Here is a 115,343-nt window from a genome sequence, read left to right as displayed (position 1 = left end):
CGGCTGAAGATTTCATGGATGACATATCATCTCGCAGGAAACACCTAGATGCTTAGTGAACTGATAAAGCTCTTGGATGAGCGCGCGATCGACGCGGGCTTCACGTCCCCCGAAGACGATATTCTGGTATTCGCTGATGACCCGCACTGGCCTGGCCCTCCTTTGACGACACAAGTGAAGTATTGGTCGACAAAATTCGCGTCGGTTCTGCTTATACAAATCGACTGCAAAACGCCCGAAGAGGCTTGGATACAAACGAGGCATGCGGAAGCATTTCTGGATGCTGCACTCCTACGACTCGAAAGAAAGGGGTCAGTGGTTGATGGTTATCTTGTCCTGGCGTTGACAACGTTGACTGACGAACTCAAGCAGTTCATCAATGATGTGGAGAGGGATACACGCTTCGTAAGGAAACACGTCGTCTTCCAGAATGCTAATGGCTGGCAGCGTTGCCAACGTATCACACCGTTGGGGCTGGTAGGCCCAACGGAGCAGGCCGAATATTCTGGGTTTGTGCCTGAAAATAAACAAATGACTGATCTTTTGGCATCCCTTGCGACATCAAAAGGGAAGGAGCTAGCGCGCCATCATGGAAAGAAGTGGGATCTGAATGAGTAACTTACCTATCAAATTTCTTTCAGTGGAGATCAGGAATTTTCGCGGCGTTCCTGATTTTCTGCAGATCCCACTCAACGCACCGTTGACCATTATTCATGCAGCGAACGGCACAGGTAAAAGCACCATTTGCTATGCACTAGAGTGGCTGCTCACCAACAAAGTGGACGACCTTCCAACAACCACAGATTTTTCCTGTCAGTGGGGGTTAGGTGAAACGTCGGTCAGTGCTGACTGCGAGATAAATGGCGAGCTATATCATCTGGAGCGAGTCAACGGGAAAGCCTCAATCAAAAAGCATGGGGAACGTAGAAAAAAGCAGATTAAGGATGCCGCCCTACTTGAAATGCTCACACCGTCCTCAGTTTTGGGTAGTAGCACTAAAGCCACGACCAAGGCGCGTCGCGACTGGCTCCGCAATTGCCGGTGGTTGTATGCAAATTCATTGGCCCTGCTTGTTGACAACAGCAAATCGGAACTCCGGCAGCAAATTTTTGCTGACATACTTGGGTTGGGCCACCTTGCGAGCACGCTTAGCAATCTGAAGGAATACCGAGGTGACCTCCCCAGAGTTCACGGACTGGAAACGAAGCTGCAGAATCTCATTGCTGAAATTCATGCGCTTGAAGAAAAGCTGAAAGCAAGCCAATCCGGGCGCGAGCAAGTCGCTTTCAAGTTGAGCACGATACTAGAAGGGTTTCCTGGTACTCCGGTGACAGGCAATCTTCTAGATGATTTCAAAACAGCGCAATTGGAAGTCGCCAAGCTTCTGCAGGCCGCTCAGCGCCAAAAGAACATACTGAGCGAACTGCTGGAGGGATGGTCAGGGTACGAATCTAGCCTGCAACAGCTCGAAAGTAGTCGAAGTTCGCTAGCAAACATTACCCAGACCAGCACCACCTTGACCAATGACCATCGTCGACTAGCTGAACAACTCGCCACTGTCGAAACCAATAGAGCACAAGGTAAGATAGGCGTTGATTGGGCAAGAAAAAACACTGATGCGCTCAAGGCCTGGGAAGCCATCACTTCGGAGCCAGCCTTCGCTCGTGCATTCCCTCAAACTGACCTAAGTTTCCAGCTCTTGGAGCAAAACTTCGTTGAGTATGCCTGGGACAGTGACAAACAGCAGCGTTGGTTGAATTCGATTGAATACCTGATCAGCAATGGGGATGTTTTGTTAGATCTCCTTAAGGTCAAACGAGATCTATCCAGCAATATCGTCCAGCCGCCGGTCAATATGGTGGAGCTATCGAAATCTGCCGATGAGGCTAAGCAGGCGAGGATTACAGCGCAGGGGGAGTTCGACGCTCTTTCAAATGTGATAAATCGTTTGAGGGCATTGGGGTACGAAGCGGCACATTCCCTTACGAGCGGCCACTGCCCTCTATGCGACCATGACTGGAAATCGGCTGATGCACTACGGGGGCAGCTTTCCACTGCCAACCTCACCCCCGAGTTGCAGACAGCAAGCCGCAAGCTAGTGGATGCTCAGTCGAATGAACAGCTCTGGGTAACGACAGTACACAACGCCAACCTGCAGCAATCCTCATTTGAGAATTACACCGCTCGTGTTAAATCTGCGAACGATAAACTGAAGCACATTGAGGAAAGAACAAGCTATCTGAGCATCATGGGTAAGCCTGATTTTTCAGACTCTGATATTAATGATTTTCCACACCTTCTGGCGCGTATCAAGTGCGCGATTGGTGCGAAGAAAATCGCTGAAGTTATGACCCAAGTTGAGGATTTCTTTCAGATTCCGTCCTCACCGAACGCAAACACTGGCATTGCCGAAGCGCGTCAGATGCTTGAGAGATACACCCAGCACTTCCAGCAACAACTTGATTCAGCCAGTTCTGAGCAGCCAAGCCTCGCCCGATCAGTGATGGAGAAGCTCGAAAGTATTCAGGCCAAAACCCGAGAGGCGCACCAGGTCAACTCTAGCATTGCAGCAATTTCTCAAGTGGTGAATCGCTTTCAAAGTCAATGGAACGAAGTCATTGGTATTCTCCCTATCTCTAAGGACTTGCACACTGCCACCCATGCAAATGTGGAAGTAGAACTCCGAAGAGCAGAGGGGTACGAATCAGAGCTCCGTGAATGTCAGATCTCACTGAATATCGATTCTGACTCTGAGCGGTTGATCAGGCTTCAGAGAGAAAAATCAGTGGTCGCTGAAAAGCTCCAGACGGGCCTGAGCCACATACTGGTAGCAGACAATGCGATTACTCAATATGGCGATCATGTTCGTAATGCGACCGTGTCTAGCCTTGCCCCTCTCCTGGTGCCAGCGACTGAATTGTTCTCCCGGATGCACGCGAATGAGGTGTATCACCAACTGAGTGTTTCTGGGAACGACCTGAACTGGATGGTGTTTGCTGAAGGTCATGAGGCACCGTTGGAGGCAGAGGAAAAACTCAGCCAAGGGCAGCGGCAAGATTTGGCGTTATCTCTCTATCTTGCCAGAGCAAAAAATACCGGTGGCAGCTTCCTCTTGGATGAGCCAATCGCTCATTTGGATGACCTCAATCGTGTAGCCATGTTGGATATTTTCAGGCTCGTCGCAACCTCAATGCCGAACATGAATCTGATCCTGACGACTGCAAGCGACAGTTTGGCCCGTCATCTGGCGCAAAAATTTTCCAGTCTCCCAGATGTCCACCTGCTGAACACAATCTACCTAGAAGGAAATCCCCGTACAGGCGTCAAAGCAACTGTGACTAGAAATTCAACAGGTACAGCCGCGTGACCCTTACATACCGTCGTGTGTAACTCATTTTTATGCGCTGTTAACTGCGGTGGTTAACAGCGCATAAAATAGGTTTACCAGGTGGTGAATTGGCCACATGGAGTACCCACGTCGAGAGGGCAGCCTGCAAACCGTGGAATTACCTTCCAGGCCCCGAAGGACTGAATGCGGGGGTGGGTACTGGTGGCGGAAGCAGTACCGGTCCAGGGAAAAGCGTTGGTGCATACTCATGCAGTGAAATTGCACCTACCATCTGCCCGTCAGCTGAAACACCGATTACCGCAGACATTGCCTGCGCCGTTACGTGCCCTAACCCTCGACCACGGCCATCCTCTTCCTTATGCTCAGCCAAAGCATGTAGATACTCATCAAAAACGAGCTTGCTCACCCCATGCTGTAAAACTGTTATCCCGTCAAAATAGACACCAGCTACAAAATATCGCTGGGCCAAAAGCTCCAAATTCGTATGACTATCCATGGCGAGCTCACCAAACACGATGAAATGATGCTTGTATTGACTTAAAGCAGCTTGAGCATCCCCATAGTTTTCGAAGAGAGTTTCTTCAGTTGGGACGTCTGAAAGGCTGCGCTTAAACTCCACAAGTACTAGCCCACTGCCCTTGCCAAAAATTGCATCACCAGCAGTCCTTTCATGGCGTCCTGACAGAGGTGCCGCAAAGTCGCACATCCCATTTGCCACGACATCGGCAACAAACCTGTACTCGACAGTTTTTTCCCACCACATGTAATTACTCCTATCTCAGCTGATCCTAAATTCAAGTGCAGTGCTTTCAAACATCAACATGTCTGACGTTAAAACCCCGATCAAAAGGTAGCGCAATGGCGCCTACCCCTTTACTTTGATGCACACCAACAGATGTTCACCTCTGGCTGATTGCTGCCGGTTAGGACGGGCAGCAATCAGCTAATGGAGCCGTCGGGCTAGCCTATTCGAAGCTACCAGTACGCTCGCGCTCTTCTTCGTCCTCGCGAAGCTCTTCCGCTGCAATTCTTCGTTCGAGGCTCGCTCTAGCTGTCGCCAATACTGGCTTCAGCTCTTCCGCGTTGCCGAGATTCAGTGCATCGAGAAGCGGAATCCGTTTCTTCAGGATTTCGGCCAAAGAACCGGACCAGCCTGAAGGCGTAAATCGCATTAAATAGCACTCGACTACAGCCTTCTTATCAGGAGCATTAGCGAGCACTGCGAGCGCGGCCTCCGAAATAACCAACTCAGAATCGTCCACTGAGTCGATGTTGGCATGCTCTTCACTCGCTCGATTTCGAGTATCGAACAGCTTACAGCTCTGTGCCGCGAACACGTAACGATCAGACGGCGAGGTATTACACCAATCGATCAATACATCCACTGGGACTACGCTGAGTGCTGTCTCTTTCCGATTACTGTGAGGGTGCCCAATCACCGGCGACATCTGACCGAAGTGAGCTTCCTCACCGGGAACATAGATTGCGTCGAGCGCTCGTCGCGGCATGTGCCTGAGGAACGGCGAGATGGCGTCTTTGATGGCATCCCTATCGAAATAACTACATTCCGTCGTGCGCGCAAAGGCAACTAGACCGTTCAATACCTCCAGCGCTGCTTCGGAAGAAGCTAATCGCTTCAGCGAAAACTCCAATATGCTTTCAAGGCGGTAACCGCTATTGGCACGATCCCCCAGAGCCTTTCCCCATTCGGCTGCGCCCAGAAGATTTAGGCAGGTTGCCGCCAAGGACTCCTTATATGCATCATCGTGATCTACCGCGCAGTGGACGACCATGGAAAGGACGTCGAGAAAAACGACACCACCATCAGGCAGCAGTGCTATCGCAGAAAGCAGCTCGCCAATCTCTGCAACAGAAAATGAACCAGTTTGTCTGCCCATCCCGAGATAGGAGTATTGCCAGGCAGGAGTATTTCCAGCCATGATTGATTGGTGGATTCGAGCGTAAGCCGCTTGGTTCATCGGTATGCTGCAATGCAGGTCCATGATCCACTTGACCCAAATTGCATCACTCACCGCGCTGTCGAGGAACTTCTCGGCAGAAGCGGGAGATGCGTGATGCCAGCCGTTGAGCAAGCCGCGAAGGAACAATACACCGACTGTTCCGGGCGTGGCAGTGGCGATATGTTCCTTGGTCGCATTCAAAATCCAGCTCGGGTCCGCAATCTGCTTTCCAACCCCAACCCCCAAATGAAATGCACTGGCTCCTGACTTGGTTGAGATCAATTGCGGGAGTAGCTCCAGGAGAAGGCCTTCAATGGTGGCAGCAGCCTCCCCAAGCTCCTCCACGGCCTGGTTTGATCTGCGGATGCGCTCACCAGTCGTTTCAGCGCGCTGATCTGCATCATCGTCATCAAGATCTAGGTCGAATTGATTCGATTCTAGAAGTCGAGCTCGAATCATGTCGGGTATAGCCTTCGGCTTGAGAAGATTCTCCAGCTCGCGCAGCTCGTTCTGAATTGACTCATCGCATCTGCCCAAGTCAAAGCGAAGGATGCTTTTGACTCCAAACCAACCTTGAGGCCAGCTCACGACTGAAGCCAGCTCTTTTACGGCTGCACATACTTCTGGCCACAAATTCGTGCCAACCCAAAGTCCTCTTAAGCGGCGACCCAAAATAGACCTGCAATTTTCAGCAAGGTCGGACTTCTGCTTACCAATGTCGAGCGCCATGCGGATGAATGGCATAAACCACACCTCAACGTCTGAGCGGGATACCGGAGCCCATCCCTCGCTCCGCTTTCGAGCTCCGAAATCGAATCTGCTCACGGAGGTAAAATGCCCTGCCTCAAGCGCCGCATCGAGCGCCAACAGCCCCAACTGCTCTCGCTTGGCATCGCCGGATTCAAGCAATCTCCTGACGAACTCTGCTCTTTGATTGGGGGGGGCATTCGTACCGGATAGCACGCAGAAAAACAGAGACTTCAGAATTTCCACAATAGATTCTTGTCCCCTATTTCCCTGGGGATTTTCCAAGGCGAACCGGACAAGAATATCGGCGGCGATATCGAAATCTTCTTCTTCGAATGCGATGGCTTTCAACGTATGCGCATACTGAGCACGCTTGCTGTTTTCGTCCGAAAGGAAGCTAGGAATATTGGCAGCCCGTCCAATCGCCGCTAAGGCGACCCTCGGAGATACAGGTGCAATGTTGTGAAAGACCTCATGGCCAATGTCATTGAGAGCCGTTAGGTCGCCAAAACGCCCGGATGGCGAGAGCCAGTCCCGTATGAGCTCGGCGGCTTTTGCGCTTTCATGTAGGTAACCAAGTCGCCGCGAGAACGACCGGACAACACGGTCGGTAGCGGTATCGACAAAGATATTCACGATTTGCGATTTGGGTATCACTTCTAGTGCCTGGGCTGCGAGTCGATTGGCAATCGCGTGTGGCAAAACAGCACGCCATTTGCTACGCGCCTGTACGAGACCTCTTCGCTGTAGATCAACCACTTTCCTCTGTAGGGTGATCAATGAAACGTCAGCAACAGCGGCAATTTTGTTGAGTTCCGACCCAGGGCTATCGTCCTCGCCGTCGAACGAGTACAGGATACTGGCCGCTTCCGCGCATCTGAGGAGATCTTCATTCTCGACGTTCTTCTGATGAAACAGGCGCTTAAACAGCTCGGAGTCTCGCAACCGTGCAAGTTCACCAGTCGTCGTTACCGTCGCTGCCAACGCAAACGCGACGCGAGCGTTACCGTCTGAGAATGCTGTGATGGTATCAACATCACTGATTGATAGGACCGGATAGCGCCGCTGAAGAAGCTGCCTGACTACCTCATCGGAGGAGCCTTCGAGACGGTAGCACCTCGTGGCGTCTGGTAAGTCGTCTCGAACGTCGTACTCAACCGTAGCCAGGCCAATCTTGTTGCCAGACGTCTTAAGCAGATCGGTGAGCTTCAGATGAGTGTCAGCTCCGCAATTGTCCACGACGAGAACACACTGACTTCCGTCTTCAATCAGAGCTTCGAGCATCGCTGAAGGTTGAGGTGAAGGTCCATCTGAAAGGTCCGTGTACAGCACGTCATCAGCACTCAGCGCAGCCTGATTCCCCTTTACACGCGGATCGAAGAGCGCCTGTACTAATCTCGTTTTGCCGACGCCAGATAAACCGACAATGCGTACGCTTGCCCCCTTCGACAGGTCGATACGCAGGCGATCAATGGTGGCCGAGACATTAATGCCCTTCTCTGCGTCGGGCGTGAACACTTTGACTCGATCATCGAGCAGATATTCTGAGTCGACGTTCGTCTCCTGGTAGGCCCAACCCGAGTATGGGCGCCAACCCAACAGTGGTTTGCCTAGCTGGTGTTTGACCCAAGCGACGATCGCTGGGTGTTGCTCGACCCAGTCTGCAATCTTTCTTGCGTCATAGAAGGCAACATGCGGCGAGGAGCCGAGGCAGTTGGCCGACAAGCAATCTCTCATCGCATTAAGTCGTAGATCGAGAGCGGACTCGGAGGTGTCGTCTCGCGTCGCGGCAATGACGTAACTTCCTTTGGTCGTAGCGAGGTCGCGTATTGCTTGTCTTAGCACTCCCTTGGGCGCCATTTCCCCAGGTATCTTGCAGGGGGGGAACACTTCGGCTTTTACCTGAAAGGCTGTGTGGTCATTGGGCAGATAGCCAGATATCCCCAGTGGCGGATTTATCTCTACCCTGACATCCACCCCTCCATCTTTTGCTCTTTGATCGCCACCCCAGGTGACGGCCGACTCTGAGCCCCCGTGCTTACGAATCTCAGCCCGACACAATCTTGCGATCAGTGCGCGCGCTTGCTTGTCGTTCAGGGCTTTTATATCCGCTGTATCTACGTGAAATAGTGTATGCATTTTGGGGGCGTCAAGCTGACTGAAGCCTTAGTTTATAGCCTGAAGGCGCTTTTGACGCAGCAAGGATTGGAGAGACGTGATAGCCGAGGGTTGCTTCCACCCGGCTAGCATGGTTGCCAACAAAACCGGGAAATCCAGAATCCTCCGGGTATTCACCTCTGGCCGGTAGGACCCTTCTCGTGGTGAGGTTTGGCGTCTTCGGTGTAACTGCTTGGCAGCCTCGATGACTGCTATGGGGCCGATAGGTGCCTTCAGCCCTCGGCAACACGAACTGAAGATGCTACGACACCTGCAAGGTCCGCACAGACGGAAAAAAACCAGCCGAAGCTGGTTCATTTTTTTCGAAAATTTCAAAGGTTTTTGTCAACAAAACTGAAAACCTCATGAAGCAGTCCTGTCAAAATAAGTGCGCATCTTATTGATTTTATAAACCATGAAGACTCATATTTTTTGAAGGCCCACAGCCGAACGGTCGATTACCGTCTACCGCCCGCCAGCCTTGGCACCGCGAGATCCCGGCAGTTCCACACGCGCCACCAGTCCCGCGCCGCTGCGATTGCGCAGCGTCAGCTCACCCCCCTGCTCGCGGACGATTGCCCGCGCAGCGGACAGTCCCAGGCCCACGCCACCAGTATCGCGATTGCGCGAAGTCTCCAGGCGGTAGAAGGGATCGAATACTCGCTCGAGGGCGGACTCGGGTATGCCGGGGCCCTGGTCACTGACTTCGATGCAGACCATACGCCCGTCACTCATCAGTTCGACGCCCGGTTTCTGGCCATACTTCACAGCGTTTTCCAGCAGGTTGACGATCACTCGCTTGATCCCCAGCGGACGGCCGTCGTACACCAGGTGGGCAGGACCGCTGAAGTCGACGACGATGTCCTGGTCGCGAAAATCGTCGACGATCGTTTGCAGCAATTCCGAAAGGTCGAATGCCGTGTTGTGCTCGCCGTGGCTTTCATCACGGAAAAAACCCAGCGCCGCGTTGATCATCGTCTGCATTTCCTCGATGTCGCGGACCATTTTGCGCTGTTGTTCAAGGTCTTCCATGAATTCGCTGCGCAGGCGCATCCGTGTCAGGGGCGCGCGCAGGTCGTGGGAGATGGCCGCGAGCATCTGCGTACGCTCGCTGAGAAAGTGGCGGATCTGCGCCTGCATGGTGTTGAAGGCAATGATCGCCTGGCGTATCTCATGCGGGCCTTCAATCTTTATCGGCGGTGCGCGCAGGTCATCACCGAAGCGCCGTGCAGCGCTGGCAAAACGTTGCAGCGGGCTGGCCAGTTGCCGCGTGGCAATCCAGGCGACCAGCAGGGTTGCCACCAGCCCGAGGGCGATGATGATCGGGATCCGTACATTGGCGTCGAGCCCCCAGCTGCGTTCCGGGGGCGTGAACGACAGCCAGCTGCCGTCGCGTAGCTGAACCAGCGCCACGTAATGCGCCTGGGGGCTTTCGTGCGGCCAGTCGCCGGGGTTGAAGACCTGGATGTCACGGGGCACATCACCCAGCAACTCGTGCAGCGGCGAATGTTCAGTCCCTACCTGCGTACCGCCCGAGGGCAGATGGAAGTCGGCCCGCCGTTCGTGCCAGGTCACTTCAAGCAGCGGATGGCTCGCTGCGCCAGCCAATGATGAGCGCAATGGAACAGGCGCTGCCTCGATCACCCGGACATTCGCGGCGATCTGCTCCAGGAGGCCGGTGCGGTCGATCGGCGGACGGCCCCAGGTGCCCGCCAGTTGCACGAACAGGCCATTGAGGGCCAGCGAAGCGAGCATGGCGGCGACGATGGTCAGCGCAATCCGCGACCTGAGGGTATCGCGCGGGACTATTCGCGCGACGATGCGACGAATCATGCGCCGGATCACGAGCGGGTCACCCTGGCGCAGAACATATACCCGCCGTTACGCACCGTGCGAATGAGATCCGGGCGCTTGCTGTCCGGCTCGATCTTGCGGCGCAGACGACTGACCTGCACATCGATGCTGCGGTCAAAGGCCTCGTGGCCCTGGCCGCGAGCCAGGTCGATCAGCTGTTCCCGGGTCAGAATGCGCTGCGGATGCTCAAGGAACACCCGCAGCAGATCGAACTCGCCAGCGGACAACGGAATCATCACGCCCTCGGGCGAGCGCAATTCACGGCAGGTGATATCCAGGTGCCAATCGGCGAAGGTGATGATCGGCCGCGTCGGCTCCCGCCCCGGGCTTTTTTCGCCGGCGCGGCGCTGCACCGCGCGCAATCGGGCGAGCAACTCGCGGGGGTCGAAAGGTTTGGTCAGGTAATCGTCGGCGCCCAGTTCCAGGCCGATGATGCGGTCGCTCAGTTCACCCATCGCGGTCAGCATGACGATCGCGATGTCGGTCTGCGCGCGCAATTTCTGGCACAGGCTCAGGCCACCTTCGCCGGGCAGCATCAGGTCAAGGATGATGATGTCGGGGCGGTTTTTTTCGATCATCGCCCACATGGCCCCGCCGTGGGTGGCCAGGTCGACCTCGTAGGCATGCTGGACAAAGAACTGCTTCAGCAGGGAGAGGATTTCCACATCGTCGTCGACGATCAGCAGTCTGCTCACGTTCAAAGGATCCACGGTCAAAAAAAGAGCGTATCTAAAACCATTCCGGGGCCAGGGTCATATATTTCAATCCAGCAACATTTCTACCCGCCTGACATCAACCGGACATACGGTCGTTACCGCCCTGCTGCACCCTGCGCGCATTCCAATTCATGAGGTCTTCCATGCAGGGCTCGAACTACGCGACCGAGACAACCGATAGCGCTCATACGGTGATCCTCAACCAGCGCACCAGCGCGCCAGGGCAGGACGAGCCGATTCTATTCCAGCAGGCGTGCCTGGGACTGACCGACGATCGGACCCATGTCGTGCTGCGCCGGTATTTCGAGCGCTACAGCCCTACTACCGGCACTTGGGTGGAATACATCCACCGCGTTCCGATTGCCGAGTTCACCCAGTGGATCATGGCCAACGGCGATCTGCGTATCGAATGCTCGGAAGACTCGCCAGACTCCACCACCCACCCAGGAACTCCTTGATGAGAAAGTACTTCTCTCTACCGCTAGTGGCCTTAGCAACCATCGCCCTCTCGGCGTGCAGCAGCAAAACCGTCGCTCCGGACAACTATTCAGGCTTCTTGAACGACTACAGCGCCTTGACCGAACACCAGTCCCCCTCGGGACAACCGGTGCTGAGCTGGGTAAACCCCAAGCTTGAGCTCGACCGTTACACCCAGGTTTACTTCGAACCGAGCCGGTATTACCCGCAGCCCGTGCCGAGCGAGCGCCTGCCACAGACCACCCTTGGCGACACCACCCGGTATTACGATGCGGTGCTCAAGCATGAGCTGGGCAAAGTCTTGACCGTGGTCAACACTCCGGGTCCCAAAACCCTGATCGTGCGGCCGGCAATCACTCGAGTGACCGCCAGCACCCAGGGCCTGCGCTTTTACGAATGGCTACCGATCACCCTGGTTGCCGCAGGCGTCAGTACCGCCACCGGAATCCGTGACCAGGACAGCGAAATCGCCACCGAGGTCGCCTTTCTCGATGGCGGCACCAGGACCCTGGTCGCCACAGTCGTTCGCAAGGGCACGGGAATACCCCTGGAAAACGACAAGCAGGTCATCACCACGGCCAACGTCAAGGGCGTGCTCGATGGCTGGGCCAATGACCTGCGCAATTCGTATGTAGCGATGCGCAAATAAGGACGCTTCTATTACTGTAGGAGCCGGCTCCTACAGGTTTGGCACACAGTCAAAGCAATCTGGCAGGAATCCCAATGCAGGCATCGACTGGCTGTAGCAAAGTGCAAGAATGCCAGTCACCGGCTTTTCTCCAGGAATGCACCCATGTCCAGCGCCAAAGCATCGCCCAAAAGATCACCGCTTGCCCGGCTCGCCCTGGCCATCTCCCTGAGCGTCCTCGGCCTGCCGTTGTCCATGGGCAACGCCCAGGCCCATGGCGGCAAGGCCGAAATGGTGCCGTTGCAAGCGGGCCTTGAGGAGTTTGGTGCCAGCGTCAAGTGGGACGACTACTCGAACCTGTTCACCATTGCCAAGGACGGTGTCTACCTCAAGGTCAAGCCCGACAGCAAAGTGGCCATGCTCAACGGCAAGCGCTTGGAGCTGACGGTGCCTGTGGTGTTCAAGGGCAAGACGGCGTACATGTCCAGGGACTTCATCAACCAGGTCTTCCAGTCCGGCCTGGACACGACCTTCGTCGTCGAGACCCGCCCCAGCCCGCTCAACCCCCTGAGCGCGGCTGAAATCACCACGGCCGTGGACATCATCAAGCAATCGGAACACTACAAGCCAGGTTTTCGCTTCACCGAGGTATCGGTCAAGGAACCGCCGAAGGATCAGGTGTGGAACTTCGTCTTCACCGGGCAAAACGTCACCCAGTCGCGCCAGGCCAATATCGTGGTGCTGGATGGCAAACATGTAATCGAAGCGCTGGTGGATCTCGACAGCAAGACGCTCAACGCCTGGAAGCCGATCGAAGGCGCCCACGGCATGGTGTTGCTGGATGATTTCGCCACGGTGCAGACCGCAGTCGAGACCAGTCCCGAATACGCCCAGGCCTTGGCCAAGCGCGGCATCAACGATGTAAAGAAGGTCGTGGCAACGCCGCTGACCGTCGGTTATTTCGACGGCAAGGACGGGCTGGCCCAGGACAAGCGCCTGCTGAAGATCGTCAGCTACCTCAATGTCGACGACGGCAACTATTGGGCGCACCCGATCGAGGGCCTGGTGGCGATTGTCGATCTGGAGCAGAAAAAGCTCATCAAGATCGAAGACGAAGCGCTGATCCCGGTGCCGATGAAACCCACGCCCTACGACGGCCGCGGGCGCAAGGGCGTGGCGGTCAAGCCGCTGGAAATCATCGAACCCGAGGGCAAGAACTACACCATCACCGGCAACAGCATTCACTGGCAGAACTGGGATTTCCACGTTCGCCTCGATTCGCGGGTCGGCCCTATCCTGTCCACGGTCACCTATGACGACAAGGGCAAGAAACGCAAGATCATGTACGAAGGCTCCCTGGGCGGCATGATCGTGCCCTACGGCGACCCGGATGTCGGCTGGTACTTCAAGGCCTACCTCGATTCCGGTGACTACGGCATGGGTACCCTGACCTCGCCAATCGCGCGCGGCAAGGACGCCCCTGAAAACGCCGTGCTGCTGGACGCTACCATCGCCGACTACACCGGCGCACCGACCGCGATCCCGCGGGCCATGGCGGTGTTCGAGCGCTACGCCGGGCCGGAATACAAACACCAGGAAATGGGCCAGCCCAACCTCAGCACCGAGCGACGAGAACTGGTGGTGCGCTGGATCAGCACCGTCGGCAACTATGACTACATCTTCGACTGGGTCTTCCAGCAGAACGGCACCCTCGGCATCGACGCCGGCGCCACCGGCATCGAAGCGGTCAAGGGCGTCAAGTCCAGGACCATGCACGAAGACACTGCCAAGGAAGACACGCGCTACGGCACCCTGCTGGACCACAACATCGTCGGTACCACGCACCAGCACATCTACAACTTCCGTCTCGATATGGACGTGGACGGCGAGCAAAACTCCCTGGTGGAAGTGAACCCGGTGGTGCTGCCGAACGACCGTGGCGGCCCGCGCACGAGCACCATGCAGACCGAAACCCGCGTGGTCAGCACCGAACAGCAGGCGGCGCAGAAATTCGACCCGTCGACCGTGCGCCTGCTGACCAACTTCAGCAAGGAAAACAAGGTCGGCAACCCGGTGTCCTACCAGTTGATTCCCTATGCCGGTGGCACGCACCCGGTGGCCAAGGGCGCCAACTTCGGCAACGATGAATGGCTGTACCACCGCCTGAGCTTCATGGATAAACAGCTGTGGGTGACGCAATACAATCCGCAGGAAAAATACCCGGAAGGCAAGTACCCGAACCGCTCGGCCAAAGACTCGGGACTGGGGCAATTCACCCAGGATAACCATTCGATCGAGAACACCGACGACGTGGTCTGGCTGACCACCGGCACCACCCACATCGCCCGGGCCGAAGAATGGCCGATCATGCCGACCGAATGGGTGCATGTGTTGCTCAAGCCGTGGAACTTCTTCGATGAAACCCCGACGCTGAACCTCAACGCCCCGAAATAACGGGCTGGAACGCAAAATTGCAGGAGCCCGGCTTGCCGGCGAAGGCGTCCGTAAGTACGCCTTCGCCGGCAAGCCGGGCTCCTACAAAATGCGATCAAGCGTATTGCTTGCGATACTCCCCCGGCGCAATGCCGAAGCGTGATTTGAACGCCGTGGAAAAGTAGCTCGAATCGGAAAACCCCCAGGAATACCCCAGCACCGACAATTTCTCTTCCTTGCGCGATTGACGCAGGGACTCGGCGCACAGGTCCAGCCGGCGGTTCTTGATGTAGCGCGCCACCACCAAACCCTTCTTGGCGAACATGCGGTACAGGCCGCGGGTCGACATGCCGACTTCCCGCGCCAGCCATTCCGGGCACAACTCTTCGCAGCGGATGTGCTGGTCGATGAAGCTCAGGGTCTTGCGGAAGGTACGCTCGTGCGGATCCGTGCAATCGTCGGTCTGGCTGATGGCCGGACGCAACAGACTGACGATCGCCTCCAGGGTCGCTTCGCTTTCCTGCCGGGTCAGGTGCTGTTGGCGGGTGGCGTCGAGAATCAGACGATGCGAGAGCATGGCGATCGGCGACGACGCGGCAATCCGATGGCCGCACTTGACCTGGTTGAAGCGCAGGGTCTGCTCGACCAGTTGAGACGGCAGGATCAGCGACAACTGTCGGGAGTTTTCGCTGTAAGTGAAATCGCTGGGCCGCGCAGCATCGATCAAGGTGATTTCCCCGGCGGACAATAAAACCCTGTCGTCGCCCTGGGCCATGCCCGCGGTGCCATCGAGCTGGAACACCGCAAAGTACTTGCCACCCTCGCCCGCCGCCACTTCCTGCGGCGTGCGGTACAGCCGCGCCTGGCAGGCGTCAACGAAGCTGAGCTTGAGGGCATCGCTGCGGTATTCACGGATCTGGCCAGCAAAGTCGCTGCCCAGGGGCTGTGCGTTGAAGGCGCCACAGATCTGGTTGATCTGATGGATCCACTGATCGAACCCATCCTGGCGCTGTGCGGTTGTTGAAATCATGTCAGGCCTCACGCAGGCTTATTTTTATTGTCTACGTCAATTAGCAGGTTCTCCTGAACAGCGACTCTCCCTGACCGTCGACGGGTTATTTCAACCCGCCAAAGCGTCGATAAAAACTCTCGCCCACATCCGGCAACGGGCCGTCGGCGGTTTCCAGTGCGCTGTTCAGCCATTCCTCGGCCTTGGCGTAGATCAAACGGTAAATGTTGCGGCACAACTGCCGGGCCGCACGACCTTCCCAATCACCGGGCAGCAACTCGTCTGGTAGTTGCGGGTCACGCAGCAGCAGCTTGCGGTATTCGTGAATAAGCAGGATCCGCGCCAGGAAGCAGTCGGACGGCTGCAGGTTTTCCTGCTCGCGAAGCGCTTGCCAGAGCGGCCGGAACAGCTGGATGAACTCGCTGTAATGGGTCGCCAGCTCTTCGATGTTCCAGCTCTCGCGCACCTGCAGGCGCAGGGCCTTGGAGGCGAGCACGTCCTGGGCGGTGGTTTCGAAGACGATGGTTTCTTCCTGCGCGCCGAGGTCGAGCAGCGTCGCGTTGACGTCGGTGCGGTCGCTGCGCGGACAGGCCAGCACCACCGGCGAAATCGCACCAAAACCTTGCCATTCCAGCTCTTCGCGCACTTGTTTGCGCTTGTCCTGAGTCAGCTGCGACAGCATCACCAGGCACCAGGAGCCATCCCAAGCCGGCATGCTGGTGCTGTAGACCCGCTTGAACGCCTTGTCGAAACGTCGGCGGCCGGTACCGGTCAGGCTGTAATAACTGCGCCGGCCGACCTTCTCGGCGGTCAGCCAGCCTTCCTTGGTCAGGCGGAAAATCGAGGTGCGGATCAGCCGCTCGTTGATGCCGATCGGTTCGAGCAACTGGATCAGGCTGCCCAACCAGACAGTTCCGCCGTGGGGTTCGATGGCATCACCGTAGAGGGTGATGATCAGGGAACTGGCGCGGATCGGCGTCTGCTCTTGAAAGCGGGTAATCAGATGGTTCAAGGGTGTCAGGGACGACATGGGCGTACCGAGCAAAAAAAGAAAAGGAATATACCGAAAGCCATGGGGTTAATCCCAACCCCTTGTGGGAGCGAGCCTGCTCGCGAATCGGTCTGACATCCAACATCTGTGGTGACTAACCCGCCGCTTTCGCGAGCAGGCTCGCTCCCACAGGGAAGTTTTGCATTCACTGGCCGCTGCCCTTGGGCCGCAACCCACTGTCACTGATCCGCGGCCGACCCGGCTCCGGCTCTGCCAACGGTTCACACACCTGCATCTGCTCCAGGCACCGCCTGGCCAGTTGCTGATACTCGCGGGTGCCCGCTTGTTTCCACGCCACTTCCTGATCGCTGAGGGTGCGCTTGACGCTGGCCGGCGCGCCCATCACCAGAGACTGCTCGGGGCATTCGAAACCGGCCTTGACGAAGGCCGCCGCCGACACGAAGGACCTTGGTCCGATGCGCGCGTTGTCCATCACCACCGCATTCATGCCCACCAGCGCGTCGGCGCCGATCCGGCAACCGTGCAACACCGCGCCGTGGCCGATGTGACCGTTGCGCTCCACCACCGTGTCGCTGTCGGGGAAGCCGTGCATCACGCAGGTGTCCTGAATGTTGGCGCCCTCCTCCAGCACGATCCGCCCGAAATCACCGCGCAGGCTGGCCAGCGGCCCTACATAACAGTGGGGGCCGATGATCACGTCGCCGATCAACACGGCGGACGGATGCACATAGGCACTCGGGTCAACCACCGGGGTCAGGCCATCAAGGCTGTAGCAGGTCATGGCAGCTTCCTTCACAAAGCGATGCAGATATTGACTTGTTTTGTATCATATCGCTTTTACATTCACAAAGACAAAAAAGCGTATCACTTGAATGAGGGTTTTCCGACGACCTGCGCCGCGCTGTAAAAACCGCCGTAAAACCCAATGAAATAGGGGATAAACCCACCACACACGACGATACGGCATTACAGGATCACAGCTGACCGCACAAAAATAAGACACATTAAATCTATTTTGTTATTGCATTTGCGTATCACGTTGTAGGTATACTCCGGCAAAACCGGCCCCTTGCAGCCGATCCAATAACAAGCCGGCATCACCGCCGAGCGCTCCGTGAGGGCATCCGCCATGCCTCAAACCCTTGCCGTCGAATTCATCGAGCCAGGTGTTCGCCTGATTACCCTGCAGCGCCCGCAAGCGCTGAACGCCCTCAATACCCAGCTGCTGGGCGAACTGGCTGACGAATTGAGCGTTGCCCAAGCCGACCCCGAGACCCGTGCCGTGGTCCTGACCGGCAGTCGCAAAGCCTTCGCCGCCGGTGCCGACATCAAGGAAATGGCCGAGCGCGACCTGGTCGGCATCCTTGACGACCCGCGCCAGGCCTCATGGCAGGCCATTACTCGCTTCAACAAACCATTGATCGCCGCTGTCAACGGCTTCGCCCTTGGCGGTGGCTGCGAACTGGCGATGCACGCCGACATCATCGTGGCCGGTGAAGACGCCCGCTTCGGCCAGCCGGAAATCAATCTCGGGATCATGCCCGGCGCGGGTGGCACCCAACGCCTGCTGCGCGCCGTCGGCAAATCCATGGCCATGCAGATGGTCCTGACCGGCGAGCCGATCGACGCCCGCCAGGCCCAGCGCGCCGGCCTGGTCAGCGAAGTCACCCAGCCGGAATTCACCGTCGATCGCGCCCTGCAGATCGCTCGCAACATCGCCGCCAAGGCACCGCTGGCGGTACGCCTGGCCAAGGAAGCGCTGCTCAAGGCCATGGACACCGACCTGGCCAGCGGCCTGCGTTTCGAGCGTCACGCCTTCACCGTGCTGGCCGGCACCCGCGATCGCGACGAGGGCATCGCCGCCTTCCAGGAAAAACGCACGCCGACCTTCGCCGGCCAGTAATCACTGAATTCGAGATCCGCCAAGAGAGCGCCAAGACCATGAACTTCGAACACATCCTGTTTTCCATCGAGGCCGGCGTCGCCCTGCTCAGCCTCAATCGCCCGGACCAGCTCAACAGCTTCAACACCCAGATGCATGGCGAAGTGAAGGAAGCGCTCAAGCAAGTGCGGCAGAACCCCGACGTGCGCGTGCTGCTGCTGACCGGCGAAGGTCGTGGTTTCTGCGCCGGCCAGGATCTGAGCGACCGCAATGTCGCGCCGGGCAGCGCCGTGCCGGACCTGGGCGAGTCCATCGAAAAGTTCTACAACCCGCTGATCCGCCAGTTGCGCGACCTGCCGATGCCGGTGATCTGCGCGGTCAATGGCGTGGCCGCCGGTGCCGGCGCGAACATTCCGCTGGCCTGCGACCTGGTGCTGGCAGCGCGTTCGGCCAGCTTCATCCAGGCATTCTGCAAGATCGGCCTGATCCCTGACTCCGGCGGCACCTGGACCCTGCCGCGCCTGGTCGGTATGGCCCGCGCCAAGGCCCTGACCCTGCTCGGCAATCGCCTGACGGCCGAACAGGCCGAGCAATGGGGCTTGATCTATCGCTGCGTGGAAGACGCCGAACTGCGCGCTGAAGCCCTGAAACTGGCGCAACACCTGGCCACCCAGCCAACCTACGGCCTGGCGCTGATCAAGCGCAGCCTGAACGCCAGCATGAGCAACAGTTTTGATGAACAGCTGGAACTGGAGCGTGACCTGCAACGCCTGGCCGGGCGCAGCGACGACTATCGCGAGGGCGTCGGCGCCTTCATGGAAAAACGCAACCCAAGCTTCAAGGGACGCTGAGTCATGAGCGCACTGAACACTTCTGCACGCATCGCCGTGATCGGCGCCGGCGCCATGGGCGCCGGCATTGCCCAGGTCGCAGCGCAGGCCGGGCATCCGGTGCTTCTGCTGGACAATCGTCCCGGCGCGGCCGCCCAGGCCATTGCCGGCATCGACCGGCAACTGGGCAAACGGGTCGAGAACGGCAAGCTGTCCGCCGAATCGCGCAGTGCGACGATTGCCCGCCTGCACGCCGTGGAAGCGATCGAAGCCCTGGCCGATTGCGCGCTGATCATCGAAGCCATCGTCGAAAACCTCGAGGTCAAGCGCGCACTGTTCCGCCAACTGGAAGAGATCTGCGGCGAGCACTGCATCCTCGCCAGCAATACCTCGTCGCTGTCGATCACCCGCATCGCCGCGCAGCTCGATCACCCACAACGCCTGCTCGGCCTGCACTTCTTCAACCCGGCGCCGGTGATGCCGCTGGTGGAAGTGGTCTGCGGCCTGGCCAGCGATCCGGCCTTGGCCGAGTGCCTGTACGACACCGCCAAAGCCTGGGGGAAAAAACCGGTGCACACCCGCTCCACCCCGGGTTTCATCGTCAACCGCGTGGCCCGGCCTTTCTATGCCGAGAGCCTGCGCATGCTCCAGGAAGGCGCCGCGGATTGCGCGACGCTGGATGCGCTGATGCGCGAGGCCGGCGGCTTTGCCATGGGTGCGTTCGAGCTGACCGACCTGATCGGCCATGACGTCAACTATGCCGTGACCTGCTCGGTGTTCGACGCTTATTACCAGGACACGCGCTTCCTGCCTTCGCTGATCCAGAAAGAGCTGGTGGACGGCGGGCGCCTGGGGCGCAAAAGCGGCCAAGGTTTCTACAGCTATGCCCAAGGGGCCGAGCGTCCGCCAGCCGCCGAGATCGGCAGCGATGCGAATGTCCAGGTGTGCATTGCCGAAGGCGACCTGGGCATCGCCCGAGGTTTGCTGGTTCGTCTGCGCGAGCAAGGCCTCGACGTCATCCAGCGCGATGGCCGCGGCTTGTTGCGGGTTGGTGACGCAGTGCTGGCCTTGAGCGACGGGCGCATGGCGTGTCAGCGCGCCAGGGAAGACGGCCTGCGCAACCTGATCCTGCTGGACCTGACCCTCGATTACACCCAGGCCCAACGCATCGCCATCAGTTACGCGGCGGGCATTGATCCCCTGGCCTTGGAACAAGGTATCGCCCTGCTGCAACGCGCCGGCCTCAAGGTCAGCCTGCTCAGCGACAGCCCTGCCCTCGCCGTCCTGCGCACCGTGGCGATGCTGGCCAACGAAGCGGCCGATGCCCTGCTGCAAGGCGTGGCCTCGGCGGCCGACATCGATCTGGCCATGCGCGCCGGAGTCAACTACCCCCAAGGCCCGTTGGCCTGGGCCGACGCCATAGGGCTCAAGCAGATCCTGACCGTGCTGGAAAACCTGCAAGCCACCTATGGCGAAGAACGCTACCGGCCGTCGCTGCTGCTGCGCCGACGCGTCGCCGAAGGGAGAATATTCCATGACTAACCATGAAGCGATGAACCTGGCCGTCAACTGTGCACAAACGCTGCTCCAGCGCGACGCCGCCAGCCAGGCGATGGGCATACGCCTGCTGTCCGCGGCCCCCGGTTGCGCCCGTGTGGGCATGACCGTGCGTGCCGACATGGTGCAGGGCCACGGCACCTGCCACGGCGGCTTTCTGTTTGCCCTTGCAGATTCAGCATTCGCCTTTGCCTGCAACAGCTACAACGAAGCCACAGTCGCCATCGGCTGCAGCATCGACTACATCGCCCCGGCACGCCTGGGCGACACGCTGACTGCCGATTGCATCGAGCAGAGCCGCTCCGGGCGCACCGGCAACTACGACGTACGCATCGAAAACCAGCAGGGCCAGTTGATCGCCCTGTTCCACGGCAAATCCTACAAAGTGCGCGGCTCGGTGCTGGTGCAGGAGACCCCCAATGAATGACGCCCTGATCATCGACGCAGTTCGCACGCCGATCGGTCGCTACGCCGGAGTCCTGAGCAGCGTGCGCGCCGACGACCTCGGTGCGGTGCCGTTGCGCGAGCTGCTGCGCCGTCACCCGCAAGTCGACTGGAGCACTGTCGATGATGTGATCTACGGCTGCGCCAACCAGGCCGGCGAAGACAACCGCAACGTCGCACGCATGTCGGCACTGCTGGCTGGGTTGCCGGTCAGCGTACCGGGCACCACCCTCAATCGCCTGTGCGGTTCCGGACTGGACGCCATCGGCACTGCCGCCCGGGCGATTCGCAGCGGCGAAACCGGCTTGATGCTGGTCGGTGGCGTCGAATCGATGTCCCGCGCACCAATGGTGATGGGCAAGGCCGAGCAGGCATTTTCTCGAGCCGCCGAGATTTTCGACACCACCATCGGCTGGCGCTTCGTCAATCCGCTGATGAAAAAAACCTACGGCATCGACTCCATGCCGGAAACGGCGGAGAACGTCGCCGAACAGTTCAACATCTCCCGGGCCGACCAGGACGCTTTCGCCCTGCGCAGCCAGCAGCGCGCTGCTGCCGCCCAGGCCAATGGGCGGCTGGCCAGGGAAATCGTCGCGGTGCAAATACCCCAGCGCAAAGGCCCGGCCAAAGTGGTCGAGCACGACGAGCATCCGCGCGGCGACACCACCCTTGAGCAACTGGCCAAACTGGGCACGCCGTTCCGCGAAGGCGGCAGCGTCACCGCCGGCAACGCCTCGGGGGTCAACGACGGCGCCTGCGCGCTGCTGCTGGCCAGCCCGGAAGCCGCCAAACGCCACGGCCTGACCGCCCGTGGCCGGGTCGTGGCGATGGCCACCGCCGGTGTCGAGCCACGCATCATGGGCATCGGCCCGGTACCGGCCACGCGCAAGGTGTTGGAAGTGGCCAACCTGAGCCTGGCGGACATGGACATCATCGAGCTCAACGAAGCCTTTGCCGCCCAGGGCCTGGCGGTATTGCGCGAACTGGGCTTGAGCGACACCGACCCACGGGTCAACCCCAACGGCGGCGCCATCGCCCTGGGTCATCCGTTGGGCATGAGCGGCGCACGCCTGGTCACCACCGCCCTGCATGAACTAGAGGAACGCAATGGCCGCTACGCCCTGTGCACCATGTGCATCGGTGTCGGCCAGGGGATCGCGCTGATCATCGAGCGTCTACCCCACTAAAGAATCGCGATTCCCGGGGAGCCGAGAGGTATCCTTGGGGCATGCACTCAAAGTCCCTGCATGCAGGGGCTGGAACACAAAAACAATTCGAGTGAACACATGAACATGCCAATTGCCCAAGCCGTGCTGGATCCCGTGCTGGACCCGCTGGAAACCGCCAGCATCGACGAGCTGCGCCAGCATCAGCTGGAACGCCTGCGCTGGAGCCTGAACCACGCCTACAACAATGTGCCGCTGTACCGTCAGCGCTTCGATGCGCTGGGCGTGCACCCGGACGACATCAAGTCCCTCGACGACCTGGCGAAATTCCCCTTCACCACCAAGTCCGACCTGCGCGACAACTACCCCTACGGCATGTTTGCCGTGCCGATGCATGACGTGGTGCGCCTGCACGCGTCCAGCGGCACCACCGGCAAACCGACCGTGGTCGGCTACACCCAGAACGACATCGACACCTGGGCCAACGTGGTGGCGCGCTCGATCCGCGCGGCGGGTGGCCGACGTGGCGACAAGGTGCACATCTCCTACGGCTACGGCCTGTTCACCGGCGGCCTCGGCGCGCACTACGGCGCCGAACGCCTGGGTTGCACGGTGATCCCGATGTCCGGCGGCCAGACCGAAAAACAAGTGCAGCTGATCAAGGATTTCCAGCCGGACATCATCATGGTCACGCCGTCCTACATGCTCAACATCGCCGACGAAATCGAGCGCCAGGGCATCGACCCGCACAAGCTGGCCCTGCGCCTGGGCATCTTCGGCGCCGAGCCATGGACCGCCGAACTGCGCAGCGCCATCGAGGCGCGCATGGGCATCACCGCCCTGGACATCTACGGCCTCTCGGAAATCATGGGCCCGGGCGTAGCAATGGAATGCGCCGAAACCAAGGACGGCCCGACGATCTGGGAAGACCACTTCTACCCGGAAATCATCGACCCGATCACTGGCGAAGTGCTGCCGGACGGGCAAATGGGCGAACTGGTGTTCACTTCCCTGAGCAAAGAAGCCCTGCCGATGATCCGCTACCGCACCCGCGACCTGACGCGCCTGCTGCCAGGCACTGCGCGGCCGATGCGGCGTATCGACAAGATCACCGGGCGCAGCGATGACATGCTGATCATCCGCGGGGTCAACGTGTTCCCGACGCAGATCGAGGAGCAGGTGCTGAAAGTCAAACAACTTGCCGAGTGCTACGAGATCCATCTGTATCGCAATGGCAACCTGGACAGCGTGGATGTACATGTCGAGTTGAAGGCAGAGCATCAGCACCTGAGCGATGAACAGCAGAAGGCGGTTTGCGGGGAGCTGAGCAAGCACATCAAGACGTATATCGGCATCAGTTCGCGGATCGTCTTGCAGCCGTTCCATTCGATCAAGCGTTCCGAGGGCAAGGCTTGCCACGTCATGGACAAACGCCCTAAAGCATGACTGCTGCACCCCTTACGGCCCCGCTTTTGCGGGGCTTTTTTTTGGCTTTTTTCATGAAAACAGACACCCCCTCTCTGTAGGAGCTGGCTTGCCAGCGAAGGCATCCGTCCAGTCGATACATTTGCCGACTGCCCCACCGCTTTCGCTGGCAAGCCAGCTCCTACAGGGGAACGGTGCTTCATGAAGGACCGCTCAACCCAAAAGCGATACAAAAATTAAATACGACACGTCATTTTGTGTTTGATATAAATTTCTGTATCGCTTATAAAGTTCTCCATGCCTTCAACAGAATCACGGCGGGAGACCCCCCATGTACGCACAGCTCGTAGAAACAGGCGTCAAGCGCATCAAAGACCTCTCGGAGATGTCCGATGAGGAACGCGCCTTCCAGGAGAAAATCGATTCAGAAATCAAGATCGAAGCGAAGAACTGGATGCCAGATGCCTACCGCCAGACCCTGATCCGGCAGATCTCCCAGCACGCCCACTCGGAAATCGTCGGCATGCTCCCGGAAGGCAACTGGGTTACCCGCGCGCCAACGCTCAAACGCAAACTGCAGTTGATGGCCAAGATCCAGGACGAAGCCGGGCACGGCCTGTACCTGTACAGCGCCATGGAAACCCTGGGCGCCGACCGTGATGAAGAAATCGCCAAGCTGCATAGCGGCAAGGCCAAGTACTCGAGCATCTTCAACTACCCGACGCTGAACTGGGCCGACATGGGCGCCGTGGGCTGGCTGGTGGATGGCGCGGCGATCGTCAACCAGGTGGTGCTGCAGCGCACCTCCTATGGCCCCTACTCCCGGGCCATGGTGCGCATCTGCAAGGAAGAGAGCTTCCACCAGCGCCAGGGCTACGAAATCCTCCTGACCATGATGCGTCACGGTACCCAGGCGCAAAAAGACATGGTCCAGGATGCGATCAACCGCCTGTGGTGGCCGTCGCTGATGATGTTCGGCCCGAGCGACGAACACTCACCGAACAGCGCGCAATCCATGGCCTGGAAAATCAAGCGCCAGAGCAATGACGAACTGCGCCAGCGCTTCATCGACCAGACCATCCCGCAGCTGGAACTGCTGGGCTGCACCTGCCCCGACCCGGACCTTGCGTGGAACGCCGAACGCGGCCACTACGACTTCGGCGAAATCCAGTGGAGCGAATTCTACGAAGTGCTCAAGGGCAACGGCCCGTGCAACACCGAACGCGTCGCCACCCGCCGCAAGGCGATTGAAGACGGTGCCTGGGTTCGTGAAGCCGCCGTCGCCCACGCCCGCAAAAAACAAAACAAGAACGCCGCCTGATTCGGCCACCTGATCTGGAGACACCGCCATGTCCGAATGGACCCTCTTCGAAGTCTTCGTGCGCAGCAAGCACGGCCTCAACCACAAACACGTCGGCAGCGTGCATGCCGCCGACACCACCATGGCCATCGAGAACGCTCGCGAGCTCTATACCCGTCGCAGCGAAGGCGTAAGCCTGTGGGTGGTGCCCTCAAAGCTGATCACCGCCTCCTCCCCGGATGAAAAAGACCCGCTGTTCGATCCGTCGGACGACAAGGTCTACCGCCATGCCAGCTTCTACGAGCTGCCGGCCGAAGTCGGGCACATGTGAGGTCAACCATGAACAACAAGACTGATCTGATCGAATACCTGCTGCGCCTCGGTGACAGCGCCCTGATCCAGGGCCAGCGCCTGTGCCAGTGGTGCGGCAAGGCGCCGGCCCTGGAAGAAGAGCTGGCGCTGATGAACGTCGGCCTCGACCTGGTGGGCCAGGCGCGCAACTGGCTGGACTACGCCGGCGAACTGCTGGACGACGGCCGCGATGCCGATCACCTGGCGTTCCGTCGTGACGAGCGCGCTTATCGCAACCTGTTGCTGGTGGAACAACCCAACGGTGACTTCGCGGTGACCATGCTCAAGCAGTTCCTCTATGACGCCTGGCATCTGCCGGTGCTGCAGGGCCTGAGCCAGTCCAGCGACGAACGCATTGCCGGGATCGCTGCCAAGGCGGTGAAGGAAGTCACCTACCACCTGCGCCGCTCCGGCGAATGGATCGAGCGCATGGGTGACGGCACCGAGGAAAGCCACCAGCGCATGCTCGCGGCCATCCCCGAAGTCTGGCGCTTCACCGTGGAACTGATCGCTGCCGATGACAGCGAACAACGCCTGTGCGAAGCCGGCATCACCCCGGGCATCGCCAGCGTCGCCGCGCAGTGGCAGGCCAAGGTCAACCAGATCTTCACCAGCGCCACCCTGCCCGTGCCGTCCGCGCCGAGCTATTTCTACCTGAATGCGCGCAAGGGCCTGCACAGCGAACACCTGGGCATCCTGCTGGCCGAAATGCAGTTCCTGCCCCGAGCGTACCCCGATGCAACCTGGTGAGCTGATCGCCAGCGACCTCGGCGCCCGGCCGGCTCAACCGTCCGACCTGGCCGCCGCGTGGGCGATCCTGTCCGAAGTCATGGACCCGGAAGTGCCGGTGGTCAGCGTGGTCGACCTCGGCATCGTCCGCGACCTGGACTGGCAGGCGGGTCACTTGCACGTGGTGGTCACGCCGACCTACTCCGGCTGCCCGGCCACCGAAGTGATCGAGGGCGATATCCGCCAGGCCCTGGAACTCGGCGGATTCAAGGCGCCGCAACTGGAGCGCAAATTGACCCCGGCCTGGACCACCGACTGGATCAGCGCCAGCGGCCGCGAACGCCTGCGCGCCTACGGCATCGCACCGCCCGAAGGCAGTACCAGCAAACGCAGCCTGCTCGGTGAGAGCCCGCGGGTCGTCTGCCCGCAATGCGGCAGCGTCCACACCGAGGTGCTCAGCGAATTCGGTTCAACCGCGTGCAAGGCGCTGTATCGCTGCGTCGATTGTCGAGAACCGTTCGACTATTTCAAGTGCATCTGAGCGGCGAATCGGCCGACCCAGCTGGAGAACAACAATGAGCAAATTTCACAGCCTGACCATCAAGGACGTGCGCACCGAGACCCGTGACGCGGTGTCCATCGCCTTCGAGATTCCGCAGCACCTGCAAGACAGCTTTCATTACACCCAGGGCCAACACCTGGTGATGCGCACCCAACTGGACGGCGAAGAAGTGCGCCGCTCCTATTCGATCTGCACCGGGGTCAACGACGGTGAACTGCGGGTCGCCATCAAGCGTGTGGCCGGCGGGCGTTTTTCCGCCTTTGCCAACGAACAGCTCAAGGCCGGACACAGCCTGGAGGTGATGCCGCCCGCCGGGCATTTCAGCGTGGAACTCGACCCCGCTCGCCACGGTAATTACCTGGCCGTCGCGGCCGGCAGCGGCATCACGCCGATCCTGTCGATCATCAAGACCACCCTGCAAACCGAGCCCAACAGCCGCGTCACCCTGCTGTACGGCAACCGCTCCAGCTCCGGCGCACTGTTCCGCGAACAGCTGGAAGACCTGAAGAACCGCTACCTGCAACGCCTGAACCTGATCTTCGTGTTCAGCCGCGAGCAGCAGGATGTGGACTTGTACAACGGCCGGATCAACGCCGAGAAATGCGAGCAGCTGTTCAGCCGTTGGCTCGACGTCAAGGCCCTCGACGCCGCCTTCATCTGCGGCCCGCAGGAAATGACCGAGACCGTGCGCGACAGCCTCAAGGCCAAGGGCATGCAACCTGGGCGCATCCATTTCGAACTGTTCGCCGCCGCCGGCAGCCAGCAGAAACGTGAAGCCCGCGAGGCGGCGCGCCAGGTGGATGCGGCGGTCAGCCAGATCACCGTAATCAGCGACGGCCGTGCCTTGGCCTTCGACCTGCCGCGCAACAGCCAGAGCATTCTCGACGCTGGCAACGCCCAGGGCGCCGAACTGCCCTACTCGTGCAAGGCCGGCGTGTGCTCGACCTGCAAGTGCAAGGTCATCGAAGGCGAAGTGGAAATGGACAGCAACCACGCCCTGGAAGACTACGAGGTGGCCGCGGGCTATGTGCTGTCGTGCCAGGCCTTCCCGATCAGCGACAAGGTCGTTCTGGATTTCGACCAGCTCTAAAGAGCAACACCCCCCCCTGTAGGAGCTGGCTTGCCAGCGAAGAGGCCCTTGAGATCACCGTTTGTTTTCAGGCCGCCTTCGCTGGCAAGCCAGCTCCTACAGGGGGTCCGGTGATCCACCCGAAAACTCTGTTTCACTCAAAACAAAAACAACAAAGGAGCGCGCCTCATGACACCCCAGGAAATAGAACTCATCCGCCAGCACCCGGATTTCATCCAGCTGGTTCGCCGCAAGCAGAAGCTGTACTGGTCACTGAGCCTGGCCATGCTGGTGATCTATTACGGCTTCGTGCTGCTGGTGGCTTTCTCCCCTTCTACCCTCGGCCAGTCCCTCAGCGGCGGCGTGACCACCGTTGGCATGCTGGTGGGTGTGGTGATCGTGGTACTGGCCTTTGCGCTGACCGGTTTCTATGTCTATCGCGCCAACAACGTGATCGACCCGCTGAATGAAAAACTCAAGCAGGAGTGCGCCCGATGAGCCGCCTTCTCGCGCTGTTCCTGCTGCCGTTGGCGGTGGTCACCGATTTTGCGGTGGCCGCCGACGGCGCTTCGCGACCACTGAACTGGAACGCCATCGGCATGTTCCTGGTGTTCGTCCTGTTCACCCTCGGCGTGACACGCTGGGCTGCCTTGCGCACCCGCTCTGCCAGCGACTTCTACACCGCCGGTGGTGGCATGACCGGCTTCCAGAATGGTCTGGCGATCGCCGGCGACATGATCTCGGCAGCCTCGTTCCTCGGCATTTCCGCGATGATGTTCCTCAATGGCTACGACGGTCTGCTCTACGCACTGGGCGTATTGGCCGGCTGGCCGATCATCCTGTTCCTGATTGCCGAACGCCTGCGCAACCTCGGCAAATACACCTTTGCCGACGTGGTCTCTTACCGCCTGGAGCAAACCCCGGTGCGCCTGACCTCGGCCTTCGGCACCTTGACCGTGGCGCTGATGTACCTGGTGGCGCAGATGGTCGGCGCCGGCAAGCTGATCGAATTGCTGTTCGGCATCGACTACCTCTACGCCGTCATGCTGGTCGGTGTATTGATGGTGTTCTACGTGACCTTCGGCGGCATGCTTGCCACCACCTGGGTGCAGATCATCAAGGCAGTGATGCTGTTGTTCGGCACCAGTTTCATGGCGTTCATGGTGCTCAAGCATTTCGGCTTCAGCACTGAGGCGATGTTTGCCGGCGCCACCGCCGTGCATGCCAAGGGCGACGCGATCATGGCGCCCGGCGGCTTGCTGTCCAATCCGGTCGACGCAATTTCCCTGGGGCTGGGCATGATGTTCGGCACCGCCGGCCTGCCGCACATCCTGATGCGTTTCTTCACCGTCAGCGATGCCAAGGAAGCGCGTAAAAGCGTGTTCTACGCCACCGGTTTCATCGGCTACTTCTACCTGCTGCTAATCATTGTCGGCTTCGGCGCCATCGTCATGGTCGGCACCGATCCTGCGTTCCGTGACGCCAGCGGCGCAATCATCGGCGGCGGCAACATGGTCGCCGTGCACCTGGCCCACGCGGTAGGCGGCAACCTGTTCCTTGGTTTCATCTCGGCGGTCGCCTTCGCCACGATTCTGGCGGTAGTCGCCGGGCTCGCGTTGTCCGGCGCCTCGGCGGTGTCCCATGACCTGTATGCCTGCGTGATGCGCAAGGGGCAGGCCAGCGAGGCGCAGGAAATGCGCGTGTCGCGAATCGCCACCCTGTGCATCGGTGTGCTGGCGATCATCCTCGGCCTGTTGTTCGAATCGCAAAACATCGCCTTCCTGTCCGGTCTGGTACTGGCCATCGCCGCGTCGGTGAATTTCCCGGTGCTGTTCCTTTCGATGTACTGGAAAGGCCTGACCACCCGCGGCGCCGTCATCGGCAGCCTGTCCGGGCTTGTCTCAGCGATTGTCCTGCTGGTGCTCAGCCCGGCGGTGTGGGTCAACGTGATGCATCACGACAAGGCACTGTTCCCCTACTCCAACCCGGCGCTGTTCTCCATGAGCCTGGCGTTCTTCAGTGCATGGCTGTTTTCCGTCACCGACACCTCGCCCCGCGCAGCCCTTGAACGCGGCCGTTATCTGGCGCAGTTCATCCGCTCGATGACCGGTATCGGTGCCTCCGGCGCCAGCAATCACTGACTATTGGCAGGGAATAAAAATAATGAAGCCCGCACGTAACGCATCTTGTGAATCACTGTTTTCGCTCGCCGCCGCATTGAGTCTGCCCCTGTTCGCGCCCAGCGCCATGGCCGACTTCATCGGCGACAGCAAGGCCCGTATTGAAATGCGCAACCTCTACCTCAATCGCGATTTCCGTCAGGACAACGCGCCGCAATCCAAGGCCGAAGAATGGGCCCAGGGGTTCACTGCGCGTGTCGAATCCGGATTCACAAATGGCACCTTCGGTTTTGGCCTCGACGCACTGGGGGAACTGGGGATCAAGCTCGACTCCAGCCCGGATCGCCGTGGCACCGGGCTGCTGCCCTTTGGCCCGCAGAGCCATGAACCCGATGACAACTACAGTGAGCTAGGCCTGACCGGCAAGATGCGGGTGTCCAAAAGCCTTCTGAAACTCGGCACCCTGCAACCCTTGCTGCCGGTGGTGAGCTACAACGACACCCGCCTGCTCAGTTCGACCTTTGAAGGCGGCTTGCTGACCAGCCAGGAAATCGACGGCCTGACGCTCAATGCCGGACGCCTGACCAAGGCCAACCTGCGCGACTCGTCGAGCAACGACGACATCGGCTACGCCGCCGCCAGCAGCGATCACTTCGACTTCGGCGGCGGCAGCTACGCGTTCAGTCCGCAACTGAACCTGAGCTATTACTACGGCAAGCTCGAGCAGATATACCGCCAGCAATTCGTCGGGCTGGTGCATACCCAGCCCCTGGGCAACGGTTTCAACCTGCGCAGCGACCTGCGTTATTTCGACAGCCGCGGCGACGGCGCGGAAAAGGCCGGACGCATCGACAACCGCAACTTCAACAGCATGTTCACCCTGTCCCAGGGCGCCCACAAGGTCAGTGCCGCCTACCAGCAGTTGTCCGGCGACAGCGCCTTTCCGTTCCTCAACGGCGGCGATCCCTACGTGGTCAACCTGGTGACCTTCAACACCTTTACCCGCGCCGAAGAAGATTCCTGGCAGTTGCGCTACGACTATGACTTCGCCGCACAAGGCATTCCCGGCCTGACCTTCATGACCCGCTACACCGACGGGCGCCACGTCAAGGCAGGCACCGTCGACAACGGGCGCGAATGGGAGCGCGACAGCGATATCAGCTACGTCATCCAGAGCGGTGTGTTGAAGAACGTCAGCCTGCGCTGGCGCAACGTGACCTTCCGCTCCGGCAATGGCTTGACGACCGCCCTCGATGAGAACCGATTGATCGTCGGTTACACCCTGGCGCTTTGGTAATTCCGCAAGGGGGCGGTTGTGGCCGCGCCCAGACTTTTCACACTCAGGAGCAATCGTGATGTCCTCCTCACCTACACTGCATGCCCCTACCCTGCAGAGTTTCATCGCCGGTCGCTGGATCGGCCAACAAGGCGCACAAGTCCTGCGCAGCGCCCTCGATGGCCATGAAATCTTCCGTACCCACGAAGAGCGCCCGGACTTTGCCGAAGCCATCGAGCACGGTCGTCGCCAAGGCGTCAGCGGCCTGATGGCGCTGGACTTCCAGCAACGCGCCCAGCGCCTCAAGGCCCTGGCCTTGTACCTGAGCGAACGCAAGGAACAGCTCTACGCGATTTCCCACCACAGCGGCGCGACCCGTGCCGACAGCTGGATCGACATCGAGGGCGGCAACAGCACCCTGTTCACCTACGCCAGCCTCGGCGCCCGTGAATTGCCGTCGGGTAACGTCGTCCACGAAGGCCCGGCGCTGCAACTGAGCAAAATGGGCACCTTCGCCGGCACCCACATCCTGGTGCCGCGCGGCGGCGTGGCGGTGCACATCAATGCCTTCAACTTCCCGATCTGGGGCATGCTGGAAAAATTCGCCCCGAGCTTCCTCGCCGGCATGCCATGCATCGTCAAACCGGCCAGCGCCACCAGCTACCTGACTGAAGCCGTGGTACGCCTGATGGACGAGTCCGGCCTTCTCCCGGCGGGCAGCCTGCAACTGATCATCGGCGGCACCGGCGACCTGCTCGACCGCCTGCAAGGCCAGGACGTGGTGACCTTCACCGGTTCCGCCGACACCGCGGCCAAGCTGCGGGTCAACCCGAACCTGATCCGCAATTCAGTGCCGTTCACCGCCGAAGCCGACTCGCTGAACTGTGCGATCCTCGCCCCGGACGTCACCCCGGACGATGAAGAATTCGAGTTGTTCATCAAGGAAGTCGCCCGGGAAATGACCACCAAGGCCGGGCAGAAATGCACCGCCATCCGGCGCGCCATCGTCCCGGCCAAGCACATCGACGCCGTGGCTACCCGCTTGCGTGATCGCCTGGCCAAAGTGGTTGTTGGCGATCCTTCCGTGGAAGGCGTGCGCATGGGTGCACTGGCTTCCCACGACCAGCAGAAAGACGTGGCCGAACGCCTGGAAGCCCTGTTGCAGAGCAGCGACATGCTGTTCGGCGCCCGCGACGGCTTCGAACCCCGTGGTGAAAATGTCGACAAGGGCGCGTTCTTCGCCCCGACCCTGTTGCAAGCCCGCGATCCGCACGCCGAGGGCGGTGCCCATGACATCGAAGCGTTCGGCCCGGTCAGCACCCTGATGGCCTACGACGATCTGGATGAAGCCCTGGCCTTGGCCGCGCGCGGCAAAGGCAGCCTGGTGGCCAGCCTGGTGACCAAGGACCCGCAAATCGCCGCCAAAGCCATTCCGGTCGCGGCCGCCTTGCACGGGCGTTTGCTGGTACTGGATCGCCACTGCGCCGGTGAATCCACCGGCCACGGCTCGCCGCTGCCACAACTCAAGCACGGTGGCCCGGGTCGTGCCGGCGGCGGTGAAGAACTCGGCGGCCTGCGTGCGGTGAAACACTACCTGCAACGCGCAGCGGTGCAGGGTTCGCCGACCATGCTGGCAGCGGTCACCGGCGAATACGTGCGCGGGGCCAAGGTCATCGAAACCGAGGTGCACCCGTTCCGTCGCCACTTCCAGGACCTGCAGATCGGCGAATCGCTGCTGACCCACCGTCGCACCGTCACCGAGGCGGACCTGGTGAACTTCGGCTGCCTGTCGGGCGACCACTTCTACATGCACTTCGATGACATCGCGGCCAAGGAATCGCAGTTCGGCAAACGCATCGCCCACGGTTACTTCGTGCTGTCGGCGGCGGCCGGGCTGTTCGTATCCCCTGGCGTCGGCCCGGTCCTGGCCAACTACGGCCTGGACACCCTGCGCTTCATCAACCCGGTGGGCATCGGCGACACCATCCAGGCGCGCCTGACCTGCAAACGCAAGATCGACCAGGGCAAGAAGAGCCCGCAGGGCATCCCGCAAGGGGTGGTGGCGTGGGATGTGGAAGTCACCAACCAGCTGGGTGAGCTGGTGGCCAGCTATGACATTCTGACGCTGGTGGTAAAGCGCGAGGATTGATCAACGATCAAGGTTGACCACAGATTTTGTGGTCAACCAAAAACAAATGTGGGAGCGGGCTTGCTCGCGAAAGCGGTGTGCCAGTTAACGATATTGTCGACTGACACACCGCTTCGCGAGCAAGCCCGCTCCCACAGTTGGTTTTGTGTTTGACCGCCATTCTCAGTGCCCGCGCAACCACTCGATAAACAACGCAAACAACTCAGACTGCGACCCCACCTCCAGCTTCAAATACAGATTCTTGCGATGCATGCGCACGGTTTCCGGAGAGATGTTCATCTGGCTGGCCGTGGATTTCACCGAATGCCCCCTGAGCACCATGTGCGCCACTTCCCGCTCGCGTTCGGTGAGCAGGCCACTACCGAAATGCTCGAACGCCGATTGCACCCGATGCTTGAGATCGTCGCGCAGGCCTTGATCGTCATTGCCCTGGATCTCGCTACTGCGCTGCAGGCCACGCCGGCTGAATTCGCCGATGAATTCGCGCACCAGCGGCTCGACGGCGCGCAGCAGGTTCAACTGTTCGACGCCCAGGCAATCGCCGCCGAAACCCTGGAAGAGGCTCACGGAAATTTTCGTGTCATTGCCCGTATCGACAATGTAGTAGCTGTCTTCCGAACAGTTGGCCTTCAGGTAATAGGTCTTGTAATAGTCACTGTCGAAGAAGTTGTCCGGCGCAATGTCTTCCAAGTGATAGAAGCCCTGCGCCAGGCCCTGCTCCACCGCCAGGCAGAACGGATCAAGCAGATAGCCACCGGCGAAATAGCGCTCGAGAATCGACACCTGGTACTCCTGGGCAATGCCGCGCTGATGCAGCAACTGCGGCGCGCGGTCCTTGCGCTCCAGGCTGATCATCACCGATTCGATGGACACCAGTTGCCCCAACGCCGAGACCAGGTATTGCAGTGCGTCAGGCTCATCGACATGGGCGAATGCCTCGCGCATGCCCCCATGCCATCTATGCAATGCCCCGAAAGGCACCGCGATCAGCGTATCGTCGTTTGGTCTGCTCATGCCCCGCAGTCTAGCGGCTGAACAACCCCTTGGTAACAGCCTGGCAGACGAAATCATTGGCCGGTGTACTGTCCGCTCGCCTCAAGCTCGGCTGCCACTTCGAGAATGCACAGGCGCAGGATCTCGACAATCTCATCGACCTGGGCATAGGTCAGGATCAGCGGCGGCGACATCACGTTCAGGTGCATGATCGGCCGCACCAACAGGCCCCGGGCCTGGGCGCGCACATGGATTTTCTCGCCGATGTTGATCTCCTCGGCGAACAGCGCCTTGGTGCGTTTGTCGGCGACGAACTCCACGCACGCCATCAGTTTCAGGCAGCGCACATCACCCACCAGGGGCAGATCGCGCAAGGTGGCCAGGCGCTGCTCGAGGTAGCCGCCGACATCGTCGACGTGGGCCAGCAGGTTTTCCCGTTCGATGATCTCGATGTTCTTCAGCGCCGCCGTGCAGCACACCGGATGGCCGCTGTAGGTGAAACCGTGGGTGAAGCAACGGCCCTTGCCCGGCTCGGCGATGACCTTCCAGATGCGGTCGGAAAAGATGCATGCCCCCAGCGGCAGGTACGCCGAGGTCAAGCCCTTGGCGGTGGTGATGATGTCGGGTTGCACGTCGAACACATCGAGGGAGGCGAAAAACTTGCCCAGGCGCCCGAACGACGTCACCACCTCGTCGGCGACAAAGAGAATGTCGTAGCGCTGGCAGACTTCCCACATGCGCTTGAGGTAACCCTTCGGCGGAATAATCACCCCGCCCGAGCCCATCACCGGCTCGGCGAAGAAGCCTGCGACCTTGTCTGCGCCGATCGAGTGGATCTTGTCTTCGAACTCCTTGACCAGGAATTCGAGGAACTGCGCCTCGTCCATGCCCTCCGGCGCGCGGTAAGGGTTGGGGTTGGACACGTGGTGGATCAGCGGGTTGTCGTAATCGAACTCGGGCACCCGGTCGGCGGCCTTGTTGCCGATCGACATGGTCAGGGTGGTGGAGCCGTGGTACGCGTTGAAACGGGCGATGACGTGCTTCTTTTCAGGCAGGCCGCGGCAGTTCTGGTAGTACTGGATCAGTCGATACGCGGTGTCCACGGCGGTGGAGCCACCGGTGGTCAGGAACACGTGGTCGAGGTCACCGGGGGCCAGGCTGGCGAGTTTTTCGCACAGCTCGATGGCGACGTTATTGGACATGTCGGAAAACGGGTTGGAATAGGCCAGTTGGCGCACCTGATCGGCGATGGCCTCGGCCATTTCCTCGCGACCCAGGCCGATGTTGGTGCACCACATGCCGCCCACGGCGTCGAGAAAGCGGTTGCCCTGGGTGTCGTAGATATAGGCGCCGTCTCCGGCGACGATGTTCAGGGAACCTTGTTCGGCGTGTTCGTCGAACACGTGATAGCCGTGCATATGATGGGCCTTGTCGGCCTTGACCAGCCGGGACTCGTCCGCTGGGGAGAAAACGCTGCGTGTTGGCGTCGCCATGAATAAAAACCTCTAACCGGTTTGACTAACGATCGAATGAATCAGATGCCGCTTTTCACCGTGCTCCAGACCCGGGTCATGGCCCGCATGTCCTTGGCGTCCTGGGTCTTCTGCGGGAACAGGCGCTCGCGGGTGGCTTCATCGGGGTAGATCGCCGGGTTGTTGCGCACATCGGCGTTCAACAACGGCGTGGCCGCCGCGTTGCTGTTGGCGTAATGGATGTAGTCAGTGACGTCCGCCATCACCTGCGGCTGCATCAGGTATTCAAGGAACTTGTGCGCATTGGCGACATGGGGCGCATCGGCCGGGATGTACATGTTGTCGAACCAGATCAACGAGCCTTCCTTGGGAATGAAATAGGACAGGTTGATGTTCAACTTGGCTTCTTCGGCGCGGGCCATGGCCGTCGCGTAGTCGCCCGACCAGGTCATGGCCATGCACACGTCGCCGTTGGGCAGGCTGGTCAGGTAATTGACCGAGTCGAATTTGCGGATGTACGGGCGCACCGACAGCAGCAACTCCTGCGCTGCCTTCAAATCTTCAGGCTTGGCGCTGCGTGGATCGCGGCCCAGGTATTTGAGGGCCAGGGGGATGACTTCCGTGGGCGCATCGACCAGGGTCACGCCACAGTCGGCGAAGCGCGAGACAATCTTCGGATCGAAAATCATCGCCAGCGAGCCGATTGGCGCATCCGGCATGCGCTCCTTGATCTTGTCGACGTTGTAGGTGATGCCGTTGCTGCCCCAGGTATAGGGCGCCGAGTAAGTCGGGCCCGGGTCGAATCCTTGCAGGTCGTGCAAGACTTTGGGGTCCAGGTTGCTCCAGCCCGGCAGCAGTTTCTTGTCCAGTGGCTGGAACACCTTGGCCTGGATCAGCGGCGGCGCGAGGGACGCATTGAGCACGATCAGGTCGTAGCCGGAGTGGCCGGTGAGCAACTTGGCCTGCACCGTTTCATAGGCGTCGAAGGTGTCGTAGATGACCTTGATGCCGGTGGCCTTTTCGAAATCGGCCAGGGTCTTCTCACCGATGTAGTCCGCCCAGTTATAGAGCCGCAGCGTATTGCTGTCGTTCACCTCGCCGGCGTGGGCACTCAGGGTCAGGGGTATAACAAACAGACTGGAAATCACCTTAAGCAGGGTCTTGCCCATAGCAAATGCACCTTATCAAGCGAGTTCGGCTCTGGATGAGCGGATGAACCTACTATTGGTGGATTCGCCGGACGGCACCATACCCCGAATGGGTGTGTAGCCGTTTCGACGGTGCGATATGGCAAAAAGCATCAGGTCGGTTGACCCGTTTTGTCATAGCTGTTGGGCTAACCTGACGCTTAAAGTGGCCGTCGAACCGACTCTGCAAGAGCCAGCAATGACCGACCTGATCAAACAAGAGCATCGCGATGGCGTGCTGACGCTGACCATCGATCGCCCCGACAAGCTCAACGCACTGACCAACGGCATGTACACGCGCTTGGCCGACCTGCTGTTTGCGGCTGAGGAGAATGACGAAATCCGCGTGGTCATCGTGACCGGTGGCCCTAACTGCTTTACCAGTGGCAACGACCTGGTGGACTTCCTGCAAGAGCCGCCGACGCATTTGGACAGCCCGGCTTTCCGCCTGATGCGCGCCGTAACTCACCTGCAGAAGCCGTTGATTGCGGCGGTGTGCGGGGCGGCCATCGGCATCGGCACCACCCTGCTGCTGCATTGCGACCAGGTGCTGGTGACGCGCAACGCCAAGCTACGCACGCCGTTCGTCAACCTGGGCCTGTGCCCCGAGTTCGGCGCCAGCCTGCTGTTGCCACGCCGGCTGGGCCAGGCCCGCGCCGCGAGTTTGCTACTGCTGGGCGACAGCCTTGATGGCAGCGAGGCTGTCGCCTGGGGCCTGGCCAACGCCGCCTTCGATGACGGCGAGCAATGCCTGGCCGCGGCGGCGAAGATCGCCCAGCGCTTTCTGGCGATGCCCGCGCAAGCTCTGCGCCAGTCCCGCCAATTGATGACGCAGGCCGGCATGGCCGAACTGCAAGCCACCCTGCGCGAAGAAAACCTGCTGTTCATCCAGCGCCTCAACAGCATCGAGGCGAAAACGGCCTTGAACGCCCTGCTCAATCGCAGTACAGATAAGAATCCACCGAAAGGAACACAGCCATGAACACCCCGGAAATCTACGTCGTCAGCGCCGCCCGTACCGCCATTGGCACCTTCGGCGGATCCCTCAAGGACGTGCCACCGGCCGAGCTCGCGGCCACCGCCGTGAAAGCCGCCCTGGAACGGGCCGCTGTAGACCCGGCGCTCGTCGGTCACCTGGTGATGGGCCACGTGATCCCGACCGAAACCCGCGACGCCTACATCTCCCGGGTTGCCGCGATGAACGCCGGCATTCCGAAAGAAACCCCGGCCTACAACGTCAACCGCCTCTGCGGCTCAGGCCTGCAAGCGATCGTCAGCGCAGCGCAGACCCTGATGCTGGGCGATGCCGACATCGCCATCGGCGCCGGTGCCGAGTCCATGAGCCGCGGGCCGTACCTGCTGCCATCCGCCCGTTGGGGCGCGCGCATGGGCAACGTCCAGGCCGTCGACTACATGCTGGGTATCCTGCATGACCCGTTCCACAACATTCACATGGGTATCACCGCCGAGAACGTCGCCGAGCGTAACGGCATCACCCGTGAAATGCAGGATGCCCTGGCGCTGGAAGACCAGAAGCGCGCAGCCCATGCGATTGCCAACGGCTACTTCACCGAGCAGATCGCGACCGTAGAGATTGCGGATCGCAAGGGCACTAAACTGTTCAGCGTCGACGAGCACCCACGCGCCACCTCCCTGGAACAGCTGGCGGCGATGAAGCCGGCGTTCAAGAAGGACGGCTCGGTCACCGCCGGCAACGCCTCCGGCCTGAACGACGGTGCGGCCGCCCTGGTCATGGCCACCGGCGCTGCCGTACAGGTCAACAACCTGCGCCCACTCGCCCGCCTGGTCAGCTACGCCCATGCCGGCGTCGAACCAACACTGATGGGCCTGGGCCCAATCCCGGCCACCCGCCTGGCACTCAAGCGTGCCGGCCTGACCGTCGCTGACATGGACGTGATCGAAGCCAACATCGCTTTCGCGGCGCAAGCCTGTGCCGTCAGCCAGGAACTGGATCTGGACCCGGCCAAGGTCAACCCGAACGGCTCGGGCATCGCCCTGGGTCACCCGGTCGGCGCGACCGGCGCCATTATCGCCACCAAGGCCATCCACGAACTGCACCGCACCGGCGGCCGTTACGCGCTGGTGACCATGTGCATCGGCGGCGGCCAGGGCATCGCGGCGATCTTCGAACGCGCCTGATCCCGCTACACCTGTAGGAGCTGCCGAAGGCTGCGATCTTTTGATCTTAGATCGCAGCCTTCAGCAGTTCCTACCGTGCACCCGTCAACGTTGCGGTTGATGCTTGTCAACAAATGACACATTCGGAAAACGGCGACAATCATCTCGGAAACTTCCCACAGCCAGAATCTGATCTTCCCGGTAGGGTCAATGCCCGAATACACATTGATCCCCTCCAAGGAAGAAAAGAGCATGACTAAAAAGGCAGTTATCGTTTTCAGTGGCGGGCAAGACTCAACAACCTGCTTGATCCATGCGCTACCGTTCTACGATGAAATCCACTGTATTACCTTCGATTATGGTCAGCGCCATCTCGCGGAAATTGAAGTCGCGCAAAAACTTGCCAAACAGCTTGGTGTGAAAGTGCACAAGGTGTTAGACGTTTCATTGCTTAATCAGCTCGCTATCAGCAGCCTGACGCGCGACAACATCCCGCTACCAAGCACAAGTAACGCAGGAGACAATCTGCCGAGCACCTTCGTACCCGGTAGAAATATTCTGTTCTTAACCTTGGCGGCTATTTACGCCTATCAAGTGCAAGCCCGTACCGTGATCACCGGCGTTTGTGAAACAGACTACTCCGGCTACCCTGACTGCCGGCATGAGTTCGTCAAGGCACTGAACAACGCCATCGCGCTGGGAATGGAATACAAACTACAGTTTGAAACCCCGTTGATGTGGTTAACCAAGGCGGAAACCTGGGCGCTGGCCGACCACCATAACAAACTGGACGTTGTCCGAGACCACACGCTGACTTGTTATAACGGAATCAAAGGCTTCGGCTTCGGCTGCAGCAACTGCGCTGCTTGCACGCTTCGTGCTACAGGGTTACAAAATTTTTTGGAAAACAAGCTGGAAACCATGAAAACCCTTAAGAGCAAAATCAATTTGAAATATTGATTTTGTGGGAAGGGTATAAACTCCAGACAATCAGTTTATACCCCATCACTCATGCCACCTGAGCTCCAGCCACATACTTCCTGAATAACGATCTCGCACCATAAGCAGGCAACACATTAAATACAGCAAAGCACAGTTTGATGGCTATCTGAACATAAACTATATTCAAAATATCACTATTATCCATGGCACCATAGAATGCAATAAAGCAAAAAATAAAACTGTCAATTATCACCGCAAAAAAGGTACTGAAGAACACCCGCAAAAATAGAAACCTTGAGCTAGTAAGCTTTTTTATTTTACAGAGCAAATATGAGTTCACATACTCAGAAAAGAGAAAAGATACAGACGATGCTAACAACGCAGATGAGACATGACTGATAACCTCGCTGTATGACTCATCAAGCTTCCAGGTAGGCAAACCAGGAAGGTGCCCCGTGACAGTTAGTAGCACCAGAATAAAAGCATTGCTCGCAAAGGCGAAGAGTATTGCCCTCCTTGCGAGCCTAAGCCCATATGACTCATTCAAAAGATCAACTATTAAAAACGTCAACGGATACAGAAAAACCCCCGGCGTAACGACAACCTCGAAGTACTCCAGATAAACAAGCTTAGCCGCAGAAACATTGGTAAAAATATAAATAGCAAATAACGCAAGATTGAGAGCAACATAGGTCATCCAAGACCTTTCATGCCGATCGCTTATTTCATATGCAGTCAACGCCTGTCCGCCCGAGTAAAACTTCCTGTAAACATCCTTCACTTCAATTTTATTAAAATCATCCATTACCTCGCTTTTGATCAGGTCTCCGAGTTTTATTTTAACAACCTTCCCTGTTGAAACGACCATGACAACAGCAAGGTTATTACTTTTTTCAAACCCAAGCAGCCTATACCTGCTATTCGCCATGTCTTCAACCATTAAACCTTTCCTCTATTATTTCCCCTATAACACCAATCGCATCAGAGTCTAAAAGTGGCGCACTGGTGACAAACAGCTTTTTTGTTGACTTGTCATAGACGAGCTTCTCCTTATCACCACAAGACAATCCTTTTTTTACTATTAGAAGATCTCCGGATTCGTTCACACCGTGAATCTCCTTCTCCAAGAGCACAGCAATCAGATTGCAAGCCGTGCCAAAATAATAAGTGAGAGGATGAGTCGCAGCCAGCTCGCCGACTCGCTTGTCGAGGCTTTTAAACAGCAGGCTTTCCTTAATGATTGGGACTGCAGCTGGATTCATGTTTCCCTGCAGAGAGATACTGCTTTCTATCGTTTCTTTCTCTTCAAAATCAACAGTTTCTATTTCCTTGTAAGACACACCGAAAAAATCAGAAATCTTACGAATCGTGGACTGTTGAACATTGACAACTTTTCCTTCCAGAATGTTGTAAATCGTCGTCCTGGTCAAACCACTTGAATTGCACAACGACAACCGTGTCTCTCCGCGACTCTTGATCAGATACTTAATATTCCTCTTCAATTTTTCTGTTTTTTCTTTCTTGTACATTTAATAGCTACCACCTCAATAAACTATAAAAATAACCACACAGATGTCTTTGTATGAAACCGGATTACTGCACCTACCCTTTGGGCAAAAAAGCAATACTGCAACCACGACTTTCATCCGTCAAACTATGTTTCATATCATCTTGTTCAGCGTCGTTTCCTACATACCTACCCCACATGCATCGAGGACATTTCTTACAGAGACCAGAATGACTCTAGCGAACAAACCTACAGAAACAAGAAAGCAACAATAAACACAACCAAACATGAATCATTTAATTACATAGATGTTCATTTTTTTGATTAATTAGTTTGAATTTTCTGGTAATAAATCTAGCGGCCCGCCAACTAAAGCATTGCCGCTAATCAATTTTGACTGGCAGAATGGGACTGGCTCTTCAACCTTGCATGGAGCTCCAATATGAAAAAGAACGCCCCCAACTCCCCGGCCCCATCAACCTCCGAGGCTGTCGATATATCCAGGCTCTGCGAAGTCACCGAACCTCTTGTCAGCGCGCGCCTGCGTAATCCGAATCGCCCCGACCCTGTCAGCCATGTGTTCACCATCATTCCGAACGTCGACACCGAGTCCTTGCTCTGTCACGCCTGCGAAACCCTCGCGTCCCTGAATGTCATGGCCACCGACCTTGCGTGTGAAGTGGAAGGTTCGCGCCGCAATGTCATGTTGGCGATTCAACAGCTGGCCGTGCTGGGTGAGCTGTTGGTCAATCGAGCGCTGGACAACCTCGACCCGCCGGGCGGTTTTCCCGAGGCCGCGCCAAACAAATAGCTTCGCGGCCACGATGTCGCTGACCAATGATCGCAGGTACAGCTTGCGGCGCAGGACAACAGAGACAAAGAGGGGCGCCTGTTGGCGCCCATTCACAATCAGCTCAGCGGCCAGACAACAGCTGCCGTTTCCCGATTCAATCAGGCACCTGACAGCCGGCAGCAAAAATCATTTGCGAGCAAATATTACATGCGTCATATTACGCACGTAATTAAATGGCTTTCCCCACAGGTATTCTTCCATGACCAGCATGCCCACCGTAGAGCCCGACCTTGCCGTCCCGGCGAACACTCGCAAGCCGCTGCTCAAACGCCTGCTCCTGCCGACCCTGGGCATCGCCGCGCTGGTACTGGCCGGTGTGTATGCTGCGCACTGGTGGACCAGCGGGCGGTTCATCGAGGCGACCGACGATGCCTACATCGGCGGCGACGTGACGGTGATCGGGCCGAAAGTGGCGGGTTACATTGAAGAAGTGCTGGTGACCGACAACCAGAAGGTCAAGGCCGGCGATGTGCTTATCCGTCTCGATTCGCGCGACTACCGCGCCAACCTGGCCAAGGCCGAGGGCGCGGTGGCGGCTGAAGAAGCCCTGCTCGCCAATCTCGACGCCACCGAACAACTGCAACAGGCCGTGATCGGCCAGGCCCGCGCCGGCATTGATGCCGCCGGTGCCGAAACTACCCGCTCGCGTGATGACGATGCGCGCTACAAAAAGCTTGTCAGCACCAACGCGGTCTCGGTGGAAAGCGCACAACGAGCCAACGCCACGTTCAAGACGGCCCAGGCACAAAGCAACCGCGCCCAGGCCGAACTGCTGGCCGCACAGCGGCAATTGAATGTGATCGCCACCCAGAAACAGCAGGCCCGCGCGGCTTTGATTCAAGCAATAGCCGAACGCGACCTGGCGCAGCTGAACGTGGGGTATACCGAACTGAAAGCCCCTGTGGATGGCGTGATCGGCAACCGCCGCGCACGGACAGGCGCGTATGCCCAGGCCGGTTCGCAACTGTTGTCGGTGGTGCCGTCCAGCGGCCTGTGGGTCGACGCCAACTTCAAGGAAGACCAACTGGCACACATGGCCCCCGGGCAACGGGTCACCATCCGCGCCGACGTGCTCTCGGGCCAGGTATTACATGGTCATCTGGACAGCCTGGCGCCGGCCAGTGGTTCGCAGTTCAGCGTGTTGCCACCGGAAAATGCCACCGGCAACTTCACCAAGATCGTCCAGCGGGTACCGGTGCGCATCCATCTCGACCCGGCCGACAGCGTGCTCGGTCACCTGCGCCCTGGCCTGTCGGTCACCGCCGAAGTGGACACGCGCAAGGCGCCTGAAACGCCAGCCGTGGCCAGCGCGCCATGAGCCGCGCCCTCGCCGCCCCGGCACCAGCGTTCGATGCCGCGAGCATGGCGACGGCGACCAAGGTTTTCGCCTTCGCCAGCATGTGCATCGGCATGTTCATTGCGCTGCTGGATATCCAGATCGTCTCGGCATCGCTGCGGGACATCGGTGGCGGGCTCTCCGCCGGCACCGATGAAACCGCCTGGGTGCAAACCAGTTACCTGATCGCCGAAATCATCGTGATCCCCCTCTCCGGCTGGCTGTCCCGGGTATTCTCGACACGCTGGTTGTTCTGCGCCTCAGCCGTGGGTTTTACCCTGACCAGCCTGCTCTGCGGCGCGGCCTGGAACATCCAGAGCATGATCGCCTTCCGCGCCTTGCAAGGCTTCCTCGGCGGTTCGATGATCCCCCTGGTGTTCACCACCGCGTTCGTGTTCTTCACCGGCAAGCAGCGGGTGATCGCGGCGGCAACCATTGGCGCGGTCGCGTCATTGGCCCCTACCCTGGGTCCGGTGATCGGCGGCTGGATCACCGACATATCGTCCTGGCACTGGCTGTTCTACATAAACCTGGTGCCGGGGATTTTCGTCGCCGTGGCGGTGCCGATGCTGGTGAAGATCGACCAACCGGAACTGTCGCTGCTCAAGGGCGCCGACTACCTGAGCATGGTGTTCCTGGCGCTGTTCCTCGGCTGCCTGGAATACACCCTCGAAGAAGGTCCGCGCTGGAACTGGTTCAGCGACCGCACCATCCTGACCACGGCGTGGATCAGCGGCCTGGCCGGCCTGGCCTTTATCGGCCGCACCCTGCACGTGGCCAACCCGATCGTCGACCTGCGAGCCCTGAAAGACCGCAACTTCGCCCTCGGCTGTTTTTTCTCATTCGTCACCGGCATCGGCCTGTTCGCCACCATTTACCTGACACCGCTATTTCTTGGCCGGGTCCGCGGCTATGGCGCATTGGACATTGGCCTGGCGGTTTTCTCCACTGGCGTGTTCCAGATCATGGCGATTCCGCTCTACGCCTTCCTGGCCAACCGCGTCGACCTGCGCTGGATCATGATGACCGGCCTTGGCCTGTTCGCCTTGTCAATGTGGGATTTCAGCCCGATCACCCATGACTGGGGGGCCAAGGAATTGATGCTGCCACAAGCACTGCGCGGGATCGCCCAGCAACTGGCTGTGCCGCCCGCGGTGACATTGACCCTTGGCGGACTGGCACCGGCTCGGTTGAAACACGCTTCGGGGCTGTTCAACCTGATGCGCAACCTCGGCGGCGCCATCGGCATCGCCGCCTGCGCAACCATCCTCAATGACCGCACGAACCTGCATTTCACCAGGTTGGCGGAGAACCTCAACAGCACCAACGAAGCGCTCAACCAGTGGCTGTCACAGGTCGGCAACAACTTCGCCGCCCTGGGCCAGAGCGGCGATATAGGAGTAACGGCCAGCCTGCGTCAGCTCTGGCTGCTGACCTACCGCGAAGCGCAGACACAAACTTATGGCGATGCGTTCTTGATGATCATGGTGTGCTTCATTGTCGCCACGGCGATGGTGCCCTTGATGCGCAAGGTGCAACCACCTGCTGCGCCGAGTGCCGATGCCCATTGAGCCTCGGCACTGGGCCAGGACGAAAAATCAGGCCTGAGGCGTCTTGCGAAAGCCCACCGCCAGACGGTTCCAGCCGTTGATGGTGTTGATCGCCATGGTCAGGTCAACCATTTCCTTGGGCGTGAACTGGGCGCTGACCACTTCGTAGTCTTCGTCCGGGGCATGGGTCAGGCTGAGTTGGGTCAGGGATTCGGTCCAGAGCAGCGCGGCGCGTTCGCGCTCGGTGAAGAATGGCGCCTCGCGCCATGCGGTCACGGCGAACAGGCGGCGTGGGGTTTCGCCGCCCTTGATGGCGTCGGCGGTGTGCATGTCGATGCAGAAGGCGCAGCCATTGATTTGCGAAGAGCGCAGCTTGACCAGCTCCAGCAGGTTCTTTTCCAACCCCAGTTTGGAAACCGCAGTTTCCAGGGCACTCATGGCTTTGAGGGCATCAGGGGAAGCGGTGTAGAAATCGATACGCTGTTGCATGGATGACTCCAGGGCAAGTGTGTGTGTGGCACTAAGTTAGTCCCAGGGTCGGTGCACACAAATAGCCAATCTTGCAGAAGTCGAGGAGGCCAATGGCGCCCTCGTGCCCCTCACACCCGACTGCGCAACCATTGCAGAAACCCTTTCTTCGGCACAACCACGGGTATATCCGCGATCAGCGACTGTGCCTTGTTCAGGCGGAAATCCATCAAGGATTTCATCGCATCGTTGATGTCCTGGCGGGCATCCAGGCAGGGCTTGAGGTACTGCTTTTCGATGCGATAAAGCGTGCAAGGGGTTTTCGCGGCGAACTGGGCAGGCAGCGCGCTGTCGGTCAGGATACCGGCCTCGCCGATCACCTCCCCCGGCCCCATGCGTCCGGATTCGATAGGCGTACCGTTACGGTTCAGCGTGACCGACACCACACCGGACTCGATGATGAACAAGTGATCGCTGACCTCCCCTGCATCCAGGATCGTCTCGCCGGAGCGGAAGGTCTGCAGGGCCATGTTCTGGCTGAAGGTTTCTTTCTCTTCCTGGCGCAGGGTGGAGAACAGCGGAGAGCTATCGAGCAGCGCCCGTGGCCGCGTGAGGTCGCTCGACGGACTGGGTTCGATGCTCGACAGCAGGTGGATCCCGGAGGCCCGCAAATGTCGGTACGCCAGGTCGAACAGCTGATTGCGTACCGAGCGCTTTTCGCTCATCGAGGCGACAAAGCCGCTGATTTCGTATTCGTTGCCGGCAGCGCTGGAGCTTTTAAGCGCAACTTTGGCCCCGGGTGAAGTCAACAAGGTCCGGCAGCCCTGCATCGCTCGCTCAAGGGCATCGATCACGGTTTGCGGACGGACATGGGGGCTGACCTGCAGGCTGATCGAAAGGCCGAACATATCGCTGGGCCGGCTGAAGTTGGTGATCTTGGCCTTGGCGGCCAGCGAGTTGGGTATCACGATCATGCTGCCCTGGGAGGTCTGCAGGCGCGTGGCCCGCCAATCGATATCGATGACCCGGCCTTCGGTGCCGTCGATGGCGATCCAGTCATCCAGTTGATAGGGTTTGGTGGTGTTCAGCACGATCCCGGAAAACACGTCGCTGAGGGTACTTTGCAAGGCCAGGCCGACGATGATCGCCAGGGCGCCTGACGTGGCCAGTACGCCCTTGACCGGCAGATTGAGCACGTAGGCCAAGGCTGCGATGACCGCGACAAGGAAAATCACAGCACCCAGCAGGTCCTGCAGCAGTCGCCCGGTATGTCCCACCCGTTGCATCAGTCCCGCACCGATCAGCACAGTCAGGGTGCGCGCAGCGAACAGCCACCAGCCGATCTGCAACCCCGTGGCCGCCAGATGCAACGGTACATTGTCGACCCAGGGCGCGGGTTCCAACGGGTTCATGCCTTCGTTGAACAGCACCAGGCTGAACAACGTGAAAATCACCGGCCGAACCAGAAGTTTCACGTTGTGGCCACGGGTACCGATCAAGCGCCACAACAACAGATCGATCAGGATCAGGACGAAAGCGCAGATCAGTGGGTGTTCGGTGAGCAATGACAGCATCAAGCAGCTCCGGCACAGGACAGTGAGCAAAAGATCTCATGGGTTGGCCAGAGTGTAGGAGCAATTGGTGGCTTCGGAACACTACAAACTACTGTGGGAGCGGGCGTGCTCGCGAATGCAGTGCGTCAGGCGATATTGATGTGCCTGACACACCGCCTTCGCGAGCAAGCCCGCTCCCACAGGGGTATGAGTGTTGCCCGGTTTATTTGCTGTTGGTCAGGGTGCTGTAGCTGGTCATCAGGTTACGGTAGTCCGGGATGTGATTGGAGAACAGCGTGCCCAGGCCCTCGATGTCGTTGCGCCAGTCGCGGTGCAGTTCACAGGCCAGGCCGAACCAGGTCATCAGCTGCGCGCCGGCGCTGGACATGCGGTTCCACGCCGATTCACGGGTCAGCTCGTTGAACGTGCCGGACGCGTCGGTGACGACAAAGACATCGAATCCTTCGGCCAGCGCCGAGAGTGCCGGAAACGCCACGCACACCTCGGTCACCACGCCGGCAATGATCAATTGCTTCTTGCCGGTGGCCTTGATCGCCTTGACGAAGTCTTCGTTGTCCCAGGCATTGATCTGGCCGGGACGCGCGACATAGGGCGCGTCCGGAAACAATGCCTTGAGCTCGGGCACCAGGGGGCCGTTGGGACCGGTTTCGAAACTGGTGGTGAGGATGGTCGGCAGCTTGAAGTACTTGGCCAGGTCGGCCAGGGCCAGCACGTTGTTCTTGAACCGGTCCGGGTCGATGTCGCGCACCAGCGACAGCAGGCCTGTCTGATGATCCACCAACAGAACGGCGGCGTTGTCCTTGTCGAGACGCTTGTAGGAAGTTGTCATGGCAGTAGTCCTCGCGTGTTATCGATGCCGAAAAAAATCGGCGTGGGTGTCCCGGTTAGCGCTGGGAATCCAGCGTTTCATGTTCGTTCGCCACTTGTTGAGCCTTGAGGTAGCTCTCGATCAACAATTGATAATGCGGCATTGCCTGGGCATAGACCGCGGCCCACTGCTCGGCGTCCGGTCGGTTCCACGAGCCTTGCAGCTCAGAGAGCGTAGCCATGATGTCGATCGGCACCACCCCGGCCTGGGCCAGACGGGCAATTGTCAGATCAGTGGCCAATTTGGAGTGGTTGCCCGAGGCATCGACCACGGCAAACACCTTGTAGCCTTCATGCACCGCGGCAATGGACGGAAACGCCAGGCATACGCTGGTCAGGGTGCCGGCGATCACCAGGGTTTTCTTGCCAGTGGCTTTGACCGCCGCGTGAAACTCCGGGTTGTCCCAGGCATTGATTTCGCCCTTGCGCGCCACGTATTGGGCATGTGGTGCCGCCTCATGGATTTCCGGAATCAGCGGCCCGTTCGGCCCTTGGGGCACGGACGCGGTGGTGATCACCGGCATCTTCAGCAAGGTGGCCGCCTTGGCCAGGGCAATCGCGTTGGCGCGCAGCTGCGGTACATCCATGTCCTTGACGATCTGGAACAGCCCGCTCTGGTGATCGATCAACAGCATGGCGCTGTCATTGGCGTCGATTGTCGGTTTCTGGCCATTGAAGTTGGCCGCAGTGACGGTATTCATCAGTGTTTCCTCTTTTAGCAGACAACAGCCATCCCTGGCCTGGGAACCGGCCTACTCATCCTGTGTAGAGCGGGTTGTTGAAGCGAAACGGATTAACCGTGCATCTGGCCGAAGCGGCCTGACTGGAAGTCGGCGAACGCCTGGTGAATTTCCTGCTCGGTATTCATCACGAACGGGCCGTGACCGACGATCGGCTCATCGATCGGTTCGCCGCTGAGCAGCAGCACCACCGCGTCCTCGCTGGCTTCGAGGGTCATCTGGTCGCCCTTGCGGTCGAACAAGGCCAACTGACCTTGACGTACCGACTCCAGACCGTTGACTTCAATCGTGCCGCGCAACACCACCAGTGCGGTGTTGCGGCCCTCATGCAAGTCCAGCGTGAGCAACTTGCCGGCATTCAGGCGCAGGTCCCAGACGTCGATGGGGGTAAAGGTGCGCGACGGCCCCTTGTGGCCTGCAAACTCACCCGCGATCAAGCGCAAGCTGCCGGCGTTGTTCTGCAAGGCAATGCTCGGGATGTCGCCATCGAGAATGGTCTGGTAACCGGCGTCGGCCATCTTGTCCTTGGCCGGCAGGTTGACCCACAACTGGACCATTTCCAGGGTGCCACCGCTCTTGGCGAAACCTTCGGAATGAAACTCTTCATGGAGAATCCCCGAGGCGGCGGTCATCCATTGCACGTCGCCGGGGCCGATCTTGCCGCCACTGCCGGTGGAGTCGCGGTGTTCCAGTTCGCCCTTGTAAACGATAGTCACGGTTTCGAAACCCCGGTGCGGATGCTGACCAACGCCTCGTCGAGCCGTGGTGGGGGTGAATTCAGCGGGGCCGGCGTGATCGAGCAGCAGGAACGGGCTGATGTGCTTGCCCAGGTTGTCGTAGGAAAACAGCGTGCGAACCGGAAAACCGTCGCCGACCCAATGGGCCCGTGGGCTGGTGTAGATACCGATGATGTTTTTCATGGTGTCTCCTGATGAGGTGAGTGAAGCCATGGACAGAGCTTAAAACTGCGACCTTTGTTGCGCTAGACTGCAAAAATCAGCTTTAGCGTTCTATTTGGAGAACGATGGTGGAAGACCTCAACACCCTCTATTACTTCACCCAAGTGGTGGAGCATCAGGGTTTCGCGGCGGCTGGGCGGGCCCTGGACATGCCCAAGTCCAAGCTCAGCCGACGCATTGCCGAACTCGAGGAACGCCTCGGCGTACGCTTGCTGCACCGCAGCAGTCGGCATTGTTCGCTGACGGAAATCGGCCAGGCGTATTACCAGCGTTGCCTGGCGATGCGGGTGGAGGCGGAAAGCGCCGCCGAGCTGATCGAACGTAACCGCTCCGAGCCCCAGGGTGTGGTGCGCATCAGTTGTCCGACGGCGCTGCTCAACTCCTGGGTCGGGCCGATGCTGACCCGCTACTTGCTCAAATATCCGCTGGTGGAGTTGTTCATCGAGAGCACCAACCGCCGGGTCGACCTGATCCACGAAGGTTTCGACATCGCCTTGCGTGTGCGTTTTCCGCCGCTGGAAGACACCGACATGGTGATGAAGGTGCTGGGCAACAGTACCCAGAGCGTGGTGGGCAGCCCGACCTTTTTGCCGCGCCTGTCGACCCCCGCCTCCCCGGCCGACCTCAGTGGTTTGCCGAGCCTGCACTGGGGGTCGGCACAACGCGAGTACCAGTGGGAATTGTTCGCAGGCGATGGCAGCAGTGCGTTGATCAGGCACGCGCCGCGAATGGTCACCGATGACCTGTTGGCCTTGCGTCACGCGGCGGTGGCCGGCATCGGGATCGTCCACCTGCCCAGTGTGGTGGTGCGCGATGAGATTGCCGCTGGCCAGTTGGTCGAACTGGTGCCGGGCTGGGCGCCAAGGAGTGGCGTCATCCACGCGATCTTTCCGTCGCGCCGAGGCCTGCTGCCGTCGGTGCGCAGCTTGATCGACTTTCTTGGCGAGGAGTTCAGCCGTAGTGATATTGCCTGAAAGCAGCGGAATCTGAAAAACGAAGCCGACGTCGGCCAGGCCATCGCCTGACCAGTCCCAATGGCCTGGCGCCGACCTGGGATTAAGCCGCCGGGCTCAAGCCTCGGCCCGGCTCAAGACAGTGTCCAGCCGCGCCATGGCTTGGTGCAACTGATCGACGGCGGCGTCGATCAGTGAGGGATCGCCCTCGCCACAGGCGCGCTCCAGTTGTTCGCAACTCGCCACCAGCGCCTGCGCCCTGACCATCTGCGCGCCTCCCTTGATACGGTGCGCCAGGTCCTTCAAGCCATAGTAGTTACCACTGGCATGTTCTTGCCGCAGGCGTTCGCTATCCTCGCGGTTGCTCACGGCCAGGTCATGCAACAATTGAATGATGAGTTCACTGTCGGCCCCTGTGTAGCGTTGCAACCCGCTTACATCGATTTCGGCACCGGAAGGCGCTTCGCTCGCACCTGGCGATTCGCTGGAAAAACGCGTGGCCAACCAGGCGCTCAGGTCGACCAGTCGAATGGGCTTGAACAGACAATCGTCCATGCCCGCTTCGATACAACGGATTTTTTCCTCAGGTTGCGCGTTGGCGGTGAAGCCCAGGATCACCGTCGGCTGTCCCACCTGGAAGCGCTCCTCATCGCGGATCGCACCCGCCAGTTCATAGCCGCTGACCACCGGCATGTTGCAGTCGGTGACGACCAGATCGCAGGCATGTTCCCGCCATTGCTCGAAACCTTGCTGGCCATCTTCTGCGAGCAAAACCCGGTGCCCCAGGTAACTCAGTTGCCGCGACAGCAGCAACCGGTTGGCCGGGTAATCGTCCACCACCAGAATCGTCAAGGGCCGGGTCCTTGCCGGCGATTCGCCCGACACCATTTCAGTGGCGGGCAACGTACGCAAAGCCACCAGTTCAAGGTCGATGTCCAACCGGGTGCCGCGCCCCAGGACGCTGACGAGTTGCAAGCGCCCACCCATCATTTCGCACAGCGTGCGGCTGATCACCAGCCCCAGGCCGGAACCCTGTCGGCCTGACGCCTGATGATGACCGGCCTGCACGAACGGGCTGAACAGGCGTTGCTGGTCAAAGGCGCTGATGCCGCTGCCGCTGTCCTCGATACACACACTCACCGCAAGACGGTCCGCCGAAGCGGGCACGACCTGCAACCTCAGGCTGACCTCGCCTTTGTGGGTGAACTTGATGGCGTTGCTCAACAGGTTGGACAGCACCTGCTTGAACCGCGTGGGATCGATCAACACATCGCGGTCGCTGTGTTCGTCCAGTTCGACCCGCCACTGCAGGTTCTTCTGCCGGGCCAGGCCTTCGAAGACCCGGCACACCGATACCACCAGCGCCTGCAGATTGGCCCGCTCCGGCGTCAACGACAACTGCCCGGACTCGATACGGGCAATGTCCAGGATATCGCCGATCAGGGCCAGCAACTGTTGCCCGGCATTTGACGCGACCTCGATGGCCGCGCGATCGGTTATGCCCTCATCGGCGCTTTTGAGCGCCAGTTCAAGCATGCCGATCAAGGCATTCATCGGCGTGCGGATCTCATGGCTCATGGTGGCCAGGAAGGTGGTCTTGGCCCGGTTGGCATCGTCGGCAGCATCCTTGGCCTCCTGCAGTCGGGCCAGCCATTGCTGGCGCTGGCGAATCTGCCAGCGCTGCCAGGCGATCCAGGCCAGGGCAAGCAGCAGCAAGGCGCCGGCCGCCGCGAACGCCTGGAAAATGCTCTGGCGATGCCGTAGCCAATAGCTCTGCTCCACCATCAGGTCATTACGCCAAGGCATGATCAGCTCGTCGATTTCTTCCGGGGGGATGCTGAGCAAGGCCTTGTCCAGGATCGAATGCAACTCGGTGGCCTCGCGACCGGTCGCCAGGGTGCTGCGCGCGGGATCGGTGCCCACCGTGCTGGTGACCTGGAGGCGATCACGGTACTGCCGGGATATCAGGTAACGGGCGCTGATCAACGAGTTGATGGCGCCTTGTGCCTTCCCTTGGGCGACCATTTCCATGGCATCGGCCGACAGGGGCGCATCCACACAACGGATCAGCGGAAAGTGTTGGCGAATGAACTCGCCGGCAATATTGCCCTGGGTCAGCGCCAGGGTTTCTCCGGCCAGGTCATCCAGGGTCCGGGGGCTGTCCGGCGCCAGGCGCGTCACCAGAACCGAAGGGCTGGTCAGGAACGCCCGGGTAAACAGCAAGTCATCCTCACGCAGGGAACTCAGGCCGATACCGGCCAGCACATCGACCTCGCCGCTCTTGATCGCTTGCACCATCTGCGCCACTGACGGCATGGCGCGGATGTCGAATTGCAAGCCGGTGCGCAGGCTGATTTTCGCCAACACGTCGACACCGATACCGCGAAACCTGCCCTCACTGTCCATGAAGGTGATGGGCGGAATGTTCTCGTTGATGGCCACGCTCACGCGCGGGTGCCGGTCGAGCCAACGCTGCTCGGCCTCACTCAATTGCAGTGACTGCGCGCCCGGCATGGACACCCCGCTCGCCCCCCAGCGGCGCTGGATGTTCATCTGCTCATTGGCCGTTATCGCTGCCAGGGACTTGTTGACGATACGCAGCAGCGCCGGGTTGTCGCGGGCCATGGCAAAGGCGAAACGCCCGGACTCCATGGGCGAGAAGTCAGCCAGCTGAACGTTGTTCAGGTAGTTTTTGCTGATCAGGTAATGGGCGCTGATCGCATCACCCAGGTAGACGTCCGCCTGGCCGAAGGCGACAGCCCCGACCGCCGCCAGTGTCGAAGGGAAAAGCTGCACCTGGGCCTCGGGATAGAACCGCTGCACGCTGTGTTCAGGCAAGTAGTGGTAGAGCATGGCCAGGCGCTTGCCGGCCAGCGCAGGGTCCAGCACCTGGGGCGAATCAACGCGCGTCACCAATACCGGCTGATCCACCGCATAGGCGCGGGACATCTGTAATTGCGGGTCCTGGGACTCGTAGCTGTTGGACGTTCCCAGCAGGTCCGCCACCCCTTGTTTGACGGCCCGAACGGCGTCTTCGCGTGATGAATAACGCCGGACTTCGATCTCCACTTGCAGTAGCTGCCGGAGCAGATCGGCGTAGTCGGCTGTTACCCCCTCGAGCGTGTGATCGGTGGTGATGTCGAAAGGCGGATAATCCGGGGCTGAAACGGCGAGCACCAAACGGCCTTTTTGCTGCAACCAACGCGCGTCGGCTGACGACAACCGCAGCACTTGACCTTCCACGCTGGAACGGCCCAGCAAGGTCAATGTTTGCGGTTGCGCACAGACACTCGATACCCCCAGGCAAAGGGCCAACAGCAGGTATCGAAGGGCGTTCATTCAGATCAAGTGATGACGTTGGGCAAGATCCCTCAGATGCACCGACGACTCCACGTTGAGTTTCTCAGTCAACCGGGTTTTGTAGGTACTGACGGTCTTGTGGCTCAGGTGCATGATTTCGGCGATTGCCTTGTTGCTCGTGCCCCGGGCCAGATGCTGGAAAATCGACAGTTCGCGATCCGAAAGCCTGTCGATCATCTGTTTTTCAGTGCGTTGCGCCTGGCTCAAGGACACTGAGCTGGAGGACAATCGGGTGAAATAGGTGTAACCGGCCATCACGGCGTGCACGGCCTTGTGCAAATGCTGCAGATCGTTGGTCTTGGCGACGTAGGCCACGGCACCGGCACGCATGCAACGATCCTGGAAAAATGCCGGTTCCTGCGCCGTAAACACCACCACGCGGCAATGCACCTCCTCCATCTGGATCCGTGCCAGGACATCCAGGCCATCGAGCGACGGCAAGTTGAGGTCCAGCACCACCAGTTCAGGTTGATGCTCGCGGATCATCGGCAACACTTCGTTACCGCAGGCCGCCTCGTGGATGCGCTTGTATCCTTCCAGCTTGAGTACGATTTTGACTGCACCGCGAATCACCGGATGATCGTCCACAACCAACGCTGCCTTCATGGCAACTCCCTATGCATTAACACGACTTTCGGACACTGACGGCCCTTGGGCAAAACCCGGACTGGACACAGTAGCTGCGCATAGACTCTTGCACGCAAAATCCGATCGTACTACCTGACAGAAATGACAGTTGCGACGAGCGGTAGCGATCGATCGATGTGCGCCATCAACCTCTGGATCGTTGCCAGGTCCGGCAGCATGGCGTGGCTGACCTGTACCTTGTGCCTTTCACTTGCCGCAATGGCGGGGAGTTGCGCGCACTGACCGTCGAATATCAGCGCGCGCGCCACCTGCCTGTTGTCGAGACAGAAATCCAGCAGGTTGAGCTTGCCGTCGGCCATGCTGGCATTGATGACCAGCAGGTCGAATGGCTCACAACCATACTCGACCAGGTTCAGCAGCTCTTCGAGACTGTGCACCGGCGCCACCCGAAAATAACCGAGCTGGTTGAACAGCCGCTCGATTTTCATCCGGTTGAAGTGTTGTTTGTCAGCGATCAGGATGCGTAAGGACTTGTTGGGCAACGTGGCCCCCCGGGTCAGATTAGTGAGGGGGGAAGGCTACGGAAGTCCCGGATCGCGTTCTGTAGGAAAAATCCGAAATACTGCCCGCTTAGTCCGACGCTGGTGATACGTTGCGGCAATTGCGCGGTTCTTCGGGAAGGGTTCGGGATTTAAGAGTCGTGGTGGTCTTCAGCGCCTCATCGCCAGCAGGCTGGCTCCCACAGTAGCCCTGCGATCACAGATCAAATGTGGGAGCCAGCCTGCTGGCGATGGCGGCCTCACCGCCGCCGAAGATCTTAGCTGGCAGCTGCCAGCAACAGATCCACCATCGAACGATGTCCACGATTGCTGCCATGGTCATACAGCGATCCGGCGATCTCGTCCGCACGAATCGGCAGGATCGACAGCAAGGTATCGCTCAAGCCATGGCTGGCCTGGCAGAAGCCCTGCATGTAGATGCCGGCCTTGCAGCGCTCATCGGTGATCAACTTGTAGTTGCGATCCACCTCGAAATCACCCAGGTACTGTTCCAGCGGGGCCAGCAGCTTGCGGTGCATCTGCCGCTCGTAACCGGTGGCCAGCACCACGGCGTCGTAGTGACGGACCGTGACAACGCCTGTGGCATTGTTGCGCACCGCCAGTTCGATGCCACGCTCGGTGGCGCTGGCTTTTTCAATAGTGGTCAGGGTCCGGAACGCATGGCGAGCGATGCCCGAGACTTTCTGCCGGTAGAAAATCCCGTAGATGCGTTCGATCAGGTCGATGTCCACCACCGAATAGTTGGTGTTGTGGTATTCGTTGACCAGGCGCTCACGTTCGCTGCTCGCCTGCTGGAACACCAGGTCGGTGAACTCCGGCGAGAACACTTCGTTGACGAACGGGCTGTCGTCCGCCGGCTTCAGGGCCGAGCCGCGCAGGATCATGTCGACCTGCACCGACGGGAAGCTGTCATTGAGATCGATGAAAGCTTCCGCCGCGCTCTGCCCGCCACCGATGATCGCGATGCTCATCGGCTGGTTGTTCACGCATGGCTGCTTGGCCATTTGCGCCAGGTACTGCGAATGGTGGAACACGCGAGGGTCGCCCTTGAGCGCCTTGAACGCCTCGGGAATACGCGGCGTGCCGCCGGTGCTGACCACCACCGAACGGGTGGTGCGCACATGTTGATGGCCCGCGCTGTCGCGGGAAATCACCCGCAGTGCTTCAACCTGCTGGTTGTGCAGCACCGGTTCGATGGTCAGCACCTCTTCGCCGTAACGGCTCTGATTCTCGAATTGCGCGGCGACCCAGCGCAGGTAGTCGTTGTACTCCATGCGGCACGGATAAAAAGTGCCCAGGTTGATGAAATCCACCAGGCGCCCGTGGGCCTTGAGGTAATTGACGAACGAATAAGGGCTGGTCGGGTTGCGCAGGGTCACCAGGTCCTTGAGGAAGGAAATCTGCAGCTCGCTCTGGGTCGACAGGGTGTTGCCATGCCAGCTGTAGCTGGCCTGCTTGTCGAGAAACAGTACATCCAGCTCGCCCTGGGTCGGCCCGCGCTCCTGCAGGGCGATGGCCAACGCCAGGTTCGAAGGGCCGAAACCAACGCCGATCAGGTCGTGAACGATGGGCGATGCAATTGCCTGTGTCATTTCCAGTGTCCTCTGGATGAGCCCCGAGCGGCGGGGAAATAAGCCTAAGTGACCTGACCGGCCTTGAGCAGGACAGCAGGTCGTCTGTTGATTAGGAACGAGGACAGTGAAATAAAATTTAACAAGAACGGATTTACGCAAAGATCAATGGGCATCCCATTGGCGCATCCGCAGCCGGCAATGCTTCATGGCATTGACGATGTGCTTTTCGACCAATGCCTTGGAAATGCCCAGGTGTTCGGCGATCTGCGGGTGCGACAGGCCTTCGATCTTGCGCAGCAGGAAACTCTCGCGGCACAGTCGCGGCAATTCCGCCAGGGCGCGCTGGAGCATGTCCAGGCGCTGGCCGTGATCGAGGCTGCTGAGGGGCGATGGGCTGAAATAGCGCTCTTCGTTGTCGAGCACCTCCAGCGATTCGACCTGGCGCAACGCATTGCGCCGGTGATCGTCAATCACCAGGTTCAAGGCGGTGCGATAGAGAAATGCCCGGGGCTGCTCGATCGGCGTGTCGCTGGAGCGCTCCAGCACTCGCAGATAAGCGTCATGCACCACATCTTCGGCGACCTGGCGGTTGCCGAGCTTGGCGTTGAGGAAACACACCAGCTCTCGATAGTAGTTTTCCAACATGACTCCCGTCCGCACGGGTGCGGTTTCTGTCCTTGAGCCCGCTACTCGACCACAAAAACAGGCAGTGGCACGATAGTGGCAGTTTGAGATGTGTAATTTATAGTAATTCTCATATAGATTTAAAGTAATGCTTTGTCTTGCCCGACAAATAGTCAGGGTCCAGCGCTTTGAATTCAGCTGTTACGGCGCGTGTCCGGAACTAAATTCCCTGCTGCGGCCTTCGTCTACAAGGACAGCTCCATGTCCCTGCCGGCTCCACGGCAATGTTCAACCGCTTTGGAACCCTGCATGAAACGTCCCCGTCACACCCGACGCGCCCTGCTTGCAGCACTCAGCCTGATCCCCGTTATCGCCGTCGCGGCCTGGCAGCTCATTCCCCCCGGGCGCGACCAGTTCACCACCGTGCAGGTCACCCGCGCCGACATCGAAAGCAGTGTCACGGCCTTGGGCACCCTGCAACCCAGGCGCTATGTCGACGTCGGCGCCCAGGCGTCCGGGCAGATTCAAAAGATCCATGTGGAAGTCGGTGACGTAGTCAAGGAAGGCCAGTTGCTGGTGGAAATCGACCCTTCCACGCAACAGGCCAAACTCGACGCCGGGCGCTTCTCCATCGAAAACCTCAAGGCGCAGCTCCAGGAGCAACGCGCGCAACACGACCTTGCCCAGCAGAAATACCAGCGCCAGCAACACCTCAAGGCCGGCAACGCTACCCGTGAAGAAGACGTGCAGACCGCCCGGGCCGAACTGCGCGCCACCCAGGCGCGCATCGACATGTTCCAGGCGCAGATTCGCCAGGCCCAGGCCAGCCTGCGCAGCGATCAGGCCGAGCTCGGCTACACGCGGATCTATGCGCCGATGTCCGGCACCGTGGTCGCACTGGATGCCCGCGAAGGCCAGACCCTCAATGCCCAGCAGCAGACCCCGCTGATCCTGCGCATTGCCAAGCTGTCGCCGATGACCGTATGGGCCGAGGTCTCCGAAGCCGACATCGGCCACGTCAAACCCGGCATGAACGCCTGGTTCACCACCCTCAGCGGCGGCACAAGGCGCTGGCAAAGCACCGTGCGGCAGATTCTGCCGGTGCCGCCCAAGCCCCTGGACCAGACCAGCCTGGGCGGCGGCAGCCCCGCCAGTTCGAGCAAAAGCGGCAGCGCGCGGGTGGTGCTGTACACCGTGCTGCTGGACGTCGACAACGCCGACAACGCGCTGATGGCAGAAATGACCACCCAGGTATTTTTCGTCGCCGATCAGGCGCAGAACGTCCTCACCGTGCCGATCGCCGCCCTGCAGGCCGGTATGCAAGCCGACAGCCAGACCGCGCAAGTGGTGGCCAGGAACGGCAGCATCGAACAGCGCAACGTGCGCACCGGCATCAGTGATCGCCTGCGGGTGCAGATCCTCGACGGCCTGCAGGAAGGCGATCACCTGTTGATCGGCCCGGCCGACGGGAGTGGCGGTTGAATGCACACGCCCCTGATCGAACTGTCGGACATCCGCAAAGCCTACGGCGGTGGCGACGCCCCTGAAGTCCATGTGTTGCGCGGCATTGACCTGTCGATCCATGCCGGCGAGTTCGTCGCGATCGTCGGCGCCTCCGGGTCCGGCAAGTCGACCCTGATGAACATCCTCGGCTGCCTCGACCGCCCGACCTCGGGCGAGTACCGATTCGCCGGAGAGAACGTCGCCGCCCTGGACAGCGACGAACTGGCCTGGTTGCGCCGCGAAGCCTTTGGCTTCGTGTTCCAGGGTTACCACCTGATCCCGTCCGGCTCGGCCCAGGAAAACGTCGAGATGCCGGCGATCTATGCAGGCTTGCCGGCCGCCGAACGCCATGCCCGCGCCGCCGCCCTGCTCGAACGCCTGGGCCTCGCCACGCGTACCGGCAACCGGCCGCACCAGTTGTCCGGCGGCCAGCAGCAGCGGGTGTCCATCGCCCGCGCCTTGATGAACGGCGGCCATATCATCCTCGCCGACGAACCCACCGGCGCCCTCGACAGCCACAGCGGCCAGGAAGTCATGGCGCTGCTCGACGAACTGGCGAGCCAGGGCCACGTGGTCATCCTCATCACCCACGACCGCGAAGTGGCGGCGCGAGCCAAGCGCATCATCGAAATCCGCGACGGCCTGATCATCAGCGACAGCGCCCGGGACAATCGCGCCGCGCAAACCTCGGCCAATCCCGGTGCGTTGCAAGCCGTGGACCTGCGCAAGCGCCTGGCTGAAGGCGCGCAAGCCAACGGCGCCTGGAAAGGCGAAATGGTCGACGCGGTCCAAGCCGCCTGGCGGGTGATGTGGATCAACAAGTTCCGCACCGCGCTGACCCTGCTGGGAATCATCATCGGCGTGGCCTCGGTGGTGGTGATGCTGGCCGTCGGCGAAGGCAGCAAGCGCCAGGTGATGGCGCAGATGGGCGCGTTCGGCTCCAACATCATTTACCTCAGCGGCTCGTCGCCCAACCCGCGAACGCCGCTGGGCATCGTCACCCTGGACGAAGTCAAGGCGGTGGCGAGCCTGCCGCAGGTGATGCGCATCATGCCGGTCAACGGCCAGGAAGCCGGGGTTCGTTTCGGCAACCTCGACCACCTGAGCTACGTCGGCGGCAACGACACCAACTTCCCGGCGATCTTCAACTGGCCGGTGGTCGAAGGCAGTTACTTCACCGAAGCCGACGAACAGAACGCCGCGGCAGTCGCGGTGATCGGCCACAAGGTGCGGACCAAACTGCTCAAGGACGTGGCCAACCCCATCGGCCAGTACATCCTGATCGAAAACGTGCCGTTCCAGGTGGTTGGCGTCCTGGCGGAAAAAGGCGCCAGCTCCGGCGACTCCGACAGCGACGACCGCATCGCCATCCCCTACTCCGCCGCCAGCGTGCGGCTGTTCGGCACCCACAACCCCGAGTACATCGCAATTGCCGCGGCCGATGCGCGCAAGGTCAAGGAGACCGAACACGCCATCGAACAGCTGATGCTGCGCCTGCACAACGGCAAGAAGGATTTCGAGCTGACCAACAACGCGGCGATGATCCAGGCCGAAGCGCGCACTCAAAACACCCTGTCGCTGATGCTCGGTTCGATCGCCGCGATATCGCTGCTGGTGGGTGGCATCGGCGTGATGAACATCATGCTCATGACGGTGCGCGAACGGACCCGCGAGATCGGTATCCGCATGGCCACCGGCGCCCGCCAGCGGGACATCCTGCGCCAGTTCCTCACCGAAGCGGTGATGCTCTCGGTGGTCGGCGGCCTGGCCGGAATCGCCCTGGCGCTGATCGTCGGCGGCGTGCTGATCCTCAGCGAAGTCGCCGTGGCGTTCTCCCTGATAGCGGTGCTGGGCGCCTTCGGCTGCGCCCTGATCACCGGTGTTGTCTTCGGCTTCATGCCGGCCCGCAAAGCTGCCCGACTCGACCCGGTCACGGCCCTTACCAGTGAATGATCTCCCGATGAAGCCGCAACTGAGTTTGTTGACCCTCTGCCTGCTGCTCGGCGCCTGTGGGAGCCCCGCCCAGCGCCCGGACAGCGGCATAACGCCGCCCGCCGCCTGGCAATCGCCACACACCGCGGGCGCCACACGCGACAGCCAGCAATGGTGGAACCGCTTTGGCAGCCCGCAGCTGGGTCGCCTGATCGAACAGGCCCGGGTTGGCAGCTACGACCTGGCTGCTGCCATTGCGCGAGTGCACCAGGCACAGGCGCAAACGGTGGTCGCCGCGGGCTCGCAGCTGCCGGAGGTCAAGGCCGCGCTCAACGCCAACCGGCAGAAACTGCTGCGCGGCGATGGCTACAGCCAACTGGATGCGGACAGCGACAACAGCGCCGTCGATTACTTCAACGCCAGCCTCAGTGCCAGCTACGAAATCGATTTCTGGGGTGGCCAGCGCGCCTCCCGTGATAGCGCGCAATTCGCCTTGCAGGCCAGCGAGTTTGATCAGGCTACGGTGGAGCTGACGCTGCTCAGCGGGGTGGCCAACACCTATGCGCAGACCCTGTCGTTGCAGGAGCAAAGTCGCATTGCCGAGCTGAACCTGGCCAATGCGCGGAACGTCTTGAACCTGGTGCAGACCCGCTACGACTCAGGTTCCGCGACCGCCCTGGAACTGGCCCAGCAAAAAAGCCTGGTGGCGGCGCAGCAACGGCAATTGCCGCTGGTGCAACAACAGGCCAAAGATGCGCAGATCAGCCTCGCCACCCTGCTCGGCCGCCCGGTGCAAGAACTGGCGCTGGGCCAGGAACACTTCGATCAATTGTCCTGGCCCGCCATCGACGCTGGCGTGCCCAGTCAATTGCTCAGCCGGCGCCCGGACATCGCCCGGGCCGAAGCGCAACTGGCCGCCGCCCAGGCCGACGTCACCGTCGCCCGCGCCGCGATGTTGCCGACCGTGACCCTGAGCGCGGAAGTCGGCTCCGGAGCTGACCGTGCCGGCGATATCCTGCGCAGCCCTTTCTACAACCTCACCGCCGGGCTGCTCGCGCCAGTGTTCAACAACGGCCGCCTGGGCGCCCAACGCGACAAGGCCACGGCCCGCCAAGAGGAGCTGCTGGAGACCTATCGCGGGGCGATCATCAACGGTTTTGCCGACGTGGAAAAAGCCCTCAACAGCATCCGCGGTCTGGACGGACAGCGGCAGTGGCAAAGCGAGGAACTGAGCCAGGCACAGACCGCGTTCAACATTGCGCAAAGCCGTTATGAAGCGGGGGCCGAGGATTTGCTGACGGTGCTGGAGACGCAACGCACGCTGTACGCGGCGCAGGATTTGAATGTGCAGCTGCGGCTGGCGCGGATGCAGGCGAGTATTGCGTTGTACAAGGCGCTTGGGGGTGGGTGGCAGGCCTTGTGATCGTGATATTGCCGCAATACCTGTAGGAGCTGGCTTGCCAGCGAAGAGGCCGGCACATCCAATATCAATATCTCCTGTCTGGCCGCCTTCGCTGGCAAGCCAGCTCCTACAGGTTTTTTGTGTGCCGCATGGTTGGGGTGCGGTTAACTCGAAACCGTCTTGGCCTTCAGATTCCGCGCATACCAAGGCCGCTGCGGCACCTTGCGGAACAGATCCGCGAGCTTCTTTTCATCCTCGCCAAAGGTAATGCGCAACGCCAGCTTCATGGTCTCCGGGTCCATCTCCACCGATTTCCCCGCCTGCAACCCCGGCGTGGTGTTGCAACCATGAGTACCCGGACCCAGCCACGGATCATCGATTTCCACCCAACGCCCCGGCGCGAACCATTGCACGCCATTGACCTCAAGCCGGCTCACCTGCCCCGGATGAAAACGCTCATGAGCGCGGAACCAGTCTTCCAGGCGATCGTCGATCCAGCCGTGGAAATGCCAGAACACCGGGTTCACATGGGACGAGAACGGATCGCCGAGGAAGTCGTTTTCCGGCGCATACCAGCGTGCGGAAAAGTCCGCCGGATCGCGGGCGAAAGGCACCGGTTGGCCGTTGGACGGATCGCGCGGCACCGAGGCCCAACGCATGTGCAGCCAGTCATGCAGGCCTAACTCGACCTCTGAACCGAACTGCCCCAGGGTCAACTTCGACAGGTAACGCGGGTCGCGGTACTGCGACTCCCAGACCTGGAAATTGCTGTGGTAGGTCTCGGCGGTCTTGATGTCGCTGACCCATTGCGAATACTCGTCATCCTCTTCGGCCAGCCAGGTCGGCGGCAGCGCCGTACCGTCGTGGTTGTCGAAATAGTTGGCGAAGCCGATGCGGTCCCGGGCCAGCTCCGGTTGCGGCAAGGGGAACTGCGTCCACGACGGCAAGTCCTGCATCGTGCGCGCCGTGCCGAGCATGTGCCGGTGCATGAAGAAAAAATCCACGCCAGAGCCGTTGCGATCCTTGCGCTTGCCTCGGGCGTCACGCTCCTTGTCCCGTGGTCCGGGTTGCCAGCCAATGCCGCGCAGGGCGTTGCGCTTGTCTTCGGGCAAGGTGTGCCATTTGTCCCGGGATGCATGCCAGAGCTGGTGAAACAGGCGATGCTCCTGGGACGTCAGCCAGGCCAACAATGGCGGATTCAGACCGGTTCGCTCGCGGGCTTCGGGGAACACTTTCTTGACCGCGACGAAGCGATTGTCCTGGGCCGTCAACATCAAGGGACGATCCAGATCCAGCACGCGACCACTGAGGCTGCCGCTGCCGGCATTGCCGAACCCGGCCCACACTTCGTCCAACGCCATGCTGAATTCGTAGTCACAGCTGCCACCGGCGCTGAGCAAGCGCCAACTCAACTGCGCCGGCTTGACCCCGGCCAGGTCACCGAGCACTCGATAACGTGGCACTTCGCTGGAACGCAAACGCTCGGCGGTGTCGAGATAACCGATCAGGCCACGGCCCTTGTGGGCGATGTCGAGAAACAGCTCCAGCCCGTCCGGTGGCAAGCCTTCAAGCCCGGCGTCGCGACCTTCGAAACGGATCTGCCAGACACCCCGCAGGGTGTCCGCCAGGCGTTGGCCAGCGACATCCGCCACATCGAACGATGCTTCACCCGGTGTGATCGTCGGGTCCGGCTTCGTCCATTCACGATGCCCATAAAATGCCGCGGGCACGGCAGCGCCGGTCAGCGCCAGGCCTGCCATGAACCCTCGTCGAGAAATCGTCATTGCCCTACCTGTGTCAGCCATGAAGCAGGCTTTATCCAAGCTAGAACGTTTGTTCCCTCCATAAATTTAGAAGCTTCGCGAGCAAGCCCGCTCCCACATGAGGACGCATTCCAATGTGGGAGCGGGCTTGCTCGCGAAGAGGCCAGCACAAACACTAAATTACTCACCCGGTCACTCGTTCCCCCCAGATAGCAAAGGCGAACCTGACTGAGACGGCAATGACAAAACCACGTTCGAAAAAGGCTCTTTTCATCGGCCTGCCACTGGCCCTGGCGATCGGCGCAGGTCTTGGCTTTGCGGCCTGGGATTATTGGTTCAAGGACAATCCCGGCTACCCGGTCAAGGTGATGAAACAGGCCGATGAACTGCACGAGCGCCTTCTCTCGTTCGACAGCCACATCACCCTCCCCATGGACTTCGGCACCGCCGGCAATGAAGCCGACAAGGACGGCAGCGGCCAGTTCGACCTGGTCAAGAGCGGACGCGGACGCCTGTCCGGCGCAGCCCTGACGATTTTCGGCTGGCCGGAAATCTGGAACGGCGCCAACGCACCGCACCGCCCCACCGCCGGGTTCATCGAAGAGGCACGTTTCGAACAGGAGACCCGCTACAAAATCATCAGCACCCTGGTGCGGGATTTCCCCAACCAGGCCGCCATCGCCTACACCCCCGACGATTTCCGCCGCCTGCATGGCGAAGGCAAGTTCGCGATCTTCATGAGCATGCTCAACGCCTACCCGCTGGGCAATGACCTCAATGCCCTGGACAAATGGGCGGCGCGGGGCATGCGCATGTTCGGCTTCAGTTATGTGGGCAACAACGCCTGGGCCGATTCGTCCAGGCCGCTGCCGTTCTTCAACGATTCGCGGGACGCCCTCGGCGGTCTCTCGGACATCGGCAAGCAGGCCGTACACCGCCTCAACGACCTCGGCGTGATCATCGACGTGTCGCAGATGTCGACCAAGGCCCTGGAACAAGTGGCCCGCCTGAGCCGCACACCGATGGTGGCCTCGCACTCCGCCCCCCGCGCCCTGGTGGACATCCCGCGCAACCTCAGCGACCACGAAATGCAGTTGATCAAGGACAGCGGCGGCGTGGTGCAGATTGTCGGTTTTCCCACCTACATCCGCCCGCTGAGCCAGGCCACCCAGGACAAACTCAACGCCCTGCGCGCGCGTTTCGACCTGCAGCCGCTGCAAGGCCTGGAGATGGCGTTGATGCCGGGCGATCCGATCATCACCGTGTGGTCTGAACAACGCTTCGGCGAATACGCCAGCCAGCTCTACGCAATCGTCGACGAAGAACCCAAGGCCACCCTCAAGGACTACGGCGACGCGATCGACTACGCGGTGAAGAAAATCGGCATCGATCACGTCGGCATCAGTTCCGACTTCAACGATGGCGGCGGCCTGGATGGCTGGAAGGACGTCAGCGAGACGCGCAACGTGACCGCCGAGCTGATCAGCCGCGATTACAGCGAGGCCGATATCGCCAAGCTCTGGGGCGGCAACTTCCTGCGGGTCTGGGACCAGGTGGAGAAATCCGCCCGGCCCATTGCGAAAAATTGATGCCACTTTTGCCAAGCGAAGCCCAAGCCATGACCAACCGTCGTTCCTTCCTCAAGCAGGCCGGCATTCTCGCCGCCGGCCTGCCCCTGGCTGCTGGCGTGAACCTGCCAGCGCTGGCCGGCCATCTACAAGAGCAGTCTCAGCCCCTGCCCAAGGGCAAATGGGCGCAACTGCGCCAGCTGTTCAATCAGGACCCGGACTACCTGCATTTCGCCAACTTCCTCGTCACCTCGCACCCCACGCCAGTGCGCAACGCGATCGACCTGCACCGCGCCAACATCGACCGCAACCCTGGCCACGCGATGGATTGGGACCTGCAGGAAACCGAAAAGCGCGAGCACAACGTGCGGGTCTGGGCCGGGCGTTACCTCAATGCCAAACCCGAACAGATCGCGCTCACCGGCAGCACCACCGAAGGCCTGGCGATGATCTACGGCGGAATTCATGTGCGCCCGGACCAGGAAATCCTGGTCAGCGAACACGAGCATTACTCCACCCACTACACCCTGGAATTTCGTCAGCAGCGCCAGGGCACCAAGGTGCGCAAGCTCAAGCTGTTCGACAACAGCCGCGACATTTCCGTGGATGAAGTGCTGGATTCGATTACCAAAGGCATCCGCCCGCAGACTCGCGTACTGGGCATGACCTGGGTGCAATCGGGCAGCGGCGTGAAACTGCCGATCGGCGAAATCGGCAAGCTGGTCGAAGAGCAGAACCGTCAGCGCGACGAGAAGGACCACATCCTGTACGTGGTCGACGGGGTGCACGGTTTTGGCGTCGAAGACCTCGCCTTTCCCGACATGCACTGCGACTTCTTCATCGCCGGCACTCACAAATGGATGTTCGGCCCCCGGGGCACCGGGATCATCTGTGCCCGCTCCGCCGAGGTCAGGGACGTCACGCCGATCATTCCGACCTTCAGCGAATCCACCGACTTTGCGACCATCATGACTCCCGGCGGTTACCACAGCTTCGAACATCGCTGGGCCGTGGACGAAGCGTTCAAGCTGCACCTGGACCTGGGCAAGGCCGAGGTCCAGGCGCGCATCCATGAACTCAACAGCTATGCCAAGGATCGCCTGCTGGAACAGCCGCGGGTCGAACTGGTCACGCCAAAGAGCCCGCAACTGTCCGCCGGCTTCACCTTCTTCCGGATCAAGGACCAGGACTGCGAAAAAATCGCCAGCCAACTGATGCAAAGCCGCGTGGTCTGCGACTCGGTGGACCGCGACGTCGGCCCGGTAATCCGCATCGCCCCCGGCCTGCTCAACAACGAACACGAAATCGACCGCGTCGTTGCGCTGCTGAACAAAACAGCCTGACGGCACGCCGCGCAACCCTGTGGGAGCGGGCTTGCTCGCGAATGCGGTGTGTTAGTCGACACGCATGTTGCCTGACACACCGCATTCGCGAGCAAGCCCGCTCCCACATTGGACATCACACGCCACCCGTTTTTTCTTTGATCGAGATGAGTCATGAACCGAAATCTGCTGACCGTTGGATTGGCTGCCCTCCTCGCCAGCCTGCTGCCGTCTGCCGTACAGGCCACCACTGCCCCAACAGCAGGCAAAGTATTCAAGGACTGCAAGAACTGCCCGGAAATGGTCGTGCTGCCCGCCGGGACCTTCACCATGGGCACGCCGGATGACGAAGTCGGCCGCGAGCCCGATGAAGGTCCGATGCATGACGTCACCTTCGCCAAGCCATTCGCCATGAGTCGCTTCCAGGTGACCGCCGGCGAGTGGGACAGCTATGTGAAGGAAAGCGGCGTGACGATCGCCAACGGCGATACCCGCCCAGGTCGCGAATGCATCGCCAGCAAGCCGCGCTACCCGCAGAGCCCGCGCCAGCCGGCGGTGTGCATGAATTTCGACGACGTGAAAAACTACGTCGCCTGGCTGTCGAAAAAGACCGGGCAGAAGTACGGCATGGTCAGCGAGGCCCAGCGTGAATACGCCGCACGCGGCGGCACCCAGGGACCATTCCCCTTCCCGTTCGATGAAGGCAAGGGCTACAGCATCGCCAAGCACGCCAACACCTACGGCCCGGCCGACGGCTACAGCTACAGCTCGCCGGTGGGCAGCTACCCGCCGAACGCCTTCGGCATGTATGACATGCACGGCAACGTCTATGAATGGGTCGAGGATTGCGAACACCCTAACTACGTCGGCGCCCCCACCGACGGCAGCGCCTGGCTGGAGCCGAACTGCCAAGCCGTGCGCATCCGCGGCAACGACTGGGGCGAAGCGCCAGTGTTCTCCCGCTCGGGCAACCGCAACAGCCAGTACCCGCAGGAACGAGGCGACTGGATGGGCTTTCGCGTAGTGCGCGAGCTCTAAGCCAAAACCCTGATCATCTTCTGAATCAATGAAATCCCCTTGTGGGAGCGAGCCTGCTCGCGATAGCGGACTATCAGTCAACACCATTATCGAATGGAAGACAGCTATCGCGAGCAGGCTCGCTCCCACAGGGTTCAGGTGTACAGGCCATCAGTCGGTGGTCGCTAAATTAAGCCTTTCACCAGACGTTCTACTGGGTATCTGCCTTCCGACCCAAGGAACCGTCTTCCATGACCCAGCCCACCCGCGGCGCCATCGGCGAACTGTTCGCCCTGCTCAAACCCTTTCGACTCATTGTCGCCGCGTCCATTTTCCTGGGCATGGTCGGCGGCCTGAGCGTCACGGTGTTGCTGGCGACGATCAACAATGCCCTGCATTCGGACAGCGGCCTGACCCAGGGCGTGGTCGCGCTGTTCGCCGGCCTGTGCCTGCTGGCGCTGGCCAGTTCCATTTGCTCGGACATCGGCACCAACTACGTCGGCCAGCACATCATCGCCAAGCTGCGCAAACAGCTGGGCGAGAAGGTGCTGTCGGCACCGATCGAACAGATCGAGCGTTATCGCAGCCATCGCCTGATCCCGGTGCTGACCCACGACGTCGACACCATCAGCGACTTCGCCTTCGCCTTCGCCCCGCTGGCGATTTCCGTCACCGTGACCCTGGGTTGCATGGGTTACCTGGCGATCCTGTCGTGGCCGATGTTCCTGATCATGGTCGCCGCGATCCTCATCGGCACCGCCATCCAGGCCTACGCCCAGAGCAAGGGCGTGCAGGGTTTCATGGCCGCCCGCGCGGCGGAAGATGAGCTGCAGAAGCACTACAACGCGATTGCCGAAGGCGCCAAGGAACTGCGCATTCACCGCCCGCGCCGCCAACGCATGTTCACCGCGGGCATCAAGGGCACCGCCGATTTCATCTGCGACACCCAGGTGCGCTCGATCAACACCTTCGTCATCGCCAAGACCTTCGGCTCGATGCTGTTCTTCGTGGTCATCGGCCTGGCCCTGGCCCTGCAAACCTCCTGGCCGAGCGCCGACAAGACCGTGATGAGCGGCTTCGTGCTGGTGCTGCTGTACATGAAAGGCCCGCTGGAGCACTTGATCAGCACCCTGCCGATCGTCAGCCGCGCGCAGATCGCTTTCCGCCGCATCGCCGAACTGTCCGAACAGTTTTCCACCCCGGAACCGCACCTGCTGCTCAGCAACCAAGTCAACGTCAAACAGGCCGTGGACGAACTGCAACTGGCGGACGTGCGCTACACCTTCCCGGCGGTCGAGGGCGCGGCGCCGTTCCAGCTGGGCCCGGTCAACCTGTCGATCAAGCAGGGCGACATCACCTTCATCGTCGGCGAAAACGGCTGCGGCAAGACCACCCTGATCAAGTTGCTGCTGGGCCTGTACACACCGCAACAGGGGCAGATCCGGGTCAACGGCGAGGCCATCGACGCGCACAACCGCGACGACTACCGCCAACTGTTCACCACCATCTTTGCCGACTACTACTTGTTCGACGACGTGGTCCAGGGTGACACGCAGATCCCCGCAGACGCCAACAAGTACCTGCAACGCCTGGAGATCGCGCACAAGGTCAGCGTCAAGGACGGCAACTTCACCACCACCGACCTGTCCACCGGCCAGCGCAAGCGCCTGGCACTGGTCAATGCCTGGCTGGAAGAGCGCCCGGTGCTGGTGTTCGACGAGTGGGCGGCCGACCAGGACCCGACCTTCCGGCGGATTTTCTACACCGAGCTGCTGCCGGACCTCAAGCGCCTGGGCAAGACCATCGTCGTGATCTCCCACGATGACCGTTACTTCGATGTCGCCGACCAACTGGTGCGCATGGAAAACGGGCGGGTCGTGACCGAGCTGACAACCGCCTGATCACCCTTCTCATAAACGCCACACAAACCTGTGGGAGCGAGCCTGCTCGCGATAGCGGTGGATCAGTCGCCTTCCATGTTGAAAGTGACGCACCCATCGCGAGCAGGCTCGCTCCCACAGGTTTTTCTTTTTTTTTCCGGTTTCTTTTCCGGTTTCCTGTCAGTGCTCCGTCTTAATAATCATTCCCATTAACAATAAATTCACACAACACTTTTTCAGGAGCACAGGCAAGTAATGCGATCTCTTCCACGCCGTACACCTCTCGCGCTGGCCGTACAGCGCCCGTCATTGCATAAGACCCTGTTGACCAGCGTGCTGCTGACCGCCACCTTGCTGGGGAGCTCGATGGCCAATGCGGCACCTGTGAAAGTCAGTATTTCGGTTCAGCCGCTGGCCAGCGCCCTGACCCAGCTGGGCATGCAGACCAACCTGCAGATCCTCTACAGCCCGGACCAGGTCGCCGGCATCAAGTCCCGTGCGGTGTCCGGCTCGCTGGAGCCTTACGCGGCCCTGGCCGAGATGCTCAAGGGCACCGGCATTTCCTTCCAGATCAACGGCAACAGCGTGACGCTGGTGTCTGGCGGCTCGTCGAGCCTGCAACTGGGCGCCACCACCATTTCCGGCCAGGCCCTGGGCCTGACCACTGAAGGCACCGACTCCTACACCACGGGCGCGACCACCACCGCCACCAAGCTGCCGCTGACCATTCGCGAAACCCCGCAATCGGTGACAGTGGTCACCCGCCAGCAGATGGACGACCGCGGCGTGACGAGCGTCGCCGATGCGCTGCGCAACACCCCGGGTATCACCACCCAGAAGTACGACAGCGACCGTACCGAGTTTTCCGCCCGAGGCTTTGCCATCACCAACTTTCAGTACGATGGCGTCAACATTCCCTACGACGGCGTCTACGGTGAAAACCCCAACAACAGCGATGACGCTGCCAGCCTCGATCACATCGAAGTCATCAAGGGCGCGACGGGCCTGATGACCGGCGCCGGCGACCCGGCGGCCACGGTCAACCTGATCCGCAAGAAACCCACCAAGGAATTCAAGGCCTCGGTCAGCGCCACTGCCGGCTACTGGGACAACTACCGCACCGAAGGCGATGTTTCCGGCTCGCTGACCGAATCCGGTAACGTGCGCGGTCGCGTGGTGGGCGCCTTGCAGGACAAGGATTCGTACATCGACCACTACAGCCAGAAGAAAGACCTGTTCTACGGTGTGCTCGAAGCCGACCTGACTGAAGACACCCTGCTGACCCTGGGCGTCGACAACTCCAGCGCCACCCCCCGCGGCAGCTCCTGGACCGGCAACGCGCCGTACTATGCCGACGGCGGTCGTACCGAGTTTTCCCGCGGTTTCAACCCGGGCGCCGACTGGAGCCGTCGTGACTTCGACAGCACCACCTACTTCGCGACCCTCGAGCAAGCCCTGGCCAACGACTGGAAACTCAAGGCCAGCTTCGACCAGAAGACCACCGATCACGATACCCAACTGGCCTCGGCCAGCGGCGGTTACCCGGACCGCGACACCGGCGAGGGCATGTTCTTTTACCAGGGGCATTGGGAAGGCCATCGCGTGCAGAACACCGCTGACGTGAACGTCTCCGGCCCTTTTTCTCTGGGCGGTCGCGAACATGAACTGGTGGCAGGTTTCATGACCTCCCACTCCCGTCAGACCGGCGCAACCTATGGAACCCCCACCGACTCCGATGGACGGGTACCGGGCAATATCTTTGACTGGACGGGCCATATCGCGAAACCGGACTTCCCGAAAAACGGCAAGTACGAACGCACCCAGAGCCAGAACGGCGCTTACCTGGCCACCCGCCTGCGCCCGACCGACGACCTGTCGTTCATCCTCGGCGGCCGCGTCAGCACCTACAAGTACAACGAGGACTACACCTACTACCCCGGTGCCGGCCTGGCCGACACCCACGCCAGCTACAAGGAACACGGCGTCGTCACGCCTTACGCCGGTGTGGTCTATGACCTCAACGATACCTACTCGGCCTACGCCAGCTACACCAGTATCTACCAGCCGCAAATCTACAAGGACGCCAGCGGCAAGACCCTGGATCCGGTTGAAGGCGACAGCTACGAAACCGGCCTGAAAGCGGCCTACTTCGAAGGCAAGCTGAACACTTCCCTGGCCTTCTTCCGCATCGAGCAGGACAACGTCGCCCAGTACGTCACCACCGACACCACCACCGGCCAGGACGTCTACAAAGCCACTTCCGGCGCCACCACCAACGGCGTGGAACTGGAAATGGCCGGCGAACTGGCCCAGGACTGGAACGTATCGGCCGGCTACACCTATGCCCGCACCCGCGACAAGGATCACCAGCGCATCTACGGTTTCCCGCTGGCCACCAGCAAACCGGAACACGTCATCCGCACCTTCACCACCTACCGCCTGCCCGGCGCGCTGGACCAGTTCACCGTCGGTGGCGGCGTCAGCTGGCAGAGCGCATTTTACGGCCAGAGCTTCAGCCCTACCGACGGCAGCACCTCGCTCAAGCAAGGTGGCTACACCCTCGTCGACCTGATGACCCGGTATAAGTACGACGACCACCTGAGCTTCACCGTCAACGCCAACAACGTCTTCGACAAACGCTACCTGACCGGCCTTGGCAACTTCGGCACCACCTTCTACGGCGAGCCGCGCAACATGCAGGTCACCGCGAAGTACGACTTCTGAGGTTGAGCTGAAACGAAAAATGCCCGCGTCGAGAGATGCGGGCATTTTTCATGGGCGATCATTTGATCTTCTATTCAACCGGAGCAATCCGATCCAACGCCCGATTCACCGCCAGTTCCCCCAGCATGATCACCAGGGCAATCTGTGGGAAACCGACAGCTCACAACCACGACCGCACCCACCCCGCCACTTCCACGTGAATCCCCTCCACCTCCCCCAGCAACCCCGCCATCCGCAAAAAGTCATGGGTCATGCCCGGCTGCTCCAACAACGTCACCTCATTCCCCGCCGCCCGCAAACGCTCGGCATACGCCCCCCCTTCATCGCGCAACGGGTCAAAGCCGGCCAGGTACACCAGTGCCGGGGCCAAGCCCGACAGATCCTCGGCCAGCAGCGGCGAGCAGCGCCAGTCGGCCAGGTCCTGGGGGGCGCTCGCGTAGTGGGCGTAGAACCAGTCGAGGGTCGGGGTTTCCAGCAGGTAACCTTCGGCAAAATCCCGGTGCGAGGCGCGGTGGGTGGTGGCGTCGGTCACTGGGTACACCAGCAGCTGCGCCTTGGGTTTCAACGCCAGTTCCTCTGGCTCGCGAACGGCGATGATCGACAACACCGTGGCCAGAGTGGCGCCGACGCTGTCACCGGCCAATGCCACTCGCGTGGCATCCAGGCCACGGGTCGCGCCTTCGTGCACCAGCCAGTTGCCGGCATCGCAGGCGTCCTGTACAGGGGTCGGGAAACGCCATTCTGGCGCCAGGCGATAATCCACGGTCAGCACGGCGAAACCACCCTGGGCCGCCAGGCGCCGGCACAGGGCGTCGTGGGAGTCGAGGCTGCCGACCACGTAGCCGCCGCCGTGGAAGTAGAGCATCACCGGTTGCAAGCCGTCGGCGGGTTGGCTGTCGCGATACAGGCGTGCGGCAAGGCTGTGGCCGTCGCGGGCGGGGATGGTGAAGTTGTCGCAGGCGATGTTGTCCAGCGGCGTATCGAGAAAGCCAGAGGAGGCTTCGAAGTCGATGCGCGCCTGTTGCGGGGTCTGTTCGTGCATGGGGCGACTTTTGCCGGTCAGGCGGCCGAACTCGGCGAGTTCGAGGAAAGCTTCAAGTTCTGGGAGTAGGGCCATGGGGGCGAATCCTTTGCACAATGAGGTAGATGTAATCAACCCGGCCCCCTGTAGGAGCTGGCTTGCCAGCGAAGGACTCGAGAGCGCCGCTTTTTACCAATCAAAAAGCGTCATCGTTAACGACCTTCGCTGGCAAGCCAGCTCCTACAGTGGATCGTGTTGTCAGGCGGTGGTTGGGGTGCGCTCCAATAGGTGTTCGAGGGCGTCTAGTAATTCGTCGCTGCGCAACAGCTCGTAGTGACCGCCCGCCAATAAACGATCGGTGCCGTGATGGCCGACCTGGGCTTCGAACACCCGGCGTTCATCCTCGCGCCCGGCCACCCACCAGCGATGGGCCGCGACATGAATTTTCGGCAGTTGCCGCTGCAACAGCGCGAGCTGTTTGAGCGACGAACCGGTGGCGAAGATCTGCGTCAGTTCACTGGCGCCCAATGCCGCGTGGCCATTGGCGCCGTGCATGGCTGCTTCGATCACCACGGCGGCGCCTTCGCGTTCGTTCAGGCCTGTGGTTTTCGAGGCAATCAAGGCCTGTGCTTCTACAGACGGTTGACCGAGGACAAACTTCAGGAAGTCCGCCAGATCTTCGCGCCAGTCCCCCGCTTGCGCCGTACCCGCCACATAACTGTCGACCAGCCCGGCGAACGCCACCGTCTGCCCTTGGGATTCCAGTTCATGGGCAACCAGTTGCGTCAACGCGCCACCCAACGACCAGCCAAGCAGGTAGTACGGCCCTTGCGGCTGTTGCGTGCGGATTCGCTGAGCATAGGCCTGGGCCATGGCCGCTAGCGATAGGTCCTGCCACTGCGGGTCGAGGAGCATGCGACATTGCAGGCCGTACACCGTGCGCCGGCCTTCGAGGCGACGGGCCAGTGGCTCGTAGTCGAACACCGTGCCGAAACCGGCGTGCAGGCAGAACAGCGCCGGCACCTTGTTGACTCGGCCATTCAAGGCCAGCAGCGGGTCCGGCACTGGCGCCGGTTCCGCGACCTGATACCCGCTGAGTTCGGCGATGCAGGGTTTCTGCATCAGGTCGCGCAGTTTCAGTTCGAAGCCCAGCTGCGGCTGGCTGCGCACCCGCGAGATGACTTTGAGCACTTGCAAGGAGTCGCCACCGAGTTCAAAGAAGTTGTCGTCGATGCCCACTTGCGGCACGCCCAACACCTCTTGCCAGATCGTCGCCAATGCGCGTTCCAGCGCATTGCGCGGTGCGCGGTAACCGCCCAGCGCCCATTCAGGCACTGGCAGTGCGCGACGGTCGAGCTTGCCGTTGGCCGACAGCGGGAAGCGCTCCAGCACCAGGATCCGCGCCGGCACCATGTAGTCCGGCAACTGCGCTTGCAGATCGGCCTTCAAGCGTCGATCCAGCCCGGTAGCGGCCGCGGCCACCACATAACCGACCAGCTGTTTGCCGGTCGGCGTGACGTGCACCACTACGGCGGCATCCTGCACTCCAGCGCAGTCACGCAGACGGGCTTCGATTTCGCCCAACTCGATACGGAAACCGCGGATCTTCACTTGCTGGTCGAGCCGGCCGAGATAGTCGATCAAGCCGCACTCGCGCTGGCGCACCAGGTCTCCGGTGCGGTACATGCGCCCACCGGCTTTGAACGGATCGGCAATGAAGCGCTCGGCGCTCAAGCCCGGCCGCTGGTGATAACCCCGCGCCAGGCATTCACCGCCCAGGTACAACTCGCCGCTGACACCCACCGGCAACGGGTTGAGGTCAGCGTCGAGGATGTACAAGCCACGGCCCGCCACGCCACGACCAATCGGCGCATAGGCCGCCTCGCAGGTTTCGCTGGCTTCGGCACGCCACAGCAACGGCGTGACCACGGTTTCGGTCGGGCCGTAACCGTTGACCAGGCGCTGCGGGCGCAAGGTGCGCTTGACCTGTTCGAAGCTGGCATCCGGCACCGCATCGCCGCCAAAGCAATACACCTCAACCGCCGGCGGATTGCCCAGGCGCTCGGCCACTTCGGCCATCTGTTGCAGGTACGCCGGCGGGAAGCAGGCGACAGTGACGCCGTGGCGATGCAGCATTTCCAGGGTGTGTTCCGGGGTCCACAGGTTGTCTTCGCGGATCACCAGGCTGCCACCGGCCAACAGCACACTCAGCCAGCGTTCCTGGGCACCGTCGAAGGCGAACGACATGAAGTGCAGTTCGCGGCTGCGGGGCGCCAGTTCGTAGAGGTCGATGATGCCGCGGCAATGCCGGGCAATCGGTCCACGTTCCACCGCCACGCCCTTGGGAAGGCCGGTGGAGCCGGAGGTGTAGATGAGGTACGCCAGATGTCCCGGTAACGGATTGATAACCGGGCACTCGGTGCTGCCGGCAACGCTCAGTTGATCGAGCAACAGACGTGGCGGGCTGTCAGCCAGGGTCAAGCGATCACCCAGGTCGCTGTCGCACAGCAACAGGTTGGCGGCCGAATCGCTGAGCATGTAGGCCAGGCGCTCGGCCGGGTAGGACAGGTCCAGCGGCAGATACGCCGCCCCAGCCTTGAGCACGGCGAGGAACGCGACGATGGTGCGTTCCGAGCGAGGCAAGGCCACCGCGACCATGCTTTCCGGACCCACGCCACGACCGATCAATTGCTGCGCCAGCGCATTCGCCTGGGCTTCAAGATCGGCATAACTGAGTTCGCGATCCTCGCAGAACAAGGCGACTTTCTGCGGCTGGCTGCGCACATGCTGATGGAAGCTAAGCAGCAGATCGCCGTCGTCGTTGCAGGCTTGCGGCAGGCTTAAACGCGCGTCCGCAAGGCCGATATTGCCGAGCAGGCAGTCAGCATCCTCCGGTAATGCCCGCAGCAAACCTTCCATCTGCGCGCGAATCCGCTGCACCTCCTGTTCACTGAAGCGATCGCGCAGGTAGAGGTATTCGACTTCCAGGCCTTCGTCGTTGGCGCTGACCATCAGGTCCATCGGGAAGTTGGTGACGCCGCCGCTGCCGACTTCGGCAAAGCGCAGCTCGCCTTCCTCACCACCACGCAACGCACGGTCCACCGGATGGTTTTCGAACACGATGATGCTGTCGAACAGCCCCTGGCCACCCTGCCCGGCCCAGCGCTGGACGTCGGACAAAGGGGTGTGTTCGTAGTCGCGCACCGCCAGGTTGTAATCCTGCAGGTCGCGCAGCCACTCGCCCAGTGGCTGTTGCGGGTCGAGGGTCTGGATCACCGGCAAGGTGTTGATGAACAGGCCGAGCATGTCCTGGGCACCGGCCAGCCCCGTCGGCCGCCCCGCCACCGTGGCACCGAAGGCCACGCTGCGTTGGCCAGTATGACGTTGCAGCAGCAACAGCCACGCGCCTTGAACCAGAGTGTTGAGGGTGACGCGCTGACGCTTGGCGAAGCTGTGCAACTTGCGCGTCGCCTGGGCGTCGAGGTCGCTGTACATCACGCCATGGCCGGAGCCTGTGGCACCCGATGCCGTGGCCAGGATGGTCGGCGCTTCGAGGGACGCCAGGCGCTCACGCCAGAAGCCTTCCGCCTGTGCCTCGTCCTGGTGTTGCAGCCAGGCGATGTAGTCGGCGTAACGCCCGGTCAGCGCCGGCAGGCTGTCGTGGTGGTACAGGCGCAGCATCTCGCCCAGCAAGCGCGAAGCACTCCAGCCGTCCAACAGCAGGTGATGGTAGATCCAGATCATCTGGTAGCGGTCTTCGCCCAGGCGCACCAGCACAAAGCGCATCAGCGGCGGGCAGCTCAGGTCGAAACCCTTGGCCTGTTCGGCGGCCGCCAGTTCACTCAGCGCCTGTTCGGTGTCGCTGCGCTCACGCCAGTCGAGTTCTTCGATCGGCAACTCGACACTGGCGAACACCGCCTGCAGCGGATCGGCCAGGCCGTCGCGCCAGCGGAACGCGGCGCGCAGCACTTCATGGCGCTCGATCAGCGTTTGCCAGGCCGCACGGAATCTCGGCACCTGCAAACCGTCCACCGCCACGCTCAACTGGTTGACGTAGGGGTTGAGCTGCGGCGATTCGAGGCAATGGAACAGCATGCCCTGCTGCATCGGCGACAGCGGATACAAGTCTTGCAGCCCCTCACGGGCGGCCACTTCGATCTGTGGCACCAGCGCAAATGCCTCGACGGCCGGTGCTTCGACCAACGCGGCTTCACGAGAGCTCGCCACCGCGGCCAGTGCACGAATGGTCTGCTGCTCGAACAACTGCTTGGGACTGAACACCAGCCCACGTTGCCCGGCACGGCTCACCGCCTGCAGCGAGATGATCGAGTCACCACCCAGTTCGAAGAAGTTTTCAGTCACGCCCACCGATTCCAGGCCCAGCAGCTCCTGCCAGATCTCCACCAGCAGGGCTTCGGCCGGCGACGCGGCGGCCACCTGATCCTGATGCTGCCGAGTGGCCTCGGGTGCCGGCAGGCCCTGTCGGTCGAGCTTGCCGTTCGGCGTCAGCGGCAATGCCGCCAGGCACACCAGGTGCGCCGGCAACATGTGCGCCGGCAGACGGCTGCGCAGGTGCGCGGTCAGTGCCTCATGCAGGCCCTGCTCGTCGGCCAGCGGATCGCGCGGCACCACGTAGCCGACCAGTTGACGGCTCACCGGGCCTTCGCGGTCGATGACGAAGGCTTCACGCACACCTTCGTGTTCCATCAGGCAGGCTTCGATTTCGCCGAGTTCGATGCGGAAGCCGCGAATCTTCACTTGCTGGTCGATACGGCCGAGGTATTCGACCACTCCGTCGGCACGGAAGCGTGCCAGGTCGCCACTGCGGTACAGGCGCGCCCCCGGCACGAACGGGTCCGGCACGAAACGCTCGGCGGTGAGGTCCGGACGCTGGTGATAACCCCGGGCAACGCCCTCGCCGCCCAGGTACAACTCACCCGCCACGCCGACCGGCAACGGCTGCAGGCCGCCGTCGAGGATGTAGGCGCTGCGGTTACCCACCGGGCGGCCGATCGGCATGAACGCCGAGTCGAATTCGGTATCCGGATAAGCCAGCCAGATCAGCGGCGTGATCACCGTTTCGGTCGGGCCATAGCCGTTGATCAGGCGCTTGGGTTGCAGGACTTGCTGCACCTCGTCGAAGGCATGCTTGGCCATCCCCTCACCGCACGGGGTGTAGGAACGGATCGGCAGATTGCGCCCGGCTTCGCCCATGTAATCGGCGATCTGCGCCAGGTAACTCGGGGTGAAACAGGCGATGGTGATGCCGTGCTTTTCGATTTCGGCACAGGTGCGCTCCACGCTCCACAACTCGTCGTCGCGGGGCATCACCGCCGAACCGAACACCAGCGGCGTCAGCCAGCGCTCGTGGGCGCCGTCGAAGCTGATCGAGGCGAATTGCAGTTCGCGGTCGTCCGGGGTCATGCCGTACAGCTCGCCAATCGACAGGCAATGCATGGCCAACGGACCGTGGGCCACGCTGACGCCTTTCGGCCGGCCGGTGGAGCCCGAGGTGTAGATCAGGTAGGCGAGGTTTTCGCCGCAGGTCAGGTTGACCGGGTTGCTGTCCGCCATGAATTCCAGCGGCTCGCGGTCGATGTCCAGCACCGCCAGGTCTTCGGGCAATGGCAGTTTTTCCCGCAGCCAGGACTGGCTGATCAGCAGGGAAATGCCGCTGTCGTCCATCAGGTAACGCAGGCGCTCCGCCGGGTAGGCCGGGTCCAGCGGCACGTAGGCGCCGCCGGCCTTGAGGATCGCCAGCAGGCCGATGATCATCTCTGGCGAACGTTGCATGGCCAGGCCGACCCGCGCTTCCGGGCCGATACCGCGCCCGCGCAAGTGGTGGGCCAGGCGGTTGGCGCGGCGGTTGAGCTGGTCGAAAGTCAATTCCAGGTCGTTGAAGATCAACGCCGTGGCGTCTGGCCGGATAACGGCCTGGGCCTCGATCAGTTGATGCACGCACAGCGGGTTTTCCTGCGCGGTGAACGGCGGGTTCCACGTCAGCAATTGCTGGGTGCGTTCTGGCGCGGTGAGCATGTCCAGCTCACTCAAGGCCGCCTGCGGCGCCGCCACCATGGCCGCCAGCAATGCCGCCAGGTGCTCACTCATGCGCACAATCGCCGCATGGCTGAAATGACTGCACTGGTAGCTCCAGTTCAGGCTCAGCTGATTTTCGGCGGTGGCCGCCAGGGTCAGCGGGAAGTTGGTGCGCTCGTGGTTCTGCGGGATCGAGAAGCTCAACCCGGCCGGTGCGCCTTGCTGCAAGGCTTCAGCCACCGGGAAGTTTTCGAACACCAGCAGGCTGTCGAACAGCGGCTCGCCGGCACGCCCGGCCCAACGCTGAATGTCGCCCAGGGCGGTGAACTCGTGCTCGCGCAGTTCCAGGTTTTGCGTCTGCAAGCGCATCAGCCATTGCTCGACGCTTTCGAGGGCGTCCGGGCTGCTGATCACTGGCAAGGTGTTGATGAACAGGCCGAGCTGGCTTTCCGCCCCCGGCAGATCCACCGGGCGACCGGCCACGGTGGCGCCGAACGCCACGCTGCATTGGCCGCTGTAGCGTTGCAACAGCAGCGCCCAGGCCCCTTGCACCAGGGTGTTGAGGGTCACTTTCTGCTGACGGGCAAAGTCGCTGAAGCGCTGGCTGATGGCGACGTCGAAGGTCTGGCGGTGGTCGGCAAAGCCTGCGTCCGCCTTGCTGTCGACATTAGCGAGGCTCTGGGCCAACAGCGTCGGATTGTCGAGGCTCGCCAACTGCCCGCGCCAGAACAGTTCGTCCGTTTGCGCATCCTGGCGTTGCAACCAGCCGATGTAGTCGGCGAATCGCCCGGTCGGCGCCTGGACCGCTTGCCCCGCATAACGCTGCAGCACTTCGCTCAACAGCAGCGAGTTGCTCCAGCCATCGAGCAACAGGTGATGGTGGGTGTAGATCAGTTGCTGACGCTCGTCGTCCAGGCGCACCAGGGTCAGGCGCATCAGCGGCGCCCGGGTCGAATCCAGTTGCAGGCGCTCGCTGTCGATCAGTTGCACCAGCGCCTCGGCCTGATCATCGCGGCCGCGCCAGTCGAGGCAGGTCAGTGGCAATTGCAGATGACGATGCACCAGTTGCACCGGCGCCTCGAAACCTTCGGGGAAATGGAAGCTGCTGCGCAGGATCGCGTGGCTGTCGAGCACCGCTTGCCAGGCACAACCCAGGCGTTCGCCATCGAGACCGCGAGCCTCGACGCTGAGCTGGTTCACGTAGGCGCCGCAATCCGACTCGTACAGGCTGTGGAATAACAAACCCGCCTGCATCGGCGACAACGGATACACGTCTTCGATCTGCGCCGGCGGCACTGGCAGGCCATCGAGTTGCGCCTGGGTCAGTCGGGCCAACGGGAAATCCGCCGGGGTCACGCCGCCCGCGCCAGGGCTCAGGCAATGCTCGATCAGGGCCAGCAGTTCAGCACGGAAATCGTTCGCCAGGGCTTCGATGTCGCGCAGGTCGAAGCATTCGCGGCTGAAGGTCCAGTCGAGTTTGAGTTCGCCGCCATACACCTGACCGTCCACCGACAGCCAGTTGGGCAACGGCGCATCGGCCGATTGCGCAGCACCGCTGGATTCGCCAGCCGGGGTGAACAGCGCGTCCTCGGCAAAGCTCTGGTCGAACTGGCCGAGGTAATTGAAAGTCACTCGCGCCTGGGGTAATGCGGCCAGAGTCGATTGCGTCACCGAATCGCTCATGTAGCGCAACAGACCGTAGCCCAGGCCTTTGCCGGGAATCTCGCGCAGTTGCTGCTTGATCGCCTTGATCGAACCACCGAGGTCGGCCGTCGGCGTCAGGCGCACCGGGAACAGGCTGGAGAACCAGCCGACGGTGCGAGTCAGGTCGATGTCGTCGAACAGCTCTTCGCGGCCATGGCCTTCGAGCTGGATCAGCGCTGACTCGTAGCCGGTCCAGCGACTGAGGGTGCGGGCCAGTGCGGTGAGCAGCAGGTCGTTGACCTGGGTGCGGTAGATCGCCGGGGCCTGTTGCAGCAGTTGGGCGGTTTGCACGCGGTCCAGGCCAATACTCACGCCCTGGCGCAGATGCCCGGCCTGGCTTGCTTGCGTGTTGGCCGCTGGCAACGAATCGCTGGCCCCGGCCAGTTGCGCTTGCCACCAGGTGAGTTCGTCGGTGGCGGTTTTGGAGCGTGCGTAGCTATCGAGTTTCTCCGCCCAGGCCTGGAAGGCGCTGGTCTTCGGCGGCAGCTCTTCACCTTGATACGCAGCCTGCAAATCTTCCAGCAGCACGCGCCAGGAAACACCGTCCACCGCCAAATGGTGGATCACCAACAATAAGCGCTGGGAACCATCGGCCTGGGCGATCAGCGCCACGCGCAACAGCGGCCCGTCTGGCAGGCTGAGGCTGCGCTGGGCTTCATCGCACACCGACTCGAGCGACGCATCGCTGGCGACGCGGGCGGTCCAGAGCATGTCGATGACATCGGCACTGTCGGCGCCGACATAGCGCGCCGACCATTGGCCGTCGACCTGGCTGAAACGCAAGCGCAGGGCATCGTGCTGCTTGAGCACACGTTGCAGGGCACCTTGCAGGCGCGACAGTTCGAGGGTTTCCCGCGGCGACAGCAATATCGCCTGGTTCCAGTGGGCGCGCTGGGGGATCGGTTCTTCGAAGAACCAGCGCTGGATCGGCGTGAGGATTTGCCCGCCGTCCACCGGTCCTTGATGCGCCATGGGGGCGGTCTGTTCTTTCACCACCGCCGCCAGCGCTTGCAATGTCTGCTGCTGGAACAGGTCGCGCGGCTGCAGGCTCAGGCCGGCACGGCGGGCGCGGCTGACCACCTGGATGGAAATGATCGAGTCACCGCCCAGTTCGAAGAAATTGTCCTGACGCCCGACCTGCTCCACCCCCAGCACGTCCTGCCAGATCTGCGCGAGCACGCGCTCGTGTTCGCTGCACGGCGCTTCGAACGCGCGCTGGCTGACCTGCGTGGTCGGTGCCGGCAGGCGCTTGCGCTCGAGTTTGCCGTTGGGGCTCAGGGGCATCTGCTCGATCAGCACGGTCTGCGCCGGCACCATGTAGTCCGGCAGGCTGCCGAGCAAATGGCTTTTCAGGGTTTCGCGCCAGGCACCTTGCCGGGCCGCATCAGCGTCAAGCAACCCGCGATCCTGGGGCACGATGTAGGCCACCAGTTGTTTGCCACTCGGGCCGTCGAGGGCCAGCACCACGGCTTCCTGCACGTCGACATGTTCTTGCAGGCGCGCTTCGATCTCACCCAGTTCGATGCGCAGGCCGCGAATCTTCACCTGGTGGTCGATCCGCCCGCAGTAGTCGATGGCACCATCGGCGCGGTAGCGCGCCAGGTCACCGGTGCGGTACAAGCGCTCGCCGCTGCCGAACGGGTCGACCACAAAACGTTCGGCGGTCAGTGCGCCACGACGGTGATAACCGCGGGCCAGGCCGACGCCACCGAGGTACAACTCACCCACCGCGCCCAGCGGCAGGGGTTGCAGTTCGCTGTCGAGGATAAAGGTACGCAGGTTGGCGATCGGTCGGCCGATCGGCACGCTGTCGCGGCCCTCTTCCACACAGGTCCAGTGGGTCACGTCGATGGCCGCTTCGGTCGGGCCATACAGGTTGTACAGGTTGGCTTGCGGCAGGCACCGCAGGGTCTGGCGTTGCAGCTCCATCGGCAGCGCTTCGCCGCTGCAGATGATGCGAGTCAGGGTCGTGCAGGCCAGGGCTTCGTCGGCAGCGATGAACGCCGCGAGCATCGACGGCACGAAATGCAGCGTGGTGATCGCCTGCTCGACGATCAGCGCGGCCAGGCGTTGCGGATCGCGATGCTCACCGGGCGCGGCGATCACCAGGGTGGCGCCTTTCATCAGCGGCCAGAAAAACTCCCACACCGACACGTCGAAACTGAACGGGGTTTTCTGCAGCACACGGTCCGTGGGCTGCAAGTTATAGGCGGCCTGCATCCATTCGATACGGTTGTGCAGCGCCACGTGGCGGTTACCGGCGCCCTTGGGTTTGCCGGTGGAACCGGAGGTGTAGATCATGTACGCGAGGTTTTCCGCCACGGCCAGGTTGGGCAGATCGCTGCCCGGCAACTCGCTCAACCAATCGGCATCGCCGTGCAGGCACAGGGTGCGCACGTGGTCCGGGGTCGGCAATTGCGCCAGCAGATGCTCCTGGGTCAGCAGCAGTGTGATGCCGCTGTCTTCGATCATGTAGCTCAGGCGATCGAGGGGGTATTCCGGGTCCAGCGGCACGTAGGCAGCGCCGGCCTTGAGGATCGCCAGCAGGCCGACGACCATTTCCAGCGAACGGTCGCAGGCGATGCCGACGATCACTTCCGGGCCGACACCCTGGGCGCGCAAGTGGTGGGCCAGGCGGTTGGCGCGCAGGTTCAGCTCGGCGTAGCTCAAGGACTGGCCCTGAAACACCAGCGCCGTCGCCTGGGGATTGTCCAGCACCCGTGCTTCGAAATGCCGCTGCACACAGACTTCGCCCGGATAGGCCTGAGCAGTGTCGTTGAGGTCGTCGAGGATGCGCAGGCGCTCGTCGGCCTCCAGCAACGGCAATTCGGCCAGCGGCGTTTGCGGGTTGGCCAGTACCCCGGCCAGCAGGTTGCGCCAGTGCCGGGCCAGGTGCTCGATGCGCTCGGCGTCGAACAGGTCGGTGGCGTAGGTCAGGCTGGCGAACAGTTGGTCGCCCTGTTCCTGGGTGTCCAGTTGCAGGTCGAATTGCGTGGTGTGCGCCGTGGCGTTCAACGCCTCGACCCGCAGGCCGGCGAGTAAGCCGCTGACGGCGGCGGGCTTGGCCTGTTGGTGGTTGAACATCACCTGGAACAACGGGCTGTGGCTCAGGCTGCGTTCGCCTTGCAGGGCCTGCACCAGGCGTTCGAACGGCAAGTCCTGGTAATCCTGTGCATCCAGGGCAAAGGCGCGGGTCTGGTCGAGCAACTCGGTGAACGGCAGTCGCCCGTCGAGTTCGGCACGCATCACCTGGGTGTTGACGAAGAAGCCGATCAGGCCACGGGTCTCGGCGCGATTGCGGTTGCCGATCGGCACGCCGATGCGCAGGTCGGCCTGGCCGCTGTAGCGATAGAGCAAGGCCTGGAAACTGGCGAGCAACAGCATGAACGGGGTGACGCTGCGCTGTTTGGCCAGACTCATCAAACCGCTGGCCAAATCCGCATCCAGGGCGAAATCCAGACGCGCACCGCGCTGGCTCGGTTGTGCAGGACGCGGGCGATCGGTCGGCAATTCCAGCAGCGGCTGCTCGCTGCCGAGCTTGCCACGCCACCAATCGAGTTGACGCTCAAGCTCGCCGGCTTCCATCCAGCGTCGCTGCCATGCAGCGTAGTCCGAATACTCGATCGGCAGCGCTTGCAGCTGCGCGCTGCGGCCCAGGCAATGGGCGGCATACAGCTGGGAAAACTCCTCCACCAATACGCCCATCGACCAACCATCGGTGACGATGTGGTGCAGGGTCAGCACCAGCACATGGTCCTCGGCATCCAGCTGCAACAGGTTGACGCGCAGAAGCGGGCCCTGTTGCAGATCGAACGGGCGGGCGATTTCCTGCTCGACCTTTTTCATTGCTGATGCGAAGCGCTGGGCCTCGGGCTCGCCGCGCAGGTCGTGCTGCTCGATGGGGAGCGTGGTGAACGTGGCCAAGGTCTGCAGTACCTGGCCGTCATTCTCGACAAATCGGCTGCGCAGGCTCTGATGCCGCTCCAGCAAGACATCGAAACTCTGCTGCAACGCCGCGACATTCAGCGGCCCCTGTAAACGCAAGGCCGCGGGAATGTTGTAGGCGCTGCCCTGCGGGTCGAGCTGCCAGAGGAACCACTGGCGCTGCTGCGCATAGGACAGTTCGAAGCTCGCTTGTAGCCCGGCGGTGGACGGGATCGGCAGTTGGCCGAAGCTCACGCCCTGCTCCTGCATCTTTGTCAGAAACTCGCGGCGCTTGTCGGCCGGCAGGCCAGCGAAGCGGGTGGCGATACGCGAGGCGGTGCTGTGTTCCATCAGTTGATCTCCATCTCGTCCAGCAGCGACTCAAGCGCATCCAGACGGGCATCGTTGTCAGTCGGGGCTTGTTGCCCTGCGTTGGCGGCATAAGCCTGAAGGTCGTTGCTTTCGAACAGCGCGCGCAGCGGCAGCTCGATGCCCAGCTCCAGTTCCACACGGGCACTGGCCTGGGCGGCGAGCAGCGAATGCCCGCCCAATTCAAAGAAGTTGTCGCGCCGGCCGATCTGCGCCACGCCCAGCACCTCGGCCCAGATCACCGCCAGTTGCCGTTCGAGCTTGCCCTCGGGGGCCTCGAAAGTTCGCTGCCAGTGCTCGGCAGCCGGCAGCGGCAAGGCCTTGCGATCGAGCTTGCCGTTGCTGGTCAGCGGCAAGGCATCAAGCAACAGCCAGTGGCTGGGCACCATGTAGTCCGGCAGGTCGACCTTGAGCGCGGCGCGCAGGTGGTCGCGCCAGGCGATGGGGTCGTGCGGGGTTTGGTCGGCGACGACATAGGCGCACAGCTGTGGTCCTGCGTCAGTGGCCTGCACGCTCAACACCGCCTGGCGCACGCCCGGTTGCGCCAGCAGCGCGGCTTCGATCTCGCCCAGTTCGATGCGGAAGCCACGGATCTTCACTTGCTGGTCGATGCGCCCCAGGTAGTCGATGCTGCCGTCGGCGCGCTGGCGCGCCAGGTCGCCGCTGCGATACAGGCGCTGGGCCGCATCGAACGGGCTCGGCACAAAACGCTCGGCGGTGAGGCCGAAACGCCCGTGGTAACCGCGCGCCAGGCCGGCGCCGGCGATGTACAACTCCCCCGCCACGCCCACCGGCACCGGTTGCAATTGGCTGTCGAGCAGGTACCAGCGCAGGTCGCGGATCGGCAGGCCGATCGGGCTCTGGGCCTTGCCGTCGAGGTCGGCCAGGCGGATCGCGCGGTAGGTCACGTGCACCGTGGTTTCGGTGATGCCGTACATGTTCACCAGGGTCGGCTGCCGGTCGCCGAAGCGTTCGAACCAGGGACGCAGGCTGGCCACTTCCAGGGCTTCGCCGCCGAAAATCACCTGGCGCAACGCCATTTGGCGTGGGCTGGCGCAGGCGATCGGCAACAACTGGCGGAAGGCCGATGGGGTTTGGTTCAACACCGTCACCCCTTCATCGCAGAGCAGGCGGTGGAACGCCTGGGGCTCGCGGCTGATGTAATACGGCACGATCACCAGGCGCCCACCGGTGCACAGTGAACCGAACAGCTCCCACACCGAGAAATCGAAGGCATAGGAGTGGAACAGGGTCCAGACATCGTCGGCGCCGAAACTGAATTCGGCCGCGGTGGCCGTAAGCAGGCGCCCGACGTTGCCATGGCTGAGCAAGGCGCCCTTTGGCCGGCCGGTGGAGCCGGAGGTGTAGATCACGTAGGCGAGATTGTCCGGTATCGCCAACGGCGCCAGGTTGTCGGCGCTGCAGGCGTCCAGTTGCAGCGCCGCCAGGTCGAGGACCTGCACGCCTTCCCGGGCGGGCAAGCCATCGATCAGGTGAGCCTGGGTCAACAACAACGTGATGCCGCTGTCTTCGATCATGTAGCTCAGGCGCTCGGCCGGGTATTGCGGATCGAGCGGCACGTAGGCGCCACCGGCCTTGAGAATCGCCAGCAAGCCGACCACCAGCGGCATCGCCCGCTCGGTGGCGATACCCACCCGCACTTCCGGACCAACGCCCTGCTCACGCAGGTGGCGCGCCAGGCGGTTGGCCTGGGCGTTGAGTGCGGCATAGGTGAGTTGTTCGCCTTCGCAGGACAATGCGATAGCGTCCGGGCGTTGCGCAGCCTGGGCTTCGAACAGCTGATGCAAGGTTGGCGATGGCGCTTGCGCTTCGAACGCCGGGTTCCAGTGCTGGATCAAGCCGTCGTAATGCGGCGCTTGCAGCAACGGCAGTTCAGCGACGCGCTGCTGCGGATCGGCAACCACCGCGCGCAACAGGTTCAGCCACTGCTCGCCGAAGCGCTGCATCGAGGCCGCGTCGTACAGGTCGGTGGCGTAGCTCAGGCTGGCGGTGAGTGTGTCGCCCTGCTCCTGGGTATCGAGCACCAGGTCGAATTGCGCGCTGTGTTGCTGCCAGTGCAGGCGCTCGACCAGCAGGCCGGCGACCTCGCGCTCGACACTCGCGCCCATTTGTTGCTGGTGGTTGTAGAGCACCTGGAACAAGGGGCTGTGATTGAGGCTGCGATCCGGCTGCAGGGCCTCCACCAGTTGCTCGAACGGCACGTCCTGATGCGCCTGGGCATCCAGTGCGAGCTGCTTGACCTGTTGCAGCAAGGTGCTGAACGGTTGCTGCCCGTCGATCTCGGCACGCAGCACCTGGGTATTGATGAAGAAGCCGATCAGGCCTTCGGTTTCCAGGCGCGAACGGCCGGCACTCGGCACGCCGACGCTGATGCCCGACTGCCCGCTCTGGCGGTGCAGCAAGGTCTGGAAACTGGCCAGCAACAGCATGAACAGCGTCACGTGCTGTTGCTGCGCTCGCTCGCGCAAACCGGCCAGCAGTGGGCGATCAACGTTCAGCGTCAGGCTGGCGCCGCGCTCACTGCGCCGGGCCGGGCGCGTCAGTTCGCTCGGCAATTCCAGTGGCGCCTGGCTGCCATCCAGCTGCTCGCGCCACCACGCCAGTTGCCGCGCGCCCTCGCCGGCCTCCAGCCAGTCGCGCTGCCAGCGGGCATAGTCGCTGTAGTGCACCGGCAGACTCGCCAGGCTGGCCGCACGCCCTTGCACAGCCGCCTGATACAAGGCGCTGAACTCGTCGACCATGACCTGCATCGACCAGCCGTCGGCAGCGATGTGGTGCACGGTGAGCACCAGCACATGCTCCTCGGCGCCGACCTGCAACAGCAACGCGCGCCACAGCGGACCGTTGCGCAGGTCGAACGGGCGGGCGATTTCTTCGGCCACGGCGGCGTCGACCGACGACTCGTCCAGCTGCCGTTCACTCAGTTGCAACGCCAGTTCCGTGTGCAGCAACGCTCGCGCCTGCTGGCCGTCCTGTTCGAAGGTGGTGCGCAGGGTCTGGTGACGGGCCTGCAATTGCAGGAAGGCCTGGCGCAGGGCCTGGCGGTTCAGCACGCCCCTGAGGCGCAGGGCCGCCGGAATGTTGTAGGCGCTGCCCTGTGGCTCCAGTTGCCAGAGAATCCACTGGCGCTGTTGGGCGTAGGACAGTATCCGTGGTTGGTCATTCGCAGCACGTTGCAGTTGTGGCTGGGCGCTGGTGTCGGCAAGTGCCGCGCGCTCGGCGAACGACGCCAGGTTCGTGGCGGAAAACAGGCTGCTCACCGACAGTTCGAGGTTCAGTTGCTGGCGCACCCGCGAGATCACTTGCAGCACCAGCAACGAATGGCCGCCCAGCTCGAAGAAGTTGTCGTCGCGGCCCACCTGTTCGACCTGCAACACGTCCCGCCAGATCTGCGCCAGTTGCATTTGCAGGCCTGCGGCCGGGGCAACGAAGGCCCGTTGTGCAGCGCCGAATTCAGCACGTGGCAAGGCCTTGCGGTCGAGCTTGCCGTTGTTGTTGAGCGGCAATTTGTCCAGCAGGACCATGTGGCTGGGCACCATGTATTCCGGCAGCGACTGTTGCAGGACAGTCTTGAGCCCCTGCAGGTACTCGACCTGGGAAACCACCGGAGCACTGGCCACGACGTAGGCCACCAATTGCGTGCCGTCCTGGGCAATGACGGCGGCTTCACGCACTTCTTCCCGGGCTTGCAGACACGCCTCGATCTCGCCCATCTCGATGCGCAAACCGCGAATTTTCACCTGATGGTCGATACGCCCGACGTATTCCAGATCGCCCCTGGCGTTGTAGCGCGCCAGGTCGCCGCTGCGGTACAGGCGCGCGCCCGGCTTACGGGCAAACGGGTCCGGCAGGAAACGTTCGGCAGTCAACGCCGGACGGTCGAAATAACTTTGCGCCAGGCAGGCCGGCGCGCCGATGCATAACTCGCCGACGCCATCGGCCGGCAGCAACTGTCCGGCCGCGTCCAGCACATAGAGCGCTCGACCGGCGATGGCGCGACCGATCGGGATGCCGAATGCATCACTGGCATCGTCCAGGCGGCACTCATGCACGCTGGACACCACCGTCGCTTCGGTCGGCCCGTAGGTATTGAGCAGGCGCACGTGGCCAAGACCGGCCTGGTGCCACAGGCGCAGGCCTTCCACCGACATCGCTTCGCCGCCGACGTGCATCTGGCGCAAGGCGCCGAGGGTGCGCACCGCACCGCTGGCACATTCACCGGCCAGCAGGAACCAGTAGGCGGCGGGCAGGTCGGCCAGGGTTACGCCCTGATCGACGATTTCGCTGGCCAGTCGGCCAGCGTCCCACAGCTCATCGCCGCGCATGATCAACGCCGCGCCGACGCACAGCGCCGGGAAGCACTGCTCGACGAAACCGTCGAAGCTGAAGGTGGCGAATTGCAGTACGCGGTCCGCTTTCGTCAACCTCGAGTAATAGGCAGCGGTTTGGCAGAACTCGCGTAATGCGTCGTGGGCGATGGCCACGCCTTTGGGTTGGCCGGTGGAGCCGGAGGTGTAGATGATGTAGGCCAGGTCTGCGGCGATCGCGCAGTTCTGCGGATTGCCATGTGGATAACTGGCGCTGTCATCGAAGCACAGGCGTGCCAGCCCCACCGGCAACGCCAGGTCTTCCAGCAGACCGGTCTCGCACAGCAGCAGGTCGAGACGGCTGTCCTCAACCATGTACGCCAGGCGCTCGCTCGGGAGTTTGGGGTCCAGCGGCACATAGGCCGCGCCGCTTTTCAGCACCGCCAGCAAGCTGACGATCAACTGCGGACCGCGACGCAACGCCAGGCCGACACGCTTGCCGAGACCGGCGCCGTTGTCAATCAGGCGATGAGCCAGGCGGTTGGCCTGGGCATTGAGCTGGCTGTAGCTGAGGGTCTGGCCGTCGGCCTGCAACGCCAGTGAATCAGGGGCAGCGGCGGCCTGGAGGGCGATCTGTTCGTGGACCAGCAGCGTTGTGGATAACTCGACCGCCGTCGGTTGACTGATGGCGAGTACCGCGCTTTTGCCGTCGGCATCGAGCAGTTCCAGCGCACCCAGCGCCGCGTCCGGCGAGGCCACCAATTGCGTCAGCAGGTGTTGCAAATTGGCCGACAGTTGGGCGACTTGAGTGGCGCTGAAACGCGCCGCGTCGTAGCTGAAATCCAGGCTCAGGGCTTCGCCCATTTCGATGCCCAGGGTCAGCGGATAATGGGTGCGTTCGTGGTTATGCAAATTGCCGAACGACAACCCTGCCGGTGCGCCCTGCTTCAGCGCTTGGGCGACCGGGAAGTTTTCGAACACCAGCAAACTGTCGAACAGCGCCGAGCCCTGCTGCCCCGCCCAGCCCTGAATGTCGTACAGCGGCACATGCTCGAACTCGCGCATGGCTAGGTTCAGGCCTTGCAACTCGCCGAGCCACTGGCTGACGCTCTGCTCCGGTGCCATCGCGCACACCAGCGGCAGCGTGTTGATGAACAGCCCGAGTTGCTCTTCGATGCCCGGCAACGGTGCCGAACGCCCGGCCACTGTGGCGCCGAACACCACGCAATCCTGGCCGGTGTAGCGCTGCAGCAACAGGCTCCACGCCGCTTGCAGCACGGTGTTGAGGGTGACTTTCTGCTGCCGGGCGAACTCGGCCAGGCGCTGGGTCGCACAGCTGTCGAGGGCTACGCGATGCTCCCCGCTGCCCTCGCCGCCGACCGGTGGACGCAAGGCTTCGGCCAGCAGCGTCGGTGCTTCAAGTGGTGCCAGGGCAGCCTTCCAGAACTGCTCGCCAGCGACGGTCGATTGCTGCTGCAACCAGCCCAGGTAATCGCGGTACTGCCCCATTGGCGCCGGCAGCGATTGCCCGGCGGCGTAGCGCTGGATGACTTCGGCGAGCAACTGCGCGTTGCTCCAGCCGTCCATCAGGATATGGTGGCTGGTGTAGATCAGGTGCCAGGCGTCCGTGCCGATACGCACCAGTTTCAAGCGAAACAGCGGTGCCGTGCCCAGCTCGAAACCTTGCGCACGTTCGGCATCGGCCAGGGCGTCGGTATCGGTTGCTTCCAGCACTTGCAGCGGCAACGTCACCTGACGGGTTATCGCCTGATGTGCAACGTCCAGGCCTTGCCAGTGGAAGCTGCTGCGCAGGATGTCGTGACGCTCGAGCGCCGCCTGCCAGGAGCGAGCGAAGCGCTCGCTGTCCAGGCCGCCGATGTCCAGGCGCAGCTGGCTGATGTAGGCGCCGACCTGCGGCTCGTACAGGGTGTGAAAGAGCATGCCCTGCTGCATCGGCGACAGCGGGTAGAGGTCTTCGAGGGCCGCGACATTCATCGGCAATGCATCGAGCTGCGCCTGATCGATCCGCGCCAACGGGAAGTCCGAAGGTGTGGCCTGCGGTGCCGGCAGCGTGCAGCAGTGCTCGATCAAGGCGTTGAGCTGCAGCGCGTAATCGTCAGCCAGCCGCTGGATGGTCGCGGTGTCGAACATCTCGCGGCTGAAGCCCCAGCTCAGGGACAGCTCACCGCCATAGACCCGGCCTTCGACCACCAGCCAGTTGCCCAGGGGTGCCGTCGGGTCCTGGGCGATGCCGTTGCCTTCGGTGGACGGGGTGAACAACGCGCCTTCATCGAACTGCCGGTCGAACTGCCCCAGGTAATTGAAGGTGATACGCGGTTGCGCCAGTGCCGCCAGTTCGGCGCGTACTTCAGGCGTACCGAGGTAGCGCAGAGCGCCGTAGCCCAGGCCTTTGTCCGAGACGTTGCGCAATTGCTCCTTGATGGATTTGATCGATGCGCCGAGCTCAAAGGCGGGTGTCAGGTTGACCGGGAACAGGCTGGTGAACCAGCCGACGCTGCGGGTCAGGTCGACGTCGTCGAACAGGTCTTCGCGGCCATGGCCTTCGAGCTGGATCAGCGTGCTGCCCTGCCCGCTCCAGCGGCAAACGGTGCGGGCCAGCGTGGTCAGCAGCAGGTCGTTGACCTGGGTGCGGTAAGCCGCCGGGGCCTGTTGCAGCAGCTTGCGGGTTTGCTCGGTGTCGAACTTGAGTTCGAGTTTGTGCTCGAAGCGGTTTTCCAGGGCGCCGTCCGGGCGCTCGCAGGGCAGGTCTTTTGGTGCGTGTTGCAGTTGGGCGTGCCAGTGGCCGCGGCTGTGTTCGAAGGCTGGCAGATGATCCTGCAAGCGCGCGACCCAGCGCTGATAGCTGCTGGTTTTCGCCGGTGCGGCACCGCCGTTGTAGAAGTGCTGCAGGTCTTCGAGCAGCACGCGCCAGGACACGCCGTCCACCGCCAGGTGGTGGATCACCAGCAGCAAACGTTCAGAGCCATCAGCCATCGCCACCCACAGCGCGCGCAGCAAGGGGCCATTTTGCAGGTCGAGACTGCGCTGGGCTTCGTCGCACAGGGCGTTGAGCTGCTCGACCGATTGCGCCTGACGTTGCCACAGCACTGACTCCGCGGTCGGGGCTGAGTAGGTTTGCTGCCACCCGCTTTCTACCTGTGCATAACGCAGGCGCAGGCTGTCGTGTTGGGTGAGCAATTGTTCCAGGGCGCGATCCAGCACCTCGACGTTCAACGGCTCGCGCGCAATCAGCAACAGCGACTGGTTCCAATGCTGGCGCTCGGGGATGTCTTGTTCGAAGAACCATTGTTGCACCGGCGCCAGCGCCACGGCGCCACCCGCCGGGCCTTGATCGACCTGCGATTGCTCACCAGTGCGTGCCGCTTGGGCGAGGCTGCGGATGGTCTGGTGCTGGAATAGATCCTTGGGGCTGAGCAGGATGCCGGCCTGGCGCGCGCGGCTGACCACTTGCATCGAGACGATGGAGTCGCCGCCCAGTTCGAAGAAATTGTCTTCCAGGCCGACGTTGTCGATGGCCAACACGTCCTGCCAGATCGCGGCGAGGAGCTTTTCCAGGGCACTGCGTGGCGCGACGTGTTCGCGTTGCTGCTGGCTGCCGTCCACCGCTGGCAACGCCTTGCGGTCGAGCTTGCCGTTGGGGGTCAACGGCAGTTGCCCGAGGAACAGCAGGAACGCCGGGACCATGTAGTCCGGCAGGTGCTGGCGCAGTGCGGCTTTCAGGGATTCACGCAGGGTCGCTTGCCCATCGCTGTCGCCGAGCACTGCCGAATCGTTGGGCACGATGTAGGCCACCAGGTGCTGACCGCTGGCGCCGTCCTGGGCCAGCACCGCGAGTTCGCGCACCGCCTCCTGCTGCAACAGCCGCGCTTCGATTTCCCCCAGCTCGATACGGAAGCCACGGACCTTGACCTGATGGTCGACACGGCCGACGTATTGCAGGGTGCCCTCGGCCTGATAGCGGGTCAGGTCGCCGGTGCGGTACAGGCGTTCGCCGGTGCTGGAAAACGGGTTGGGGACATACTTTTCTGCGGTCAGGCCCGGCCGTGCGAGGTAACCACGGGTGATGCCCGCGCCACTCAGGTACAGCTCGGCGGACACGCCCTGGGGCACCGGTTGCAGGTCGGCGTCGAGCAGATAACTGGCGGTGTGCTTGAGCGGGCGGCCGATGCTGGCGCAGCCACCGGCTTCGCGACGGGTCCAGGTGGAATAGGTGGTGTCTTCCGACGGGCCGTACAGATCGTAGACATGCTCGACGGTCGGCTGTTGATACAGCGCCTCCACCAGGCTCTGCTTCAACGGCTCACCGGCCAGGTTGATGATGCGCACGCTCGGCGGGATCTGCCCGTCGCGTTGCAGCGCGTTGATCGCCGACGGCACGGTGTTGATCAGGCGCACGTGATCCCGGGCCGGCAGGTGCGGCAATTCCAGGGCGTTGCGGGCGATGATCAGCGACCCACCGTTGGCCAGGGTGACGAACAGCTCCCAGACCGACAGGTCGAAACACACCGACGTCGAGGCCAGCACGCCCTGGATGTCGTCGCGGCAGTACACCGATCCGGACCAGTCGATCAGCGCCAGGACGTTGCGATGGGCAATCGCCACGCCCTTGGGTTTTCCGGTGGAGCCGGAGGTGTAGATCACGTAGGCCAGGTTGTCCGGGGTGACGCGGGTGACCGGGGCGCTTTGCGGGTAGGCGGCTAGCGACTGGATCTCGTCCATCAGCAGGACTTGAGTGTCTGCGCTCACGCTCAACGATTCGGCGACGGCCCGCTGCGTGACCAGCACCCGCGCGCGGCTGTCTTCGAGCATGTAGGCGACCCGCTCGGCCGGATAATCCGGATCCAGCGGCACGTAGGCGCCACCAGCCTTGAGCACCGCGAGCAAGGCGACCAGCAGTTGCTCGGAACGCTGCATGGCCACGCCGACCCGCACTTCCGGGCCGATGCCGAGTTCGATCAGCTTGTGGGCCAGGCGATTGGCTTGCTGGTCGAGTTGGTTGTAGGTCAGTTGCTTGTCCGCAAAGGTCACGGCCAATTCATCAGGACTTGCAGCCACTTGCTGGCTGATCAGCTGATGAATGCACAGATCCTGCGCAAAGCTTTCATCAGCGCGGTTCCAGTCGTGGACGATGCGCTGGTATTCGGCCTGCTCCAGCAGAGGCAAATCACTGATGCACTGTTGCGAATCGCTGACCATGCCTTGCAGCAAGCGCGTCCAGTGTTGCGCCATGCGCGCAATGGTCGCGGCGTCGAACAGGTCGTTGGCGTAGGTCAGCGCGGCGTGCAGCTTGCCGCCTTTCTCGTAGGTGTCGAGGGTCAGGTCGAACTGCGTGGTACGCCCTTGCCACTCGATCATGCCCAGTGCCAGGCCGGACGCCGTGGTCACCGTGGAGATATCCGCGACCTGCGGCTGATGGTTGTACATCACCTGGAACAGCGGCGTGTGGCTGAGGCTGCGTTCCAGTTTCAGCGCTTCGACCAGGCGCTCGAATGGCAGGTCCTGGTGAGCCTGGGCGCCCAGCGCGGTTTCCTTGATGCGCCGCAGCAGTTCGTCGACCCGGGTTTGCCCGTCCAGTTGCGTGCGCAGCACCTGGGTGTTGACGAAGAAACCGATCAGCCCTTCGATTTCGGCGCGGTTGCGGTTGGCGATCGGCACGCCGACTCGCAGGTCGGTCTGCCCGGTGTAGCGGTGCAGCAGCACGTTAAAGGCGCCAAGCAGCAGCATGAACAAAGTGATGTTGTGCTTCTGCGCGGTGGCCCGCAGTTGTTCGGCCAGTTGCCCGTCGACGGCGAATTCGTAGCGGGTGCCGCGATAGCTCGGCATCGCCGGGCGCGGGTGATCGAGGGGCAGTTCCAGCACCGGATGCTCGTCGCCCAGCTGCGCTTGCCAATAGTCGAGTTGGCGCGCCTGCTCGCCAGCCTCCAGCCAGCGGCGTTGCCACAGGGCGTAGTCGCTGTACTGGATCGGCAAGGGTGCCAGTTGTGGTTGTTTGCCGACATCGAAGGCGTCATAGCAGCGGACGAACTCGTCGATCAGCACGTTCATCGACCAGCCGTCGGACACGATGTGGTGCAGGGTCAGCAGCAGGACGTGTTCCTGTTCGGCCAGCTTGAGCACTGTGACGCGCAGCAGCGGGCCAGTGCCCAGGTCGAATGGCAGCACCGATTGCTGCGCGGCGGCCTCGGCCACGGCCTTCTCGCGCTCGCTGGCTGGCAAGGCGCTGAAGTCGTCCTGGGCGATCACCAGCGGCGCCGTGGCTGGCACTTGCAGCAGGCTATCGTCGGCCTGGGGGGCGAACAGCGTGCGCAAGGTTTCATGGCGCGCCACCAGGCTGGCGAATGCCTGTTCCAGCGCCGCCAGGTTCAGACGACCGCTCAGGCGCACCGCACCCGGCAAGTTGTAGGCGCCGCTTTGCGGGTCCAGCCGCCAGAGAAACCACATGCGTTGCTGGGCGCACGACAGCGCCTGGCGATCCTCGGCCTCTACTCCGGCAGGAATCGGAAACCGGGCGAAATCCACGCCCTCCTTGTGCAAGGCCGCAAGGAACAGCTGGCGCTTTTCCAGGGGCAACCCGATAAACCGGCGAGCAAGTTTCAAGGAGTCTTCAGCATTCATTTCTCAGCATCCGGATCAGTAGGCAGGAAGCACAAAGGCGCGTCGTCCCTATAAAACGAATGCAGGCGGGAAAAATTAGCGAATGAGAATAACTATCAGGATGGAGGTAACCGAGGAGTTAGAGGCGCTGCAAGTCGAATGTGGGAGCGGGCTTGCTCGCGAAAGCGGTGGTTCAGCCAACATCATTGTTGAATGACACACCATATTGGCGGGCAAGCCCGCTCCCACAGGGGGGTGGGTGATGTTTGAGATTGGGTTAAACCACAGCGGCCATCGCGTGCCGCCGATGGTGAACTTCAAGCTGATCCTTGATCACCTTGAGCACCTTGGCCTCATGCTCATGAATGAAAAAATGCCCGCCCGCCAACATGTCCACGGAAAAGCTGCCGTGGGTTTCCTTGCGCCAGCCGATCAATTGTTCGGTGGTGGCGCGGTCGGCCTTGCCGCCGAACACGTGCACCGGGCACTTGAGCAAGGGGCGCTGCACTGGCTCGAAGCGCCCGCACAACTGGAAGTCGGCGCGCAGGATCGGCAGTGTCAGGCTCATCAGCTCTTCATTGGCCAGGACTTCTTCGCGGGTGCCATTGAGACTGCGCAGTTGTTCGATCAGCTCGGCATCGGATTTGGGTTCGGCAAAACCCCGGTCGTAATCCTCACGCAGGGTTGGCGCGGCCGTGCCAGAAGCAAACAACGCCACCGGTTCCGGGCAACCAAGTGCACGCAAGGCGTGGGCCATTTCACAAGCGAGCAGTGCGCCCAGACTATGGCCGAATAGGGCATACGGCGCCTTGAGCGTGGTTTTTTGTTCCTGTGCGAGTTGCAGCGCCAGGCGACGCATGTCGGTATGCAGTGGTTCGCCGAAGCGAGCACCCCGCCCCGGCAGTTCCACCGGTTGCAGCTTGATCCACTCCGGCAGCTTGCGCCGCCAGCGGCTGTAGACCATGGCGCTCGCGCCGGAATAAGGCAGGCACAGCAATGTCAGCGGGGTCACCGGGCTTACCTCGAAATGTTGTCTGTAAAGAGAACGAATGAGCGCCGAAAAGAATTAGCCGGATGAGTATCCCTGTAGGAGCGAGTTTGCTCGCGAAGGTGTGTCAGGCGACATCACTGTGTCTGCCACTCCTTCGCGAGCAAGCCCGCTCCCACAGTTGAAAGATCATTTCAGATGGCGATAGCTTTGGATCGCGGAACCGAGGACGACGCCCCCCGCCACGATCGCCAGCCAGAACCCGCTCCTCGCCCCGAACGCATCCACCAGCCACCCCGACCCCGCCGCGCCGATCGCCACGCCGATGCTCAGCCCGGTCACCAGCCAGGTCAGGCCTTCGGTGAGTTTGGCCGGTGGAACGATCTGTTCCACCAGGGCCATGGCGACAATCAGGGTCGGGGCAAAAAACAGTCCGGCGACGAACACCGCCAGGGATAAGCCGAGAATGTTCATCGCCAGCAGCAACGGCAAGGTCGTCACCGCCGTTGCCACCCCGCCGTAGAGAAACAGGCGCGGCAGCGGCACTTTCGAACGCAACGCACCGAATGCCAATCCGGCCAGGCATGAGCCGATCGCATACACCGACAACACGATACTCGCCGCGGCCGGTTGGCCCTGCTGCTGGGCGAAGGCCACGCTGACCACGTCCACCACCCCGACGATGGTGCCCATGGCGACCATCAACAGCATCAGCAACTGGATGTCCAGGGAGCGGATGATCGATGCAGCGTGATGTTCTTCATGGGCATGCACCGGCGGCTCGGTGCTGCGTTGCAATACGAACGCCGTGACCCCGATCGCCAGCATCAGCAACGCCGCCAACGGCCCAGCCTCGGGGAACGCCACCACGCATAACCCCACCGACAAGGGTGGCCCGACGATGAAGCAGACTTCATCCAGCACCGACTCCAGGGCATAGGCGGTTTGCAACTGCGGTTGGCCGCGATAGAGCTCGGTCCAGCGCGCCCGGACCATCGCCGACATGCTCGGCATGCAGCCGGCGATCGCGGCGAACACGAACAACGTCCACTGGGGTGCCTGCAGACGGGTACAGAGCAGCACCATCAACAGTGCCCCGCCCCCGACCAGCGCCGACACCGGCAAGATCCGGCGCTGACCAAAACGGTCCACCAGCCGCGACACCTGCGGTGCACAAAACGCTGTGGCCAGCGCGAACGTCGCCGCCACGGCACCGGCCAAACCGTACCCCCCCTGCAACTGCGAGAGCATGGTGATCAGGCCGATGCCGGTCATGGAAATCGGCATGCGCGCGATCATTCCGGCCAGCACGAAGGCGCCGCTGCCAGGGGCATTGAACAGCTCGCGGTAGGGGTTTGCCATGGGCGTGTGGTCTCGACAAGGGCCTGCAAATTGCCATAAACGCTGGTTGAGGGGAAAGCAGCCAATTGTTGCTTGAATGTGAAGGCCCCATCGCCAGCAGGCTGGCGATGGGGCCAGAGCAGTCAGCGCAAAATGAACTCCCGCCCGCGAAAACCAGTCAGCTATTTAGTTAGGCCCTCAGCTCTCGGAGCCCCAATGCCCGATCACGAACACCAAAGCCCCATCGACGCCCACGGCATCATCGGCGACATGCGCAGCGCCGCGCTGGTCAACGACAAAGGCAGCGTGGATTTTTTCTGCTGGCCGGAATTCGACAGCCCGTCGATCTTCTGTTCGCTGCTGGACACGCCCGAGGCCGGGATTTTCCAGCTATCCCCGGACTTGCCGGACGCTCGCCGCGAGCAAATCTACCTGCCCGATACCAACGTGCTGCAAACCCGCTGGCTCAGTGATCGCGCCGTGGTGGAAATCACCGACCTGCTGCCCATTGGGGACACCGAAGACAACCTGCCCGTGCTGATGCGCCGAGTTCGGGTAGTCAGCGGCCAAGCGACGTTTCACCTGCGCTGCGCCGTGCGCCATGACTACGCGCGTGCCCGCACCCTCGCCCGCCTGGATCAACGGGACGTGATCTTCGAAGCCGCCGACCAGCCATCCCTGCGCCTGGCGACGGATCAGGTTTTGCACATCGAAGACCAGGCAGCGGTTGCCGAATTCACCCTCAAACAGGACCAGAGTGCCGAGTTCCTGCTGGGCGCCATCGACGATCCGCGCTTCAAGGAAGGAGGCGCCACGCTGTGCCTGGAGCGCACCCTGAAGTTCTGGCGTGACTGGATCGGCCAGTCCAACTATCGCGGCCGCTGGCGGGAAGTGGTCAACCGCTCGGCCCTGGCGATGAAGCTGCTGACTTCGCGCAAACACGGCGCGATCCTCGCCGCAGCGACCTTTGGCCTGCCGGAAGTCACTGGCGGCGAGCGTAACTGGGATTACCGCTACACCTGGATCCGCGACGCCTCGTTCACCGTCTACGCCTTCATGCGCCTGGGTTTCACCGAAGAAGCCAACGCGTATATGCGCTGGTTGCGTGGACGGGTCAGCGATTGCCGAGGCAAACCGATGAAACTCAATATCCTGTATGGCATCGACGGCCGCCAGGAACTGCCGGAAGTCGAACTCACGCACCTGTCCGGGCACGGCGGCGCGACGCCGGTGCGCATCGGCAACCTGGCCTACGCCCAGGTCCAGCTCGACATTTTCGGCGAGCTGATGGACGCGGTTTACCTGGTCAACAAATACGGCGAAGCGATTTCCCACGAGGGCTGGAAGCACACCGTGAAAGTGGTCGACCAGGTTTGCGAAACCTGGCAGCAGGAGGACGTCGGGATCTGGGAAATGCGCGGCGAACAGCACCACTTCCTGCACTCGCGACTGATGTGCTGGGTCGCCCTGGACCGGGCGATCCGTCTCGCCTCGAAACGCTCGTTGCCCGCACCCTTCGCCCGCTGGGACCAGACGCGCCAGGCCATCTACTCGGACATCTGGGACAACTTCTGGAATGAAGAACGCGGGCACTTCGTGCAGCACATCGGCGGCACCGGCCTCGACGGTTCGATGCTGCTGATGCCGCTGGTGCGTTTCGTCAGCGCCAAGGACCCGCGCTGGCTCGCGACCCTCGACGCCATCGAGAAAAACCTGGTGCGCGACGGCATGGTCTACCGCTACCACAATGACGATAACCACATCGACGGCCTGCCCGGCACCGAAGGCGCATTCGCCGCATGCTCCTTCTGGTACGTCGAATGCCTGGCCCGCGCCGGCCGGGTGGAAAAGGCTCACCTGGAGTTCGAACAACTGCTCAGGTACGCCAACCCGCTGGGGCTGTACGCCGAAGAATTCGACAGCCACGCGCGGCACATGGGTAACACCCCGCAGGCGCTGACGCACTTGGCGTTGATCAGCGCGGCGTGTTTTCTGGACAGGAAATTGAGTGGGGAGAAGAGCGTTTGGCAGCCTTGAGACCTGGCGCCCAGCCTTAATGTAGGAGCCGGCTTGCCGGCGAAGGCATTCTCAAGTGCGCCTTCGCCGGCAAGCCGGCTCCTACAGGTCCGATGTCCGGCGAGGTTTTTGTGTAAGCCAGCGTCCTACTTTTCATAAACAAAATACGCGTCCGCCCCCCGGAAATACCCGGTTGCAAGCCACTACATCCCCACCTAACATCGATGCTCAACGGGCACAGCGGAGCTGTCCAACACACCCCGAATTCAAGGATCCAGAATGTCCCAACGCATCTATCGCAGCATCGACCTGCCCCTTCGAACCGGCCTCAACCGCGACGAACTGTGGGAAGGCCACGACAAGGGCCTGATCAAATGCTGGGAAGTCGGCCACCAGCGCGCCGCCCGTTTCCCCGACCTCGCCCGGCAATGCCTCGCTGGCGAGCTGCCGGTGCTGGGCTGGAAAGGTGGCGTCAGCCGCAGCCTGAAAAAACTCGAAAAATACGGTTCCCTAAAGTACCTCGCCCAATGGCAAGGCTTGCGCGGTGAGGATCTGGATGTGGATCTGGACGAAGAACGGGTGCAGACCTGTGCGCGGACCGGGATGGTGGTGACGTTTACCCCGGACAGGGCGAAATACTTTAATCAGGTGACGGAAGTGGAAGTCTAACGACAGGACACCCACGCTCAAGGCATGACTGGATCTTCTTGCGCGCTGACTGAAAACCGCTCGCGATACGCCTGCGGGGTCACCCCCATGGCCCGCAGGAAGCTGCGGCGCAGGGTTTCTTCGCTGCCGAATCCGCATTGCACGGCCACCCGCTTGATTGGCACGCCGGTGTCGCTGAGCAGGCGTCGCGCCGTCTCGACCCGGATCAGCTCGATGGCTCGGGCCGGGGTCTGGCCGGTGTCGGCGCGGTAGTGGCGCACGAAGCTGCGTTCGCTCATGCCAGCCTGCTGGGCCAGGGTCGGGATGCCGAGGTCTTTGCTGAGGTTTTCGCTGATCCAGGCGTGAAGTTCGTCGAAGCGATTGCCTTCTTTCTGTAAAGACAAAGTCACGCTGAATTGCGACTGGCCGCCCGGGCGTTTCAGGAATACCACCAGTTGCCGGGCGACTTCCAAGGCCATGGTGCGACCGAGGTCGGCTTCGACCATTGCCAACGCCAGGTCGATGCCGGCGGTGACGCCGGCCGAGGTCCAGACTGGACCGTCGTTGATGAAGATCGGGTTGGGTTCGACCTGCAATCGCGGGTGTTGCTGCGCCAACTGCTCGCAACGGGTCCAGTGGGTGACCACGCGCCGGCCGTCGAGCCAGCCACTGGCCGCCAGCAGGAACGCGCCGGTGCACACCGATGCCACCCGCCGGCACTTTGCCGAGTGCTCGCGCACCCAACCGACCAGTGCCGGGTCCTGCGCCGCCGTATAGACGCCCCAGCCCCCGGCGATGATCAGGGTGTCGCTGCCCTGCTCGGGCAAGATTTCGGCCAGCAACGCCAAGCCCGCCGATGACATCACCGCCCCGCCGCCGCTGGCAATTACCGACGGCGCATAAGGTGGGGGCGAACCTTGCTGACGGGCGATGTCGTTGGCCGAGGCGAACACCTGCAACGGCCCGGTGACATCGAGCACTTGCACGTTGGCGAAGGCGAGTACGTGAATGGTTTTCGGCATGTTGGCGTAATTCGTGGGGTGATTGGCGTATACGCCAAATCCTAGGCGTCTACAGTGAGGGCGTCCACCCACTTCAGGAGAAAAAACACCATGACCTTGCAGATCGGTTTTCTGTTGTTTCCACAGGTGCAGCAACTCGACCTCACCGGCCCCTATGACGTGCTGGCCTCGCTGCCGGACGTGAAGGTGCATCTGATCTGGAAGGACCTGATGCCCGTCACCGCCAGCACCGGTCTGATGCTCAAGCCGACCGTAACCTTCGATGATTGCCCGGCGCTGGATGTGATCTGCGTGCCCGGTGGCAGTGGAGTCGGGCCGTTGATGGAGGATGAGCAAACCCTGGCGTTTATCAAGACCCAGGCCGCCAACGCGCGGTACGTGACGTCGGTCTGCACCGGTGCGCTGGTGCTGGGTGCGGCGGGACTGCTCAAGGGCAAGCGCGCCACCACCCATTGGGCGTATCACGAACTGCTGACGCCGTTGGGAGCGATTGCGGTGAAGGATCGGGTGGTGCGCGACGGCAACCTGCTGACCGGTGGCGGGATTACCGCAGGCATCGATTTTGCCCTGACCCTGGCAGCCGAGCTGTTCGGCCAGGACACCGCTGAGCTGGTGCAATTGCAACTGGAATACGCACCTGCGCCGCCCTTTCAGGCCGGTAGCCCGGAAACGGCGCCCAACAGGGTGCTGGAGGAAGCGCGCAACCGTGCCGCCAGTTCATTGAAACTGCGAGCGCAAATCACCGAGCGTGCGGCAGCAAAACTCGACCGGCAATGAAAGACTGGCTGCGTGAACCCTTGTTCACGCAGACAGTGTTTTTCAGACGCATAAAAAAACCCGCCGAAGCGGGTTCTTCCAAGACCATTACAACTCCCTGTCGTCAGCATCCGTGCAATGGCCGATCATCCATGATCCTGAGCACTCCCTGTGCCTCAGTGGATGGGGCCAGAATACGCATCGGATCCAATTTGTAACAGACGACATAGTTGTTACCGCGTGTAAGACATTCGCTATAGCGACCTTCCGTAAACCCTTAGACGCGTTTTAATCATTCACCTTCACGCTCCCGGGCTTTGGCGTTTTCAGCGAGGAATTGTTCGAGACGGCTCAATTGCTCCTCCCAGCCACGGCTGTCCATGTAATACGCCTCCTTCTGGCGTACGTCGGGAATGTGCGCGAATCCAGACTCGGACACCTTGAGCAAGGTGCCGCCTTCATAGTCCTGCAATTCGAACTTGACCAGCGTGGTGGGCTCCTGGGAGTAGTCGATCTTCGGGTTCACCGCGTAGGGGTGCCAACGAAAGGAAAACAACTGTTGCGGCTCGACCCGCTCGACCAGCACATTCCACAACACGTGTTCATAACCGGGATACGTAACCTGCCCCTGCGTCCATTCGCCGGCAATGAAGCGCCTGCCTTCGAGCGCAACGCCAAACCACTGACCGAACGCCTCGGCGTCGACCAAGGCGCGCCAGACATGGGAGCGCGGCGACTTGAGCATGATTTTGCGTTCAAAACTGTTGGGTACTGGTTTCATACGTCACCTCCTGTAATGAACAACAGTAGGCCTGTAAGACCACATGTCCAGCCCGAAAGTTGTATCAATCAGGCGTCAGTTGTCGAAATGGCCGTCCTGGCCTCGCTACACTGGGGCAAATTTCCCTGTTACAGCGAGCCTATGCCATGCACTCACGCTTTCTCCTGGCGCTCACGCCATTGCTGTTAATCCCCCAGGCCCAGGCCGTGGACTGCGACAACGCCAGCGACCAGGTCACGATGAACCAGTGCGCCGCGCAGCAGCATGCGGCGGTGGACAAGGAGCTGAATGCGCTTTACCAGCAGATCACCACGCGCTTGAAGGGCGACCCTGACGGGAAGAAATTGCTGGTGGGGGCGCAGCGCTCGTGGATCGCGTTTCGTGATGCCGAGTGCAAGTTTTCGGCGTCCGGGGTGGAAGGCGGGAGTGTTTATCCGCTGGTCTACAGCAATTGCGTAACGGAGTTGACCAAGGCGCGGGTGGAGACGTTCAAGACTTACCTGAAGTGCCAGGAGGGGGATTTGGGTTGCCCGGTGCCTGGGGTTTGATTTTGTAGTGTTTTTGAGGGCCTATTCGCGAGCAAGCCCGCTCCCACATTTGATCGCGTTCTTTCTGGAAGAACTCGGTCCAGTGTGGGAGCGGGCTTGCTCGCGAAGGCGTCAGTTCAGGCGCCGCAATTACCGCATAAAAATCTGCGCCGTGGTAATCGCCATGTCCCCACCCGGCAACTTGATGCTGCCCACCTGTTTCATGCTGTCGGCATCGAAAATCGCCACATCGTTGAACGTCCCGGCCAGGTAGATCTTGCTGCCGTCCTTATTGAAGGAAATGCAGTAGTAGGAGTGATCGAGCGTCGCCGCCTGGAGCATTTTCTTCTCCTTGATGTCGTACTTGGCCAGCCGATTGAGCACGCCGAACATCAGGTTCGGGTCTTTCGGCGAGCGCATGCCGCTGAAGTAGATTTCCGTCAGGGGCCCGAAGTCGGTGGTTTCGGTCTTGCCGGTCTTCAGGTCGACACTGAACAGGCCGTAAAGGTATTCGGCGGTCGCCGGGTCCTGCTTCTTGTCCTTGAATTTCGCCGCGGTGTAGAGCAGCGAGAAGTCATGCCGGTAGGTTTGCTGGTTCCACACGTAGAGCACGTCCGGCGCGCTGTAGTTCGCGCGTTTCCAGTGCCGGCTGGGGATCAGCACGTCGAACTTGCCGGTCTGCACATTGACCTTGTAGACATCCGCCCCGGCCACGTACAGCGTGCCGTCGTCACCGCTCTGCATGATGGTCAGCTGGCGTGGCGCGGGGAAACTGCGCACCGGTTTGGCGTCCATGCCGGCGTCGGTCTTGTACACGTCTAACCGAGGCTGCTGCACTTCGTAGCGGTCGTTCATCATCAGCGTCGGGTTGGCGACGGTGTACAGTTCCTTGCCGTCGTGGCTGACCGTGAAGGCGAACATGGACTTGGCCTTCTCACCCGGCTTCTGGGTGATGCTGGCGTGGAACACCTGCTTGCAGTTGTCCAGCTCGACGCCGTAGACGTCCGCATAGTGATTGTTCAGCACGTAGGCGGTCTTGCGGTCCGGCGACAATTGCACGGTACCGGGGCCGAAGGCGTCCGGCAGTTTGCAGGTCTTGTACAGGGTGTCGCTGGCCAGGTCGATCACGTGCAGGTTGTTCGGGTAATTGGTGGTCAACATGTACTCGTGACCGTCTTGCAACGCAGTGTTTTCATCGGCCATGACCGTGAGCGAAGCGGCGCTCAGGACGGCGAAAGCGGCCAGGCCGCAGGCTTTGATGCTGTGCATGCTGGAATCCTTCTTCTTATACGCGGCTTTCAAGGGCATCACTTGTCCTTCGGGAAGACAGTGCCGAGGTTGCGCCAGTTGTCGTTGGACGCCTGGGCATCCTTGTTCCAGTCCGGGTAGGTGCTCATCATGTCCGGCACCTGGGCCGGCCACCAGCAAGGGTCGGAGCAGCCATAAAGGTCGGCCTCCATCGGCTGGCACAACGACGACACACCGCCAAACGCATCGATCTCCCAACCCGGGTCGGTGGTCGAGGCGCAACCCGCCACCGAGCTCATCGCCACCACTTCTTCGATGCGGTTTTCATCCGCGGCCTGATCCAGCTTCAACGCTTTGTTATTGATTGCCTTGAGATGTTTCATATCAGTGAGCCTTGCGCGGAGTGATGTAGCTGCTGATGAACGCAGGGTTGTGAGCCATGATCCGGGTGTAGACCTCGATGCCGAAGTCGACCCAGTCACGCATCAGTTCGCAGTAGTGATAGGTCGGGTGCGTCGGGTCGCCGTACCGGGCGTAGCTCTCGTGGTAGCAGCCGCCGGAGCACAGGTTGCGGATTTGGCAGTCTTCGCAGCCGGTGTTGCTGCGGTCCAGGCGCTGCGAGAGGAAGTCGTTCAACTCCACCTGTTTCACGCCGCTGTGGACGTTGCCGAAGGTTGGCAGGCTCGAACCGGTAAAGCGGTGGCACAGGTTCAGCTCGCCCTTGTGATCCACCGCCAGCATCTTCAAGCCCGCGCCACACGGCAGGGCTTTCTTGTGGCCTTCGTGGATGTCGGTGATCAGCTGATGCAGGTTGGAGAAACCGATGTTGCGGTGCTCCAGCGCCGCTTCCAGGTAACGCCGCCCGAGGCGTTTCATGCTGGCGAAGACTTCGATCAGCTCGTCGCTGGTGAGGTTGAAGCTGCTGATATCACCCGACGTCACCGGGGCAAAGCCGACTTCGGCGAAACCCAGTTCGTTGAACAGGTGATCCCAGATGGTTTCGACGTCGGTGACGCCGGTGGTGAGCGTTACGCGAGCACCGACCGGACGGCTGTTATAGCGCGACAGCAGCATCTCGGCCTTGCGCCGCACCACGTCGTAGGTGCCCTGCCCGCCCACGGTGATGCGGTTGCGGTCGTGCACGGTTTTCGGCCCGTCAATGCTGACCGACAGCCCGAAACGGTGGGCATTGAGGTAGTCCACGGTGTCTTCGGTGAGCAGCGTGGCATTGGTGGTCATGACGAACTCGACGAACTTGCCCGCCTCGGCAAACCGCTTTTCACAATAGTCGACCATGTACTCGATCAGCTTGCGATTGCTCAGCGGCTCTCCACCAAAAAACACAACCGTAAACCGCTCTTCGTCCGGGGATTCGCGCAGCAGCATTTCCACCGAGGCGATCGCCGTTTCCACGTCCATTTTCTTGCCGGCCGAGGGCTTGTCGAGGTCTTCCTTGTAGCAGTAGGTGCAACTCAGGTTGCAGCCGGTGTTGACGTTGAGCACCACGGTGTTGATCGCAGTGCGCTCGACGCGCTTGGTGGCGATGTCCGGGGTCAGTGGCGAGCCGTCGCTGACCAGTTCCAGGGCCATCAGCTCGCGCAGGGTCTCGGTAATTTCCTCGCCGTTAAAGCGCGCGGCGAGGCGCTGGATCAGGTCGTCCGAGGAACAGCCCGGGCCGCGCAAGGTATCGATGATGGTGCCCGTCAGTTCATCGCTGGCGAACAGCGAACTGCTGGGGATGTGAAACAGCATGCGATCGGCGTCGACGTGCACTTCGTGCAGGTTGCGTTCGACCAGATTCAAGATAGCGCCCATTGCAAACCTCCTGTGCAAGCCCCGGTTGCGGGGCCTGCGATCATTCCGAAAAAGTGTCTGAAGCCTTTGCGTTCAGTGCACTCAAGGAATGGGTGGATTGTTCCAACGTTGCACGGTGACGATCATGTGGCCCTCGCCGGTCAGGGATTTCCCTGCGTCGTCGACGGCGGCGATCACCTTGAGGTTGCCGGCATTGTTGGTGGACATTTTGCGCGCCGGGTTCGGCCCGGCATCGCCCGGGGTGAACACGCCAGTGTCGGCTTGCATGGTGCCGGCGAACTTGACGTCTTCGTCTTCCTTGGCACGGTCGTCAAAGGCCTCGACCTTCCACTGCGCCGGGAACACGCCGATGCGATACGGCTTGCCGTCAGCGCCCTTGCCCCAGGCTTCGGCGTCGAAACGGCCCTGGACTTTCGGCGTTGAACCGCCGCCCTCGCCGATCCGCGCGACCGAAAATTCCGGTATGACTTTGACCGAGGCGATCTTGTTGTACACCGACAGGCTCGGGCCTTTCAGCGTGCCGACACTGACCGCGCGCAAGCCCGGCTGGGCATTGGCGGCGGCCTTGAGCTTGACTTTGATCTGCTCCGGGCTCTGCGAGACGACCTCAACCACTTCCACGCCTTTGCCAAAATTCGGCTTGCCGGTCAGGCCGCTGCCGATCAGGGTGACTTCGGTTTCGCTGCCGGCCTTCACATAACCTGGCTGCACCGCCAGCAAACGCTGGGAGCCCTGCTTGGCGGCGACGAAGTCCAGGCCGCGTTCATCGTGCTCGGCCTCGAACATCCGGCCCTGCATCGCATTGCCCTGGGCGGCGAACACTTGGCGCATGGTCACGCCGTCGATGGTGACGTTGCCGCGCCATTCGTAGCCGGTGTAGAGAATCGCGCTGCCGTCACCGTTGAACGGCGTACCGTCGGCATATTGGCCCTTGACGCTGACCTTGAAGGTGTCGCTGCCGTCGGCAGTCACGCTCATCACACCGGCCAGTTCGCCTTTGCCCGGCAGATGACCGCTGAAGCTCCAGTCACCCACCAGCGCCTCGCTTTTCGGCGCGGTGCTCAGCCATTTTTTCCAGGCCGGGTTGTCCAGCGGATAGCGCTTGGCCAACAGCGGCACCATCTCTTTACGGGCAATATCGAACCAGTCGCGGTCGCGGGACAGCGCCTGATACTCCAGCGACGGCCACTGGCCGAGGTGGAAGTTCACCAGGCGCTCCCATTCCTGGGCCGGACGCCGTTGCAGTGCCACCCGTGCACCGGAGTGGCAGCGGCCGCACATCTGGCTGGTCTGGTCGTCGAACTGCTCGACCGTGTTGAGCCGGCGCTCCATGGCATAACGCACGCCGTCGGTTTCGCTCGGCGCCAGGCCCTGGGTGTCGGCCAGGTACTTGACCAGCGTCCGACGGTCTTCATCACTGATCTGCAGACCGTGCATGACCTGCATCCTCGCGATGCTCATCAGCCAGCCTTCCGGCGTCTTGCGCTGATGGCTGATGCGGCTCAGGGCGTTATCGGCTTCAGGGGTGTGACAGCCCTGGCAGGTTTCCTTGAGGATGGTCTGGGCGTCGCGGGCTGCCAGGCTGTGAGGCGAATGCAGGGCTAAACAAGCCGCTACGGCCAGCAGGCTGGCGCTCATGCCTGAACGGAGTTTTCTCTTCATCAACGTCGAACCTCGCACGGTGCTTTCTTATTTTTGTGGCTTATCGTTTTTTGGGTTTCTGCCGCCGGCGGCAAGCCGCTGACGGAGGCAGGAGAAACGTCTGCGATGAGCAATACATGGAGCGTGCCAGCTTGTGAATATCCAGCTAAATCAATTACTTGTTGACAAAGGCCAGGGTTTTTCCAGGGGCGTCATCCGCGTTACACGTTTAAATTCGCGACAACTGTTTCACTCTGAGACAAGCATAGCCCTCTGTAGGAGCTGGCTTGCCAGCGAAGGCGGCCTGAAAATGAAAGGTGATCTCAAGGGCCTCTTCGCTGGCAAGCCAGCTCCTACAGGGGTGTTTCTGGTGTCTCACGCAGTCGCAATCTGCGACGATTGTCGACGTCATGGCGATCCGGGAATCAGCTGCCGAACCCGTCAAATCAAGCGCTAGCTGCGAAAAACCACAACTGGCACAGCCATTGCGAAAGACCTCGCCACACGAACAAGACGAGGTTTCATCATGTCGCTTCCCAACCTGCTTCCCGCCACTTCGGCCTTCATCCAGCGCGCTCCACGCATGCTCATCAAGGGCGACTGGGTCGAGGCCGCCGATGGCCAGACCATGCCCCTGCATAACCCGGCCACCGGCGAAGTGCTGTGCGTGGTGCCGCGCGCCACGCCGGAAGATGTCGACCGGGCCGTCCTCGCCGCCCGCCAGGCGTTCGATGATTCGGCCTGGACCCGCACCCGCCCCCGGGAGCGGCAGAACCTGTTGTGGAAACTGGCCGACCTGATGCAGCGCGATGCCGAGCTGCTGGCGCAACTGGAATGCCTGAACAACGGCAAAAGCGCAGCTGTGGCGCAGGTGATGGATGTGCAGTTGGCCATCGACTTCCTGCGCTACATGGCCGGTTGGGCGACCAAGATCGAGGGTTCCACGGTCGATGTGTCGGCGCCGCTGATGCCCAACGACCAGTTCCACAGTTTCATCCGTCGCGAAGCGGTGGGCGTGGTCGGCGCCATCGTCGCCTGGAACTTCCCGTTGCTGCTGGCCTGCTGGAAACTCGGCCCGGCCCTGGCCACCGGCTGCACCGTGGTGCTCAAACCCGCCGACGAAACCCCGCTCACCGCACTGAAACTCGCCGAGCTGGTACTGGAAGCCGGTTACCCCGAGGGTGTGTTCAACGTGGTCACCGGCACCGGCATCACCGCCGGCTCCGCCCTGACCCACAACCCGCTGGTGGACAAGCTGACCTTCACCGGCTCGACCGCCGTGGGCAAGCAGATCGGCAAGATCGCCATGGATTCCATGACCCGGGTGACCCTGGAACTGGGCGGCAAATCGCCGACCATCGTGATGGCCGACGCCGACCTGAAAACCGCCGCGGCCGGGGCCGCCAGCGCGATCTTCTTCAACCAGGGCCAGGTCTGCTGCGCAGGCTCCAGGCTGTATGTGCAGCGCAAGCATTTCGACAATGTGGTGGCGGACATCGCCGGCATCGCCAACGCCATGAAACTGGGCAATGGCCTGGACCCGAGCGTCGACATGGGCCCGTTGATCTCGGCCCGTCAGCAGGAGCGCGTCTACGGCTACATCGAAAAGGGCCGCGAAAGCGGGGCGACCATCGCCTGCGGTGGCGAGCAGTTCGGCCCTGGCTTTTTCGTCAAGCCGACGGTGATCGTCGACGTCGATCAGAAACACTCGCTGGTGCAGGAAGAAATCTTCGGCCCGGTGCTGGTGGCGATTCCCTTCGACGACGAAGCCGATGCGCTGCGCATGGCCAATGACAGCCCTTACGGGCTGGGCGCGAGCATCTGGTCCAATGACCTGGCGGCGGTGCACCGGATGATCCCGCGGATCAAGTCCGGTTCAGTGTGGGTCAACTGCCACAGTGCCCTGGACCCGGCGCTGCCCTTTGGCGGCTACAAGATGTCGGGGGTCGGGCGCGAAATGGGGTATGCGGCGATCGAGCATTACACTGAGTTGAAGTCGGTGTTGATCAAGTTGTAAGCCTGTCAGGCCGCCTTCGCGAGCAAGCCCGCTGCCACAGTTGGAATGCATTCCAACTGTGGCAGCGGGCTTGCTCGCGAAAAGGCCGGCCCTGCCAATGCAAAGGTCAGGGTTTGTACCCCTGCCCCAACAACCAACTCCTGACCATCCGCCCCTGCTCCACCGTCAATCCTCCCAGCGCCTTCTCAGCCGGTTCACTCCGCAACCGCCGCACCAACGGCGCCAACTCCACCCCCTGCACATGCCAGATCCCCAAGGGCTGATCCGCCGTGATCACTACCTCGGCCTCATCGACAAAGCCATCCCGCAACACCGGCGCCCGCTCGATCCGCAACGCACTGAAATCCGCTTCGGCATGGGCCACCTCGGCATCCGGCCATTGCCGCCGCGCCTGCCAGAACGGCTGCTCAAGCCAGCGCTGCTCATCGGCGTAAAAATCCCGGCCAATGCGCGCGAACCGCAAAAACAACTGCTCCACCCGCTGCTGATGAAAGCGCTGGGCCAGCGCCGCCCGTTCGGGTTTGCGCAACAAGGTGTTGATCACCGCCGACGCCTGCAGCGCCGAGGACAAAGATTGAAAGACACCGTTGCCCGACAGCGGGTCCACCGCCATCGCCGCGTCGCCGACCCGAATCCATTTATCTGCACACACCTGCGGGCTGAGGATTGCCGTACTGCTACGAGCGTGCAACTGCAGATCCGCTTCCACTTCTCCAGCGAAAAATGCCTGGGCGACCGCCGATGCCCGACGCCGCTGCCGACAGTATTCGAGTAACTGCGCCTTACCCGGCAACCCGACACTGGCCACGTCCACCGTCCATTGCCAGTAGCACTGACCGTCGTCCCGTCGCGCCATCCAGGCCCAGCCATCTTCGAGGCTTTCCACAGCGCTTGCAGTGATGCCCGGCGTGCCTTGCCAGCGATTGAGCAGGCTGACCGTCTCCGGCCCGCGCAGGCCTTTGCCCAAGGCCGGCGCCTGACGCCCGCGGGCTTCCACCAGAAAATCCGCGGTCAGCACTTCCCGGCCTTCGATCTGGACCTGATGCCCGCCTGATGACGATTGAACGCCCAGCACCCGGCCTTCGATCAGCGTCACGCCGGCCGCACGCAAGTCTTCGCGCAGGCCCCGGTCAAAGGTCGGGCGGTCCAGCAGGAATTCAACGTTTTGCGCGTGTTGCTGGCCGTTCCAGTGCACCTGCCGCTGGGAAGGCAACGTCGCATCTGCCAGGGCCTGATGCAGCCCAGCACCACGCATCGCCTCCAGCACCCGCACGGAGACGCCTTCCAGCGCAGCAAACCGGCGCCATTCGCTGACCAGCGTGACGGCGTAACCCAAGCGTCGCAGTCCCAGCGCCACCGCCGAGCCCGCCGGGCCTGCGCCCAGAATCACAATCATGGTCCGATGCGCCTTTCAGGGCCGCGATAGCGGGCGTTCTGCCGCAGATAGTCGAGGACTTGCTCATTGTTCGCATCAGGTTGTGCCACGAGAAACGCCGCGATGTGCCCGCTCAACGCCGCGCAGCCGAGGCTGGCCCCCGATTGCCCGGGATAGGTGCCGTGCACACAGGCACCGAAATCCGCCTGGGCACTGTCGAGCCACGACCATTCGAGTTCAGCGCAGCGCGCATCGCCGGTCACCCGCAGTACCTGGGGATAATTGGCCGGAAACACACCTTCGCCCTGGGCCGGGCTGGACGCGCAAAGCAGCACGCCCCGCGCCACCGCCGCCGCGCAGGCGTTGCGCAACAGGCTGCGATCCTGGCGCAAGCCCAGGCTCAGGTTGATCACGCGCACGTCTTGCGCCACCAGCCAGTCGATGGCCGTGGCGATCTGCAAGGCGCTGGTCACCCCGCGCTGGTCGAACACCTGCGCCACGCAAAACAGCGCCGCGGGCGCGCGCCGACCGATGGCTTCGATCACCGCGCTGCCATGGCCCAGGGGATCGTCACGCAGGTCGCTTTCGGTAAGCCCGTCTTCCACCAGCGAAAAACGCCGGCCGGCGACCACCTGCACCCGTTGCGCCGTCGAGTGACCGCTGTCCACTACACCTATGAGCAGCTCAGGCTTCATGCAGCACCGTTTTCGACACCAGCACGCCATCGAGCAATTCAAAGCGCAGGTCGGCATCGGCCAGGGTCGAGGGGCGATGGCTGATGAGGATGCGCGTACGCCCGGCAAACAGCCGGTCGATGGCTTCGATCACTTCGCGCTCGGTGGCTTCGTCCACCGCCGAGGTGGCTTCGTCGAGCACCAGGATCAACGGATCCTGCAACAAGGCGCGAGCAATGGCGATGCGTTGTTTCTGCCCGCCGGACAACTGCTGGCCGCGCTCCCCCAACGGGCTGTCGAGGCCCTCGGGCAAGGTCGCGATCAGGCTGTCGAGTTGCGCCAGCCGCACCACTTCGGCAATCGCCTCACGGCTGGCATCCGGCACGGCGTAGGCCAGGTTGTCGGCCAGGCTGCCGCGAAACAGCACGATGTCCTGGCTGACCACGGCGATGCGTCGACGCAACTGGAACAGGTCCAGCTCGCGCAGATCGACTTCACCGAGCAACACCCGCCCGGACTGTGGATCGTGGTGGCGTTGCAGCAGGTCGATCAGCGTGGATTTACCGACGCCAGAGCCGCCGCTCAGGGCGACTTTCAGCCCATAGGGAATGCATGCCTCGATGCCGCGCAAGGTGGTCGTCCGACCGGGATGACTGAAGTGCACATCGTCGAATCGCAGATCGCCCGAGATCGGCATCGGCTGTGGCGTGGTGGGCGTGAACACGGTCGGTTGTTCGCCGCGCAATTCCATCACACGCCCGAGGCTGACGGTCATCCGCTGCACCGCCACATAGAGCCCGAGCAAACTCTGCACCGGCCCCACAGCCATGCCCAGGTAAGTGGAAAACGCGATCAAGGCACCCAGCTGCCAGGTGCCCTGCACCACCCAATAACCACCAATCAGGAACGCACAGGCCCGCGACAGCGACGTCAGCGTGCCCGGCACGGCCTGGGTGAAAAACTCGGTGACCTGCAGGCGCAGCAACTGGCTCATGTAGCCCTGGCCCAGACTTTCCAGACGTCGCGCTTCGCGCTGTTGCTGGCCGGCGGACTGGATGAACTTCATCACCGGCAGCGTCTCGACCATGAACGACGACATGTCCGCCGAGCGTTCGCGCAACTGCCGCACATCGCGCTCGACCTTGCGCCGCATCCAGCGCAGCCAGAGCACGTCGAGGGGAATCAGCACCAACGCCAGCAGCGACAGTTTCCACGACAGGGTCAGCAGCATCGCCACGGCCACCACCAGGCCGATCACGCTCGACACCGCCGAGAACAACGAATCCACGGCAAAGCGCTGGATCTCCGCCACGTCGCCATCCAGGCGCGACATCAGGTCGCCGATGCGCCGCTGGCCGTAGAAGCTCGGTGACAGGGTCTGCAGGTGCCGATACAGGTCATCGCGCAGGGCAAACAGCATGCGCCCGGACAGGCGCGTGTGCAGGTAGCGGTTGATCCCGGACAACGCCGTGCCCAGCAAGCCGGCGACAATCATCAACCCGGCAATCAGCACCAGCATCGGGAAGTTGCGCGCCAGCAGGCCATCGTCGATCAACAGCTTGGTCAGCCACGGCTGCACCAGCACCAGCGCCGAAGCGCAAACCGACAGGCCCAGCAGCCCGGCAATCGCCAAGCGATGTGGCCGCACAAAGCTGTACAGCCAGCGCAACGCCGCTTGCAGGGCTTCAGGGTTCTGGCTGTCGATCAGCCGCACGATCAGGCGCTGCATCACGAGCGCAACTGTTTGAGCTTGCGATACAGGGTCGCGCGGCTGATGCCCAGGGCGTCGGCCGCCGCCGAGACGTTGCCCTGGTGGCTGTCCAGGGATTGACGGATCATCTCCAGTTCGTTTTCGCGAATGCTGCCGGCCTGGGGCCGCTCGCTGGCGTTGAGCTCGTCGAGCATGCTGTCGGGCAAATGATCGAGGGTCAGCACGC

At 61.5% G+C, this 115,343-nt stretch carries 79 protein-coding genes (2 of these 79 cut by a window edge); 41 read left to right on the top strand and 38 right to left on the bottom strand.

Translation table 11 applies throughout. The annotated features are described in order from the left end of the window. The 3 genes in view from BKX96_RS30485 to BKX96_RS30475 are tightly spaced (each overlapping or abutting the next) and all read left to right on the top strand, a layout consistent with a single transcriptional unit that may run on beyond the window. Positions 1–56, top strand: partial view of an ABC-three component system protein gene (locus BKX96_RS30485; RefSeq protein ID WP_077186287.1) — the 3' portion only. The gene continues 2,353 nt to the left of window position 1, outside the view; only the last 56 of its 2,409 coding nucleotides appear in the window; its start codon lies off the left edge, out of view; the stop codon is at positions 54–56. Then, a complete protein-coding gene (locus tag BKX96_RS30480) occupies positions 49–618 on the top strand; it encodes a hypothetical protein (protein ID WP_071555254.1) in 570 nt (189 codons plus the stop codon). The genes BKX96_RS30485 and BKX96_RS30480 overlap by 8 nt, the downstream gene beginning before the upstream one ends. After that, complete coding sequence (locus BKX96_RS30475; RefSeq protein ID WP_077186286.1) at positions 611–3,367, top strand: AAA family ATPase; 2,757 nt, start codon at positions 611–613, stop codon at positions 3,365–3,367. Before BKX96_RS30480 ends, BKX96_RS30475 begins: the two co-directional genes overlap by 8 nt. A gap of 139 nt (positions 3,368–3,506) precedes the next feature. Here the strand turns inward: BKX96_RS30475 and BKX96_RS30470 are convergent, their stop codons facing one another. The 4 genes from BKX96_RS30470 to BKX96_RS30455 form a co-directional block, all read right to left on the bottom strand. Then, positions 3,507–4,112: a hypothetical protein gene (locus BKX96_RS30470; RefSeq protein WP_077186285.1), complete on the bottom strand. Its 606-nt coding sequence runs from the start codon at positions 4,110–4,112 to the stop codon at positions 3,507–3,509. A gap of 202 nt (positions 4,113–4,314) precedes the next feature. Then, complete coding sequence (locus tag BKX96_RS30465; protein ID WP_077186284.1) at positions 4,315–8,196, bottom strand: hypothetical protein; 3,882 nt, start codon at positions 8,194–8,196, stop codon at positions 4,315–4,317. A 483-nt stretch (positions 8,197–8,679) separates the two neighbouring features. Next, on the bottom strand, positions 8,680–10,047 hold the full coding sequence (locus BKX96_RS30460; RefSeq protein WP_410454554.1) for an ATP-binding protein: 1,368 nt from the start codon (positions 10,045–10,047) through the stop codon (positions 8,680–8,682). A gap of 8 nt (positions 10,048–10,055) precedes the next feature. After that, positions 10,056–10,763 carry a response regulator gene (locus BKX96_RS30455; protein WP_248687939.1) on the bottom strand — a complete coding sequence of 236 codons (708 nt, stop codon included), beginning with the start codon at positions 10,761–10,763 and terminating at the stop codon, positions 10,056–10,058. A gap of 164 nt (positions 10,764–10,927) precedes the next feature. Between BKX96_RS30455 and BKX96_RS30450 the strand changes: the two genes are divergently transcribed. From BKX96_RS30450 to tynA, 3 genes are all read left to right on the top strand, one after another. Beyond that, complete coding sequence (locus BKX96_RS30450) at positions 10,928–11,242, top strand: hypothetical protein (RefSeq protein WP_077186283.1); 315 nt, start codon at positions 10,928–10,930, stop codon at positions 11,240–11,242. Next, the gene (locus BKX96_RS30445) at positions 11,242–11,910 is read left to right on the top strand and encodes a DUF3313 domain-containing protein (protein ID WP_046817860.1); all 669 of its coding nucleotides are present in this window, start codon (positions 11,242–11,244) and stop codon (positions 11,908–11,910) included. The genes BKX96_RS30450 and BKX96_RS30445 overlap by 1 nt, the downstream gene beginning before the upstream one ends. A gap of 144 nt (positions 11,911–12,054) precedes the next feature. Beyond that, positions 12,055–14,343: a primary-amine oxidase gene (gene tynA / locus BKX96_RS30440; RefSeq protein ID WP_077186282.1), complete on the top strand. Its 2,289-nt coding sequence runs from the start codon at positions 12,055–12,057 to the stop codon at positions 14,341–14,343. A 94-nt stretch (positions 14,344–14,437) separates the two neighbouring features. Here the strand turns inward: tynA and feaR are convergent, their stop codons facing one another. The 3 genes from feaR to paaY form a co-directional block, all read right to left on the bottom strand. Further along, positions 14,438–15,352, bottom strand: coding sequence for a transcriptional regulator FeaR (gene feaR / locus BKX96_RS30435; protein ID WP_077186281.1), 915 nt, complete (start codon positions 15,350–15,352; stop codon positions 14,438–14,440). An 85-nt stretch (positions 15,353–15,437) separates the two neighbouring features. Beyond that, positions 15,438–16,361 (bottom strand): phenylacetic acid degradation operon negative regulatory protein PaaX, encoded by a 924-nt coding sequence (gene paaX / locus BKX96_RS30430; RefSeq protein ID WP_077186280.1) that lies wholly within the window; start codon positions 16,359–16,361, stop codon positions 15,438–15,440. 166 nt (positions 16,362–16,527) lie between these two features. Further along, on the bottom strand, positions 16,528–17,124 hold the full coding sequence (gene paaY / locus BKX96_RS30425; RefSeq protein ID WP_077186279.1) for a phenylacetic acid degradation protein PaaY: 597 nt from the start codon (positions 17,122–17,124) through the stop codon (positions 16,528–16,530). A 348-nt stretch (positions 17,125–17,472) separates the two neighbouring features. Here paaY and paaF point away from each other — a divergent pair, with 348 nt between their 5' ends. From paaF to paaZ, 15 genes are all read left to right on the top strand, one after another. Continuing rightward, positions 17,473–18,246, top strand: coding sequence for a 2,3-dehydroadipyl-CoA hydratase PaaF (gene paaF, locus BKX96_RS30420; RefSeq protein ID WP_077186278.1), 774 nt, complete (start codon positions 17,473–17,475; stop codon positions 18,244–18,246). Positions 18,247–18,284: 38 nt separating this feature from the next. Further along, positions 18,285–19,076: a 2-(1,2-epoxy-1,2-dihydrophenyl)acetyl-CoA isomerase PaaG gene (gene paaG, locus BKX96_RS30415; protein WP_046817854.1), complete on the top strand. Its 792-nt coding sequence runs from the start codon at positions 18,285–18,287 to the stop codon at positions 19,074–19,076. 3 nt (positions 19,077–19,079) lie between these two features. Further along, entirely contained in the window at positions 19,080–20,597 is a 1,518-nt protein-coding gene (paaH, locus tag BKX96_RS30410; RefSeq protein ID WP_046817853.1) for a 3-hydroxyacyl-CoA dehydrogenase PaaH, read from the top strand. Continuing rightward, positions 20,590–21,039: a hydroxyphenylacetyl-CoA thioesterase PaaI gene (paaI, locus tag BKX96_RS30405; RefSeq protein ID WP_077186277.1), complete on the top strand. Its 450-nt coding sequence runs from the start codon at positions 20,590–20,592 to the stop codon at positions 21,037–21,039. Before paaH ends, paaI begins: the two co-directional genes overlap by 8 nt. Then, a complete protein-coding gene (gene pcaF / locus BKX96_RS30400) occupies positions 21,032–22,243 on the top strand; it encodes a 3-oxoadipyl-CoA thiolase (protein ID WP_077186276.1) in 1,212 nt (403 codons plus the stop codon). Before paaI ends, pcaF begins: the two co-directional genes overlap by 8 nt. Positions 22,244–22,342: 99 nt before the next feature. Continuing rightward, the gene (gene paaK / locus BKX96_RS30395) at positions 22,343–23,668 is read left to right on the top strand and encodes a phenylacetate--CoA ligase PaaK (protein WP_046817904.1); all 1,326 of its coding nucleotides are present in this window, start codon (positions 22,343–22,345) and stop codon (positions 23,666–23,668) included. A 310-nt stretch (positions 23,669–23,978) separates the two neighbouring features. After that, the gene (gene paaA, locus BKX96_RS30390) at positions 23,979–24,968 is read left to right on the top strand and encodes a 1,2-phenylacetyl-CoA epoxidase subunit PaaA (protein WP_077186275.1); all 990 of its coding nucleotides are present in this window, start codon (positions 23,979–23,981) and stop codon (positions 24,966–24,968) included. A 28-nt stretch (positions 24,969–24,996) separates the two neighbouring features. Further along, positions 24,997–25,278 (top strand): 1,2-phenylacetyl-CoA epoxidase subunit PaaB, encoded by a 282-nt coding sequence (paaB, locus tag BKX96_RS30385; RefSeq protein ID WP_020795551.1) that lies wholly within the window; start codon positions 24,997–24,999, stop codon positions 25,276–25,278. Between the two features lie 8 nt (positions 25,279–25,286). Continuing rightward, entirely contained in the window at positions 25,287–26,048 is a 762-nt protein-coding gene (gene paaC / locus BKX96_RS30380; RefSeq protein WP_077186274.1) for a 1,2-phenylacetyl-CoA epoxidase subunit PaaC, read from the top strand. After that, on the top strand, positions 26,035–26,568 hold the full coding sequence (gene paaD, locus BKX96_RS30375; RefSeq protein WP_077186273.1) for a 1,2-phenylacetyl-CoA epoxidase subunit PaaD: 534 nt from the start codon (positions 26,035–26,037) through the stop codon (positions 26,566–26,568). Before paaC ends, paaD begins: the two co-directional genes overlap by 14 nt. 34 nt (positions 26,569–26,602) lie before the next feature. Next, entirely contained in the window at positions 26,603–27,679 is a 1,077-nt protein-coding gene (paaE, locus tag BKX96_RS30370; protein ID WP_077186272.1) for a 1,2-phenylacetyl-CoA epoxidase subunit PaaE, read from the top strand. A 168-nt stretch (positions 27,680–27,847) separates the two neighbouring features. Beyond that, positions 27,848–28,156, top strand: coding sequence for a DUF485 domain-containing protein (locus BKX96_RS30365; protein ID WP_046817846.1), 309 nt, complete (start codon positions 27,848–27,850; stop codon positions 28,154–28,156). After that, positions 28,153–29,799: a cation acetate symporter gene (locus BKX96_RS30360; protein ID WP_077186271.1), complete on the top strand. Its 1,647-nt coding sequence runs from the start codon at positions 28,153–28,155 to the stop codon at positions 29,797–29,799. Before BKX96_RS30365 ends, BKX96_RS30360 begins: the two co-directional genes overlap by 4 nt. 22 nt (positions 29,800–29,821) lie before the next feature. Continuing rightward, positions 29,822–31,075, top strand: coding sequence for an OprD family porin (locus tag BKX96_RS30355; RefSeq protein WP_077186270.1), 1,254 nt, complete (start codon positions 29,822–29,824; stop codon positions 31,073–31,075). A gap of 58 nt (positions 31,076–31,133) precedes the next feature. After that, the gene (gene paaZ / locus BKX96_RS30350) at positions 31,134–33,203 is read left to right on the top strand and encodes a phenylacetic acid degradation bifunctional protein PaaZ (RefSeq protein ID WP_077186269.1); all 2,070 of its coding nucleotides are present in this window, start codon (positions 31,134–31,136) and stop codon (positions 33,201–33,203) included. 162 nt (positions 33,204–33,365) lie between these two features. On the opposite strand, the gene BKX96_RS30345 is transcribed toward paaZ, so the two are convergent. The 3 genes from BKX96_RS30345 to BKX96_RS30335 are packed head-to-tail and all read right to left on the bottom strand — an operon-like array spanning position 33,366 to position 36,837. After that, entirely contained in the window at positions 33,366–34,274 is a 909-nt protein-coding gene (locus BKX96_RS30345) for a LuxR C-terminal-related transcriptional regulator (protein WP_077186268.1), read from the bottom strand. Next, complete coding sequence (locus tag BKX96_RS30340; protein WP_077186267.1) at positions 34,271–35,689, bottom strand: aminotransferase; 1,419 nt, start codon at positions 35,687–35,689, stop codon at positions 34,271–34,273. The genes BKX96_RS30345 and BKX96_RS30340 overlap by 4 nt, the downstream gene beginning before the upstream one ends. A gap of 41 nt (positions 35,690–35,730) precedes the next feature. Then, positions 35,731–36,837: a polyamine ABC transporter substrate-binding protein gene (locus tag BKX96_RS30335; protein WP_046817840.1), complete on the bottom strand. Its 1,107-nt coding sequence runs from the start codon at positions 36,835–36,837 to the stop codon at positions 35,731–35,733. 217 nt (positions 36,838–37,054) lie between these two features. Between BKX96_RS30335 and BKX96_RS30330 the strand changes: the two genes are divergently transcribed. The 3 genes from BKX96_RS30330 to queC all read left to right on the top strand — a co-directional run bounded on the left by BKX96_RS30330 (position 37,055) and on the right by queC (position 39,954). Next, positions 37,055–37,837, top strand: a complete 783-nt coding sequence (locus BKX96_RS30330; RefSeq protein ID WP_077186266.1) for an enoyl-CoA hydratase-related protein — start codon at positions 37,055–37,057, stop codon at positions 37,835–37,837. Then, the gene (locus BKX96_RS30325) at positions 37,834–39,015 is read left to right on the top strand and encodes an acetyl-CoA C-acyltransferase family protein (RefSeq protein ID WP_046817838.1); all 1,182 of its coding nucleotides are present in this window, start codon (positions 37,834–37,836) and stop codon (positions 39,013–39,015) included. The genes BKX96_RS30330 and BKX96_RS30325 overlap by 4 nt, the downstream gene beginning before the upstream one ends. A 231-nt stretch (positions 39,016–39,246) precedes the next feature. Next, the gene (gene queC / locus BKX96_RS30315) at positions 39,247–39,954 is read left to right on the top strand and encodes a 7-cyano-7-deazaguanine synthase QueC (protein WP_077186265.1); all 708 of its coding nucleotides are present in this window, start codon (positions 39,247–39,249) and stop codon (positions 39,952–39,954) included. Between the two features lie 49 nt (positions 39,955–40,003). Here the strand turns inward: queC and BKX96_RS30310 are convergent, their stop codons facing one another. Continuing rightward, the gene (locus BKX96_RS30310; protein WP_046817835.1) at positions 40,004–40,876 is read right to left on the bottom strand and encodes a queuosine precursor transporter; all 873 of its coding nucleotides are present in this window, start codon (positions 40,874–40,876) and stop codon (positions 40,004–40,006) included. Then, the gene (locus BKX96_RS30305; RefSeq protein WP_046817834.1) at positions 40,869–41,465 is read right to left on the bottom strand and encodes a helix-turn-helix domain-containing protein; all 597 of its coding nucleotides are present in this window, start codon (positions 41,463–41,465) and stop codon (positions 40,869–40,871) included. Before BKX96_RS30305 ends, BKX96_RS30310 begins: the two co-directional genes overlap by 8 nt. Before the next feature lie 420 nt (positions 41,466–41,885). Here BKX96_RS30305 and BKX96_RS30300 point away from each other — a divergent pair, with 420 nt between their 5' ends. The 3 genes from BKX96_RS30300 to BKX96_RS30290 all read left to right on the top strand — a co-directional run bounded on the left by BKX96_RS30300 (position 41,886) and on the right by BKX96_RS30290 (position 45,203). Next, positions 41,886–42,254 carry a DUF6124 family protein gene (locus tag BKX96_RS30300; RefSeq protein ID WP_046817833.1) on the top strand — a complete coding sequence of 123 codons (369 nt, stop codon included), beginning with the start codon at positions 41,886–41,888 and terminating at the stop codon, positions 42,252–42,254. A gap of 241 nt (positions 42,255–42,495) precedes the next feature. Continuing rightward, positions 42,496–43,614: an HlyD family secretion protein gene (locus BKX96_RS30295; RefSeq protein ID WP_077186264.1), complete on the top strand. Its 1,119-nt coding sequence runs from the start codon at positions 42,496–42,498 to the stop codon at positions 43,612–43,614. Further along, on the top strand, positions 43,611–45,203 hold the full coding sequence (locus tag BKX96_RS30290) for a DHA2 family efflux MFS transporter permease subunit (RefSeq protein WP_077186263.1): 1,593 nt from the start codon (positions 43,611–43,613) through the stop codon (positions 45,201–45,203). The genes BKX96_RS30295 and BKX96_RS30290 overlap by 4 nt, the downstream gene beginning before the upstream one ends. 27 nt (positions 45,204–45,230) lie before the next feature. On the opposite strand, the gene BKX96_RS30285 is transcribed toward BKX96_RS30290, so the two are convergent. The 5 genes from BKX96_RS30285 to BKX96_RS30265 all read right to left on the bottom strand — a co-directional run bounded on the left by BKX96_RS30285 (position 45,231) and on the right by BKX96_RS30265 (position 49,751). Beyond that, entirely contained in the window at positions 45,231–45,671 is a 441-nt protein-coding gene (locus tag BKX96_RS30285) for a carboxymuconolactone decarboxylase family protein (RefSeq protein WP_046817829.1), read from the bottom strand. Between the two features lie 110 nt (positions 45,672–45,781). Beyond that, entirely contained in the window at positions 45,782–47,224 is a 1,443-nt protein-coding gene (locus BKX96_RS30280) for a mechanosensitive ion channel domain-containing protein (protein WP_046817828.1), read from the bottom strand. 202 nt (positions 47,225–47,426) lie between these two features. Next, positions 47,427–48,053 carry an isochorismate family cysteine hydrolase YcaC gene (gene ycaC / locus BKX96_RS30275; RefSeq protein ID WP_046817827.1) on the bottom strand — a complete coding sequence of 209 codons (627 nt, stop codon included), beginning with the start codon at positions 48,051–48,053 and terminating at the stop codon, positions 47,427–47,429. 55 nt (positions 48,054–48,108) lie between these two features. Further along, complete coding sequence (locus BKX96_RS30270) at positions 48,109–48,792, bottom strand: isochorismatase family protein (protein ID WP_077186262.1); 684 nt, start codon at positions 48,790–48,792, stop codon at positions 48,109–48,111. A gap of 92 nt (positions 48,793–48,884) precedes the next feature. After that, positions 48,885–49,751, bottom strand: a complete 867-nt coding sequence (locus BKX96_RS30265) for a pirin family protein (protein ID WP_077186261.1) — start codon at positions 49,749–49,751, stop codon at positions 48,885–48,887. 104 nt (positions 49,752–49,855) lie between these two features. Between BKX96_RS30265 and BKX96_RS30260 the strand changes: the two genes are divergently transcribed. Beyond that, a complete protein-coding gene (locus BKX96_RS30260; RefSeq protein ID WP_046817824.1) occupies positions 49,856–50,764 on the top strand; it encodes a LysR substrate-binding domain-containing protein in 909 nt (302 codons plus the stop codon). Positions 50,765–50,860: 96 nt separating this feature from the next. Here BKX96_RS30260 and BKX96_RS30255 read toward each other — a convergent pair whose 3' ends face one another. From BKX96_RS30255 to BKX96_RS30235, 5 genes are all read right to left on the bottom strand, one after another. Then, positions 50,861–54,082 carry a transporter substrate-binding domain-containing protein gene (locus tag BKX96_RS30255; protein ID WP_077186260.1) on the bottom strand — a complete coding sequence of 1,074 codons (3,222 nt, stop codon included), beginning with the start codon at positions 54,080–54,082 and terminating at the stop codon, positions 50,861–50,863. Next, on the bottom strand, positions 54,083–54,709 hold the full coding sequence (locus BKX96_RS30250; protein ID WP_077186259.1) for a response regulator transcription factor: 627 nt from the start codon (positions 54,707–54,709) through the stop codon (positions 54,083–54,085). It abuts the gene before it with no gap. Positions 54,710–54,819: 110 nt separating this feature from the next. Continuing rightward, positions 54,820–55,233, bottom strand: coding sequence for a PleD family two-component system response regulator (locus BKX96_RS30245; protein ID WP_077186258.1), 414 nt, complete (start codon positions 55,231–55,233; stop codon positions 54,820–54,822). A 275-nt stretch (positions 55,234–55,508) separates the two neighbouring features. Beyond that, positions 55,509–56,843, bottom strand: a complete 1,335-nt coding sequence (locus BKX96_RS30240; RefSeq protein ID WP_046817820.1) for a lysine N(6)-hydroxylase/L-ornithine N(5)-oxygenase family protein — start codon at positions 56,841–56,843, stop codon at positions 55,509–55,511. 144 nt (positions 56,844–56,987) lie between these two features. Next, positions 56,988–57,470, bottom strand: a complete 483-nt coding sequence (locus tag BKX96_RS30235; RefSeq protein WP_046817819.1) for a sigma-70 family RNA polymerase sigma factor — start codon at positions 57,468–57,470, stop codon at positions 56,988–56,990. Between the two features lie 288 nt (positions 57,471–57,758). On the opposite strand from BKX96_RS30235, the gene BKX96_RS30230 reads away from it, so the two are divergent. Genes BKX96_RS30230 through BKX96_RS30220 form a run of 3 tightly spaced genes read left to right on the top strand, consistent with a single transcriptional unit; the run spans position 57,759 to position 62,307 of the window. Beyond that, positions 57,759–58,931, top strand: coding sequence for an efflux RND transporter periplasmic adaptor subunit (locus BKX96_RS30230; protein ID WP_077186257.1), 1,173 nt, complete (start codon positions 57,759–57,761; stop codon positions 58,929–58,931). Next, a complete protein-coding gene (locus BKX96_RS30225) occupies positions 58,932–60,905 on the top strand; it encodes a MacB family efflux pump subunit (protein WP_077186256.1) in 1,974 nt (657 codons plus the stop codon). A gap of 7 nt (positions 60,906–60,912) precedes the next feature. After that, positions 60,913–62,307, top strand: a complete 1,395-nt coding sequence (locus tag BKX96_RS30220; RefSeq protein ID WP_077186255.1) for an efflux transporter outer membrane subunit — start codon at positions 60,913–60,915, stop codon at positions 62,305–62,307. Between the two features lie 143 nt (positions 62,308–62,450). Here BKX96_RS30220 and pvdP read toward each other — a convergent pair whose 3' ends face one another. Further along, on the bottom strand, positions 62,451–64,070 hold the full coding sequence (gene pvdP / locus BKX96_RS30215) for a pyoverdine maturation tyrosinase PvdP (RefSeq protein ID WP_077186254.1): 1,620 nt from the start codon (positions 64,068–64,070) through the stop codon (positions 62,451–62,453). Between the two features lie 218 nt (positions 64,071–64,288). Between pvdP and pvdM the strand changes: the two genes are divergently transcribed. The 5 genes from pvdM to BKX96_RS30190 all read left to right on the top strand — a co-directional run bounded on the left by pvdM (position 64,289) and on the right by BKX96_RS30190 (position 72,560). Next, positions 64,289–65,638 (top strand): pyoverdine-tailoring dipeptidase-like protein PvdM, encoded by a 1,350-nt coding sequence (gene pvdM / locus BKX96_RS30210; RefSeq protein WP_077186253.1) that lies wholly within the window; start codon positions 64,289–64,291, stop codon positions 65,636–65,638. A gap of 29 nt (positions 65,639–65,667) precedes the next feature. Then, entirely contained in the window at positions 65,668–66,960 is a 1,293-nt protein-coding gene (gene pvdN / locus BKX96_RS30205; RefSeq protein ID WP_077186300.1) for a pyoverdine-tailoring periplasmic protein PvdN, read from the top strand. A gap of 153 nt (positions 66,961–67,113) precedes the next feature. After that, positions 67,114–67,977, top strand: coding sequence for a dihydropyoverdine dehydrogenase (gene pvdO, locus BKX96_RS30200; protein ID WP_077186252.1), 864 nt, complete (start codon positions 67,114–67,116; stop codon positions 67,975–67,977). Positions 67,978–68,207: 230 nt separating this feature from the next. Next, positions 68,208–69,857, top strand: a complete 1,650-nt coding sequence (locus BKX96_RS30195; protein WP_046817812.1) for a cyclic peptide export ABC transporter — start codon at positions 68,208–68,210, stop codon at positions 69,855–69,857. Positions 69,858–70,091: 234 nt separating this feature from the next. After that, on the top strand, positions 70,092–72,560 hold the full coding sequence (locus BKX96_RS30190) for a TonB-dependent siderophore receptor (protein ID WP_077186251.1): 2,469 nt from the start codon (positions 70,092–70,094) through the stop codon (positions 72,558–72,560). 160 nt (positions 72,561–72,720) lie between these two features. On the opposite strand, the gene BKX96_RS30185 is transcribed toward BKX96_RS30190, so the two are convergent. The 5 genes from BKX96_RS30185 to BKX96_RS30165 form a co-directional block, all read right to left on the bottom strand. Then, positions 72,721–73,677: an alpha/beta hydrolase gene (locus BKX96_RS30185; RefSeq protein ID WP_077186250.1), complete on the bottom strand. Its 957-nt coding sequence runs from the start codon at positions 73,675–73,677 to the stop codon at positions 72,721–72,723. Between the two features lie 162 nt (positions 73,678–73,839). Further along, complete coding sequence (locus BKX96_RS30180) at positions 73,840–85,596, bottom strand: non-ribosomal peptide synthase/polyketide synthase (RefSeq protein WP_077186249.1); 11,757 nt, start codon at positions 85,594–85,596, stop codon at positions 73,840–73,842. Continuing rightward, entirely contained in the window at positions 85,596–96,578 is a 10,983-nt protein-coding gene (locus tag BKX96_RS30175; RefSeq protein WP_077186248.1) for a non-ribosomal peptide synthetase, read from the bottom strand. The genes BKX96_RS30180 and BKX96_RS30175 overlap by 1 nt, the downstream gene beginning before the upstream one ends. A 256-nt stretch (positions 96,579–96,834) precedes the next feature. Beyond that, positions 96,835–97,569, bottom strand: coding sequence for a thioesterase II family protein (locus tag BKX96_RS30170; protein ID WP_046817803.1), 735 nt, complete (start codon positions 97,567–97,569; stop codon positions 96,835–96,837). Between the two features lie 165 nt (positions 97,570–97,734). Beyond that, positions 97,735–98,907 carry an MFS transporter gene (locus tag BKX96_RS30165; protein ID WP_077186247.1) on the bottom strand — a complete coding sequence of 391 codons (1,173 nt, stop codon included), beginning with the start codon at positions 98,905–98,907 and terminating at the stop codon, positions 97,735–97,737. Between the two features lie 195 nt (positions 98,908–99,102). Between BKX96_RS30165 and BKX96_RS30160 the strand changes: the two genes are divergently transcribed. Continuing rightward, positions 99,103–100,923, top strand: coding sequence for a glycoside hydrolase family 15 protein (locus BKX96_RS30160; RefSeq protein WP_077186246.1), 1,821 nt, complete (start codon positions 99,103–99,105; stop codon positions 100,921–100,923). A 258-nt stretch (positions 100,924–101,181) separates the two neighbouring features. Beyond that, the gene (locus BKX96_RS30155) at positions 101,182–101,571 is read left to right on the top strand and encodes a hypothetical protein (RefSeq protein WP_077186245.1); all 390 of its coding nucleotides are present in this window, start codon (positions 101,182–101,184) and stop codon (positions 101,569–101,571) included. 17 nt (positions 101,572–101,588) lie between these two features. Here the strand turns inward: BKX96_RS30155 and BKX96_RS30150 are convergent, their stop codons facing one another. Next, on the bottom strand, positions 101,589–102,572 hold the full coding sequence (locus BKX96_RS30150; RefSeq protein WP_077186244.1) for a GlxA family transcriptional regulator: 984 nt from the start codon (positions 102,570–102,572) through the stop codon (positions 101,589–101,591). A 90-nt stretch (positions 102,573–102,662) separates the two neighbouring features. On the opposite strand from BKX96_RS30150, the gene inhA reads away from it, so the two are divergent. Next, positions 102,663–103,349 carry an isonitrile hydratase gene (gene inhA, locus BKX96_RS30145; protein WP_077186243.1) on the top strand — a complete coding sequence of 229 codons (687 nt, stop codon included), beginning with the start codon at positions 102,663–102,665 and terminating at the stop codon, positions 103,347–103,349. Positions 103,350–103,620: 271 nt separating this feature from the next. Here inhA and BKX96_RS30140 read toward each other — a convergent pair whose 3' ends face one another. Next, a complete protein-coding gene (locus tag BKX96_RS30140; RefSeq protein ID WP_046817797.1) occupies positions 103,621–104,109 on the bottom strand; it encodes an SRPBCC family protein in 489 nt (162 codons plus the stop codon). A gap of 146 nt (positions 104,110–104,255) precedes the next feature. Here BKX96_RS30140 and BKX96_RS30135 point away from each other — a divergent pair, with 146 nt between their 5' ends. Continuing rightward, on the top strand, positions 104,256–104,657 hold the full coding sequence (locus BKX96_RS30135; protein WP_077186242.1) for a lysozyme inhibitor LprI family protein: 402 nt from the start codon (positions 104,256–104,258) through the stop codon (positions 104,655–104,657). Positions 104,658–104,786: 129 nt separating this feature from the next. Here the strand turns inward: BKX96_RS30135 and peaD are convergent, their stop codons facing one another. The 4 genes from peaD to peaA form a co-directional block, all read right to left on the bottom strand. Continuing rightward, positions 104,787–105,905 carry a quinohemoprotein amine dehydrogenase subunit beta gene (gene peaD / locus BKX96_RS30130; protein ID WP_077186299.1) on the bottom strand — a complete coding sequence of 373 codons (1,119 nt, stop codon included), beginning with the start codon at positions 105,903–105,905 and terminating at the stop codon, positions 104,787–104,789. Between the two features lie 38 nt (positions 105,906–105,943). Then, positions 105,944–106,267, bottom strand: a complete 324-nt coding sequence (qhpC, locus tag BKX96_RS30125; protein ID WP_008016081.1) for a quinohemoprotein amine dehydrogenase subunit gamma — start codon at positions 106,265–106,267, stop codon at positions 105,944–105,946. Between the two features lies 1 nt (position 106,268). Next, the gene (gene peaB, locus BKX96_RS30120) at positions 106,269–107,699 is read right to left on the bottom strand and encodes a quinohemoprotein amine dehydrogenase maturation protein (protein ID WP_077186241.1); all 1,431 of its coding nucleotides are present in this window, start codon (positions 107,697–107,699) and stop codon (positions 106,269–106,271) included. Positions 107,700–107,780: 81 nt separating this feature from the next. Then, the gene (gene peaA, locus BKX96_RS30115) at positions 107,781–109,361 is read right to left on the bottom strand and encodes a quinohemoprotein amine dehydrogenase subunit alpha (RefSeq protein WP_077186240.1); all 1,581 of its coding nucleotides are present in this window, start codon (positions 109,359–109,361) and stop codon (positions 107,781–107,783) included. Positions 109,362–109,866: 505 nt separating this feature from the next. On the opposite strand from peaA, the gene BKX96_RS30110 reads away from it, so the two are divergent. Further along, positions 109,867–111,357, top strand: coding sequence for an aldehyde dehydrogenase family protein (locus BKX96_RS30110; RefSeq protein WP_046817793.1), 1,491 nt, complete (start codon positions 109,867–109,869; stop codon positions 111,355–111,357). Positions 111,358–111,463: 106 nt separating this feature from the next. Here the strand turns inward: BKX96_RS30110 and qhpG are convergent, their stop codons facing one another. The 4 genes in view from qhpG to BKX96_RS30090 are tightly spaced (each overlapping or abutting the next) and all read right to left on the bottom strand, a layout consistent with a single transcriptional unit that may run on beyond the window. Beyond that, the gene (qhpG, locus tag BKX96_RS30105) at positions 111,464–112,753 is read right to left on the bottom strand and encodes a flavin-dependent monooxygenase QhpG (RefSeq protein ID WP_077186239.1); all 1,290 of its coding nucleotides are present in this window, start codon (positions 112,751–112,753) and stop codon (positions 111,464–111,466) included. Next, positions 112,750–113,427 carry a subtilisin-like serine protease QhpE gene (gene qhpE, locus BKX96_RS30100; RefSeq protein WP_046817791.1) on the bottom strand — a complete coding sequence of 226 codons (678 nt, stop codon included), beginning with the start codon at positions 113,425–113,427 and terminating at the stop codon, positions 112,750–112,752. The genes qhpG and qhpE overlap by 4 nt, the downstream gene beginning before the upstream one ends. Next, positions 113,417–115,135, bottom strand: coding sequence for an ABC transporter ATP-binding protein (locus BKX96_RS30095; protein ID WP_077186238.1), 1,719 nt, complete (start codon positions 115,133–115,135; stop codon positions 113,417–113,419). Before BKX96_RS30095 ends, qhpE begins: the two co-directional genes overlap by 11 nt. Continuing rightward, positions 115,135–115,343, bottom strand: partial view of a sigma-54-dependent Fis family transcriptional regulator gene (locus BKX96_RS30090; RefSeq protein WP_046817789.1) — the 3' end only. The gene runs 1,696 nt beyond the window's last position; only the last 209 of its 1,905 coding nucleotides appear in the window; its start codon lies beyond the right edge, outside the window; its stop codon occupies positions 115,135–115,137. The genes BKX96_RS30095 and BKX96_RS30090 overlap by 1 nt, the downstream gene beginning before the upstream one ends.

It is taken from the genome of Pseudomonas putida, assembly GCF_001976065.1.
Lineage (GTDB): Bacteria > Pseudomonadota > Gammaproteobacteria > Pseudomonadales > Pseudomonadaceae > Aquipseudomonas > Aquipseudomonas serbica.
The sequence above is the reverse complement of the archived record's forward strand: the minus strand, read 5'-3'. Positions and strand labels throughout refer to the sequence as shown.

What these genes read in the sequence shown, in the direction of transcription:
- BKX96_RS30480 (WP_071555254.1), top strand. Translation starts at nt 49, where the DNA reads ATGCTTAGTGAACTGATAAAGCTCTTGGATGAGCGCGCGATCGACGCG.
- BKX96_RS30475 (WP_077186286.1), top strand. Translation starts at nt 611, where the DNA reads ATGAGTAACTTACCTATCAAATTTCTTTCAGTGGAGATCAGGAATTTT.
- BKX96_RS30470 (WP_077186285.1), bottom strand. Translation starts at nt 4,112, where the DNA reads ATGTGGTGGGAAAAAACTGTCGAGTACAGGTTTGTTGCCGATGTCGTG.
- BKX96_RS30465 (WP_077186284.1), bottom strand. Translation starts at nt 8,196, where the DNA reads ATGCATACACTATTTCACGTAGATACAGCGGATATAAAAGCCCTGAAC.
- BKX96_RS30460 (WP_410454554.1), bottom strand. Translation starts at nt 10,047, where the DNA reads ATGATTCGTCGCATCGTCGCGCGAATAGTCCCGCGCGATACCCTCAGG.
- BKX96_RS30450 (WP_077186283.1), top strand. Translation starts at nt 10,928, where the DNA reads ATGCAGGGCTCGAACTACGCGACCGAGACAACCGATAGCGCTCATACG.
- BKX96_RS30445 (WP_046817860.1), top strand. Translation starts at nt 11,242, where the DNA reads ATGAGAAAGTACTTCTCTCTACCGCTAGTGGCCTTAGCAACCATCGCC.
- tynA (WP_077186282.1), top strand. Translation starts at nt 12,055, where the DNA reads ATGTCCAGCGCCAAAGCATCGCCCAAAAGATCACCGCTTGCCCGGCTC.
- feaR (WP_077186281.1), bottom strand. Translation starts at nt 15,352, where the DNA reads ATGATTTCAACAACCGCACAGCGCCAGGATGGGTTCGATCAGTGGATC.
- paaX (WP_077186280.1), bottom strand. Translation starts at nt 16,361, where the DNA reads ATGTCGTCCCTGACACCCTTGAACCATCTGATTACCCGCTTTCAAGAG.
- paaY (WP_077186279.1), bottom strand. Translation starts at nt 17,124, where the DNA reads ATGACCTGCTACAGCCTTGATGGCCTGACCCCGGTGGTTGACCCGAGT.
- paaF (WP_077186278.1), top strand. Translation starts at nt 17,473, where the DNA reads ATGCCTCAAACCCTTGCCGTCGAATTCATCGAGCCAGGTGTTCGCCTG.
- paaG (WP_046817854.1), top strand. Translation starts at nt 18,285, where the DNA reads ATGAACTTCGAACACATCCTGTTTTCCATCGAGGCCGGCGTCGCCCTG.
- paaH (WP_046817853.1), top strand. Translation starts at nt 19,080, where the DNA reads ATGAGCGCACTGAACACTTCTGCACGCATCGCCGTGATCGGCGCCGGC.
- paaI (WP_077186277.1), top strand. Translation starts at nt 20,590, where the DNA reads ATGACTAACCATGAAGCGATGAACCTGGCCGTCAACTGTGCACAAACG.
- pcaF (WP_077186276.1), top strand. Translation starts at nt 21,032, where the DNA reads ATGAATGACGCCCTGATCATCGACGCAGTTCGCACGCCGATCGGTCGC.
- paaK (WP_046817904.1), top strand. Translation starts at nt 22,343, where the DNA reads ATGAACATGCCAATTGCCCAAGCCGTGCTGGATCCCGTGCTGGACCCG.
- paaA (WP_077186275.1), top strand. Translation starts at nt 23,979, where the DNA reads ATGTACGCACAGCTCGTAGAAACAGGCGTCAAGCGCATCAAAGACCTC.
- paaB (WP_020795551.1), top strand. Translation starts at nt 24,997, where the DNA reads ATGTCCGAATGGACCCTCTTCGAAGTCTTCGTGCGCAGCAAGCACGGC.
- paaC (WP_077186274.1), top strand. Translation starts at nt 25,287, where the DNA reads ATGAACAACAAGACTGATCTGATCGAATACCTGCTGCGCCTCGGTGAC.
- paaD (WP_077186273.1), top strand. Translation starts at nt 26,035, where the DNA reads ATGCAACCTGGTGAGCTGATCGCCAGCGACCTCGGCGCCCGGCCGGCT.
- paaE (WP_077186272.1), top strand. Translation starts at nt 26,603, where the DNA reads ATGAGCAAATTTCACAGCCTGACCATCAAGGACGTGCGCACCGAGACC.
- BKX96_RS30365 (WP_046817846.1), top strand. Translation starts at nt 27,848, where the DNA reads ATGACACCCCAGGAAATAGAACTCATCCGCCAGCACCCGGATTTCATC.
- BKX96_RS30360 (WP_077186271.1), top strand. Translation starts at nt 28,153, where the DNA reads ATGAGCCGCCTTCTCGCGCTGTTCCTGCTGCCGTTGGCGGTGGTCACC.
- BKX96_RS30355 (WP_077186270.1), top strand. Translation starts at nt 29,822, where the DNA reads ATGAAGCCCGCACGTAACGCATCTTGTGAATCACTGTTTTCGCTCGCC.
- paaZ (WP_077186269.1), top strand. Translation starts at nt 31,134, where the DNA reads ATGTCCTCCTCACCTACACTGCATGCCCCTACCCTGCAGAGTTTCATC.
- BKX96_RS30345 (WP_077186268.1), bottom strand. Translation starts at nt 34,274, where the DNA reads ATGATTTCGTCTGCCAGGCTGTTACCAAGGGGTTGTTCAGCCGCTAGA.
- BKX96_RS30340 (WP_077186267.1), bottom strand. Translation starts at nt 35,689, where the DNA reads ATGGCGACGCCAACACGCAGCGTTTTCTCCCCAGCGGACGAGTCCCGG.
- BKX96_RS30335 (WP_046817840.1), bottom strand. Translation starts at nt 36,837, where the DNA reads ATGGGCAAGACCCTGCTTAAGGTGATTTCCAGTCTGTTTGTTATACCC.
- BKX96_RS30330 (WP_077186266.1), top strand. Translation starts at nt 37,055, where the DNA reads ATGACCGACCTGATCAAACAAGAGCATCGCGATGGCGTGCTGACGCTG.
- BKX96_RS30325 (WP_046817838.1), top strand. Translation starts at nt 37,834, where the DNA reads ATGAACACCCCGGAAATCTACGTCGTCAGCGCCGCCCGTACCGCCATT.
- queC (WP_077186265.1), top strand. Translation starts at nt 39,247, where the DNA reads ATGACTAAAAAGGCAGTTATCGTTTTCAGTGGCGGGCAAGACTCAACA.
- BKX96_RS30310 (WP_046817835.1), bottom strand. Translation starts at nt 40,876, where the DNA reads ATGGTTGAAGACATGGCGAATAGCAGGTATAGGCTGCTTGGGTTTGAA.
- BKX96_RS30305 (WP_046817834.1), bottom strand. Translation starts at nt 41,465, where the DNA reads ATGTACAAGAAAGAAAAAACAGAAAAATTGAAGAGGAATATTAAGTAT.
- BKX96_RS30300 (WP_046817833.1), top strand. Translation starts at nt 41,886, where the DNA reads ATGAAAAAGAACGCCCCCAACTCCCCGGCCCCATCAACCTCCGAGGCT.
- BKX96_RS30295 (WP_077186264.1), top strand. Translation starts at nt 42,496, where the DNA reads ATGACCAGCATGCCCACCGTAGAGCCCGACCTTGCCGTCCCGGCGAAC.
- BKX96_RS30290 (WP_077186263.1), top strand. Translation starts at nt 43,611, where the DNA reads ATGAGCCGCGCCCTCGCCGCCCCGGCACCAGCGTTCGATGCCGCGAGC.
- BKX96_RS30285 (WP_046817829.1), bottom strand. Translation starts at nt 45,671, where the DNA reads ATGCAACAGCGTATCGATTTCTACACCGCTTCCCCTGATGCCCTCAAA.
- BKX96_RS30280 (WP_046817828.1), bottom strand. Translation starts at nt 47,224, where the DNA reads ATGCTGTCATTGCTCACCGAACACCCACTGATCTGCGCTTTCGTCCTG.
- ycaC (WP_046817827.1), bottom strand. Translation starts at nt 48,053, where the DNA reads ATGACAACTTCCTACAAGCGTCTCGACAAGGACAACGCCGCCGTTCTG.
- BKX96_RS30270 (WP_077186262.1), bottom strand. Translation starts at nt 48,792, where the DNA reads ATGAATACCGTCACTGCGGCCAACTTCAATGGCCAGAAACCGACAATC.
- BKX96_RS30265 (WP_077186261.1), bottom strand. Translation starts at nt 49,751, where the DNA reads ATGAAAAACATCATCGGTATCTACACCAGCCCACGGGCCCATTGGGTC.
- BKX96_RS30260 (WP_046817824.1), top strand. Translation starts at nt 49,856, where the DNA reads ATGGTGGAAGACCTCAACACCCTCTATTACTTCACCCAAGTGGTGGAG.
- BKX96_RS30255 (WP_077186260.1), bottom strand. Translation starts at nt 54,082, where the DNA reads ATGAACGCCCTTCGATACCTGCTGTTGGCCCTTTGCCTGGGGGTATCG.
- BKX96_RS30250 (WP_077186259.1), bottom strand. Translation starts at nt 54,709, where the DNA reads ATGAAGGCAGCGTTGGTTGTGGACGATCATCCGGTGATTCGCGGTGCA.
- BKX96_RS30240 (WP_046817820.1), bottom strand. Translation starts at nt 56,843, where the DNA reads ATGACACAGGCAATTGCATCGCCCATCGTTCACGACCTGATCGGCGTT.
- BKX96_RS30235 (WP_046817819.1), bottom strand. Translation starts at nt 57,470, where the DNA reads ATGTTGGAAAACTACTATCGAGAGCTGGTGTGTTTCCTCAACGCCAAG.
- BKX96_RS30230 (WP_077186257.1), top strand. Translation starts at nt 57,759, where the DNA reads ATGAAACGTCCCCGTCACACCCGACGCGCCCTGCTTGCAGCACTCAGC.
- BKX96_RS30225 (WP_077186256.1), top strand. Translation starts at nt 58,932, where the DNA reads ATGCACACGCCCCTGATCGAACTGTCGGACATCCGCAAAGCCTACGGC.
- BKX96_RS30220 (WP_077186255.1), top strand. Translation starts at nt 60,913, where the DNA reads ATGAAGCCGCAACTGAGTTTGTTGACCCTCTGCCTGCTGCTCGGCGCC.
- pvdP (WP_077186254.1), bottom strand. Translation starts at nt 64,070, where the DNA reads ATGACGATTTCTCGACGAGGGTTCATGGCAGGCCTGGCGCTGACCGGC.
- pvdM (WP_077186253.1), top strand. Translation starts at nt 64,289, where the DNA reads ATGACAAAACCACGTTCGAAAAAGGCTCTTTTCATCGGCCTGCCACTG.
- pvdN (WP_077186300.1), top strand. Translation starts at nt 65,668, where the DNA reads ATGACCAACCGTCGTTCCTTCCTCAAGCAGGCCGGCATTCTCGCCGCC.
- pvdO (WP_077186252.1), top strand. Translation starts at nt 67,114, where the DNA reads ATGAACCGAAATCTGCTGACCGTTGGATTGGCTGCCCTCCTCGCCAGC.
- BKX96_RS30195 (WP_046817812.1), top strand. Translation starts at nt 68,208, where the DNA reads ATGACCCAGCCCACCCGCGGCGCCATCGGCGAACTGTTCGCCCTGCTC.
- BKX96_RS30190 (WP_077186251.1), top strand. Translation starts at nt 70,092, where the DNA reads ATGCGATCTCTTCCACGCCGTACACCTCTCGCGCTGGCCGTACAGCGC.
- BKX96_RS30185 (WP_077186250.1), bottom strand. Translation starts at nt 73,677, where the DNA reads ATGGCCCTACTCCCAGAACTTGAAGCTTTCCTCGAACTCGCCGAGTTC.
- BKX96_RS30180 (WP_077186249.1), bottom strand. Translation starts at nt 85,596, where the DNA reads ATGGAACACAGCACCGCCTCGCGTATCGCCACCCGCTTCGCTGGCCTG.
- BKX96_RS30175 (WP_077186248.1), bottom strand. Translation starts at nt 96,578, where the DNA reads ATGAATGCTGAAGACTCCTTGAAACTTGCTCGCCGGTTTATCGGGTTG.
- BKX96_RS30165 (WP_077186247.1), bottom strand. Translation starts at nt 98,907, where the DNA reads ATGGCAAACCCCTACCGCGAGCTGTTCAATGCCCCTGGCAGCGGCGCC.
- BKX96_RS30160 (WP_077186246.1), top strand. Translation starts at nt 99,103, where the DNA reads ATGCCCGATCACGAACACCAAAGCCCCATCGACGCCCACGGCATCATC.
- BKX96_RS30155 (WP_077186245.1), top strand. Translation starts at nt 101,182, where the DNA reads ATGTCCCAACGCATCTATCGCAGCATCGACCTGCCCCTTCGAACCGGC.
- BKX96_RS30150 (WP_077186244.1), bottom strand. Translation starts at nt 102,572, where the DNA reads ATGCCGAAAACCATTCACGTACTCGCCTTCGCCAACGTGCAAGTGCTC.
- inhA (WP_077186243.1), top strand. Translation starts at nt 102,663, where the DNA reads ATGACCTTGCAGATCGGTTTTCTGTTGTTTCCACAGGTGCAGCAACTC.
- BKX96_RS30140 (WP_046817797.1), bottom strand. Translation starts at nt 104,109, where the DNA reads ATGAAACCAGTACCCAACAGTTTTGAACGCAAAATCATGCTCAAGTCG.
- BKX96_RS30135 (WP_077186242.1), top strand. Translation starts at nt 104,256, where the DNA reads ATGCACTCACGCTTTCTCCTGGCGCTCACGCCATTGCTGTTAATCCCC.
- peaD (WP_077186299.1), bottom strand. Translation starts at nt 105,905, where the DNA reads ATGCACAGCATCAAAGCCTGCGGCCTGGCCGCTTTCGCCGTCCTGAGC.
- qhpC (WP_008016081.1), bottom strand. Translation starts at nt 106,267, where the DNA reads ATGAAACATCTCAAGGCAATCAATAACAAAGCGTTGAAGCTGGATCAG.
- peaB (WP_077186241.1), bottom strand. Translation starts at nt 107,699, where the DNA reads ATGGGCGCTATCTTGAATCTGGTCGAACGCAACCTGCACGAAGTGCAC.
- peaA (WP_077186240.1), bottom strand. Translation starts at nt 109,361, where the DNA reads ATGAAGAGAAAACTCCGTTCAGGCATGAGCGCCAGCCTGCTGGCCGTA.
- BKX96_RS30110 (WP_046817793.1), top strand. Translation starts at nt 109,867, where the DNA reads ATGTCGCTTCCCAACCTGCTTCCCGCCACTTCGGCCTTCATCCAGCGC.
- qhpG (WP_077186239.1), bottom strand. Translation starts at nt 112,753, where the DNA reads ATGATTGTGATTCTGGGCGCAGGCCCGGCGGGCTCGGCGGTGGCGCTG.
- qhpE (WP_046817791.1), bottom strand. Translation starts at nt 113,427, where the DNA reads ATGAAGCCTGAGCTGCTCATAGGTGTAGTGGACAGCGGTCACTCGACG.
- BKX96_RS30095 (WP_077186238.1), bottom strand. Translation starts at nt 115,135, where the DNA reads ATGCAGCGCCTGATCGTGCGGCTGATCGACAGCCAGAACCCTGAAGCC.